The organism is Coraliomargarita sinensis (genome assembly GCF_003185655.1).
Taxonomy (GTDB): domain Bacteria; phylum Verrucomicrobiota; class Verrucomicrobiia; order Opitutales; family Coraliomargaritaceae; genus Coraliomargarita_B; species Coraliomargarita_B sinensis.
The window spans coordinates 225246-340588 of the sequence record NZ_QHJQ01000002.1; the positions used below are offsets into that span (position 1 = coordinate 225246).

The following is a 115343-nucleotide window of genomic DNA, read 5'->3' on the forward strand; positions in this document are numbered from 1 at the left end:
AAAGCGGGGAGCCTTACAACTTCGATCACTTTTACGACCGGGATGGCCTGCACGGGATGTTTCAGGTGAGTGTGAACAAGTTTCGGGACGGAATTATCATTTCATTTGTTGAGACCACCGAGCAGGTGAATCAAGCCAGGCAATTGGAGATTTTAACTCAGCGTCTCGATATGGCCACAAGCGCAGCCAAGGTAGGTGTTTGGGAGTATGATATTCCGGCGGATAAATTGATCTGGGATGACGCCATGCATCGTATCTACGATGTAACTCCCGAGGAGTTTGAAGGTGTGATCGATTCCTGGGAGAAGCGGGTACACCCCGACGACCTGCCTGCTGCGAAGGCGGAATTTCAGTCGGCGAAGACTCCGGACCAGGATATTTATACCAAATTCCGGATTGTCTTGAAGAATGGCAGCGTTCGTTGGATCGATGCGCGTGCCCGGTTGATTTGTAACGATGAGCACGATCTCATTGGTATCGTTGGGACGAATTGGGATATTACGGAACTTGTCTACGCTTACGACACGTTGGCCAAAGCCAAAGAAGAGGCAGAGCGGGCCAATGCGGCAAAGTCCGAATTTTTGGCAGTCATGAGTCATGAACTCCGCACACCCTTGAATCCGATCATCGGTTGCAGCGACCTGTTGAGGGATCACCTGAAAGATCCTGCGGATCTGAAGCTGCTGGACATGATCGATCAATGCGGACGTAACCTACTGGAGCTTATTTCCGATATTTTGGATTTCTGTACTCTGGATGAGGGGCACATGACACTGACTCCTGTTCCTACCAATATCCACGAAACGACTCAGGATGTCTGTCGTGAGTTTGACGCCAAGGCCAAAGAGAAGGGTTTGGAGCTTTCATTGTCCGTATCCGAAGATTTGCCCGACGAACTTCTTATCGACCCTAAGCGTTTTCAGCAAATTGTCCGTAACTTAATTTCCAATGCAGTCAAATTTACCAATGAAGGTTTCGTGCGTGTTGATCTGAGCACACACACCGATAATGCAGGGGAAAACATGTTTGTGGCGACTTTTACAGATACGGGCAGTGGTATCCCGAAAGATCAGGTGGAATATATTTTTGAGCGCTTTACCCAATTGGATTCAAGTAATACGCGAAAAGAGGGGGGTACCGGGTTGGGGTTGGCGATTTGCCAGCGTCTTTGTGATCTTATGGGCGGGGAGATTTCGGTCACCAGTCAATCCGGGGAAGGGGCCACTTTTACGGTCAAACTCCCGATGAGGTTGGTTGGTCAGGAAGATGCACCGGATACTCTGTTGAACCATAAGGTTGAACTCGCTGAAAAAAGTTTTCGTGTTCTCGTCATTGATGATGACATGCCGAATCTGCTCTATTTCAAGGCCGCGATCAATCAAATCGGAGTGGAGTCTGTAACCGTGAATGATCCGAAGGAAGGGCATTCATTGGCACTGTCAGAAGCCTTTGATCTTATCTTTTTGGATCTCCATATGCCCAATGTGAGTGGTATGGATATCACGAGAGGAATTCGCAACTCTTCCGGCCCAAATCAAAATACCCCCATTGTGGCAGTTACTGCGGATGTGCGGCCTGAGCAAAAAGAGGCATGTTCGAAATTAGGTTTTTCACGGGTCTTGAATAAGCCGGTGAAACCGGAGCAATTGCGGGCGGCGATTATAGATTTTGCCTGAGTTTGCGGTGTGGCGGGCGATCTGTTGCTCGCATTAATAATCGATACGTTTGCGAGGCAGGAGCGCTTTTTCGGGCTCATTGAGGGATGCTTAAGGGGATCTACGGCTTGTTTCCGGCGAGTTTCGCCACTGGTTCGCACGGCAAAGATTGTATTGCCTGATTTCATTGAAGTACCTATGATACGTACGAAGGAGGTGAGAGAAATGGATCTAAAAGCTCAGATGGGCAAGGAAGTCATGATCAAGGTCGCTAACCGCATCGGTATACTGGCAGATGTCGCACGGGCTTTGGCGGATCGCGGGATCAACTTGTTGGCAATCGATGCGCATGCCCTGGCAGGCCAGGCTTTCATTCGCTTGGTGACGGATGATAATCTGCGTGCTGGGGACACACTTGGCGAGCACGGCTATAAGTCTCAGGCGGAAGATGTCATTCTACTGACGGTTCCGCATAAGCCGGGCATCCTACATCGCGTGACGGAGATTCTGGCGGAAAGCGAAATTGATGTACATCATGTCTACGCCAGCACGACGGACAAGGGTGGTAATTGCTGCGTGGTCTTGCATACAGCCAACGATGCTCAGGCACTCGTTAAATTTAACGAGAACCGTATCGGTGTCTAAGCGAACCGTTGGCGTACTTCATTGATTGAACCATTCAAGTCTACCGTTTTCACAGATCGGTTCAGATAAGTTTCTCCCGTTATCTGTGCTCTCAGTAGACCATGGGCTCTCGTCTGCTTTCTTCACCTGCCGCGTATTTTAGAAAGCAAGTGAAGGATTTCCAGATAGAGCCAGACCAGGGTGACGAGCAGGCCAAAAGCGGCAAACCACTCCATATACTTTGGAGCTCCGCGTGCCACACCCTGCTCGATGAAATCAAAGTCGAGCACGAGATTTAAGGCCGCGATAACGACGACGAAAAGGCTGAATCCGATCCCGATCATGCCACTTTCATGAATGTAGGGGATACTGCCGCCGAACAAGCTCATGATCCAGCCGATGAGATAAATCATCGCAATGCCACCGGTGGCGGCGGTGACCCCCAGTTTGAAATTCTCGGTCGCTTGGATCAAGCCGCTTCGGTAGGCCACCAGCAGAGAGGCCAGGGTGCCAAAAGTCAGCAAAACGGCTTGAAAAACAATACCGGGATACATCATCTCAAACAATGCTGAGATAACCCCTAACACAAGCCCTTCCAGTACCGCATAGAGCGGCGCTGTCACGGGTGACCACTCTTTTTTGAATACAGTCACCAAGGCGACGAGAAAACCCCCGATTGCGCCGACTGCGATGTAGGCAATGAGCTCCGACGGCTCCTCCGCCCCGACCGTGCGCCGCCAACTTAGGGCTGCGGTTGCCACAACGCCCAGGAGCATCATAGCGGTCTTATTGACCGTTCCGCCCAAGGTCATGAAATTTCCATCCGTAGCGACGTCTTGAAATGTGTTATCCGTTAGAGTCGGGTTTCCTGTTCGTATCATCGTTGGTTCGTTTTCGGTTTTGTCTGGAATAGCGCTAACGTAAGCTTATTTAACGTAGTTACAGTGCTTTAGCCCTGTGACCTTGTAAAGGCAGGCGGTCCCGTTTGCACTTGCGGGCAGTTGGCTAAGGCAGGCTGCCTACGTGGACGAATCGCTACCATGAGAAAGTCCTTAAGTGAGTGCCATTCGAGTTCGTCTGCTTCATTGCTAAGAATCTTATTGTGTGCCTATGGTTTTAACCGCGAGGGAAAAATGGGCGTGCGGCGCCAGTTCTGCATGTTTACCATTTTTTGAAGCGTTTTAGTGACAAAGACTCAAGATATATGAGCGTGTAAGTTCGTCAAATGAGACGGCTGTGCCTTAACGATTGTCTTATGAACTAGCGTTCCGATACTGTGGGCCTTTACACATACAAATGGGCGGTATTTTCAAACGACTCGCACTGGGCGGAAATCTGCGCTGGACTTTGATCCGGGCAGGGGCTCTGGTTGTGCTGACAGTATTGATCTTTCGCTTCGTGTTCGCGCCGCTGCGTTTGGATGGCACCAGCATGGAGCCGACGTTTCAGCACGGGCAGTTGTCTCTGGCAAATCGACTCGCCTATCTTCGTGATTCTCCGCAGCGGGGGGATGTCGTTGCGGTGCGCATGCGCAATACCGGACGCAGTATCTTTCTCCTCAAGCGGGTCGTCGGGCTCCCGGGAGAGGCGGTCGGCTTTGAGGGCGGCAAGGTGACGGTAGATGGTGTCCGCCTGGAGGAGGATTACCTGACTTATGATTCAGATTGGAACCGCGACCCGGTTCTTTGTGAAGCCAACGAGTATTTCGTAGTGGGGGACAATCGCTCCATGCCGATCCGACAACACACATTCGGACGCACCACACTTGCCCGGATTGTCGGAAAGGTTATTTTTTAAGAATGAAGAAAATTATCATCGCCGTCCTCGTACTCATCACTGCAGGGGTTTTCGTTCGCGGATGCTTCACCGGTCCGGAAGGACAGATTCGTAAACAGCTAGGTGAGTTGGAGGAATTAGTCTCTTATGAAGAAGGGGAGGGGGATTTTTCGGCTCTTGGTAAAGTGAAGAGCCTGGGCGGCCTCTTCACCGAAGATGTTGATATCAGGCTACAAGGTTTTGCCGGTGCCCGCACCGTGAAGGGACGAAAGCAAGTACAGCAAGCGGCCATGGCGGCGCGTTCGCAGGCCAAAAGTCTACAAGCCTCTCTGCATGATATTACTGTCCAGGTCGCGGATGATCAATTGTCCGCTACCGCCGAAGCGACGGGGCGGGCCAGAGTGAGCGGAGAAAGCAGTTCGGTTGTGCAGGATTTCCGCTTCACTTTTGAGAAGACCGAAGAAGGTTGGCTCATTGCCAAAGTCGCGACGGTTGAGGCCTTGCGCTGATTGGGCTGGGATGTTCACTCGGGTCGCTTGTGGGCAGCCCGCCTGTGATGCTCGGAACTCGCGGATTTTTTCGGAAAAAGCTTCTCCCGGCAGACTTTGCGGGCTACTACGGGAACATGCATTTTTCATCTATTCGACTTCTGCTCTCGTTTGCTCTCTGCAGCACCTGTTTCTCTCTGGCGGCTGCCGCTCCGGCCATCGATTTTGATGTCAAACAGGTCGGGCTCGAAGGAGAGCTTGGTTCTTTCGAGCCGAGTTGGTCGGCCACTCAATCGTCGCCGCACCTCCAGCACATTACACTGGTGCTTGAGTCGCCTGAGCCGGCCGTGCTTCCCAAGTTGACACTGAAGTGGCGGGTGCCCGCCATCGATATTGCCGGGCACTGGGTGTCCGATAATCTTGCGCGCAAGCACGACCATTACCGTGCGCGTGTTCGCTCGCGTGCGGTTCAACATGCCCCGCTGCTGACCTACCTGAATCAGGGGGACCGCAATCGCTTCACGGTGGCACTTTCCGATGCCATGAACCCGAGCTTAATTCGCGGGGTGATTCGCGAGGAGGACGCTTTTATTTACATGGATGTGACTCTCTTTGAAAAGAAGACACCGGCCACGGACCGTTACGAACTCACCCTGCGTTTCGATACACGACCTGTCATGTATGAGACCGCGATTGGCGATACCGCGCACTGGTGGGCTTCGATGGATGAACACACACCCGCCCCGGTTCCGGAGATGGCACGCGTTCCCGTTTATTCCACTTGGTATAGCTACCATCAGAAGATCACCGCGGATGCGATTGTCGAGGAATGCCGAATTGGAGGCGAACTTGGACTGGAGGGTGTCATTGTCGATGACGGCTGGCAGACTCTGGATGGCAATCGCGGCTACGCCTACACCGGCGACTGGAAACCCGAACGCATTCCCGAAATGAAGGCATTCGTGGATCGTGTGCACGCTCTGGATCAGGAATTTCTGCTCTGGTATTCCGTTCCCATGGCAGGCGAGAAGTCGGAAATGATCAAAGACTTCCGTGACAAGACACTTTATTTTCATGAGGGTTTTGGCGCTTATGTGCTCGATCCGCGCTATCCCGAAGTTCGGGAATACCTCATCGGGGTGTATGAAGCAGCGGTCCGTGATTGGGGAATCGATGGCCTCAAGCTCGACTTCATTGGGATGTTTTCGGAAAAAGGTGCCGGCGATCTCACCGCTGAAGACGGCCGCGATTACGCTTCCGTGGACAAGGCGGTCGATCGCCTGATGACCGATGTCATGGCACGGTTGCGCGCGCTCAATCCCGAGATCGGGATCGAATTCCGCCAGCCTTATAACGGCCCGCTCATGCGTAAGTATGGCAACATGTTTCGCGCCGTGGATTGTGCCAATGTCGCCCCTTATAACCGTCGGCACATTGTCGACCTTCGCTTGATTGCCGATACCACATCCGTGCACAGCGACATGATTATGTGGCATCCGGATGAGCCGGTTGAGAGTGCTGCGTTGCAGGTCCTGAATATCCTCTTTAGTGTCCCGCAGATCTCAGTGCGATTGGCGGACATTTCTCCGGATCACCGGAAAATGCTCAAGTTCTGGCTCGGCTACTGGACGGAAAATAAAAGCATCCTGCTCGACGGTGACTTCCGTGCCGTCGCCCCCGCACAGAATTACCCCATGGTGATGGGACGGCAGGATGGTAAACTTATCGCGACTATCTATCAGGATATGTTCGTGCCCTCCGGTTCCGATCCACTCAGTGACATTGATATTGTCAACGGGAAGTCCACTCCCGGAGCCGTTCTCCGTCTGGAGCAGGATTTCGGAATGTCCGAAGTCACCATTTACGATACGCTCGGGAAAGTGCTCTCTCGGGAGAGTCTAGACCTGGAAGCCGGTGCCCATGCTTTCGATGTGTCGCCCTCCGGCCTTGTTGAAATCAGGAAGCTTTAGAATTGCTTTCGTCCCGTTTGTTTTTAGGCCTTCATATAGATGAATATTCTACTCCTCGAAGATGATCTTGAGCTTTCGGCGGTGGCCTCCGAGCAAATCGAAAGTCGTGGCCACAAAGTCATCCCTGCCATGGATATCGAGCAGGCGAAGGCGATCATTGAGGACGACGCGGTTGATATTGATATCATGATTGCGGACCACCTATTACCCGATGGGAACGGTTCCAAGTTCGCCATGGAGATTAAAAAAGAGCCACATGGCATTAAGGTCGTGGTGGTCTCGGGACAATTGAACCGCTCGGATGTTGAAGAACTCGACGCCAATGAAATCGGGCACTACGATAAACCGTCCCTCTACTCGCAAATCGTCGAGGACGTGGTCCAAAAGCACTTTTCGGAGTAAGTCGCTTATCTCCCATTCTCACCGGCCGAATTGATTGAAACGGCAAACCGCCTGGTCTGGGTCGAGAAGCAGTCCGGCGGTTTTTATCCCGCGCTGCCAATCCACTTGGGTTTGTGGCCGCTCATTATTATGGTACGTAGAGCTTGGCTCAGCGGCATCCTGGGTAAGTTTCGCCGAGTGCTGCAGATCAGTTTTATTAGTCCCGCAACAGTAGCCGACCGTGCGTTTCCCGTTTCAACAAAATCGTCCGTTCCCCGTCCAGTCGTGGCCAGGCTACTATGGATGGGTCATCCTTATGGTGGGAACATTCGGTATGATCGCAGCCATCCCCGGGAGCCCCCCGGGAATGAGTGTCTTTGTCGATGGCATGATCGAGTCTCTTTCGATGAAACGGGAGAGCTTTTCCATGGCTTATATGCTGGGCACGATCACGGCCGGATTGGCTGCCCCGCTCGCAGGGTCGATGATTGACCGATACGGTGCCCGCATCGTTGCTTGCATTAGCTTTCTTGGTCTGGGGATGGTCCTTATCGTCACCGGTTTCGTCGACCGAATTCACCAATGGGGCCTGCCCGGACTGCCGGATCACTGGTATGCCTTCATCCTGGTGTGCTGCTGTTTTGCCGGGATACGTTTGATCGGCGTTGGCTTCGCGATGACGACCTGCCGGTCCATGGTTTTCAAATGGTTTGAAGGCAGGCGGGGGATGGCGGCTACGATCAACGGGGTTGTTCTTTCGCTGGGCTTTTCATCGGCGCCTGTCCTCTTGAATGGAGTGGTGATACATGTCGGCTGGCAGTTCACTTGGATTACCCTGGGTGTCGTTTTCATCCTGATTATGCTGCCTCTGGCCTATGGTTTCTATCGGGATAGCCCGGAAGCCTGCGGGGTGCGGGTCGAGCAGGGCGGAAGGGACTCTTTTTCACGGAATCGCATCCCGGTTTACCGGCAGATGACCGGGCGGGAAGCGATTCGCACCTACACTTTCTGGATCTTCACGGCGGCCCTTGCCTTGAACGCCTTGATTGGTACCGGTGTTTCCTTCCATATGGTGGCGATTGGGGAGCAATCCGGGTTGAGCCGTTCGGAAGCGGTTGCGATCTTTTTGCCAGTTGCGGCTTTTCACATTGCGACGACGCTGAGCTTTGGACTTTTTGCCGAAAAGATCCGGATGAAGTATGGAGTGATTCTCATGATCAGCGCGCAACTTCTTGCGCTCTACGGTATCGCCAATGTCGGTCACGATTATTGGAGGTGGCTCTTTATCGTCGGAAGCGGCGTGGGCTGGGGCTCTTTTGGCATATTGATCAACGTGCCCTGGCCCCGGTTCTTCGGACGGCTTTACCTTGGTGCTGTCAACGGGTGGGTGACCGGAGCAACAGTGGTCACCAGCGCCCTCGGTCCTTTCCTCTTTGGTTTGTCTTCGGGCTCCCTCGGCTCCTTCTTTCCCGCTATGGTGGTGTGCGCCGTGCTTTGCCCTGTCGTGATTGCTTTGGCCATCTTCGCCGACAACCCGCAGCATAAATATGCATCTTCATCCATTACTGCGGGGGGCGAATACGATGGACACTCGTAAGGCCTGTTTCTCTCACGAACCGAAACGGTCTGTTATTTTTGCACCGGCTGTGCCAACACAAAGGGGCGCACGATCATTGCTTTGAACTGGGTCTTTTCCTTTTGCCAGTGTTCGGCGTGCAGGTTGCAGGGTTGTACGAGGTCGCCGCTCTTTAGCCAGGCTTTGACCTGGGCCTGGTCGTCCTTGGCAAATGCCATGCCTGCCGACTTCAGATCAAGCTCTGGATCGACATAGATCATCGCGCCAGCCTCGTAATGAGGCTTCAAATAACCCCAGTCGACTTCGCCGGAGTATTTTTCAAGTTTTTCCTCTTCGGTGGAGTTGTCATCTGCGGGGCTGAACTGATCGTCGATCATGGCACCGTTGTGGTGGAAATACTTGAAATTTAAAGACCGAATTGTAGGCAGCGCTTCTTCAGGGGTAGCTCAGCTTTTTGGGCCCCGTAAGCGGGGAGACGGGACAAAGAATTGGGGAGGCAAAAAATACGCCGTGCTCATGCACGGCGTACGGGAGAATCCAAAAGGAGTTTGGTTTAATCGCCCCAGAACTTCCACCATTTGCGACTGTTCTCTTCGCGTTTGGCCTGACCGGTTTCAGAGCCTTTGCCCGCTTCCTTGAGAACAGCGTCGCTCTTGTCACTGGCGTCAGCTTTCTGGTCAGCCATCTTTCCTTTTTTCTTTGCTTCATCGACTTTATCCTCGGCCTCGTCGAGCACGTCGGAAGATTTACCCTTAGCTTTGGACTGGGCCGCTTCGGCTTTGTTCTTCGCCTCGGATTTGGCTGTCATTGCTTTTTCCGCACGCTTTTCGCTCATTTTTATCTCAGGTTTCCCCTTGCCGGCACTGTCCGGTTTGGCGGCCTGCGCGGTGGAGAGTGCAATTACGAGGAGTCCTAACACTGAATATCTTAGAATTTTCATAATTTTATCGTAGGGAAAATAGTTCTGAAGGCAAGAAGTCGTCTCATTTGGACTGGGCGAAAACCGGGGTGACCAATTGCTTTGTAACGGCTTCCGGGAGAGCCGAATCTTCAAATCTGCGCGAGGCTCTTCAAATGGGCCAGTCCGGTGCCGCAGCAACCACCCAGAACGGATACATTGTGTGTCGTATGAAGTTCCGACATGGCTTGCGCCCAGTCGACGACCGGATCAGCTTGCGTTTCAGAGGACGCGTCCAGTCGAGTCACGTCTTTGGATGAGCCATTGGCCTGAATGCCGACCAGCCGTTCAAGGCTGCCCGGAGGATAGTTAGGCGTGATAAAGCCGGGATGCGTACAGTTCACGAAATAACCGAGCGGGGGCCGGGGCACCGCCCGGTCGATGCCTGTCATGGCTTCGGAGAGCGATGTGCCGTCGAGGACTTTGCCATCCGTACCCGTGCAAAAACTGATGAAGTAAGGTTTGTCGGTTTTTGCCATCGCTTTCGCTATTCCGAGAGCTTCCTTCACCGCAGGTAGTGTCTGCGCCAGGAGGAAATCAGCAGCGGTATAGGCGAGTTCCCCGATCTGGGTCGAGTGGAAACGTTCTGCGGTGTCGGTGTCCGGAGCTTCTTCGGGGCGATAGCAGTCTCCCCGGGGACCGGTCAAGGCCCCTACCATAACAGGTGAAGCGCCAGCGTGGTCATCGCGTACACCGATGAGGTAGTTCACTGCATCCGAATTAATCCCTGCTGGCACATCCGCGGTGGCGATACGGGCGGGGTCCAGCCGCCAAGTCGGCGCGGTTAGCAGGAGAGGCAGGTCAGCCTCGGCGGCGGTATCGATGTATTCGCGGTAGAGTGCGGTCATCGATTCGCACGCCGCCTCAGGTCCGTAGATAAGTGGCGTGTTGAATAGTGTGGGGTGCAGCTCGACCTCCGGCATACGACGCAGGCGCTCCGCGATGGCACACTCGATCAGGATTTTCGGGTGTTTTTCGAACAGTCCGATCAGCATGTCCGGGGAGTGATTCGTGGTTTGCCCGCTAACGTATCGGATCTTCTCCTGAGATGCCTATTTTGAGGAGGCCACCTTTACGTAAGTTTTGTAGATTGCTTTATAGCTGCTGTCTTCCTCGGCTTCGAAGTCTTCCTCGAACATGAGATATTCCCGGTCGCCGATTGTGAAGACTTCGTAGTGGTAGGCCTTGTCGATGAAGGTGCTGAAAGCCATGTCGCCGGAGTAGCGCATGGGGAAGTTGAACTTCTGTTTGGTAAACCCGACCGGGCTAATCTGGCCGTCCCGGTTGATGACGAAGCCGTATTTCATCCGTTCCGGTTGCATCGACGGGATTTGGTTCTTCTCGATCTTTCCTTTGATGTAGTCATTGGCATCACTCCTGGACTCGACGAGGTCATGGTTGATCAGACACCATGTGCCATGGAGATCCGGGTTGGACTGAAAAGTCCCGCTGAAGGTAAACTTGTCCTGGTCGCGTCCGCTTCGCTTCCATTCGGAAGTGAGTTTTGGCGTCGAATCCAGATAAGCTTTGCCAGCCTCGGAGAAACCGACGACCTGACCGATCGCCTTACGTTTGAAGTTGCCGCCACCGCCGATTTCGTTGCGTCCATTCTCGCTCATCATTTGATTGGGCTGAAGTTCATACACCGTTTTCATGACATTCAGGCCGTAGGCTTGGATCTCAGGATCGGCGTCTCCCAGTTGCTCGGTGATGAAGCGGGCCCGGGAAACGATCGGGTAAGCCGTGGCCTTGGAGATGGCCCGGGCAATCGGAGGGAACAGGTCCTTGTAGCAGGCCGGATCACTGAGCAGCCGGATACTGGCGCTGATAGCCGAACCCTGGATCCAGTGCTCTTCATGCTCCACATATTGTACCAGCAGATCTTTGTAGGTGCGTAGATGGTCAATGTCCGTATGTTGTAGCAGGCCAAGTGACCACTGCTTGACGTACCAGGATTCGTGGGGGTCACGGATGAACTTTTCAACCTGCGCCATCATTTCCGGGGTCACGCGGCCGGGATCTGCGTTACGTTTGTTCCAGGTTCCAAACAAGTCGTGCAGTGCCATCACACCGATGTGTTTCAAGCGCGCGTCCCTTGAAAGCAGTAGCCCAAGAATCATGTCGTCTTTTTTCAATCGCACCACTGCTGCCTTGGCTTCGAAGCGATGCGTGATTTCCGGATGATGCAGGTAAGTGACAAGGTTCAGATCCGAAACTTTGTCGTCACGCAATATTTCATAAGCGGGCTCACCCACATGCTGCTCCAGTGTTTCCTTTAAAATATCGCTGCGGCTCCACGGGCCGCTGGCAACCGGGTAGGGCGAACTGAAGGCGTCATCCCTGGATGTGCCCCAGGGACGCGTGGGCAGTTTGTAGGACTTCGCCCACTGGCTAGGCGCGCCAAAGAGATAGAGCTGTTTGCGGGGCAGGGTGTAATTGAGGGCAAAGTAAGAGCCCCAGCCCTTGTCACTATTTTCACCTGTGGCGACGTCATAATTGCCATCCTTGCCGCCACCGATGCCGATGCCCCCGGTGTGGCGACGGGAGAGTTCCAGGATCCAGCGTCGCGCATCCAGATATTGCCGGTATTGTTCAGGACGTTCGTCCATCATCAATCCCATTGCGGCCGACTTCCAGATTTCACCCAAGCCCCCGCCCGTGTGGCCGACGTGATAGGTATTGATGCCATAGTAACCCTTCATTGCGTTGATTTGAGCTGCCTGGGCATAAATGGACTTGTCGCCCCCCGGTGTGAGGCGACTGGCGGCAGCCATCGCCATGGCCAGGCCACTGGTCTTGCCATTACAGTCGCCGTAGCCGGCTTTTGACGTGTAGTCGCCGTAGGGCACGCTGCCCCGGCCGGAGTAGCGGTAAAAGTGACGCAGGCTGCTTTGTAGAGTGAATTCGTCGACATCCACGCCGCAGGTTTTGGCCAGCAAGAGAAAGGTGAGACAGTGGACACCCGAGGCATTGACGTGTCCCCCGCTCTGGTAGGTGTATTGGCCACTGGCCCGTCCGGCCCACGCGCCGTTGTAAATGTGATCCCTCAGGTGGTCGGCACCTTTTTGGATCATGGGAAGCACGCTCTGGTCGCCGGTGCGAAGGTAGTACTCACAGATGCCGATGCCCTGCATGCCGATAGCCCAGTTTATCGAACCGATTTCCTTTCGCTTTTTCATCCAGCCGCGCACCACGTCGAGGTCTTTTTCGTTACCGGTGGAAAGTAGAAAAATGACGGAGCCCCACTCGTTCTCTCCCTGCTTGGCCAGGAGATCGGCGAGATGACGCACAATTTTGTCCGATTTAGGGCAATTGAGCGGCCACGTCGGGCTGTAGCTGCCGAGGACGGGAATCGTTACGGTGACATCGCCCAAATCCTGAATATCCAGCACGATCCTGCCGTCGCTCGCCTCCGCGTCTGTAATCATTTGCGCGAGAACAATGCGCGGATCACGGTCGATGTCATTAAAGCGGACGCCGTTGATGCTCTCAATGACCTGACCTTTTTCCAGTTGGCCTGTCTCCGCGGCGGGTGAGCCCGGTTCCACATTGTTGATCTTCATGACAAAACCCTTCTCCAACTGTATGCCGATGCCGACCGGGCCGAAGTTCTGGATGGTCCAGCCTCTCCGGTCATTGGCTTTCGGGGTCGGGTTGAAGACGGGGTCAGCCGCGGTATCGGCTGCCGCGACATTCAAGGATGCGGCAAAAAGACCTACAGTGATTAGATGAAGGAATTGAAGATGTCTCATTTCTGGAGTGTGGTGCGCTCAGAGATTCGTGCGATTAAGAAGTACTGTCAAGGGCACTGACTGTGTGAGCTGTGACCGGTAGGATGGGCAAGAGTCGGCATTCTTGTAAGTGAAGGATCAATGCCACCGATACAGTGAGGTACAACTTTCTAATTATGCCTAAACTTCTAGAACCAACGGCCATCGGGGATTTGAAACTCCAGAATCGCATTGTGATGGCTCCCATGACACGTGCCCGCGCCGGAGCTGAGCGGATTCCCAATTCTCTCATGGCTCAATACTATGCACAGAGAGCGGGTGCCGGACTCATTATTACGGAGGCGACGACGATTAGCCCCCAAGCTAACGGGTGGAATCATTCACCGGGTATCTACACGGACGCAATGGTGGAAGGCTGGAAGCTGACCACGAAGGCCGTCCATGCGAAAGGGGGTAAGGTCTTCCTCCAATTGTGGCACCTGGGTCGAGCATCGCACAGCGATTTTCGCGATGGCGAGCTTCCCGTGTCCGCATCCGCGATTCGCCTGGAGAATGACCAAATTCACACGCCTTTTGGGAAAAAGGACTACGAAGTGCCGCGGCCTCTCGAGGTCGGGGAAATTCCAGGAATTATCGCGGACTACAGGCAAGCGGCAATAAATTCTAAAGCGGCCGGCTTCGATGGAGTCGAGATCCACTCGGCAAATGGTTATTTACTGAATCAGTTTCTCGAGTCCAAGACGAACCATCGGAACGACAGTTACGGTGGTAGTATCGAAAACCGGACCCGCTTGCTGCTCGAGGTGGTCGAGGCTGTCGTTGAAGTCTTTCCGGCGGACCGGGTGGGCGTGCGTCTCTCGCCGAACGGTTCTTTTAATGATATGGGCTCACCGGACTATCGCGAGCAATACACCTATGCCGCCGGGAGCTCGATCGGTTTGGTCTGGCTTACTTGCACGTGATGGACGGACTCGGATTCGGGTTTCACGAGTTGGGAGAGCCGATGACGCTCGCCGAGTTTCGTAAAATCTTTTCCGGGCCGCTTATGGGAAACTGCGGTTACACCTGTGAAACGGCAGCCGAAGCGGTTGAGAGTGGCGCGGCTGACCTCATCGCGATCGGGCGCCCCTTCATCAGTACACCCGACCTGGTTGAGCGCTATCGCAAAGGCCTACCTCTCAATCCGGATACGGACATGGCACACTGGTATAGTCCCGGAGGTAAGGAAGGGTATACGGACCTCCCCACTGCGGTTGAAGCAGGCCTTGAATAAGCCGCTTTCTAAAGGAGAAATAAATTCGAACAAGATGGTGATATTTTAGTAAGGCCGGAACCTGAGCAGAGATTACTTGATATGAAACTCGAAACAGATAACGCCTCCTGGAACTACAACTTTAAAGCGAAAACCGTGCGATTGGGAAGGCGTTATCAATTCGATACACCAGTTGACTCGGAAAGCTTCGCCGAAAAAGCCGGAACGGTCATCAGCTTTCCTAACCTTTCCGTGTTTGTAGATCCGATTTTCGGCAAACCTGAGGCTTCGGTGACCATCGAATGTCACGACAACACACTGAGCTTGTCTGTTGCCAACCAGCTGTTCGAGTCGTTTGACGATTTACACAGCCAAATGGTGAAGACTACGGATGTAGCTTAGCGGTCTTTAACACCCGCTGCTTTTAGCCCAATGTATGTATTGGGCCCCTTTTGCGTTTGCTCAAATCGCAGTCAGTCCTTTCTAGTTCTTGGATGAAAATGAATAACACAGTCTGTCGCGGGTTAATGGCCGCGAGCCTGCTCTTCGGGATATCTTTTTTCAACGGATGCGTTACCACTGCTCAAGATAGTTCCGCTGAAGATTGGACCTATCTGTATCAACCCGGCGAAGACCTTAGTTTGTGGAAGGCAACCGAGCATCCTGAGTCCATCCGATTGGAAGATGGCAATATCGTTCTGAACGGCGAGCGTGCCCATTTGTTCTACATGGGCCAAGACGGGGATGCTTCTTGGAAAAACTTTGAAGCGGTTATCGAGTTTATGACGGCTGAAAATGCCAACGCTGGTCTCTTTTTTCACGCGGACTGGCAAGAATCGGGTTGGCCGCGTGCATTGGAGTGCCAGATCAATGCGACCCACAAGGATCATCGTAAGACCGGAAGTATTTATGCACTGGGGGATACCTCTGAGCCCGGACATGAGGACGACGAGTGGGTGACAATGCGCCTTCGGGTTGTCGGTCAGACCGCCACAGTTTGGGTGAATGGGAAACAAATCAACCAGTGGACCCAGCCCGAGGATCACAAGTTGAAGAAGAAGCGGATTCGTGAAGGCACCTTTGCGCTGCAGGCCCATGATCCGGGTAGTGTTGTCAAAGTGAGGCACTTGAAGGTCCGCCGCTTGCCCCAATAGCCTCTTTCGGACACATTGAAGGCTGTTTAAGCTCTTGCTCTGTGAACGTGCAGTGTGCGCCGAGCGGTGAAAGTCTTAAACGGAAAACTTTTCTGGCTGAACTGTGGCAGCCTAGGGGTTGCGACAGGGGATTATGCGCGATGGATCGAGTCAGTTGCCGACTAGGACCATTTACACTACAGTGGTTTTTCCAGAAAGTCTAGATCTTGATCTGTTCGGGTTCCTTGATCGCTATCAGGTATTTTTATAGCGATGTATTCGCTTTATAGCTAGCTGCTGTCTTACTTAACTCTTTTTTATGACCTCTTTGCACTCTCTCAATCGTCAATTCCTCCTCTTCATCGTCTTACTGTCAACGGTCGCGGGTCTTTCCGCCGAACAGGCGGGTGAAAGCCCTGTGAAAATCTTCATCCTCGCCGGTCAGTCCAACATGCTTGGCCATGGCGAAATCTCCCCGGTTCAAACAGAGGGCACTCTGGAGTATGTCGTGGCTAATGATCCGGAAGGGAACTATCAGTTTCTGGTGGATGGCCTCGGGGACTGGGTGGTGCGTGACGATGTGTGGATTCGCGACCAGGGTCCGATGGAGGGTGGCCTCACTGTCGGTTATGGAGCTAGAAATGATTTGATCGGTCCTGAGCTGGGCTTCGGTCACTACATCGGCGATCTCAACGAAGAACAGGTGCTCATCGTCAAGGCCGCCTGGGGTGGCAAGAGTTTGGCGGTCGACTTCCGGCCGCCGAGTTCAGGGTCTTACGCGGATCCGGCCACGCCTTATGCAACCCCGACTGCTCCAGGTGATGACGGTTTCTATTACAGCGAGATCCTCCGCCTGGTGGATGAGGCCATCAACAACCTGGGCACCTATTTCCCCGACTACGACGAAGGCGGCTACGAAATCGCAGGCTTCGGCTGGCACCAGGGATGGAACGACCGTGATGACCCATCGGAATACGAGACCAATATGGCGAACTTTATTCGTGACATCCGCAGCGCAGAGAACGGCATCGGTGTGCCGGACCTGCCCTTCGTCATTGCCACGACTGGAATGGATGGGAAAGAGACCTATACCGAACTCGAAGAGGCGCAGCTCGCCATGGCAGATGCAACAGCCTATCCGGAGTTTGACGGCAACGTTTTCGTCATCGACACCTGGGCGACCTATGAGGGACTTGAATTTTGGCAGCCGGTGGAGCTTTCCCCGAGAAACCAAGGCTACCACTGGAACCGCAACGCCAAAACTTATACAAACCTAGGGCTCGCCATGGGCGATGCCATGTCGCTCCTCGTCCCCGGTCGCTGCCCCTTCCGTCCGCGCGTGGTGGGTGAAGCCAGTGGTGTCAGCCTGAGCTGGCAGAACGGCACCGAACTGCCCACCAGCGTGCGCATCTTGCGCAATGGTGCTATAATTGCGGCCGCGGCCCCGGTGGATCCTCCTGTTTTCCTCGACACCACAGCCGAGCCGGGCGTGCTCAAGTACGAATTACAGTTCAATATGCCGGGCGACCCCTGCGAGCCATTAACCGTAACACTGAACGGTGGCATCACCGGCTTTGACGCCCGTCCGGTCTCCGGCGGGATCGAACTGAGCTGGACCAATAATATGGCCTACGATGGTATCGAAGTCCGTCGAAATGATGTCGTCTTGGAAGCGGCTCTTTCCGGTTCTGCCTCCAGCTATATCGACTCCTCTGCTCCAGGTTCCGGCATGGTGACTTACAGTGTGGTGCCCACTAACGGCAATTCGGCGCCTGCCTCTGAGCAACTCAACTTCAACCTTGTGGGTGAATTGGGGGTCCTCGATCCCTTGCTGGCCAACAATGGCATCAACCCCGCCACCGGATTGGCCTGGGCGGCGGGGGATACTTACCGTTTTATTTCCGTTACCACGACAACAAGTGGGGCACCGGACGGAACGGATTCGGACATCGGGACCTACAACACCTGGATCAATACCAATGCGGCCGCCAATGGACATGGGGCTGTCAACTGGAACGCCTTAGCGTCTACCTCTGCAGTTGATGCCCGGGACAATACCGGCACCAACCCGACGATGGAAACCGGTGCACCGATTCTGCTATTCGATGGATTAACGCTCATCGCCGACGACAATGAAGATCTCTGGGATGCCATTATCGCCTCGCCCGTGAACGTGGACTTTTCCGGTAACGTGCTTTCGGGTAAAGACACGAACACCGGAACCGCTCCCGATGGCACCGGTCCCTCTAGCGGTGTCCTTGGAGGTCCCTACGCGGACAGGAACGGAACAGAGATCTTCGCTATTGGCTCCACTGGCCAGACGAATAACAAATGGGTCGACGGATTCGCCCGCGCACCCAACCCGCGACTCTATTTCGCGATCTCGGATCTGCTCACGATTCATGATATCAGCGCCGTCAGCGGCTACTATGATTGGGCTTCCGGCGCCTGGGAGGGCGACCTGACCGATTCCGACCCCGACCTCGACTTGGATGGCGGCGGCCTCAAAACCGGGGTCGAGTGGGTGGTCGGGGGCGACCCGACCTCGGCCAGCGACGACGTACTGGTTGCACCAAGCTCGGACAATAGCGATGCGACCTTCTTTACCTTCACTTACCGCATCAGAGATGCCGCCAGCGCGGATGAAAACACTACGGTGACGGTGGAGTACGGGAGTGACCTGTCCTTGGATTGGACCGATGCCGTCGACAACGACGACACCATTGAAATCAGTAGCGCCGATGGCACCGGCGACGACGAAGGATTTGACATTGTGACTGTTCAAATCGCTCGTTCGCTGGCGGTGGGTGAGAAGCTTTTCGCCCGCCTCAATGTCTCCGTGGCCGCACCCTGATCGTTTTGGAATGCCCAAGTGCATTTTCTGTTGATGGCCTTTTGTATCAGGTGGCGGATCTAATTCTGCTGTCCCATTTGCAGTTTACTGGTAGTCGTGATTCAGCTTTTTGCAGCCTCTCTTGTGCTCGGGCTGACGGCGTCCAGTTCTTTTCCCTTCGGGGGAACAGTCAGGGACAGGTCTTCGGGTTTTACGTTTGACCCTCTGTCAGCTTGCTTAAAGTCGGAACAAGGGTCCAATGACCATGTCATTGTCGAAACTACCCGAAACCCTTAGGATTATAACTAACCAACTTATGCCCCTTTACCTGCTACCTGGTAATACGGGTAGCCAATTCTACTCCCGCGGCCTGCGTTACTAACCGATGTAAGCTCCTGTGTATAAATATTTAAGTATCTTTTTGTTTTTAAGCGTATCTCTTCTTCAGGGGGAGCTTCGTACCTTTACCAATGGCAAAGGTGATTCAATCCGGGCGGAGTTGGTTGAGTTAAAGTCGAACAACCTGATTAAAATCCGCTTGGAAGATGGGCGCGAAATAGACGCGGCGCTTTCCGCTTTCAGTCAGGATGACGCCAAGTACATTCACGAATGGTGGAAGCAGCAAAAGGCCGAGCAACAGGCCCGGGATGAGGCCGCCGCCACTCCAATGGCCTCGACGAACCCGATTGAGCCTCTGGATGCGGGGGCGGCGATGCGTGTGCTGGATAAATACTGCATTTCCTGTCACGGCCCGGATAAGCAAAAGTCCGACATACGCTTCGACCTGCTCGAGACCATCGACAGTGTGGACCGGCAGGATCTCTATCTTCTCGTTCAAGATGTGGTGCACTTTGAGGAAATGCCACCTTCAGACGAACCTCAACCAGACGAAGCCGAGCGAGACGCGCTCCTGGCCTGGCTCGGCAGCATGCTCGATGGTGATGAGGCGAAGAAACTGGAAGAGAAGCTTCGCCGGCCCGAGTCGGGCAATTATGTCGATCATGGCGCTTTGTTTTCAGGCAGGCACGCGGATAAACCCGCTTACACCTATGATCGCCGCTGGTTGATCAGCGAATATATCTTCGACAGTAAGTTCAACCGCATCCTCCAGTACAATCCGCGGCGTGAGATCGACGGCAATACGTATTACGTGCAGGGGGATAGTAATCGACGTAGTGTGAACCTGACCAACCCGTTCCTGCTTTCGAACGATGCCGGGGTGCGCTACTACGCGAATGAAACGCTTAATGGCGGTCACCTTCTGACCATGCTTGCCAACGCGAAGGATGCGGCCGAAGCCATGCTCGATTTGTCTGAGCGTGACTCGGATTACCTTCCGGCGGTGAACGCAATTCTCAAACTGGAAAATCAAAACCGGAATGTTCTGGAATCACGCCAGGAATTTCTTGCTCTGCATATTGAGCGTGTGCTGAAAGATCTCTACCGGAACCGGCATAAGCGGCTTCTGCCGCAGTTCGTTCGTGTTGAAGTGCCCGAACCGGTTGCGAATGACGGCTCGGTCAAAAAGCCCAGTTTGCATCATGCTCACCCCGGACGTGACGAGCTGGTTACTATATTTCGCTCCATGCGCCGTCTCCATCAGCGTGGCATGTCGGATGCTCAGTTGATCGAGGCATGTGAGCGCGAGTGGTTTTATCACGGCCACAACGAACGTACAATCCAGGCCCGTGTGACCTTCTTGATCAATTACATGGACGATTGGAAAAAGGAAATCGTCGACAAAAAATACAGTCAGCGTCACCCCGTGATCGAGTACAAGCCGCTGGCCAGGGAAGAGATGCAAGTCGTTACTGCGGCGATTAAGGAGCATCGCCGGCAGGACGACACCTACCAGGACATCATCGACAAGTGTACGGCCCAATGGGAGGCGGATATGAAACGTGAGCGCCTGGCTTCCGGAGCGCCCTCGGACGAGCAACTGGCTGAACTGGTCCGTCAACTCGTCGAGCTCATCCTCGAGCGCGAGCCTTCTGCCGAGGAAGCTGAGAAGTACGGAAAGGCCGCCTCGGTGTTCGCCGCCGGCCTGAGCCGCCGCAGTATGATCAAGAAGATGATGCAAACGATCATGCTCAATACCGACTTTCTCTACCGCAGGGAATTCGGCACAGGAGATGAGGACCGCTACGGTCGGCGCATGCTCTCGCCCTATGATGCCAGTTATGCCATTGCTTACGCGCTGACCGATGCGAGCCCGGACAAGGAACTGGCCAAGGCTGCGCAGGAAGGTCGGCTCAACACCCGTGACGACTACGAGCGCGAGGTTCGACGGATGCTCAAAAAGCGCGACCAATACTACATCATCGACGAGGGAGTGGACAGTTCGGCGACGCCTAACTTCACGAACATGCCGATTCGTGAACTTCGCTTTTTCCGGGACTTTTTCGGCTACGCGAAGATGATGGATATCTTCAAGGACAACAAGCGCTTCGGTGGAAACTACGAGAGCCTCAAGGCCCGTGTCGTCGCTGAGGCGGACCTGCTGGTAGAGCACATTCTTGAGCAGGACCAGAATGTCATCGAGAATCTTCTGACAACGGATGAATTCTACGTGTACCACTCCGGCGACAATCAGGCAATGCAGGCGGGTTCGGATCGGATCGTGAAGATTTACAACTACTTTAAGGACAGGAACTGGCGGGAATTCGAACTCGATGACCTTCGCCGGCATGCTGACTTTATTGAGGCCACGCAGATGCGCGGCATCGATGCCAAGCGACTGAAAAGCGCAGAGGGTCGCTATAATCCGATGCGTGCCTTCATGCAGCAGATGGAGAGCTTCGAGGTCCGTCTGGGCAACGGACAGACAAGCGCCGCGCCGTATCCCTCCTTTCCCTCACACGGATTCAACGGCGCGTATAACCGTTACGGCAGCCGCTTCATGCGGCCCGAAGTTGCGCGTATGTTCAACATCGACATGGCGGACTGGGATTATCCCACCCGGCAACCTGCCAGGATTGAGAACCGCAAGGGTATCCTCACGCACCCGGCCTGGTTGATCTCATTCGCCGCCAACACGGAGACTGATCCCATCCATCGCGGTATCTGGGTGCAGAAAAAATTGTTGGCAGGCACCATTCCCGATGTGCCCATCACTGTAGATGCGGTCATTCCGGAGAACCCGCACAAGACCTTGCGACACCGCCTGGAGGACAAAACAAACAACAGCTACTGCATGCGCTGTCACGACAAGATCAATCCACTGGGCATTCCCTTTGAGGTTTACGATGACTTCGGGCGCTACCGTACCGAGGAGCGCCTCGAATACCCGGAAAACCTGATTAAGGAGGTCAAGAGCAAGGGCGAACCCCACGAGGATCTGCGAGATATCTACAAGACGCTGCCCGTGGATGCCCGCGGCTATCTCAAGGGCACTGGCAACAGCAAGCTGGACGGTGAAGTCGACGACGCCCTGGAACTGATCGAACGCCTTGCCCGGGCCGACCGTGTACGACAATCGATCATCCGCCACGCATTCCGCTACTTTATGGGGCGCAACGAGACGCTCAATGATTCCAAGACCCTGATCGATGCCGATCGGGCCTACCTCGAAAGCAACGGGAGCTTCGACGAGGTGATTGTTTCCCTGTTGACCTCAGATTCGTTCATTTACAGAAAACCGATAGAACCGAAGGACTAGATCATGCATACCCGAAGAAACTTTTTAAAAAAATCGGCCCTCGGCGCCAGCGCATTGGCCTTTGGTTCTTCATTCAGTGAATTACTCGCGGCGACTGTTCAAGACGGTGTCCGGGGAGTGGTGCCCGGCGTTTTGGGCGGGTTGCCACGGCGCTTCATCTTTATTCGTAAGTCCAACGGGATCCGCCCGGACGAGGTGGCACTGCCCAGCTTCAATAGCACGCAGGCCAGGCTCGATAAGCAAAAAGAGCCTTTTGAAGTCGATCTTGACCGGCACGACCTGCCCGAGTGGCTGCAGGCGCTTGCGCCTTACAAAAAAAACCTGGGCATCCTCCAGGGGCTGTCATCGAAAATGAGTGAGAACGGGCACTGGTCGTACTCATCGGTTTTGGGTGCCTTCAAGTCCGGCCGCAACTCCCTGAGCGGGATCAAGCGCGCAACGATTGACTTTGAGCTCGCCAAGCTCTTTCCCTCGCCATTCGGCCATGTCGAGCTGTCGCTCACCGGGAACTACAGTTCCTGGCGGACAGGTATTGTGCCCGGTTACTCGGCACCCGCTCCCCATCAGCGGAATTACTGTTACGCGGACCCCATGACTGCGTACAATGAATTGTTCAAAGCCGTCATCGACCCCGATGCCGTGGGCTCAGGCAACGCCATGCTGCGCTTTCTGCAGAACGATGAGGCGTATAAAAGCCAGGTGCTGGCAGGTTACGAGAAGCAGAAACTGAGCACACACATTGCCGCGCTCGAGGAGTTGCAGGCACGCAACAAGAAGTTGTCCAGGATGTCGGGCAAGATCGAGAATCATATGCCGACGATTGATTCGATACACCGGGACGGGGGGCCCAACGCCAGCACGCCCGAAAAGCAGGAGGCGATGACCGACATCCTTGTCGCCGCGCTCGCGACCGGTCTGACTAATGTCGTGACCTATACGATCGACGAACTATCCACGCCGATCAAGGGACTGCCGGGCAACGAGACCGACCATATCTCAATTCACGAAATTGGGCACAACGGCGGCTACTCCGGTGTGTCTGCGGATCACATCCGTGAGAAAATCCGTTTTGGTCACGTCCATCAGGTCAAGACGATTGCTGACAAGCTCAAGGCGATTCCCGAGGGCAAGGGCACGATGTTCGACAACACCATGATCATGTACTTCCCGGAGAACGGGGAAGGGCACCACAGTAAAGGTACTGAGGCACCTTTCATCGTACTCGGTGGTGATAATTGTGCCGTGGATCTGCTCGGTCGCTACGTCCGCCTACCCTATCATGCGACCGAGGGGCACAAGACCATCGGCAACTGGTACACCACACTGCTGAACGCCCATGGCAATCCGATCGAGCATTACGGCGACTTCGACTTGGATATGTCGCGTAAGAGGTTGCACCAGGCCGGTGCGATCAAGCAGTTCCTGGGGTAGCGCTCAGTTCCCGCGACCCTCGTCGATTAAATGTTTTGCATTGAACCGGTAGGCTTAGCTGATGCTGCCGGCTCATTCTCTTCTCTCTCAACGGTTGGCAACCACACAAATTTATCCAAAAAGACAATGATGAACAAAATTCACACCCGAATTAAGTCCCTCCGTCGTGCAGCCGCGCTCGCTTTTGCCCTGACCCTTGGTCTCAACTTCGTGCCGGCTGCAGCATCTGCGGACGGATACGAAAAAGAATCCGTGCTCCACGATAAAATGGAAGTGATGCAGGACCACTACCGCAGCCTGGGCCGCGGACTGCGCCGCCCCTCGGCGGAAGACCTTCCGGATTTTCTCGATGCCGTGCAGCAGCTGCAAGTACTCACGGTACAAACCAAAACATTGGTGCCTCCGATGGCGAATTCGCTGCCCGAAGGCAAACGCCCCGCCTTTGTCATGGCTTACAGACAGAAGCAGCTCGACACGCTACGCACCCTCATCGACATGGAGGAGGCTTTGCTGGAGGCTGATTTCGAAAAGGCCAACGAACTCTTCGATGCACTGAAAAAGCACAAATCCGAAGGTCACGAATCCTTTAAAGAGGACGACTAAGCGGCTACGCGCACCACCGAACGCACCTGCCGCCGACTTGCCATGCGTTTCGTCCTGCTGACCTTTTTCCTAGCGGCGACCGTGCTGTTTGCCGACAGGGCCGCGTTGGGTTCAGAAGCAAACCTTGAGGTGCTGCAGCAGCGCGCCATGGCTATACTCAAAGCCAGCTGCGCGGAGTGCCATGATGGTACCGCGCGTCGGCGCGACAAAGGTGACTTTGATCATGTGCTGGATGTGCCGCGTATGATTGAGGGCGAGTATTTTCTCGTGCCGGGCGATCCGATGTTCAGCGAGATTTACGCAGTGATGATCGACGAGGATCCGGATCTCCGCATGCCTCCGCCGGACAACACGGACGTACACCAGCCGTCGGAAAAGGAGATTCGGGTCGTCCACGACTGGATTGTTGCCCTGGGCCTGACTGATACGAGCGAAGCCGCGGTGGGTGGAGTCGAGGATGCGCCAAGGAAGGATATTCCGCTGGCGTCAACCAGCCTGGCGAATGGCGCAGGCGAAGATGCTCAGCCCCAGCTGTCAGAAGCGATAACCGAAGCCGCCAACACCATAGAAGCCATCGCAACGAAGGAGGGGAACCATGCCTCTGCATCCGACCCCGCCGTGACAATCCGGGAACCGGCCGGGATCGAGCCCGCGACCTTGCTGGGCCGAATGCATCCGCTGTTTGTTCATTTTCCAGTGGCCTTGCTTCCGATGGCCGGCCTAATCGGCCTGACCGGCTTAATTTTGAAGCGCTATGAACCTTGGCTCCCGGCGATCCGCTGGTCGCTGTGGTTAAGCGCGCTGCTGTCTCTTCTGTCTGTCGCGAGTGGTTGGATACAGTCCGACTTGGAAGGTTACACCGATGGGACCGTGTTTCTTCATCGCTGGTCCGCAGTTTCACTGACAGTTGTCACTTGGCTTTTGCTCATGATCGTCGAGTTTTCCGAACGCAAAGGGACGCTACGCTGGCGGCAAATGGCTGTTGTCCTGATGTTACTTGCGGCTCTCCTCGTGGCTCTTGTCGGACACAGTGGCGGCGAACTTGTTTACGGTGAAGGCTACCTTCTCGGTGATTGATCGTTCGATAGTAAGAGTCGACCCGCCTGACTGGAGTGGTTGCCGGGGAGTATACGGGGCAAATCTTTACAGGTAGTGCTTGCTCCCCTGGTTTCAACCTACGATCAAGCCCACTTTTCAATCAGCTCGATGAGTTCTTCGGCGCGATAAGGTTTGGCCAGATAATCCACAAAACCGGCGCGGGTAAATTCTTCGCGCTCTTCCCGCATCGCATAAGCCGTCTGAGCAATGATCCGGGCGTCCGGGTCGTGCGCGAGTATTTCCCGGGCGGCCTCAAGTCCGTCCATAACCGGCATTCGGATATCCATCAAGATGACGCTGACTTCAGGGTGTTCACGATACAATTGGACGGCTTCCTCTCCGTTGTTGGCAAAATGAAGTCCATAGGCCGTGTTTCTCAACGTCCGTTTAATCAACCTCTGGTTCACTAATTCGTCTTCGGCAACCAGCACGGTAAACGCTTTCGGCTCGCCTTGCTTGCGCTCCGGTATGGTGGTGACGCTTGCTTTTGTGGTGGTGGTTTTGGGATTGAGCGGTAATAGCAGGCGGAAGACCGATCCCACCCCCAGCTCCGATTCTACATCAAGAGTGGCACCGAGGAGACCGGCCAGGCCTCTGGAAATCGAAAGGCCCAGTCCGGTACCCTCGTATTTTTGGGTGGTGCCCTCAAGGTGCTCGAAACGCTGAAAAATCAGCTCCATTCGTTCCGGTGCGATGCCGATGCCTTCATCTTTCACGAAGAATTCAACCCCTCGATCCCCTGTATCATATCCGAACTCGATCGTGCCCTCGTTGCTGAATTTCAGTGCGTTGCTCAGCAGGTTGATCAGGATTTGCTGAATACGTAAGGGGTCAGAGTAAATTTCCAGATTTTCAGACCCATCCGGGATGTAAGTTTTGAGCTGGATGTGCTCTTTGCTTTTCTCGGCCTGAATCGCTTCCAGAGTGGCTGCCGTCTCACGGGTCAGCTTCGCCAAATTGAAGTTCCTGCTATCGAGCTTTATTTCACCGGCTTCGATCTTGGCAATATCGACGATGTCGTTGATCAGATTAAGCAATTGGCCCGAGCAGTTTTCGATGGTGCGGACATAATCTTCTCTGGTTTGGGCATCCAAGCCTTCCTCCCGCAATAGGCTGGCAAAGCCGACAACTCCGTTCAGTGGCGTGCGTAATTCATGGCTCATGTTGGCCAGAAACTGGTCCTTGTAGATTTGCGCGGCTTTTTCCTGCTCCAGGGCATGTTTCAGTTTGGCCTCGGCTTCCTTGATTTCGGAAATGTCCTGAGCAACCCCTCTGAGCCGGACGATTCGTCCCGACTCATCCCGCTCTGCTTCGCCGATAGAGCGCAGCACGCCGTTTGTTCCATCCCGGCGCTTGACCTCCAGCTCGATATTGTAGGGACTGCCGTCTTTGCTGGTGCGTTTCACGGCCTCGACCATCGCATTGTAGGACGCTTCGCTATACCAGCCCTTCTGTTGCTCTAAAGTCGGCACCGGGCAGGACGCGTCCTGACCAAACATCCTGTGTAGCTCAGGCGTCCAGGTGACTTCACCGGTATCCACCTCAAGCACCCAGCTTCCCATCGTCGCTATTTCCTGGGCCCGCTCCATTTCACTGGCCATTCGCACGAGCCTAGCTTCCTTTTTGCTGAGTGAGTTCGCGTCCTGCAGCTGGGCCAGTTTTTCTTCCAGCTTTGCCATGGCGCGCTCCTTGCCGATCAATTCGCGCTTACAGGCTTCCAGCTCCTTGCGGACTTCTTCCAGTTCCCGGCGGGACTGCATCAGCTCGGAGTCAGTTGAATCGACCGGGCCGTGTCCACGCTGGTTTTTTCCATTATCAGGTTCTTCTTCGGGGCCTGTTGTGGAATTTTGCATTAGAATAATTTAATGTTACCAGAAGGTGGCTTATAACACGACCGTAAACGGCATTTTCAGCGGAAAGCGATAAGAAATCTCAGGCCGGGCATTGGATGATGTTAACTGTGCTGACCTTTCAGGCACTCAGCGGTCGGCATGCCCACATCCGGGCAATATGGAGATCAGCGCTTAAGGACAGGATTGCCTGAATGGTTAGCGTGGGGTCCCGCTTTTCTAATCGGCCGTAAGGATCCTTTTTAAACCGCCGATGATCTCTCTGCGAATCGGTTGTGACCGCTCGCTCAGAGTACGCTGTTGTTGCTCATACTCACTGCGTCCCGCTGGCGTCTCAACCTTGACAGGCTCGAAGCCGAGCGAACGGCAATCGTAGGGGCTGGCCCGCATGTCGAGTTTGCGTGCCTCGATAGCGAGTTCGAAGCACTGCCACATCAGTTCGCTTCCAAGCCATGGCATGCACTGGCCGCAGAGCTTGTAGAGGTCCATATTGGTATGCAAACAGCCGCACTGTTCGTTCCTGATGCGCGTCTCTTTGGTGGGCTGGATGCGATTGAAGGCTTTCGCCGGTTCACTGAAAAACCGAAAAGCATCAAAGTGGCTACAGGCGATCGGCCGGCTCCGCACAAAGGCATCGGTTTCTTCCTGGCTGAGTCGGAGCGGGAGTTGCTCGGCGTGGCGGATTTCCCCTTCAAAGTCACCGCGATAGACCATCGCCCATTCGTGCATCCCGAAACAGCCGAATTGTGGGGGACGCTGATCAACCGCTTCACATAATCGGAGGGCCATTTCAAGTCGGTGGCGGGCACTGTCTTCCATTCTGTTCGGATCGAGCCGGGTGCCGTTGGCATCATGTATATAGTAGCGATGTTGATAGGCGGGTTCCCCGCTGGCCCCAATGAGGTTGATGCCGAATTGCGGGTGCCAGGCCTCGAGCTGCGAGGGTTTGAACCGGTAATAAATAAACAGAAAGTCGTAAACGGGATGAAGCTTCCCACTGGCTCGTCGGCCACGATAGGGCTCGGTCCACTCGGAGGCGCGCTCGTAATGGCGCTGCGCCGAAGCACGCCACACCTCCTGCCGGAGCTCATGGTTGACTCTGATAGTGGACATTACTTCGTTCAGTTCACATGTTTGGGTAGTAATGTAAACCCGGATGATACTAAAGTGCTTAGTAACAGCTTTATTCTTTTCTTATTAACATTCATTGATGTCCATTAACGGTTCAGCCCATCTTTTTTCTCATGAAGGCTCTGGTCATCGGTAAAGTCTGGCCCGAGCCTACATCGAGCGCGGCGGGCACCCGGACCATGGGGCTGATTGAGGCGTTTTTGGATGACGGTTGGACGGTGACCTTTGCCACCGCGGCCCAGGCCACCGAACATTCAGTCGACCTTGAGGCTATGGGCACCTCTACCCGGCAAATAAGGGTTAATGACGAGACCTTTGACCATTGGGTGCATGCGCTGGCGCCGAACTATGTCGTTTTTGATCGTTACATGACCGAGGAGCAATTCGGTTGGCGCATTGAAAAAGCCTGTCCGGATGCGGTTCGCATTCTCGATACCAGTGACCTTCATTGCCTGAGAGAGGCGCGCGAGCAACAATTGAAACTGGGCGGGGAACTGGACCTTTTCAATGATGTGGCGTTGCGCGAGATTGCCGCGATCTTTCGCTCGGATATAAGCCTGATGATTTCCGAGTTCGAAATCGAATGCCTGCAATCCGTTTTTCAGGTGCCGGCTGATCAGTTGTTTTATCTGCCCCTGATGCTGGATGCGCCTGTTGAGTCATCGTTCTCTTACGAGGACCGAAAAGATTTTGTCATGATTGGCAGCTACCTCCATCCGCCAAACTGGGATGCGGTCCGTTGGTGTTGTGCCGAAATTTGGCCGCTCATTCGTCGGCAATTGCCGGGTGCGGAACTGCATCTCTACGGCTCCTATGAGCCGGACAAGGCCCGTCGTTTGGGAAGTCCCGGAAGCGGTATTTACTCACAGGGGCGAGCGGATGAGGCCTTGAAAACGCTGGAGCGCTATCGGGTGAATCTCGCGCCGCTACGCTTCGGCGCCGGACAGAAAGGAAAGGTGGTCGACGGCTTTTGTTCAGGCACACCGACCGTGGCCACACCGATTGCCGCCGAGTCCATGAATGGAAGCATCGATTGGGGCTGTCCGATTCAGGCTGATGCGGCCGGGTTGGCCAAGACCGCGGTGGATGTACACTCCCAACCTGAGCTGTGGGGTAAGGTACAACAGCAGGGTTACCGTATCATAGAAGAGCGCTTTCTCGCCAGCCAATGGAAGCCGAGATTAGTCGAAGCGTTGAGGTCGCTGCGGCCGGAGACGCGGGAACAACACTTCATCGGTCGTATGCTCCGACATCACCGGCATCGCAGCACCGAATACATGAGCCGTTGGATTGAAGCGAAGAATCGTTTTAAAATAGAGTGACGCGGTGATATTGTTGGTGATGAGTCGTCATCAGATTTAAGTTTTTAATGTAAAATCTTATGCATTAGGGCCTAACTATCAGACGCATTATTGCGCGTAAGCGACGCGCGTTTCAGAAAGTCTTAACCAGAAGGCTTGGAGATGTTATCACAAGCTTGCGATTGCTTCTTGGCTACTTCCGGTTTTATTGCTACCTGGATCATGGCTTTGGTCTAGTAAAGCTGTCATTTCTGTCATGTTAACGAGCCGTATTCAATTTAGATGCTTGATTCTGGGATGGCTGGTATTCGCTTTATTCGTAACAGGCTGCGTCAAGCTGAGTGCGGAAACACCACTCGGCGAGCTCAAGGTGAAACTCGATAAAGCACTTGAGGCGAATGCCCAAAAAGTCTCTTCGGATCAGAAAGTGGCGAATACGGGGGAGATGTATTTGGAAAAGCTGTCTGATTTGAAAAGCGAATTTCTGGATCAAGGAAGTCTGGATGGCGTTCTGGAAGTTCAGGATGAAATCAGACGATATAAAAACTCAGGCGGCATCCCGACCGAGTTTTCGCCGATTGAGCAGCTAGCGAACTATCAAAAGATTTACGCCAATGAAATTAAGAAGATAGAATCGGAAGAGATGGTTGGCGTGCGTCGTATTTACAATGCTTACGAGAATGCACTACTGAGAAGGGAAGAAGAGCTTGTGCGGATGGGATCCATCAAAAAGGCCGTCGATGTCAGAAAGGAGCGAGATCGGGTCAAAAAAGTCATTAGAAAGCTTTCCCAGAAGCAGGTTGATCCCATGACGAAGAAGTATTTCGCGTCCCAGCGTAAAAAAGACGCCGATAGTGCGGATTCGGAAGAGGATGTTTTTTTGCGTCCTGAAGAGCCGGAAAATGCCGTCCCGGAGGTAGAGAATCAGGAGGTGATGAGTGAGGGAGCCGATGCCTTAAGCGGGGCTTTCGACGTCCTTAAGGCCAAGTTCCAGCAGGCACTTGTGGCTCACTGGGAGACGGTCGCTTCAGATGAGCAGAAAATGTATAAAAAATACATGAGGGAGCTGCGCATCCGTGAATTTCATTATCAGAGCCAGGGTAGTCTTGATGGCGTACTGGGCATCCGTAAGGAGATGAAACGTCTGGAAGAAAAAGGCGCTCTATTGGATGAAGAGGCTGAATTAAAGCACTTGGCAATCGTTCGCAGAAACTTCGTGAAGGACGTGAAGAAACTAAAATCAGCGGACCGGGAGCGCCTGCTCGCCATCTACCGTGAATACTTGGACGTGTACGGCGAATTGGAGCGATCCCTGGTCAAACAGCGCTTGATTGAAGAAGCGACGGCAGTGCGAAAAGAAAGAGAGCGGGTCGCCGAACTGATCACGAAACAGGCACAAAAAGACCTGGTGCTTCATGTCTTTGAGATGGGGCAGGATGCGGAGCAGTAAGCTTGATTCTTAGAACTGTTACTGGAATTCTATTCTGCGAGACGAGTAATCTCAAAGCATACAATATCACTTTGCAAAAGTTTTGATCTTTTTGGAAACAGATTGTCCGTAGTCGAGGGTGGTATCTGAGTGTTAATCGACGTCACTGGCGTGCCATCGCTACAACCATTAAGTATCAATTCTTTTTTTTTATTGGTGTAATACCAGCTACTTTCTTTTGTCGGTAATACGAACCCCAAAACCAGAGTTTTGAGGCTACGTAGCCTCGCTTGTTAAAGCGGGGTGTGGTAAAGTTTTTTACTTGCGATCGGTTAGGCTTTTGCGCCGCCTGGGATTGGGTATCATTTCTTTCCGCTAACGGAGTCCAGCTGGACCAAAAACCGCCCAAGCCAAAAATATGACCAGTTTGAAAAGACCCGGGCTAGGTGTGAGCTTAGCGGCGACGGCGTAAGATCAATGACAGCCTTACGATTCCGAGCAGTACCAGTGTCGATGGCTCGGGCACGCCAAGGATCGTGTTCAGGTCGTTGTCTGCCAAAAGGTAGGCGTTGAACGAAAAGTTGGCGTTGGCGGCATCGGGATAATCTGCGATTGTACCATAATCGCTCTCGTCCCGTATTTTTTAAGATTGCTCCTTTTCAACTCATCCCTTTCTGCCACTTCCGTATTAATCCCTTTCTACAGCTTCATCTGTTGGTGTTTATTTTCGCCGCGACGACCCTGATCGGTCGGGCCTCGGAACTCAGCGCTCCCGTATTGATTACCTGGCGCTGCCTCCTGGCGGCGGGTGGGGCGTTTCTATGGGTGGTGCTGATGCGTGATCGCAGGCTCTGGTTGGGTTGGCCTGTACTGGGGAGGCTCTTGTTCGTCGGCATGATTATGGGGCTGCATTGGCTTTGCCTGTTTGGCGCGGTTAAGGTCGCCAATGTTTCCATTGCCCTGGCCGGTCTCGCGACTTTGTCGGTGTTTACCGCCTTCACCGAACCCTTGATCAATCGTGTCAAAGTGCGGCGTTTCGAGGTGGTGCTGGGCATGCTGGTGCTTTTTGGAATTTGCCTCATTGCTGGTGCCGAAGTGGGGCATTTGCTCGGGCTTGGGCTTGCCCTGCTCAGCGCCTTGTTTGCTGCCCTTTTCATGGTCCTGAACAAGCGCATCGTGGAAAGTGGGAGCGACCCCATGGTCATGGTGGGCTGGGAAATGCTCGCCGCGACTATGGTCTGTTTTTGCGCGGTTCCGTTCATTGATCCGCTTGGTTATGCGGCACTGGCGGTGGGGGCGCTTCTGGAATGGTTCTGGATTCTTTTGCTTGCCTGGGGCTGTACCGTGTTTGCTCAGGCTTTGGCGAATAAACTGCTGAAAACGATCAGCGCCTACTCTTTCAACCTGGCCGCCAACTTCGAGCCGGTCTACGGCATGATCGCGGCAGCGCTGATATTCGCGGAATATGAAAACTTGGGCGCAACCTTCTACTTCGGTGCGTTAGCCATCGTCGTTGCCAACCTGCTTCACCCCCGTTTGGAACGCCGCTTTGGCATTCGACCGGTGCCCGGCGGTTTGGTTTAGTGTTCGGTGGGTCGCTGAGTCATTGCTCCCGAACGAGGCACGGTGTAATGAGCGCTGTTGTAGAAGCCGAATAATTGACATTTTTTCTGAAAGCGTTATCATTAAAATAGTAATTCTTTTAATCATAATGCGACACCTACAACTCCCCTTATCTCTACTTGCTGGTAGTCTCTCCATCAATGCTGCAACTGTAACTTCAACCACATCTGCTCCGACTATCGATGGTGCGGACATTGCGATGTATACAATTACCGATACGGATTTTGGTACATCCCGTCTGAATGGTGACCGGAGTGCGCGCGGTCAAACCTTCACCACCGGCAGTAACTCTACCGGCTACCTGCTTTCGTCCTTTACCTTGCAGTCCGCCGAAACCTTTACGCCCAACGGTTTTCAAGACGGTGAGTATCAGCTCCGCGTGGGTACGCTCTCCGGTTCCACATTTACCGCGATTGCAGATGAAACGACTCCTCTGGATACCGGTTTCGCATACACTGATACCCACTACATCACTTTCTCGTTCGACACTTCTGTTCTCCTTGCCGCAAATACTCTCTACGCCATCGATGTAAACAAGCTTGATGGCCAGGGATTCCAATCCTACCGAAACACTGATGATAGTTCCTACACTGGTGGCACAGCTTACAGCGGTAGTAACACTGGCAGTTCTACTTCCGACACCGTTAATACTCATGGGCATGATCGAGTATTCCATGTAGACTTGGCAGCCGCACCGATACCTGAACCATCTAGTTTATGGCTCTCCGCATTCGCTGCATTATCGCTGATGCTGCGCCGGCGACGCTAAAACAGGTCTTCCGCAAGTACGGAAGATAGTGCGTTAGGATGTGTTAAAAGATTTGCCGGGCGCTTGTTGTTCGGGCGTCGACGTGACTTCAAAAGAACGCTTGTCAGCGTTCCAAAATGTAAAAATACCGGCCACCCGTTTTGATGAAAGTTCCGGTGCCCAGGTTGCCGTCATCGAGAATCCGGTCCACCTTGAGAAAAACTTCAGGGAAGTCCCTTTCGTAAGCGAGACTTATGGAGGCCTTGATTCCTTCCCGGTCGTATTCCCAGTCATACCAACCACCCGGGATCGGTTCTTCGTACCATGCCGTATCCTGTAGATAGGGTGCGACTGTCGCAGGTAGATTGTTGCCCTGTCCGTCAGGTGCCCAACTGCCGTTCTCCAAGGCGTGTGTTTCAAATGCACCGCTGAAAACTCGCATATTGTTCGCAATACGACTCGCGTAGGTGTTTTGACGGGACTTTTCCAGGGCCGGGATTCCCATAACTGCGAGTAAGCCAATAATAACGACCACAATCATTATTTCCACGAGGGTAAATGCGGAGCATTTGGCAGGTAGGGGAAGTAAACGGGGCATCTGAAACTGTATAGCTGAAAAGCTATAACCTGGAATTTAATGAAAATCAAGATGCAAGTCGATGGGCTGAAAGGAGTTATGCGCATAAAGTAACAGGTGAAGTGCGTTTTCAGTTTGCAGTTTGGCCTCATCCGAGCCTTAATGACGGCTGTCTTTGAGAAATGGACCGCCTTGGCTCGCCCTCTTCTCAGTGCTCGGATTTTTCTGGAGTATCGGGCACAAGCAGCTACTCAAACACAGCCTTAAGAAGGGCTTTGGACTTTTCGTCGGCGCGCTCGTAGTAGGCGTCGGCCAGCTCGGTTTCGCCTTCGATCTCCAAAAAGATTCCCGCGAGGACATTGATGCCGCCGTTGTCCGGTGTGATCTGGGCCGCCATTCTGGAGAGATTGACCTTATCCTGATTGTTCAGGTCGGTGTATTCGAATGCAGCTTCATGTTCTCCCTTCGCCGAGCTGAAAATCAGTTTCTGGTCTTTGATTTCCTTAAGCCATACTTTCTTACGCGCCTTGCTGAAATCGATTAAGAGTGGTTGAAGCATTTTTTTTGAATTCAGACGTTCCAGTGCGTTCATCAAACCGTGGTCCACGAATTCCCGTCTTGCTTCGATCAAAGAGCGGGCCGGACGCTGCGAGGTGGATGATTTTTGCGTGGTTTTCTGTCCGGTGGAATTCTCGTAGGCGCCGGTGATTTGTAACTGCCTGTCCTTGACGGATAGCATCAGCACAGCCGTTGCGGTGGGGAAGATGCGTGTGCCGTAGGCGTGATCGGTCGAAGCATAATCGCGCCCCGGGATTACCACGAAGCCGCCATCATGTGTCTCGGTCATGATGAACCACCACTTCAGGGCATCCATGTATTCCCGGAAATCCTCTTCCGATGCCAGTGCCGCTCCCAGACTACCCCAGGAAACATGCATCAGCGTCGAAGCATGCCCGCGGAAAACATGTTCGGCGTTTTTGGCGCAGCCCGTCGCCATCAGGTCGGAAAGGTAGCGCCAGGATTCGTTTTCCTGGTTGCCGATTCGGTGGGCGAGGGCGCCGGCCCCGGGGCGTGACAAGTGATGCATCTCTTTGCTGTCGTCGTGGCGGTAGGGGCGCTTGGGCTCCTCGATTATCTGATTGCGGATCACCAGCCGTTTTCTGCCCCCGTAATCATAGACCAGGTTGGTCTCCGATTCCCCGGCGACCCAGTCCGTTGGTCGCCAGCGCGGGTCTTTTTTCGTCGGCCACTGGATTTCATAGTCGCCAATATCTTTCATGCCGGATTCAACCGGATAGCCGATGCCTCCCGGACTACTGTTCTTCGCGGTCCTCGAGTCATTTAAAATAATGACGGCGTGATCCAGACTTTCAAAGCCATAGCCGATGCTGCCGTTATCGCCCACAGAGCGCAAAAATGCCTGGTGAAGGTTGCTGTAGGCGGGTTCCCCGTACTCATCGAGACCAGCTTCCTTGAAGAGGCTCATGGCGGTCATGGCAAGCGCCCCCGGCAATGCCATGGCGCCGTACCCTTTTGGCCCACCGGAGGCACGGCGTCGCATGATGAAAGGGTTTGGTCTGTGGGAATAGCCACCGGATTTGACTTCCTGCGCCTCAATGTAGCATTGGGTCAGCGATTCAATTGCAGGCAGTAATCGCCGGTCGCCGGTCTTGAGGTAATACTCCCCCATGACGATGCCATCATAACCTTGAGTCCAAGACTTGAAGCCGGCCCCATCCAGCGGGTCATAGCGCTTCTGGTAATAGCCTTTCATGATGTCATCGACCAGGCGCATGTATTTTTCATCAGGGCTGGCCATCAGGGCGAGAACCGCCGTCGAATGCGTGTGAATCTGTCTTTCAAACTTTCCGGCCCGCTCGTAGTCCTCCACCAGAAAATCCAGAAGGTCCGTCATGAGTTGGTCCGAGCGGGAACAATCAAAGGGATAGGTCTCGGAGAAGCGGGGCCTGGGTTGGATGGTGATGGGCACGACCGCTTCGTCGGTTTGTTTGCCGCCTTTCCAGATGATCAGTTCCAGCTGACCGCCGTTTGCCTGACTATCCTCAATCAGCGGCGCCATTTCCGCCATAGGCCCATCCCAACCGGACTCTCCTTTGGCACCCCGGCCAAACTTGTGGGATACATTCATCTTAGTGCCATTGGCGCCCACGATGAGATCACCGATTTCAACTTTGCCGTGGGCGGGGGAATTCTTGAAAACGTATCGGACCGTGAAGTATTTGGAATGCTTTTCCGTGATCTCCGCACGGATCCCCGTCGGGCCGACATTCAAGAACCATCCCTTCCCGAGCTCCTCCACGATTTCACGATCATGCCATCCGTTGTATTTCAGGTTCCAGGGCCAGCCGTCGCTTTTGACGTTCACCGCCGACAAGGGCAGGCTAAGGATTGCTCCAATACAGGTGAGAACTAGAAAACGGATGGGGGACTTCATAGGCGTTCAACGAGTATGCCTATAGCTTCGATTCGAAGGAGTTAAGCCTTATTTTGTGGCTGCGTCGTATATTTGCCAAGAATCTCGGTGCGGATCGGGTGCCCTTCTATTCGCCGCAGCAAGAGCTGATAAGTGCCAGAAAGGGACTATCTCCAACCAGGTTCCTTTGATCACAGAACCTATGGCTTCAAGGAGTTCATTGATCTGTTTTGCGTCTAATCTCTTTTGGGTTTTCGTGGATACCGTTCGAGCCGCTCAAGTGCTTGTTTTCTTTGCACCTCTGATAAATGGGATGTTGCTTGCACGTAGGCGATGGCCTCCTCGGGAGATGCCTTGGCCCATTGGGAAGCCGCCAGGTAGAGCGCGCGGTAACGCAATTTCGCATCCACGGTGGACTCCGCCCAGGGGATGGCCTGCTGGGGGGATTTTTTCGAGAGCTCTCTCACCAAAGCGTAACGCCCGTAGTCATAAACGGGTTCATTCGGTTGTTCCTTGAGCCATGTCGATGCGGCCTTCAAATCGTTTCTTGCCCACTCCCGAATGACCGGCTCCAGCGTTCTGGACCTGTCCTCCGGATTGGCTAATTGCAGTGACCATTCGGCGGATGCTTTCGGATGATCCTCCGCGTATTCCCCGGCCCACCAACCGTAAGCTTTTTGGGCCAGTTCGGCGTCGCGGGCGGCCAGTGCTTGCGCCAGTTCTACAACGGGTTCGGTCGGATCGCTTTCCAGGTAATTGCTGAAAAGGTTATACACCAGGTTGCTTCGAATGGATTCCGGTTGGTCCATGATGAAATCAACCATGGCCCGGGTATCCGGTTGTTTTGCCTCAGCCAATGCTTTGATAACGCCCCGACCTCCCTGAAGCTGGGTATGGTGATTCGAGATTAATCTGAGCTTGCGATAGGCTTCCTCTGGCTTGTCCCTGGTCATCTCCAGGAAAACATAGTGGGCGCTGCGCCTGACGGTATTCAACCGCTTTGCAACCCAATCATAGGCCGTGTCGGGATCCTTTCGGGCCCACTTCCAGACCGCATTGACGGTAATGTGTCCCCAGTCCTTTTCCGTGGGAAAATCGTCCGCAAGCCGAAGCGCCGCCTCGGGCTCACTTTGGGCTAATTCAATAGCGAGCCAGACCGCCAGTTCGGTGAGTTTGTCTTCGTCGGATAGCAACAAGGCCTTGATCGCTGTTTCCATCTTATCGATTTCGATCTGGCGCACGAGCCCGGCGATCCGGTCAGCGTCAGGCTCCGCCGAACTCATTTCTCTGAGAACCCGTTCGAGGGCGCTGTCGGATCCGTCTAAGGGTTCGGGTATGTCCTTCAGGACGGATTGGTAGAAATACTCCGGGGCATTGGCCAAGGCATCGAGCTTATCGGGTTCATCCAGCGACCGCATGTTTTCAATCAGCTTCGCCTCTGATTCAGTTAGCTGGTTGAGTGGCGATCCGGGTGCAGCACTGATGTAGATAAAATAGCCCACCAGAAGAATAGTGATGGGAATCAGCAGATAGCCGATCCAACGGAAGCGCGGAGACGAGTCAGGTTGAGGGGAGTCGGACACAGTGGATTGAGTTAAAGATGACTGTTTCTAGATGAGGTGAGTTAAATAACGCTCAATCCGCCATCAAGGCGAATTAAAACACGCGCCCGCATGCATGGTTCCACGTTGGTTGAGATTCAATTGCGACTTTGCGCCTGCGAGGCGTAGTAGGGCTCGACGGTTTCCAGATGACCTTGCACGATTTTGCCGATCGCTTCGGCGGGCAATTCCCCCTCGTGCAGCTCGAAGATTGCGACTAAAAGCGAAAGCTCAATGTCCATCTTCTTAGGCGTGGTCGCCTTCATTTCCGCTAGAATTTCCAGCGCCTTGCTTTCAGCTTTCTTGTAGTATTTAAATTTTCCTCGTTCGGCGTCGTCATGGTTTGAGGATCACCCAGTGGCTTCCGTAGTCAAGGAGTGACTCGGATCGGTTCTGAAAGTGAGGCGGGAGGGGTCTGTAGGGCTTGGTGCCGCTCAGGCCCCTCGGCGGGGGCAATTTTATAATTTGCGTTTGCTCCTTTGAGCCCCCTCGACACAAAGGTCGCCCAGTATGCTTACACTTCTCATTTCAACGCTTGTCGCCATTGCCTTGTTCAGCACGGGGGCTTCGGTCTTCTATATTATTCTCGCATTTATCGGTGCATTTTTCCTGGTCGGGTTTCCGGTTCGGAAAAGGATGTCCAAGGTCCAGAAGGAGCTTCAGGTGACGATGCAAGCCGCTCAGGGGCGTATGCAGCGAAAGATAAAGCAGTTTCAGAATAAGCCCGGCGGCAACGTGAAGCAGATGCAACGCCAGCTTGAAATAGATCAAAAAGCCATGCTCCAGCGGGCGCTGGAATTTGTCGATCAGCTTGAACCTTTCCGGAAGTGGACCCTGCTCACGGGACGCCAGATCGCAACCATGCGCTTTCAGTTTTACTACCAGCTAAAAGAGTTCAAAAAGGCTGACGAGATCCTGGCCACTTGCGGTTTCCTGAGGGGCCCGATGATGATGGACCCCATGACGGCGGCCATGCGGATGGCGCGCTGTTATCAGAACGATGACCTGGCCGGCGCGGAAAAGGTCTTCAAGCGTCGGATCCGCTGGACCTGGGGCGATCGGGGGACCTTGCTCTACGGCCTGATGTCGTGGATGTACGTTCAGGTGGGCGAACTGGATGAAGCCCGGCGGATTCTATTGAAGGCCAAGGAGAAAACAGGAGACGATACCTTTAAAAAGAACTGGGAGCACCTGTCCAACGACCGTGTCAAAAAATTCTCGAATGCCGGGTTGGGGGACCAATGGTATAGCCTTTATTTGGAGGAACCGCCCACGCCCAAGCAGCAGCGGATCAAGCAGGGCCATGGACGTAATCCGCGCGGGTTCTAGCTCGCTTCCAAGGAACCAGAGTGTTCCGGGGCCTGCGGGCATACGGTTGGGATTAATCAGGTAGAGGTGGGGCTAGGGTTGAGTTGAAGCCTTTGGATTGCCTGACGTGAGTTTGTCGACGGAGCTTAAGCGGAGATGGTGAAGCAACGTTGCGTTTGACCCCTTTTGGGCCAAATATTTAATTTAAACGTTTGACCCTTTCTTATCCCTTGCTTGGTTAGTCTGGTGTTACTGCGCCGGCGTGGTGAGTAACAACTAAATTTCATTTTCAAAAGGAGTCTCAGCCGAGGCTCCTTTTTTTTTATGGTTTTTAGCACAGAAAGCATGATTTTTTCACCCACAGGTTCCCGCAACGCTTTCCACGGCAATTTAGTGGGGGAGTCTAAACGCATGTTGTAAAGATACCCGCTGCAGGATTGCTGTGAATCCGGGGGGGATTTGGATGTAATCTTTATAATTTGCTTTTGACCCCCCACTGGTCTCTCGGTGACCTTTTACTGGAACAAACCCGTACCGATGACCGCGCCGAACTCCGCTCCACTCGAAAAACCCCGTTTCACTGTCGATCTGGACAAGGTCCGTCGTAACATCGCGGGAATGGCCGATAAATTTCAACGCCACGGCGTGGGGTTTCGGCCACATTTCAAGACCCACCAGTGCGCCGCCATCGGCGAGTTGTTCCGAAAGGTTGGCGTGAGCGCGATCACCGTTTCATCTCTGGATATGGCGTCCTATTTTCACCAAAGCGGGTGGGATGACATCACTCTGGCCGTACCGGTGAATCCCGGCCAACTCGAGGCCATCAACCGGCTGGCCGGTCAGACCAGGCTTAATCTGCTTGTCGATTCACTCGAAACCACCAGGCAGCTCAACGACTCCCTGGATGTGAGCTGCCCCGTCTGGGTGAAGGTCGATGTGGGCTACGGCCGGGTCGGCATCCGGTGGCACAAGCAGCAGGCGATTCTGGATTTGATCGAATGGATCGACAAAGCGCCTCGTTTGGAGCTCTTGGGCTTGCTGACCCACTCCGGCCACAGCTACGGATGTCGTGGTCGTGGGGAAGTCGCGGCGTGCTTCGAGGAAGGGCGGCTTCGTATGCTCGAGTTGAAGCGCTTTTTGCAGGATCACGGCCATGAGGTTAAAGTCTCGATGGGCGATACTCCCTCCGCGAGCCTGGCGGAGCAGTTCGAAGGAGTGGACGAAATGCGGCCCGGGAATTTTGTATTCTACGACCTCTTTCAAAGTCAGGTGGGTTCCTGCGGGCTGGAGGATATCGCCGTGGCCACGGCCTGCCCGGTGATCGGTAAGTATGAGGATGAACTGAAGTTGGTTGTTTACGGAGGCTCGATCCATCTCTCCAAGGACTCGGTACACATTGATGGCGAACGCCTGTTCGGCCAGCTCGCCTTGCCCGATGGCAAGGGTTGGGCAATCGTACCCCTGCAGGAGGGAAAGCTCACCAGCTGTTGCCAGGAAGTATCCAAGATCCAGGTCTCGCCCGGGGTCTTTGAACAAATTGAACTCGGCCAGTGCGTTTACATCCTGCCCGTTCATTCCTGCCTGGCCGCCGACCTTTACCCCCGCTACGCGACTCTGGATGGCGATCTGCTGGAGAGATTCCGCTTGTTCAGCTGAGTTGGGACCTGTGATTCCAGTCGGAATGACGGGCAAGGCAGGCAGAGCGCTACCGTCTATGGATGCGATACACCCGATGAGTGCAGGCGGGGGACTGTTTAGATCTTTATATGAGGGTTGTCGCTGCGATCGGATTTCGCCATATCTCCTTTGAGACGAGTTATGTAAGAGGAGAGCCGTTCATTATCCTCAATTAACGTGAATGCATGGTAGAGATAAATCCATGTGTGCTCCGTGGTGAACTAAGGTGCTAGCCGACGAGGGACTGGAAAACGGGGAAACTGCGCTGCCTTGGCCATCTTCTTTATCTTCTGCGTTTAATCCGGATGAAACTAACTTAAGGACTTTATCGTGGTAGCGATTCATCCACGTAGGCAGCCTGCTTTAGCCGGCTGCCCGCAAGTGCAAACGGAACCGCGTGCCTTTACTAGGTCACAGGGCAAAGCACAGTGAGTACGTTAAATAAGCTTAAGAAGCGTCATTCGCGTTTAATCCCTTTTATAAGCTTTTCACAAGCTGCAGGTCCTGTTTGCGCCCTCAATCTGGCACAATGAATCGATCATCTGAGATGGAATTCGAACCTCTCCAAGAAAGGGAGCGATCCCTTCTTTTTGCCTATTTGCAAACCCCAGCGGATACGGTCACCGTCTGTGGTTTCTTCAAAGCCGTCCGGGCGGTAGGCACCACCCGCCCATGGTCCTTCTTTGAGCTCGTGTTTTTTGCTGAAATTTACGCCGTCTCTAGCGTACTGGATCGAATGGGCCACTCCCTTTGGCCCAACGTTACCGATTACGGCCGCAACTCCGGGGCCCTGCGGCCAGACGAGTACCTCGTGTCCGCCGGGGATAACGGGGTTACTCCCGCATTTGCGGTAAGGCCCCGCGGGATTCTCCGCAAAGGCGATCCCCATCTTTGTCTCTCTTGGGCTCTTGCCGAGCTGCCGTCCCTTGTAATAAAGCCAATACTTGCCGCCGCGAATGATCAGGCATGCGTCGTCAACCAGATGGCTGTCGAAGGCCTCGGCCTGGTCGCTGTTCTTCAAAACCGGCTTTTTATGTACTCGTTTCCAGGGTCCGTCCGGCGAATCAGAAACAGCCACCCCAATTTTCGTGTTCGGATTGAAATCATCTTTCAACTTTACCGATGTCCCGCTGTAGAACAGCCAGTATTTTCCCTCAGCGACCAGAATGTTGGGTGTGAAGACACTGGCTCCGTCCCAGCCGCCCGGCGTGCCGCGCCCAAGCGCCATGGATTTTTCTTCCCAAACTCTTCCGTCCTTTGAAACCGCATACCATATGGTCGCATCGTAGCCCGAAAAGACTGAGCCCTTTGAATACCAGACATAGTAGGTATCGCCTACCTTGATGATATCGCTGGGGTCACGTCGCATGACCCCCTCCTGCGGGCCGAGGTTGACCGCCGGCCGCGATCGGCAGTGCATGGTGGTTGGTGGTGGCCCGAGCGCATCGACGATGACTTTGGTCTGATTCGGCGGAACGTTCGCAATCACTTCGATCTGGCCATCGTGGTTTTCTCTCTGGAGCGTTTGGCCCTCTTCATTGTTCGCGTGATCCTCCCAGGTATACAGCATGCGACCATTTGGTAACTTGAAGACCTGCAAATTGACGGGGGCCTTCGGCGGGGAGTCGGGATCCGGATTATTTCCATTGTAGAAATCGGTCGGGTCCGTGCCGTTGGCGAATTCCTCACCATTTGATATCCCATCCGAATCGGCATCCGACAGGTGGTCATCGGAAGGAACTCCCGGGGTTCTGTCCTCGGGGATAATGTCTCTGACCGATAATCCGTAGTGCCGGAACTCTTCTAAAAATAGAACAATCTCTTTTTCCCATTCGTCGGGCAGCCCGTCGGCATCTTTGTCGGCGACCTTCTTGTCGACGCTTACGCACCCGCACAGGATCAAAAGAAATACGGTTAAACTCGTGATGTTTGTGATGGGGTTGTTTTTCATTATTTGAAGATCCCGAGACGGTACGACCGGGCTGGAGCTGGGGTTTCAAGGGAGAGTATCATGTTTTCATTCCGAGCCAGGTGAATGGCTGTGTTTTTGAGGTAGAATGACTGAGAGTAAGATTAAGAGTAAGATTAGGCTTTTAGCCAACTGAGAACCGGGGAACTGAAAACTGGGAAACGGCGCGAATCCGCGCACGGCTTTGCCGCGCTCGCTACAGCCGATTGATGCGCAAAAGGGTCCCCGCCTGCATGCCCGGTTCCGCAGGGAAATCGGTGGTGTCCGTGAGGACATACAAAAAGCCATCCGGGCCCTGCCCGATATCGCGCACGCGAACGGCACCGATTCGGATTTTTTCCTGGGCTGGGAATCCGCCCGTTTCATCGGCCTTTAAACGAAGGATGGCACCGGCCGGTGAGGGAATATAGGCTAAAATGGTCTTATTGGCGCGCAGCAGCATGGCCGCGAGAAAGACGTCGCCGACTGCGTTCTCGTAGCGGCTTCCGGTATACGCGACCAGGCCGGAAGGCGCGATCGAAGGGGTCCAGACCACTTCGGGCTCCCGGAAGTCGGGCAGCGCCTGATGTGGGGTGATCAGCGTGCTCGTCAGGTCGTACTCCCTGGCATAGGTTGTTCGTGGCCAGCCGTAGTTGGCCCCCGAATGGATTGCATTCAGTTCGTCGCCACCCTGGCTGCCGTGCTCACTCGCCAGCACGCGCTGATGGATACTGTCGTAGGTCAGGCCCTGCACGTTGCGGTGACCGAGGCTCCAGATTTCAGGTAAAACCCCGGGCGCATCGACATAAGGATTATCGGAAGGAATCGCACCGTCATCGTGAATTCGAAGGATCTTGCCGAAATGCTCATCGAGTGACTGCGCCTGCTCGCGGATCAAGGCATTCCCGTATTCGGCCGGAGGGTTCCCGCCATCGCCAACCGAAAAAAGCAGGGTCTCGTCCGGCAGCCAGGCGAAGCGCGACCCGAAGTGCTGCCCGCCTGACTTTGGGTTCACGACTTTGAATATCACCTCCGCGTTCGCCAACTCACCGTCCCGTAGCTCAGCTCGGAGGACTTGGAGGCGATTCGCTGCGTCGGAACCCGCCGAATAGGAGAGATAAATCAGCTGGTTCTCATCGAATCTCGGATGGACAATCACATCGAGCAGTCCGCCCTGTCCACTGATATAGATCTCCGGGATTCCGCCAATCGGTTGAGGATCGAGCTCCCCGTCACGTATGATTCGTAAAGACCCGAAACGCTCGGAGAGGAGGATGTCGCCGTTCGGCAGCCAATCAAAGCCCCAGGGCGCATCCAGGCCCGAGACGATTACCGTGGTCGCCGCTTTCCGGTTGGGCAGCTCTCGATGATCGGTGACCGCCACCGAGCCGTCGGTTTCCCAGGCGGGTTTCCGGAGCCAGAGACTGCAGCCAACGATCAGGCCGAGGAGAATCAGCATCCATAGGACGAGTTTGAGCCGCGATGTTCCATTCACCATCTCCCTAGCAGGTCGCAAAAAGAGAGGAAGGCAAACGGGAAATGATTGATCGTTAATGGCGCAGGGGAGTGCGCCGATTTTCTATTTTGTTTGATCTCATTCGCCCCCGTGTGGCCGATCAAGCCATTAGGTCCTGATCTTGGAATAGGCCCGTAGATAGCCAACGCACTGTGCCACCTCCGGCAGGTTGGTCTCCCAATTATGCTCATACTCAACCGAGACATTTCCGGCAAAACCATGCTGCCGCACTTCATCGAGAATTGAAACAAGATCGATGATCCCGGTTCCGCAGGGACGGTCGTGTGTCCACCGCTCAACCGACGCCCTGTCCTTCATGTGAAAGGCGCGGATACGTGGTGCCACCTTTTTGATGACCTCCAGCGGTTCCAGGCCCGATGTTGCCCAATGGCCGATGTCCGCACAATATCCGAGATTGGCATGGCGGCCATCGATTGCCCTCCATATCGTATCCGGATTCCATAGCTTGGTTGGCTTCGGGTGATTGTGGAAACAGACCTTGAGGTCGTATTCCTGGGAAAGCTTCTCCAGTGTATCGACAGCTTCGAGTGATTCCGTTGTCACTCCATACAGGCCGAGTTTCTTGGCAAACTCGAAGACCGGTCGCGCTGCTTTCTCTTCCTTGGGAATCCTGGTAATGCCAAAGTTGACCGCCTTCAATCCGTGTTTCTCAAGATGGTCATTGATGGATGCAATCACCTCATCGGAAAGGCTTGGTTCCAGCTTCAGCCGATCATGCGGGCCTCCCAGTCTTTGGCCGGGAAAAATCTCTACATTCGCCCCTGTGGAAGCGGCCATCTCAATCGCCTCAAACAAGGTGAATTTTCTGAAAGACCAGCACTGAACAGAAATCGAAAACCCTGCGGATGTTATTGCCTCAGCGGGAATAACTCCACCCTTGGACCGCAAAGCAAGCACAGCAGAAGCAGCAGGAACCATGGTGAAGAGAGACCGGCGCTTGGTTTTCATCGTGCCAACAAAATGCCCTTCGTTCATAAGCCATGCAAGCCCACTTACAGGAATCCAAGAACCTGATACGCCCGATTCGATGATTCCGATACGCTTCATGTTACACTCAGGTTAAACCTGGAGGTTCCCTGATCCACAATCTTGTTTCGCTATTGCGGCCCGAAAGATTAAGAACTATCTGCCGGTTCACTTATGCGAGTGCTTCTTACATCACATGGTTCGACGGGTGACATCTATCCGGTTATCCGACTTGGACGTGCGCTGGTCGAGGCGGGACATGATGTACGCTTTGCGACAGTATCTCTGTATCGCGAGGAGATTGAATCGGCGGGAATCAAATACGTCTATCTTCCGCCGGACTGGGACCAGTCGGGCTTCGCCGAGGCCATGCGTGATCTGACCAAGGCCCGCAATCCCGTGGACTTGATACGAATCATTTTCACGGAGACACTTCCCTATCTGGATGAAATCTTTCAGACGCTGGAGCGTGAGTTGCAAACGGCGGATATTTTTGTCTCGAGCTATGTCTATTCCAGTTTGTGTCAGTTGGCGAAAAGGGCCGGTGTGCCCTGTGCTGTCACAACCTTCGCCCACAATATCGTGCCTTCTGTGGGTTACCCGCCGGATGGTTTGCCGCGCCTTGCCTTGCCGGCCTTTTTCCGGCGACGCTGGAACTCGATGCTCTGGAAACTTACCGACCGCGTGCTTTGCTGGCAGATTAACAAGGTCGTTGGTGAACGGATGGAAGCTTTTGGAATCGGGCGCACGGAGAGTTATGTTCTTGAGCCGGCCGACAAGGTGATTGTGACCGTGTCGAAAAAGTTGTTTGAGCCGAAACACCTCTGGAGTGATCGCTTTCGATTTACCGGATTCCTCCGCTGGCAGTCGCCCGAGGATCCGAATTTGAATGCCGAGATCGATGCCTTTACCGAGGGCGAGAAAGTGCCCGTCCTGAATTTTGGCAGTGTGACCTTTGATGAGGCTCGCAAGGTAATGACGCGTTTCATGCGCAACTGGCCGGAGGGTAAGAAGATTATCATTCAAGCAGGGTGGGCCGGCCTGACCATTGAGCGTCCCCGTGCGGAGATGAAATGTATCGGTCCTGTCTCGCACGATCAGCTCTTTCAATACGCTTCCTGTGTGATCCACCACGGTGGGGCGGGCACTACGGCCAGCGTTCTGCACGCAGGCATTCCGCAGATCATCATTCCCCACATCGGCGACCAGTGGTTCTTTGCCAGGGAAATGAGGCGGCTACGTGTCGGCCTTGAGGTGAAACGCAAGAGATGGCCGGAGCAGTTGCCGAAAGCGGTTAGGATCGCAGAACGATCGAAGCGCTTGAATCGTCGATCAAAGAAGCTCGCAAAACTACTTGCTGAAGAAGACGGACCGGCGAATGCCGTGCACGAGCTGGAAAAGATGTGCGAATAGTTTATCGTATCTGTTCAGCATCAATCTGAGGGTCTATTTCTGTTCACAAATCACTGACGTAGTTGGGGTGTCCCATATACAGGCGCTCGGCATCCATGGGTCGTTGGCTGTTGTCTTCTCCCTTCATTTCCTTTGCCAGCTCGTCGTCGAGCGCGCCGAGCGCCGGGAAAACCTCATCATTCCCATCGACATGGAAGTGGAAATCCCCGATCCGGAAGCCCTCCACGCGGTGCTTCAAAATGGAACGGTGTTCTCCCATCAATAATCCCAGAGTCATTCTGGCTTTTGACGGTGCGGATCGAACAGAAGCATGGCAGAACGAACGCATCGCACCGAGGAAAAGATTATCCGCAGTCGTTCTGCAACTGTCCTTGCCTTCCTTGCCCTCTTTTAGGTTGCTCGGTTCAGCCTCGAATCGAGGGGAGGGTGCTGCGCTCGCATAGATGAGCTATTTAGGCGGCAAGTCGATTGAAGTACCTACGTGGTGATAACGCAACAAGCTTGAGTTTGACCCTATTTCGTTTCGGCCCAAACTGACCAATTTTCATGAAACATATCACTATTGTACTCTTGTTTGCCCTCATTGCCGGTGCCACGCTTTCCGGGAAAACTTCCGAGGTCTACGGCCCGGAGCCGAGTCTGGCCAACGTGGCCTATGGGCCGCACGAGAAGCATGTGCTCGACGTTTGGAAGGCGGAATCGAGTCAGCCGACGCCTGTGGCCATTTACATTCACGGGGGCGCCTGGCGCGGACGTGACAAAATCGATGCTCGGGGCTGGCTGGATATCCAGGCACTGCTCGATGCGAAGATTTCGGTGGTGGCGATCAGTTACCGCCTGCTCAAGGACGCCAAAGAGGTCGAGCCCTTCGTGAAGGCGCCGATGGAGGACGCCGCGCGTGCCTTGCAGTTTGTGCGCAGCAAGGCCGGGGAGTGGAATCTCGACAAGGACCGCGTGGGGCTTTCCGGGGTTTCGGCGGGCGGTTGCACCGCCTTATGGCTGGCCTACCACGACGAGCTGGCCGAGCCCCAAAGTAACGACCCCATTGCCCGCGAATCCACCCGCGTGAGCTGTGTGGTGGTCGATCAGGCCCAGACCTCGCTCGATCCGAAGCAGGTCCGGCAGTGGATCACCAAGGCGAGTTATGGGGCGCATGCATTCAACCGGAAAGATCTCGACGAGTTATTGGAGAATCGGGAGGAGGTGCTGCCCTGGATTAACGCCTATTCCCCCTATGCGCTGCTGACCCCGGATGACCCGCCGACGGTCTTGAGCTATGGCGCCAAAGTCATGTTCCCGGATCATAGTGAGCACCCGTTTGCCAAAGTGCATTCGGCCGCCTACGGGGTTGGGCTCAAGCAGCGTTGTGACGAGCTGGGGGTGCCCTGTGAAATGATCAAAGCAAAGAAGCGGCGCGGCCAAGCTTTCACCGCGTTATCGGACCACCTCATCGAATTGTTGAAGTAGGCAGCTGCGCCTTTTCCGGGTCAGGGGCAGGCGAAGGGCAAATCTTTATAGTTGGCGTTTGAGCCCTTTTGGAGCCCCCCAAGTGCTAAATAAAAAAGGTAATATAGCTTTCGACTACAAGAATTACGGAATGACCCCTTTCTGGCCCCATTGCTGGACAACCACGTATTCACGTTTGTGAATGTCGATTCCAAGCTTGAGGACTTCCGCTTGCGCTTTAGTCTGTTGGTTTGATGTGGGAGTGGGTTGTTGGTTCTGATTCTTCATAGCTGGAGTGTCAGTTTATCACCACTGGCAACTCCTCCCATGTCATCTTTTAGAGCCCTAATAATAACGGAATGTCCCCTTTTGGCCCTCCTTTTTTAGCCACTTAATCTCCGTTCTCTCCTTCAATATCTTGGAGTTTTTTGTTTGTCTTCGAATTGAGTTTCGCAGATGCCAAAGCCTCTTTGAGAGTAGCTTGATAGTGCAGTCTGATTTGATTTTCAGCTATTGAACCAGATTTCTTTGCTTCATCTAATAATCGAAGCTGTTTTAAATACTTTTCATCGACAAGGGGATCGGACCTCAACAAAGCCCAAGCAACAGGCGCATTCATAAACGCTACACCAAGAACCATAGCTCGCCAGATTCCTAGCTCAGGAATAGTAGGATCGATTTGGTTACCAATGAAGAGAGCGGTATCTAGCGTCGCCCCCATAAAGCACCCTATTGAGAATCTTATTGGGGAGTTGAGGTATAATGCTCTTGTGGCCTTTTCTAGGAAAAGGCTAACCGCATCAGAGGTTCCACCTATGTCAGGCATTTTCAATTGCTCCAAATGGTGTGCTACTCTCAGAGGCTGGTCTTTTAACGTCTTCAAAAACTTTCCCTGGTGGTGAACCTTCATCAAAGTTATTAGAATTCTGCGCTATGAATTTTAGAATCTCCAACGCTTCGCCAAAATTCATACCATATAGGCCGGACTTTACCCTAAAGTAGAATACGCAATAGTTGCCCCAGATTAGTAAAACCAAAAAGCTTGATATTGCATATAAAATCTTTGGATCATAATCAGACATATTAAACCAAAGTTCGGCAAATTTTGGAATAAGGTTAGCTACCCCAGTATACAATGTAGCATGAAGTGCCCTCTTAAACCTTTCCCGCTTAATTAATAGAACGATAGGCAAACTTTTGAGGCTTCTGTGGCCTTTAAAAAAAACAACACCGAGCCTGCTAAGGATACGAGTGGCTAAAGTAATACCGTTCTCGCGGACAGATAAAATCCAGACAAATGTAATAACAATGACTGGGACGAGTGCATATGCACTTATGCTGAGTTTTTCGTCTGCTAGCCAGATCGTAATTATAGCTGCGCAAATGCACAAATATATAAGTAGGACTTTAGGCTGAAACTTTGCAGGCTGCATAACTTTTTCTAGTTGAAGGCTAACTTAAAGACAAATTAGGAAATTTATTTTAATTCAATAAAAAGTCTTCGTCGGAATTTAGATTCTAAGGTCACGTAATTTTGACGGAAAGGCGTAAACTTGGCTGCATAGCGTATGCAGATAGTCTAACTAATAATAATCTACTGCATCTTCTTGAGTTCTCGGTATCGAAAATGCATCTTCTTAGCGTGGTTAAGTGCTGCATCTCGAGCTTGAAGTGTATCTTTAGGCTTAATGTCTTTTTGACTATAGCTTATAGTCGTAAGTTTACTTGTCAGGCTCTGCCGCTTATCGAAAGCAGTATTAAAAAGGCCTATTAGTTGTGTAGGTAATTTCTCCTGCTCGTATTTTATCAGTAGGTCGTTGGCTTTTGCATACGACATCTCGATTAGGCATACATTAGTTGCTTCGGTAATAAATGACTCGAACATCTTAATGTAGTTCGGCAGTCTTAAGTCCGCATATAGTGATATTAAGAGGAATCTCTTGAGTGGATCAGTTTCGGTCTCAAGAAGCTTAAGTATAGCTCTTTTTAGTGATTCTGCTCCTAGATGTTCTGTGAGAAATGAACTTCCTCCTAAAGTAATTAAATATGCTGATAATGAGTGTAGCTCTTCGCTAGCTAACGCTTTTGCATGAAGAGTGATGAGGCTCATGTTGCAATGAACATGGTGGTCTATGACTTTGCTAAGAATAACTAGCTTATCTGGTCCGTCGATATGCTCTGCATTTCTTACGACATTATAAAGCGAGCGTAATGCCAGCACATGTCTTATTATTTTTTCGATATCTGTAGACGGAGTCTTGTAGCCCATTAAGCTCTCGCTTACCTCGCGATGTTCAGCCCTTCGTTCTTCGAAGTCTTTATCTGCAGCTTTGAGATCTTTGCGTCGCTTTACTGCTTTTGAAGCTATGTCATCACGCTCGTCGGCGTTCTTTCTTGGCTCAAGTAGGTGTTTGATATGTTCTTCTAGGTGCGTGACTGTAACGGCATTTTCAATCGGATATTCTTTTTCTATATATCGCAGTAGTTGAGTCGCGATGAATTGATCTTCTCTTTGGCGTCCCGAGAAATAGGACAAGGCGTCACCTAAACGTAGTGCACTATCTAAGTCGGTAAGATTATCTTTAAGTATCAAAAAGCCCTTTTCTAGGCTTTGCGCTAGGTAAAAATTGTAGAACACGTAACACGTAAATTCTATGTAGTTATCTTTCTCGCATACAATTCCAGACTGGCACAGATGAGAAATAAACTTGTTCGGATTTGAGTCTAACAACTTCTTATCAAAAAATTCAATTATGATGCTCTCTAGTTCATTTTTATCTACGGATAGGCTACTTCGCTCGTAGCATAAGATTGCTAGCTTTTGTAATATCAGTCTTAAGTTATAAATGGAATATGCACTTTCTCCTTCAGCTTGGTCTAAGCCAGTTTCTTCCATTTTTTCGAGTAAGCGTATAAAGTTAAGGCCACTCAGTTCATTACCTAACTCGCAGAACACTCTCAGGTATACTGCAACTAAGAATGGAGTTACGGGTATGTCAGAGTTTGCCAGACAGTTTTCCAAGAATTCAATAGCAGCATCTACATCAACTGTTTTTCCAAGCGCTTCTAGATACCTTGTCGCAAATTCCTTTAAACGGCTTGGTCCCCACTGAGATAGTCTTAGAAATGCTATGCCTTTCAGCGACAGTTCAGGTCCGATAGCATCGAACAACATGTCATTTTTTACACACAACACAATATGCCACTTTTGTTCTGCTGCCAGGCTTAGAAATCTACCAATGAAATCACTGTTGCTAGAGTTCAAATTGTCTATGGCGATGGTTAGCTGAACTTCATTTTTCGACTCTCCGATTTCCTCATCCACGCGGTTATTGATGAATCGCAGTAGTTGTTCAGGCTTTTTTACACCTGCGACTTCCTGACTTTCAAAATATAATGCATATCTTTCGTTTCGCACCGCATTAACTTTAGAGCATAATTCCTTTAGGAAGATGGTTGTTCCAGAATCAGGTTCACCGTATATGATAGACGAGGTTTCGGATGCATTATGATATGGATCATTAACATGGTTTTCTGATTTCCCCTCTCTCTTCCAGGTAACTTCCTTGAAAGGTGGATTTACAATAATGGGATTATCTAACTTCTGAGCTATTTTTAGTTCTTCGCGAACACTTAGTTCGAGGCTGGTAACTGCCTCATTCATCTTTTTGACTACATGTAATGGAGCTAAAGTGGGGATTGCTTGTTGCGGTAGCGGTAGTTGCGATTGTCCATCTTTAGCGTGCTCAACATGTCTATCGAAATCTTCTCTTTCACGTATGAATTTTCGATGATGGCAAGCAACGGAACGTTCGATTGGATCAACGGTATAAAAGTTATACCCGTCATGTATTCCGCTAATTGCACCATCAAAAAATGCTGGAACCGTGAATATCAGGCTCTCGTTATTCGGTGTAATTTGATAGCTGGACTCTGGTGAATGAAGATGTCCGGTAAGGACAAAATCATACCGCCTGTAAAGATCTGGTTGGACGTGAGTTTGCTCAGTAGCATGATACCAGTCCATGGGGTGATGCATAATAGCAATTTTTAATTCTGCATCCTTGATTTCTTCATGTAGAGCATGCACTTGGGGATCGGTGAGAAACAAGTTGTTTTTGTCAGTGTCTCCAGAGCACCTCCATGATGAGTTGAAACTGGAAATACCAACCTTAAAATCACTCACTTCAAATACTCTACTGTATGACGGCGAAGTTGTATCTATACCTCTAGTATTTAGGTAATTCAGATAGTTCTGCTGTCTAGGCATCGTCCAAGAAGTATGATCAAACGCTTCACTAGCTAGATTTGTGTCGGATATTTTGCTAATAAGTCCTGCTTCAGCCATTGTATCGATTTTGCTACGGTCGATATCATGATTGCCCATGCAAAACATGAAATTTTTAGCTGATATATTTAAGCCTCTCGAGAGCTTGCTGAAAATCTTATCGGCTAACTCAAACTCTTCGGGTCTCCCTGAATAGGCTAAATCTCCGGACACAATAATAATATCGGGTTCGACCTTTAGATGTTCAATGTCCCGAATAAGTGCTTTTGTTCTAATATCAAGTTCAAGCTCTCTGTCGGTTCGCGCATGAATGTCCGAAATGTGTAGTATGTTAATTTTTTTCATGGCAAAGCTATCTAGTTACTTAATTGAGAGCGTTTGCTCAGGAATACACGAATTACGGTAAAATTCACTTACTTTAAGATATTAGATTCAGCGCGTTCTGAAACATTTTCAACCAAAGCCAAGCTTCGCCTGCAAACATATCTTTTGGCCGACAGTGCGATAAGAAGGGTGAAAGGTCATATATGGCTAGGAATTATACTCCACTTGGTTCTCGGCGACAGCAGCAACCGGCAGCGGGTCGATGCGTTTGCGGAACTCGATTTCTTTTTCCATCTGGGCGCGGCGGAGGTCGGAGTGGGACTGGAGGTTCATCCAGAACTGGGCTTCCATATTGAAGAAGATGCCGAGGGCGAGGGCGGTCTCGGCGGTGATGGCGCGACGGCCCTTAATAATTTCGGTCAGTCGGGAGGCGGGGATGCCGGTGCGGCGTGCCAGCTCGGCTTGGCTGAGGCCCATGGGCTCAAGGAATTCTTCGAGGAGAATCCTGCCCGGGGTGGCGGCGAGCATGGCTTTGGCTTCGGGGGTCATGGGGAGGGGTTGGTTGTTGTTGGTTGTTTGTTGTGAGTTGGAATGGGAAGGAACCGTTAATTAACGTGAATAAACGTAAATTAACGGTTTTAAAAAAAGTTTAACATTAGTGGTAGTCGGTGATCTCGACGTCGTACGCGTTGCCGTCTTCCCAGCGGAAACAAATGCGCCACTTACTATTGATGCGGATGCTGTGTTGGCCCTTTCGTTTACCGGTGAGGGCTTCGAGGTGGTTGCTGGGTGGAATACGCAGGGTGTCGAGCGAAGTGGCGGCGTTGAGGATGGAGAGTTTGTTGGCGGCTCGAGGCAAAACATCCGGAGGCAGGCCGGAACGTTTGCCCTCCCACAGAGCTTTGGTGGGTTTCCCTTTAAAGCTCTGGATCATTTGTGTAATACGAAATTACGCACGGCGTAATTATTGTCAAGGTTAGGTGTTACACTGAACGTAATAAATTGATCTTTGATTCAACCCCAGAGTGCGCGGAGAACGCTGAGATTCTCTTCTCAAAATTCACTCTGCGACCTCAGCGCACTCTGCGGTTAATTGAATCCAGTTCGATTAAGAGTAAGATTAGGATTATGATTAAGAGTGCTTAACCCACGTTCTTTCGGGCATTCTGAAACATCTTTAGCCAGGGTCCAGCTTCACCTTCGAAGGTGCCGGGAGCCTTATAGCTCATCTGCACCGACCTAAAGCAACGCTCCGGATGCGGCATCATAATCGTGGCCCGACCGTCCTCGGTCGTGAAGGCCGTGGAGCCATTCGGGGAGCCGTTCGGATTGATCGGATAGACTTCACTGGCTTCGCCTTTGCTGTCGATGTAGCGGAGGGCGATGAGGTCGTGGGTGAGGCATTTTTCGAAGTCGCCGGTGTGGGTGAAGTCGGCGCGGCCTTCGCCGTGGGCGACGGGGATGGGCAGGAGTGATCCTTCCATGCCCTGGAAGAAGAGGCTGGGGGTCTTGAGGACCTCGACGTTGGCGTAGCGGGCCTCGAACTGCTCGGAGCGGTTGCGTTTGAACTCGGGCCAGTGCTGGGCGCCGGGGATGATGTCCTTGAGCTGGGAAATCATTTGGCAACCGTTGCAGACCCCGAGCGTGAAGCTGTCGGGGCGCTCGAAGAATTCCTGGAACATGTCCTTCAGTTTGGCGTTGTAGAGCACGCTCTTGGCCCAGCCGGATCCGGCCCCGAGGACGTCACCGTAGGAGAAGCCGCCGCAGGCGACGAGGCCGGCGAAGTCCTTCAGGTCGACGCGGCCGGCGAGGAGATCGGTCATGTGGACGTCGATGGGGAGGAAACCGGCGCGGTCGAAGGCGAAGGCCATTTCGTTTTGGCCGTTGATGCCTTGTTCGCGGAAGATGGCCATCTTGGGCCGGTTTCCGGTGGGAAGGTGGAAGGTGGAAGGTGTGAAGGTTTCTACCTCATCGAGATCAAACTCCGGGCGGATGAGGGTGCCGGCGGAGCCTTCGTCGAGGAGTTGGTCGTATTCTTCCTTTGCACAGGCCGGATTATCCCTGGCGGCCTGCATGTGGTAGGTGAGCTCGGACCAGGCGCGGTTGAGAGTTGTGATGCTTTCTGAATAGAGTGCTTCGTTGTTCAGGCTGACCTTGAGTTGGAGATCGGTTGTGGTGTTGCCGATCAGGTGGGTGACTTTGGAGAGGCCGTGTTTGTTGAGGATGGCGGTGATGTCGAGGAGGCGGGATTTGTCGATTTCTAGGACGGCGCCTAGCTCCTCGGAGAAGAGGATGTTGAGTGGTTGAGTGGTTGAGTGGTCGGTGGTGGAGGTTAGTTTGTCCAGTATGAGGTTGACGCCTTTGCGGCCGGCGAAGGCCATTTCGGCCACCGTCGCGAGGAGGCCGCCATCCGATCTGTCGTGGTAGGACAAGATAAGGTCCTCTGCGAGGAGCTCCTGGATGGCGTTGAAGAAGCCCTTGAACAGCTCGGGATCGTCGAGGTCGGGGCACGCGTTGCCGACTTGGTTGTAGACTTGCGCTAGCGTGCTGCCGCCGAGGCGGTTTTTGCCGCAGCCCAGATCGATGAGGAGGAGGGCGGACTCGGCAGACTTGAGGTCGGGGGTGGCGGTTTTGCGGACGTCTTCGACGCTGGCGAAGCCGGTGACCATGAGGCTGAGGGGGGAGACCTGTTTGTGGTCCTTGCCCTGGGAGTCCTGCCAGTTGGTGCGCATGGACATGGAGTCCTTGCCGACGGGGATGCAGATGCCGAGGGCGGGGCAGAGTTCCATGCCGACGGCCTTGACGGTGTCGTAGAGGTTGGCGTCCTCGCCGGGCTCACCGGCGGCGACCATCCAGTTGGCAGAGAGCTTGATCTTGCCGATCTGGCCGACGTAGGACGCGGCGAGGTTGGTCAGGCATTCACCGATGGCGATGCGGCCGGAGGCGGGCGCGTCGAGGATGGCGAGCGGGGTGCGTTCCCCCATGGCCATGGCCTCACCGGTGGTGCTGTCCATGCTGCTGGCGGTCACGGCGACGTCGGCGACGGGGGTCTGCCAAGGGCCGACCATCTGGTCGCGGGCGACCATCCCGGTGATACTGCGGTCGGCGATGGTGATGAGGAAAGTCTTGTTGGCCACCGCGGGGAAGCGGAGCACGCGGTCGACGGCGTCGGGTAGTTGAATTTCCGATACGTCGAGCTCGGCGTGGTCCTCGACCAGGCGGGTGACGTCCTTGAGCATCTTCGGGGTCTTGCCGAGGAGGACGCCCATTTCCATGTCGATAGGCTTGTTCTCGAAGTGGGAGTCCTCGAGGACGAGGCGTCCGTCGTCGGTGGCTTCGCCCACGATGGCGAAGGGGCAGCGCTCCCGGGTGCAGAGCTTTTCAAAGGCCTCGATGCGGTCCGGCATGACCGCCATGACGTAGCGCTCCTGGGACTCGTTGCACCAGATCTCCATGGGCGACATGGAGGAGTCCTCGTTGTGGACGTTGCGGAGGTGGAAAACGCCACCGGTGGCCTCGACGAGCTCCGGAAGGCCGTTGGAGAGACCGCCCGCGCCGATGTCGTGAATCGAGAGCATGGGGTTGCCTTCGCCCAGGGCGATGCAGCCGTCGATGACCTGTTGGCAGCGGCGTTCCATTTCCGGGTTGCCGCGCTGGACGGAGTCAAAGTCGAGCGCCTCGGACTGCGAGCCGGCGCCGATGGAGGAGGCCGCGCCGCCGCCGAGGCCGATCTTCATGGCCGGTCCGCCGAGCTGGATGATGAGTGCGGTGGGTGGGATGTCCTTCTTGGCGACGTGTTCGCGCTTGAGGTTACCCATGCCGCCGGCCGCCATGATGGGCTTGTGGTAGCCGCGGTGCTGGCCGTTGTGCTCCAGCTGGAGGGTGCGGAACATGCCGCAGAGCTGCGGACGCCCGAATTCGTTGCCAAAGGCGGCGCCACCGATCGGGCCCTCGATCATGATGTCCATGGGCGAGGCCATGCGGCCGGGGTGCTCCGCGATGGGCTTCTCCCAGGGGAGCGGGTAGCCCGGCACTTCCAGGTTCGAGGTCATGAAGGCGGCCAGGCCCGCCTTGGAGCGTCCGCCGATGCCGGTGGCGCCCTCGTCGCGGATTTCACCGCCGACGCCGGTGGCGGCCCCGGGAAAGGGGGAGATCGCGGTCGGGTGGTTGTGGGTCTCCACCTTGCAGAGGATGTCCAGCTGGGAGGCTGTCTTCTGGTAGCGGAAGCTGCCGTCCGCCTGGTTGACCTCCCACCAGTCGCCGGGGAAGCCCTCCAGCACGCCCGAGTTGTCCGAGTAGGCCACCAGCACGCCGTCCGGATTGAGCTCGTGGGTGTTGCGGATCATCTTGAAGAGGGAGCGCTCGCTCTTTTCCCCGTCCACGATCCAGTCGGCATTGAAAATCTTGTGGCGGCAGTGCTCCGAGTTGACCTGCGAGAACATGACGAGCTCGGCGTCGGTCGGGTCGCGCTCCATCTTCTGGTAGGCGGCCACCAGGTAGTCGATCTCCTCCGGCGACATGGCCAGCCCCCAGTCCACGTTGGCCTTCTTGAAGGCCTCCGGGCCCTCCGCCATGAGCGGGACGGTGCGAAGCGGAGCGGGCTGGAGATGCTGGAAAAAGTCGTCAACCTGGTCGTAGATCGCTTCGGTCATGCGGTCGTGCAGGGCCAGCAGGGCGAGGCCCAGCTCCTCAATCCCGAGCACCAGCCCGGCCTCGGAGGTGATGATGAAGTGGATGCCGCGCTCGACCCGGAGAACGTCGCTCAGGGCGCAGTTGTGAAAGATGTCGGTGGCCTTGGAGGACCAGGGAGAGATGGTGCCCTTGCGCGGCGTGACAAAGAAGCCGCCCTCGTCGTTGCGGGTGAAGTGCTCCGTGGCCGCGAGCAGGGCGAAGGCGCGCTCGGTGGTCTGGTCGTCGAGCGGGCCCTCGGACTCGATAAAGTAGCATTCGACGGCATCGATCGAGGCGATATCGTGCGCGTCGATGGCTTCATTGAGCGCTTTCTGGAGCGCGGTGAGACGGAAATCGGAAAATGCCGGGCGGCCTTGAAGAATGATTGGTTGCATGCGGAGAAGAACGTCGAACGTCCAACATGGAACATTGAACGCAGAATGGATGAGTGAGTTTTCGCGCGATATTCGACGTTCGGACTTGGATGTTCAATGTTCGATGTTATCGAGCACGAAAATTTTGTCGTTTGCTGTGGTTCGTTCGACCTACTGCGACTGAGGCCAGGGGATTTTCAACCGTCGATCCGGCTTCGCAGGGACAAGAGGGCGAAAAAAAGTTAATAGCATTCAAGCGAATAGCTCCTCCATGGAGGTAACTCCGCGTTCTCTGCGCCTCTGCTGTTCAAATCTCTCAGTAATGATCCTCGGGGCCCGGTCGGCTGAAGAGCTTCGAGGCGTCGATGGGTTCCTTGGCCAGCTGCTCTAAAGGTTTATCGTGCCAGTCGGATTCGTCATCCCGCTCGTTGGAATGATAGCGCTTTCGGGTCTCCATTTCCCATTCGCCTTGGGCATTTTTGATCACGGAGCGCTCTTCCGTATAGCCTTTTGGGAGGCAACTACAGCCGGAGGTAAGGGCAAGCGTCCCAAACATGAGAAGAGCGAGAGTCTGCTTCATGGTTGGAAACTAGAGTTTAGCTGGCGCGGCACAAGGTTATGAAAGTTTATTTTTTTGCCCGCGAAGGGTCGCGACGATGCGCGAAGTTTTCACCGCGGATGGGGATGTCGATATTTGGTGGTACGTTTAACCTAGCTTTGCTTACGCAGGGTCCGCGTTTATAATTCTTAAGCTCATCTGCCTGAACCAGTCAAATGGTGCTTAACTTTCAGATCCTCCGCTCAGGTTGACCCACGCTCGCTTCGACTGGCATCCGCCAGCGGAGCCTCTACGGATCTTAAGCCGGCTTTTTCGCGGCATTCCCTTTGACTTCACGGTGAAGCCTGTAGGCTTGTTGGGCATGGCTTACCGATACTACCTGACCTTCTTCTTGCTCCTCCAAAGTTTTTTCCTGGCTTCGCTTTCCGGCCAGGACGCGTCGGCCACGATCAAGGTCGGCTTACGGGAAACGGCGCCCTTTGCCATGAAAGACACGGCCGGGAACTGGTCGGGTATCGCGGTCGACCTCTGGAATGCGGTGGCGGCGCGCAATAACTACAGCTTCGAATACGAGACCTACCGTCTGGCGGATCTGTTGAAGGCGCTGGAGGCGGGCGAGGTCGATGTGGCGGTGGCCCCCCTGACTATTACAGCCGAGCGGGAGAAAGTATTCGATTTTACAATGCCCTTCATGCAGTCGGGACTGGCGATCGCGACCGAGGTCAAGCCCAGCGGCTGGTGGCAGACGGTGAGGCGCTTCGTCTCGCTCCCTTTCCTGCAGGCGGCGGGGGCGCTGGCCTGTGTCATTGCGATCTTCGGGGTGCTGATGTGGTTTTTCGAGCGGAAGAAGAACGAGATGTTCGGCGGGACGACCGCCGAGGGCATCGGCTCCGGTTTCTGGTGGTCGGCTGTGACGATGACCACGGTCGGCTACGGCGATAAAGCCCCGGTGACTCCGGCTGGACGGTTTGTGGGACTGGTCTGGATGTTTGCCGCCATCATTATTATTTCTGGTTTCACGGCGGCGATTGCCTCCTCCCTAACCGTCAGCAATCTGGAGAGCCGGATCGAGAGTCTGGAGGATCTGCGCGGTGAGCGGGTGGGGGTTTTGGAGTCTTCCAGTGCCGCGAGATTTCTCAAGGACGAGCGTATCCGCTACCGAAGTTATCCCACCCTGAATGAGATGATGGATGAGCTCGAAGCCGGCGACCTGGTCGCGGTGGTGCATGACCGGCCGATCCTACGCTATGAACTCGAGCAGCGCGATGCCGGCGACCTTTCGGTCCTGCCCGAGCTGCTGGAACCGCAAGCGTATGCGTTCGGTCTGCAGGCGGGTTCGCGGCTGCGCGAGTCGGTCAACCGTGCCTTGCTGGAAGTGACGCAAGCTGATGCTTGGCGTGACGGGCTGGCCACTTACTTTGGACAACCATGACAAAGCAATCAGTGAAATGGGGGATTCTTTCCGCGGGTAAAATTGCCGGTACATTTGCCGAAGCTTTAAAAGAAGCCGAGGGCAGCGACTTGCACGCGGTGGCCGCACGGGATGCGGCGCGGGCGGCGGAATTTGCCGGCAAGCACGGGGCCACCCGCAGCTACGGCAGCTACGAGACCCTGCTGGCCGATCCGGAGGTGGAGGCGGTCTATGTGGCCACCCTTCATCCCTTTCATCTGGAGTGGATCATCAAATCGTTACAGGCTGGCAAGCATGTGCTTTGCGAAAAGCCGCTCACCATGAACCTTCGCGAGGCCAAACGGGCGAAGCAGCAGGCCGACGAGAATCGCTGCCTGCTGCGCGAGGCTTTCATGTACCGGCACCACCCGCAAATGCATAAGGTGGTCGATCTGGTGGAGGGCGGCGCCATCGGTAAGGTGCGGATGATCGAGGCGAACTTTTGCTACCACTCGGACATGGGGCCGGATTCCCGGCTGATTGCGAAAGAACTCGGCGGCGGGGCCATCCTCGACATCGGCTGCTACGGCATGTCCTTCTGCCGGCTGGTCGCCGGGCGCGCCCGCGACCGCCTCTTCGCCGAGCCCATCGAGCTGCAGGCGGTGGGGCATCTCGACACGCAGGCCAGGACCGATCTGTGGACCACCGCCATCATGCGCTTTGAAGGCGACATCCTGGCCAAGACCAGCGCCGCCCTGCGGGTGGAAATGCCCAATCTCGCCTGCATCTACGGAGAAACGGGGCGAATCACGATCACCGAGCCCTGGCACTGCAAGGGGGAGTTACGCGTCGAAGGGAACGGCGGCGAAAATCCTGAAGTCACCCCGACCGATACCTCACGGCATCTCTATGCCTACGAAATCGAATCCTTTACCCAAGAGATGCAGGGCCAGCCAATCGGTGCCAAGGAAGTGGCCATGCGCTACGATGATACGCTCGGCAATATGAAGGCGCTGGATCGTTGGCGCGCGGAAATCGGCTTGAGCTACGAGGCGGACCGGGTAAATGGTTGATCCGCCTCTGCCCGGCGGGACTACGGCGTGACAGGGCGATGATCGGTGGGCGGTTGTCGGTAATCGGTAGAGGCTCCGCTTGCGGATGCCAGTATTATTCGGGACACTCGCATTTATCCTTTGCATTGATGCAGGCTGCACCGAGAAGCATGGTTAATGAGAATAGTTCATGCCTCATCGTGAAAGCGGCAGTGAACCTGAGCGCACTGGCATCCGCAAGCTGAGACTCTACGAGGTAAAAACCAGACTAAACCTTTTCTTGGACGACTTCTTCCGGCTTTGGGGCCGGGTCGGGATTGCGCAGGTCGAAGACCCGGGCGCCGGGACGGTAGCCAATGTAGGCGTAGGCCCACTGCAAGAGGACAGCTGCCTTGTTGCGGAAACCGACGAGGAAAATGAGGTGGACGGCCAGCCAGAGTACCCAGGCGAAGGGGCCGGAGAATTTCAGGCCGCCGACTTCTGCCACCGCTTTGCTGCGTCCAATGGTGGCCATGGTGCCCTTGTCGAAATATTTGAAAGGCTTGCGTTCCTTTACGGGGATGCGGCGAAACTCCTTGAGTTCCTTTTTAATAATTTTGGCGGCGTGTTTCCCCATCTGCATGGCTGCGGGGGAGACGCCCGGGACTTGCTGGCCCTTGATGTCAGTCATGTTGGCGACATCGCCGATGACAAAGACCTCGGGGTAGCCGGGCAGGGAGGTATCCTGTTCCACGCTGATACGGCCCCGGCGGTCAAACTCAGCGGGGATGCTGCGCAGGACGGGGTTGGCTTCGACGCCGGCTGTCCAGATAATGGATTCGGACTCAATAATTTGACCGTCCAGCTCAACAATACCGGCGCGCACATCCTTGACCGGGGCGTCGGTGATGACCTCGACACCCAGGCGTTTCAAATCTTCAGTGGCTTTTTGGGATGAGGCTTCGGTGTAGGCCCCCAAGATTCTGGGTGCCGCCTCGACCAGGACGATGCGTGAATCCTCCGGGCGGATCGAGCGAAAGTCATGTTTGAAGACGCGTTTGGTCAATTCGCTGATGGCGCCAGCCATTTCCACACCGGTGGGCCCGCCACCGATGACCACGTGCGTCATCAGGCGCTTGCGCTCCTCCATATCTTTCGTGGCTTCGGCCCGTTCGTAGGCGTGGAGTATTTGCCGGCGGATGCGGCGGGCCTCATCCAGGGACTTCAGGCCGATGGTGTGCTTGGCCCATTCCGGATGCCCGAAGTAGGCATTCACCATGCCCATTCCGACGACAAGATAGTCGTATTCCACCGAGTCGATACCTTTGAGAACAACGCGCTTGCGTTCCACGTCGATCGATTCCACTTCGGCCATGAGCACATTGACGTCGCGGCGCTTCTGAAAAATCGTGCGCACCGGTTCCGATACTTCCGGCATAGAAAGACCAGCCGTGGCAACCTGATAGAGCAGGGGCTGGAAGAGGTGGTGGTTCTGCCGGTCGATTAAAGTGATTTCCGCGTCCTTATGCTGGAGTGCACGTGTGAAAGCGAGTCCACCAAAACCTGCACCCAGCACGACGATTTTTTTCTTAGCCATCTCAATCCATCGGTCTTTGTGGCGGCAGCTTACATGCGATAGGCGATCAACTGTCTCCTTTTCTTCCCAGAAGGTTGCCAGGCATCGCATTTTACAGGGTGATTATGAATCACGCCGTTAGTATTAAAATATCTAATAGAAGAATGTTTGATAAAAGTTTAGCTTAAACATTTGAATCGTCTGACAATTTTTTATCGCGCGTATTCAAGCGGGGGATACAACAACCTACTCAAACTCATATATACCTTACTGCCTTACTGCTTCATCCCTCATATTGATTCTCGGCTAACCCCTGTATTTTCAGCGTGTCGCTTGGAGTATTAAAGCACGTAATTTCAACTAGTTGCGTGAACGACTTCCTTAGTTTCGTGACAATCTCCAAACTTCGACTCCATGCAGACACCGACTTTTTCCTTCCTTGCGACTGTCTTACGCACACCGACTTTAACCGTCATAGGTATCGCATTCTCGCTTCTGGCGAATCAGTTGCAGGCACAGGATACGGAGAGTGTCGGCCCGCTGCGCACGCAGACGATTGAGCTGAAAGCGGGATGGAACGCGGTCTATCTTGACCTTGAGCCGACCAATGCGGCCCCGAACGACTTTTTTGCGGGCACACCGGTTGGAATCGCGGCCGCCTATTTCCGGCCGGCCACTTCGATGGAGTTCATCGAGAGCCCTGCGGACCTGTTGGGCGACCGCAAGAACTGGAGTATGTGGTATGCACCCGGTCGCGACGATCATCTACTGACCGATCTCTACCGCATGCAGGCCCATCAGGCCTACCTGATTTTCAGTGAGGAGGCGCACACCTTCACCGTGACAGGCACACCATTTTACGGAACGGCGACCTTCTATCCCAATACCTTCAGTCTTGTCGGTTTTCCCATCCACGCCAGTGAGGCCCCGACGCTAGGCAACTTCTTCGCTGGATCCGAGCCGCACGAGGACATGCGGATTTACACACTCAAAGAGGGTCGATGGTCGCTGATCACCGAACCGGCATCCTATTTGATGGAGCCCGGTAGCGCATATTGGGTTTTTTCGGAGGGGGCGTCGGAATTCAGTGGTCCTTTCAGCGTCAGTTTTTCCGGGAGTGGCAACGGCGGGATGTTTTATCGTCAGGAAACCGGAGCCCGCGAAATCGTGGTCCGCAACGAAGCCAGTTACCCGCAGGCAATCCGCATCGGTCTTGAGGCGGGCTCAACCGGCCAACTGCCCCTCGCATACCGGGTGCGTATCGTCAATGCTCCCGAAGAGCCGCTTACCGCCACTTCGGTGTCGATGGGTAACGGTCTTGAACTGGGCACTCTGGAAGCGGGGCAAGCCGTAAAACTTGCGATCGAGGTCGAGCAGAGTCAGGTCAACGCCGCCTTGATGAGCACCACGCTCGTTTTCACTTCCGATGCCGGTCTTCGGGTGGACGTTCCGATTCTTTCTCTTCGCCCCGATCTTGCCAACTAATCCCGCTGGCCTTTCGACCATAAACGCACGATCCGCGACTTAAATTTTATCAAGAACTTACCATGCGCTCATTTCTGAAACCCATCGTTCTTCCGATCACCTTATTAAGTTTTGCCGGCTGCCAATTATGGGCGGCACATCCCTCGCAGGGGCTATGGGTGGGCGAGGTAGCGCTCAACGCGGTCAATGAAGCGACCGGTGCCGTGGGCGATTCAAATACCTACGAATTTACCGACCCGGCGATCACCACACCGACGGCGGATACCGCCTACCTTAGACTGATTGTGCATGTGAACGGCGCGGGTCAGGCCTCGCTCCTCAAGAGCGTGGCTGTGGTCGAGAAGTCCGTGGCGGCGAACGGCGACATCGATGTGCTGTTGATCACGGACCCCACTTTGTATCCGAACTATCCCGGTATTGCGCGGCGCTATGCCACCGCCTTTTACGATTTCGGCAATACCCAGGCGGTGACGGCACTCAACGAAATCATCGACGAAGCCGTTGCCCGTGCGGTGGAAGATAAGAATTCCTCAGCTGCGGACATCGAAACCTACATTAACGGCTTTCTCGATCCAATTATAGAAGCCTCCGATGTCTCGACCGCTTATCTGGACAGTGGTACCGGGGCGAGTTCATTCATCACCGACGACTTTTTCACCGAGGCCGAGGTTCAGCAATTGGCGGCTGATGTCGCCGGGCTGATCGATTCGAACTCTCTTACGGTTGCGGACTTTGCCTACAGCCCGGGCACGCCCTACGGCCCGCTGCCCCCATCCGCGACAAGTTCGGCCAACTTTGACGTCGTGATGGCGGCTGCGGTCGCCTTGCGGGATAACTCCGTATTCTCAGATACCCGTAGTATCGAAGCGATCGCCCGTCTGACCGAGAGTGCCGCCAACGCCGTCGGGTCATTGGACGCTGGTGCCGAGCTTTCGGAAAAGGTCACCGCCGCCGAGGCTGCCGCGATTGATGCCTGGCACAACGCTGCCGATGTCAACCAGGCCTACAACCGCTATCTAGCCAGTGAGGCTTACAGTTCTTTGCCTGAATTCATCGTGGAAATTGCAGTCAACGCCGCGATTACCGAGCTGGGACGCACCACTGACCCGGCTGAGATCCAACAAGCGATCCGCGACGCCCTTATTCTCGAAGATCCTGTGCGGGATGCCGATTCGGCTGCGGTGGCTTTGCAGAGTGCCTCCCTTTTTGGTGACCCCCGTGCCATCAACGCCCTGGAGCGTTTGCTGGGCAAAACCGCCGAATCCGCGGCCGCACAAGTCCTGATCGACGCCGACCCACAGGCACTGACCGAGGTCGTGGAAGCGACTGCCGATAACACCTTTGCCGCGATTCAGGCAGCGCCTGTCTTTGCGACGACACCGACTGCGGCCTACGACCAATTCGTAAACAGTGATGATTTCAGTGAGGCCGCCGCCCTGGCCGCGTCGACTGCCGCGAGCGAAGTTGCCTTTCAAGTCGGCGCCGGAGTGAGCGACGATGATCAATTGGAGTTTTTTGCCGACCGCGCCGTCAAACGCGCGCTGATTGCCGTGCGTAATCAAGTCGCCGGACTGCCTCAGGATTCCGTCGCCTTCAGTGGTGAACTGGTACCCGGCGGTACTGTCGAGACCCAGTTCTTCCTACCTGCGCTGGCACCGACGAATCCCTTTATGCACCGCCTCCACCCCGATCACACGGAAGGTATCGCGATCACCCGCGAGGTGAGCCTCGAAGTCAATCCGACGAGCGCCGCCAGCGGTCTCGACCGTGCTGCATACGGTGTGTCTCGCATCACCGGTACGTACCGCGAGGAAATTTTCGGCCTGCACAAGCCCCTGGGCAACTCGCAGGACATTGGCCTGAAAACCGAGGGCAGCTTCACGCTGAACCGCATCTCCCTGGTCGATACCCTCAACTTTTAGTCGTCTTAACCGTTCTCAGTCAGACCTCACTTTCTCATGAAAAACATCCTATTCAGCCTTCTCCTTCTGACGTTTCTGAGTGGACTCACCCACGCTCAAGATAATACGCGGATCTTCCTCGACGGCATACCCTCGCAATTTACCGCGATCGATACGCAGCAGGATAGCGATGGAAACACCTATGTGCTCGGCTCTGATGCAGGTAATGCCGTGATCGTAAAATATGACGAGGCCGGTTTGACCAACGCGGGTGACAATATCGTGATCAACGGCTTCAATCCGGTCGCCTTTGCGGTCGGTGATAACGATCTCATTTACGTGGCTTCATCCACGTTGATTACCTACCGGGGGATCAACGACAAGGAAGGCGTGGTGGGTCCGGTCCGCTTCTCCCCGGCCGGTTGGACTTTCAAGGACATGGTTTATTCCAGCGTGAATAAGCGTCTGATGACGGTCATCGACAGCCCTTCCTGGCCGCTCGCCGGGATGTCCTTCGTCATTGAAGATGGTTCGGGTGGAGATATTCTGAATTTCGAGGATTATCAAATATTCGCAGTGTCCAGTAGCGGACCCCGCAGCACCGGATCCAATCCCACCACCGTGACGACGGACGATTCGGGCAACTATTATTTTGCGGGGATCGCCTCGAACACCACGCCTGCGCCGACCGCCAGTTCGCCTTATTTCTATGGAGTGAATATCGACCCCGATGACACACTGTCCGACAACAAGCTGACGCCCGACCGTCCGTTCATCATCACAATGAACAGCGACTACACCGAGTATCGGGCACGCACGATGAATGATTACAGCAGCACCTTCGGGATCAGTTACAGCAATGGCTGGCTTTATCTCATCGGTCGCGAGTTCGGCCCCCTCGGCCTCTCCGGTGCGGTCAAGCTGACTAGATTCTCCCCCGATTTGACCGCCAACAAGAGCATCAAGATGCTGGCCAACACATACTTCAGCCTCACCGGGACCAATTCCAACGGTAAGGGCAGACTCTTCAGTGTCGATGCCGATGCGCTGGATAATGTCTATGTCAGCGGTTTCGCATTCGATGGCACAGTCGAATTTGTGGACGACAACGGTGATTCCTACCGGACGATCTCCTCGACCGAGGAAGCGCCTTACGTCCTTAAGGTGAATTCAGATTTTGAATACGAATGGGTCATCACACCCGCGAAGGCCCCGTTTACCCCGCTGCGGAACAGTTTGCATGTCTCTTACGATGACAAGAACTCGCGTCTCTGGATGGCCGGCACCTACAACGGCATACCGATGTCCATGCAGGATGGCCCGGACGCGGACTCAAAGCGCACCCTTTCGGGTGAGGACTTGAACCAGGGTTTTATCGCGGTGTTCGAACCGGACGGTAAATTCACCCGGGTGGTCGACCTGACGATTGCCTCCGATGTGGTCCTGGCTTCCCTTCAGATTAACGGCGCGCGACTGTCCGAAATCGTCGACTTCCCCATCGATCCGGATCTCTTCAAGAGCTACAGTATCGAGTTGATCGTGGATTCCGAGATCGAACTCAAGGTCCCGCGCAACGTCTACCTGCGTGGCGACGAAGAAACCGACAGCCTGACCGGCAGCAACCCGTCGATCGTCGACAATGCGGATACGCGTTTCACCTTCCTGAATTTCTCCGTTAACAGCGTGGTCGAGGACAGTAACGCGACGGTCTACACCTTCGCCATCGCTGAACAGACCGATGTGAAACTGGAATGGTTGATCGAGTACGCGCTTAACGTGGTTTCCGACTTCACCGATACCGAGAGTAAGGCCCGTAACCCGGACGGATCGTCCTACATTCCCGCCCTGGATTCGGACGCCTCCGGCAACCCTTCGCCGGCCGTCGGGAAGCAGTGGGTCGAGAAAGACACGCCCGTTGTTCTGCAAATCGACGGTGCCGTGCGCGACCTTGCGATCAAGCCCGGGCTGGCGGTCCGCTATGTTCCCTACGCATTCAACATCGCAGGTGCCTTGACGCCGACTCCCTCCAAGATCGAATTTCCCAGCATTGAGCCCCGCCAACAGGTCGATGAATTCACCATGACGCAACCCGTTACGGTCGAGTACATCTGGAAACTACAGTATGGTGTGGACATCAAATCGTCGAAGCAGTCGGCCAACCCGCTTGTGCTGGTCGAATATCTTGAGAACCTCGACGGTTCGGTCACCAGTGAGCAATACTCCCAGGGGGATGGCGTTTACTGGTATGACGATAGTGCGACTGTTCGCATTGCGGCACCGAAAGAGATTCAATTTTCCGACGGCCCACAGGGCCTGAGCGGTTGGCTCAATGGTGACGGATACATCTTCTCACCCGCAGAAGACGAGTTCAACCCCTCGCTGACGAATCCGTTTACGTCCGAGCAGATCAACGATGGGTTCAAGATTTTCTCCTATAACAGTGGTGACGGTGCGGTCGATTACATCGGGCGCGAAGTCGTGCTGGAACGTCCCGCCCGTGTGGTCTGGAGCTTCGGCGACCTGGTTATTTACAAGACGGTCGGCGTCGGTGAGTTCGTCCAGTTCACACCGGACGAGATCAGCAAGTTCAGCCTTGCGGCCAACCAGTTGCCCACGCTGGCGAATGATCCCAATGCCACACCTTCCAGCGACACGCCCACCTCGTCCGACTTTATCTGGGACGACACCGCCAAGCGCTTCTTCCCGCTGCGTCCTCTGGTCTTTGATCTGCTCTGGCCGGCCACCAACGGGAATCAGGTGAAGGTCGAAGTCACTTCGCTCTGGAGTATTACCAACTATAACCACATTGCCGATACACCGGGAGTATCGCTGGTGCCGAATCCACCTTCTACGGAGCCCGATGATTTGATCTTCCAGGAGGTGGCCTACGCGGAAGCCGACGGCAGTGTCGATGATGACAATCTTTTCACCGCTTCGCAACCGGGCCGTACCGTACTCGAGTTTAACCGGATCACGGCCTCCGGCCGCGGCGGGGCTTCCGAAAGCGTCGTCGAACTCAAGGTGGTGCAGACGAAACGTTGGAACACCGGCCTCGGTGCCACCAAGCCGGCCATCGTCGGTCGGAAAATCACCAGCGATCTGGATCTGGCTGAGCTCGGTACCGGCTATCTCTTTTTCGACCAGGCCCGTTTCAATCCTTTCGTTTATGACCGTAGTCTGTTCTCGGGCGAAATTCTGAGAGAAGAGGGTACACGTCCTGGCCCGATCATCCCGGTCAATGAAAACCCGAACGCCAGCAGCGAGACCAACGACGAGTTCGTGGTGGTCTGGTATGATGATCCGACCTTGAACGACTATATGCTCTGGCCCTACGCGGCCGAGCGCTACCTGCCGCGTTGGCCGCGCAATCCCGCCGAAGGCTTGAACCGGATACTCCAATCCAGCGGCTTCGGTAGTGAGAGTGTGGCTGCCGACGGTTCCGAGCAGGTTGTCGTGCCCAGCCTGACGGTGGATGGAACGGTCTTCCCCGAAGCGACGACCTTCGACCCGGCACGGGTCGAGCAGGTGCAGATCTACAACCAGCCCGATCCTCTGGTCGCCGGTTATAATCCCAACGAGGAGCACGCACTGATGGCGCCTTCCCTGCGGTTTGCCTCGGTTGCGCCACGTCCCCTGGCTGCCTATGCCTTGCGTGAGAACGATCTCAATGTCACCTCGCGCGACAGCAATTACACCTCCGATCCTTACGTGCTGGTACAGTATTTGGACAAGGCGGACAACGAATTCAAGATGTCGGTCTTTACCGTCGCGCGTGCCGACACCACCAACTACCCGAACGGCTTCTCACAGGAGATGGTCGCGGGCGAACCGGTGATTCCATTCTATCCGCTCGGGCCGGTCAGCGGCGCGACGCTCAGCCCGAGCAACTACGCGAAGGAAGGCGACCCGAACAAGCTCGTTTACTGGACTGATCACAAGGACACCTCTTGGGCGGTCTCCGGCGATGGCGCCTTCAGCGCATACTTCTACTACCCGCTACTGGTTGATTTCTGGTGGCCGGACGATAGCAAGAGCGTCGGTGACTTTGTTGCCTGGCTGCCGAATACCGACGCGGCTCGCGACCTGGAGTCCTTTGATATCGATTACACGCTGCCGACGGAAACGCCGGAAGCACAGGGCGTTGCCTACACCACGGTTTGGCCGACCACGGTTCCGGTCATGAAGGTCGGTGAGACACTCACATTCGCCGGAGGGGAATATGCCCAGGATAATCCCGGTGAGCCCGGCCTGCCGGGTGTGCTCGCATGGGCTGCCGGTGAGGTGATCTATGACGATCTCAACCCCGACATGCGCGAAGGCGACGGGATCGACCAGGACGGGAACGACTTCGACAAATATACCGCACGGATGATCTCCGCTCTGGAGCAGCGACTCGTTTCGCTGCCGGTGGCCCGATTCCCGGAGGTGCTGCTGCCGGCGACCGGCCGCACGGAGGTGGACGGTACGATCTACCGTTTCCGCGACCTTTCCTCCTCCCTGAAGAAGAGAATTTTCTACGATCCGCTGACCGGTCAGCTGGGGATCAAGGGCTTCGTCAACGACAAGGATATCGGTGACGAAACGCTTACGGCGGCGCCCCCGCAGGTCTACGTCCTCGAGCCGAACATTCTGACCGAGGCCGAGTACGAGGAGCTCAAGGGCATCAGCGAAGACAGCCCGTTTACCGATGTGGCCGACAACGGCGACTGGACCTCTGCGGTGGATGCACTCTACAAACTCAGCCGGAATCCGAACGGACTCAGCGACGAACGTATCGAAGCTGGTGGCGGCTATACGGCCGGTCTTCAGGTGCAATCGATCAGTAATCCGAATGGCGAGGACGTGGTGGAAGCTTCTGCCGCCGAGGCCTACCAGGCCCTCGGACCGGGGCTCGCACTCGTTGCCAATCCCGGTTTCCTCGATCCGAATGACGAAACGCTGCCTGATGTCAGTTATGTGACGCTGGCTGAAAACAACGATCCCAGCCTCGGCGGCTCACCGGTCGTGCTGCACGTCATCAAGATTGATCGCCGCGAGCGCTACCGCGGTGCGGTCAAGGTTCTTCTTTCCGATAACGTTTTCGACGAGAATATCATCCTGCGCCACACGGGTGACTTCGGGGCCCAGGCCGACGACCTCGTCTTCGACTGGTGGTACCGGGTCGAGGACGGCACCGCCGCGTTGCCCCCCGACCAGATCCCGGCCGGAACTCCGAATCCCTGGAAGCTCTTCCCCGATCCATCCGGTGACGGCGGTCAGGCTTTCTACCAGCTTAAGCTGAAGGGCAATCCTTCTGCTCCTGAGTTGCTCTTGGCTGATTCGCTCTGGTTTGTGCGTTACCGTCATAAAGACGAAACGCCAAACAATCCCGTCACCTGGGATGCCGATCCGGAAATTCCCTTCGAGTGGGCCGGTGCCGGTAACTCCACGCCGAATGACCTGGATGGCGACGGCGTGCCCGACTACCAGGCACAGCTTGCGCAAGGCTGGGTCAAGCGGGTGCTGGATGCGGTCAATCCCTACGAGGCGCGTATCCGCGACTTCAATGGCGACAATCCTGCCACCTATTCCAGCATGATCCAGCAGTTCGGCCAACGCTACGAGGGGCCGGTTGCGCTGAATCCGGATAAGAACGTGATCGAAAATGTCGGTCTCATCCAACTCTACGGCACGGTCTTGAACCGCGCACGCAGCCTCAGTATCGACCTTTCGACACCGGTATCCACACCGGGTATCACCAATGCACTGCTCCTGGCATCAACCCGTCTGGCGGACTTCTATATGCTGCTCGGGAACGAAGCTTATGCCGACGCCAAGAACCCGACCATCGGGCACGGCAGCAACAGTGTGGATTACGGCAATCTTGCGCCGACCGTCTTCACTTTCCAGAACCAACTTAGCTCGAAGATCGAGGAGGAACTCGGCCTGCTTCGCGGGGTTTACGACTTCAAGGCCCGCCCGGTCTACAACCGTCTCTTCTGGAACTTTACCAAGGGAGAAGGGGAGGCCGCCTACGCGACCAACTACAACCTATCCGACATCAATGAGGACGGCTTTATCAATGAGGATGACGCGCTGATTCTTTACCCGCAGGGCCACGGGGATGCCTGGGGGCACTACCTGACGGCGCTGCGCGGTCAGTATGAGTTGTTGAATAACCCATTCTTCAACTGGGTGTCCCGCTCCGAGCTTTACAGCCTGCAGGACATCGTGATCGAGGTCGACTTCCTCGATGAGCGGAAGTTCGCCCAGGTCGCCGCCGCCAAGGCGAAGGCCGGTTCAGAGATTGTCGCGCTGACTTATCGCGACAACTACGTCGCCGACCCCGAATCGCAATGGCAGGGCTATCTCGATACCCAGCCGCAGCGTGCCTGGGGTGTCGAGGGCTGGGCGCGCCGCGCCGGTCAGGGCGCCTACTTTGACTGGGTCACGGCCAACGCGCTCATTCCGTCCGAGCACCCGAACTCCAGCTTCACGGGCATTCAGAAAGTGGATCGCACGACGGTGAAGGACATCGCCGTGGTCTCGGCCAATATGAATGCGGTGCAGCGCACGTTCGAAGATGCGAACAGCGGCTTCAACCCACTGGGTATTTCCGGGAACACCGTGCCCTTCGATATTGATCCTTCACTACTGGACGGAGGCTCCGGAGCCACACACTTCGAGCAGATCTACCAGCGCGCGGTGGATGCGCTCAACAATGCGGTCGCCGTTTACGATTACGCGAACGACCTGAACAACCAGGTGCGCGGTATCGCCAACGATGAGATCGACTTCCGCCGTGCGGTGTTTGAAGAGGACCTTGCCTATCGTGGTGAGCTCATCGAAATCTTCGGTACGCCTTACGCCGGCACAATCGGTTCCGGCCGCGCTTACCCGGCCGGCTACAGCGGCCCCGATACATCGCTCTACATGTACGTGGATCCGCAGGTTCGTACGATCAGCGCCGACACGGTGCCCGGTCTGACCGCGGATTACCGGGATGATTTGGGCTCGACCCCGGCAAGCTACCTCAACACGGAGTTCCGCGCCACCTTCTCCTCTTCCACACAGAGTGGCTCGCCCTCCAACTGGGTCTCCGAGTTTAACGATGTAAATTACATCGTAACCGATGAGAACGGCATCGAGTTCGACGCCGACGGGGCGCGTGTGCCGCTGACCAACGTGGACCTCCCGATCAAATCTTCCGGCTATACCTTCGCGGCACCGGAAGAGTGGGGTGACCGTGCTTCTCCCGGACTCTTGCAGCTTAAGATCGCCGAAATGATCCAGCAGGAAGCCAACCTCGCACAGGCAATGGCCGATTGGGATAACTACCAGGGTGAAGTGATCCTCCAACTGCGCCTCATTGCCGCGCAGGTGGACATGGACAAAGAAATCCGTGGCCTGCTGGCCGGACAGATCGCGACCAACACCATCCTGGGTACAGCCAGCCTGGTGGCCAGCACTCTTGGTGAAACCTTCGAGGATGCCGGTGACGTGGCCGGTGACCTGGGTGACGATATTCAAAACTTCGTACCGACGGCATTGCCGACGGGTGGTTTCTCCATCTCGCCCGGGGATGCGCTTTCCGCCGTCCGTGGTGCCGCCACGACCGGTGCTACCGCAGCGAAGGCCATTCTGCTGGCGGCACGCGTGACCGCCAACACAGTGGCCAATACTGCCGACCTCGGCCGTGAGTTGGCTGATCTTGGTTTTGACTTCGCCATCGACAAGCAGGAGCGCAACTTTGAGTTGAAGAGTGCTCTGGTCGAGCTGGAGAACATGATCGGGGACGACGCCATTCTCCGGATTAACGTATTCCGCGAGCAGGAAGCACTGCGTGCACTCTCCGAGGAATACCGCGCCTTGCTCCAACGCGGGGCCCGACTGATCGACGAGCGCGAGGCCTACAACAAGCGTGTGGCCGAACTGGTGCAGCGTAACCGCTACCAGGACATGACCTTCCGCGTCGCGCGCAACGCCGCGCTCCAACGCTATGAGGAGGCCTTCGACATTACCGCCCGCTACACTTATCTCGCGGCCAAGGCATACGACTACGAAACCAACCTGAATCCGAATGCCGCCGGCTCCGCTCAGGGCATCCTCACCGACATTGTGGGTGAACGCAGTCTGGGTTACATCGATCCGGTTTCAGGCGTCCCGCTCATCGGTAAAGGTGGTCTCTCCGAGCAACTCGCCATGTTGAAGGCGAACTTCGATGTCCTTAAAGGACAGCTCGGGATCAACAATCCGCAAACCGAGTCCGGCCGCTTCTCCCTGCGCCGTGAGATGTTCCGCATCGCACCATCCAGCGAGGCGTCGCCCGCATCGGATCAAGCATGGCGTGATGAGTTGCAGGCCGCCAAGGTCGACAACCTCTGGGACTTGCCTGAATTCCGTCGTTACTGTCGCCCATTCGCGGCCTACGATCCGGCTAATCCGGAGCCCGGGCTCGTGATCGAATTCTCCTCCGAAGTGACTTCGCGGAAGAATTTCTTCGGGCTCAACCTCGCCGGTGGTGACAATGCCTACGACCCGACGAACTACTCGACCAAGATTCTTTCGGTCGGTGCCTGGTTCGAAGGCTACCTCAGCAGCGACTTCGCGACGGACCTCTCCGAGACGCCCCGGATCTACCTCGTGCCTGTTGGCACGGACGTGATGGCCTATCCTTCCGATACGGATCTGGGCGTGCGGATGTGGGATGTGTTGGATCAAAAGATTCCCGTTCCCTTCCCGATCCTTCAATCCAATCTGGATGACGGGTCCTGGCGTCCGCTCGATACGCTCGGCGGCACGGAGGGTGATATCCGCAAGTTCTCCAGCTTCCGCGCCTACCACGACAGTGGCTACTTTGATGAGACGGAAATGTCCTACGATACCCGCCTCGTCGGCCGCTCGGTCTGGAACACGCGCTGGTTGCTGATTATTCCCGGTGCCACACTCAGCGCGGATGCCGAAACCGGTCTTCAGACCTTCATCGATAATGTCAGCGACATTAAACTCTTCTTCCAGACCTACGGTTTCTCCGGGAACTAAGTCACTTCCAGCTCACTAAGCGACAGCCATATGAAAGCTACAACCAAGTTTTTCGCCTCGTTCACGCTCGGTTTGATCCTGAGCGCCAGCCAAGCCCTCGCCGCAATCCCCGAGCCGGACACCTTGCTCTACGGTAAAGTGCTCCACCGCGCAAATGGCAATGAGCACCAACTCATGCAGGGCACACTGACCTGGACGCTGGAGGATCAAAACGGCCAGGAGTACCAATACGAGACCGAGTTGACCGACATCGGAGGAGAGTTCTCTTACAAACTTCCGATTCCTCATCAGGCACTCTCAACCGGACTGAATGTGGATAGCTCGGTCATTCCGCTGGGAGTCGGCGAAAAGACTTACGAGTTCGTCTCGATCGAGGTGGACGGCTATCCGGCTGCCATTCTCTGGTCGGAAATCGATTTCCTTAGCCTGATCCAGGAAGACCGTGCTGCGACCTACCGTATTGATTTGGTCGTTTCCTTTGACCTGCTTGATACTGACGGCGACGGTATGCCCGACTGGTGGGAGAAATTCTACGGTCTCGACTGGCAGACGCCGGATGCCGGCCTTGACACCGACGGCGATGGATGGACCAACCTGGAGGAGTATCTCCGTGGCACCAATCCGCTGGTCGACAACCGCTCGCCTTCGCTGCAGACCTTGAACCTTTTCGCCTACGGTGAGTCGGACAACGGGGTTTGGTTGCGTGCGGTCGATTCCAACTCCACCGAGGAAGAACTGACCTACACGCTGACGAGTCTGCCGGACGGCGGCTATCTGCACTTTGTGCCCGCGCCCGGTGAAGAGGGGGCCGAGACCGTGCTCGTCGTGGGAGCGACCTTTACCCAGGCCCAGCTCAATCTCGGGCAAATCGCCTACCGTCATACCGATCCCCAGACGACAGAGACACAATTTCGTCTGACAATCGGTGACGGAACCAGCACCTCGGAAGAAGCCGAAGTACTTATCGATGTGTTCCCGCCAAGCCCTCTGCTGGCACTCGACGAGTCGACCGACCCGATTCCGTTCTGGTGGCGCGAAGAAAATGTCATTTTCGAAGCTTACTGGAGCCTGCGCGAGAACGTGATCAGCGGAGACCTTGTGGAATCTGCTCTGCTTTACCTCCTGGGTAGCGAATACGGCTACACCCTCTGGGATCAGCGTGCGGAGACACTGCCGGTGACGCTGGCCGCGACGGGAGCCGGTTCGCAATTCATCCTCGGTGGAGCGGCGGACGACGTTCTCAGCGGCAGCGCCCAGCCTGATATTATTTCCGGTGGCGCGGGTAGTGATATTCTTACCGGTGGCGCGGCCATCGACCTGTTCATCGTCGGCGATGCAGGCACCGAAACCATTACCGATTTCAACCCCGCCGAAGATGTGCTTGATTTGAGCGATCTACTTGTGGGCCAGACGGGCAGCCTGGATGCCTTCCTCTCGGTCAGTTCGAACGGCGTGGATAGCCAGATCGGCGTGGACCGCGACGGTGACGGCAGTGGCTACACGGATGCCGTCATCATCCTACAGGGAGTCAACCTTTCCGAAAGCGGCCTGCATGTACTCTGGTCGCAGGGGCAACTGCTTGCGGGTGAGCTTCGCGGACTCGTTTCCATCTCGATCGATGGCTGGCCCGATGCCGCCATCGAGGAGGGCTACAGCAAAGCCGAACTGACGCTCCGTCGTAACGGCCCGAACAATCAACCGCTCAGCGTGCAGTTGCTGCTTTCAGGGAGCGCGGTGAACGGAGTGGATTATCGTTCCGTTGCCACGACGGTTAACTTTGCCGCTGATCAAAGCGAAGCTTCGCTTGTGATTGATCCGCTTCTGGACGGAAGTTCCGAGTTTATCGAACAGGTGATTGTCGAGATCGCGGCCGGCAGTGGCTACGTGCTTGATGCGACCGCGGCCGGGCAGATCAACATTACGGATGCCAAGCAGCGCTTCGGCATCATTGCCTACGATGCCTACGCGGTTGTCGGCGAGGGCGATGCTTACTTCCAGATCGTCCGCCAGGGACCGCGTGACAGCTACGTGGAGTTGCTCCTGAGCATGGGTGGCACTGCCGAAAGCGGTACGGATTACACCGCAATCAACCGTCTGGTCACCTTCAATAACAATCAGGCCAGTAAGTTGATCCCCGTCTCGGCTCTGGGGAACGGTGCACTCGGCGTGTCCGAAGCCAGCCGTGTCCTGAAGGTCGCGATCGACGAATCGATCACCGGGGAGTATGGATTGACCCACGAAAGTGAGGCTTCCATGCGCCTGCTTTCCAACATGGCGGCTTTCGACGCCTGGGCCAGTGAAGCGATTCCCGATTCGGACACTCTGAGCGGGGAAGAACTGCAGGAGTCCACTTCGCCGCGTACCGGGATGCAAGCCCTTTTGGAGTACGCGCTCTCTTACGGAGTCGATCTCGAGGACGGCATTGATGGGGATGAGCGCCAACAGATCGTGCCTCAAATCTCCAAAGAGGCCGATGGTATCCACTTCGGGTTCACTCAGCGCCTCAATGATCCGAGTATCCGCTACATCGTGGAATGTTCACCTGACCTCAATCAGTGGCACAGCGGTGCCGAGTACTTTGAGGCGGTGGAGCTTTCTGAAGAAGCGGAAAACGCCGGTCGGGTGCGTTACCGTGTTGTCGGTTCGGAGGACAGTTCTACCCAGTGCTTCATCCGCGTCCGAATCGAACTTGTTGACTGAGCCTTGATGGTTCCGAAGCCATGACTGACGCGACCCTAGCACGATTGATGAAGGCCTGCCTCAAGCAGATGCCTGTGCTGGGCTGTGCGGGTGCAGTTTGTTTCTTTGGAGGCTGTTCGTCAGAGCCGGAGATCGAAGATCCCGTGGCCATCGAGGTGGGTCGTCGTACGATCACGCAAAGTGAGCTTCAGGCAAAAGTCGACTTCATGCGTGAGCGAGGCAGCCTTGCTGCCGGCAATTCGGATGAATTCATCGACCGCCTCGTCGAGCGAAGTGTGGCCTTGGAGCGGGCCCGCGAGATGGGGCTCGATCAGGACATGGAGCTTCGCATCCAGTGGGAAAATCTACTCATCGGACGGCTGAAAAAAGTCGAGATGGACCGGGCCCTGGCATCGGTCTCCGTGACCGACCAGGAAGTTGAAGCGCGCTACACGGAGCAGCTGGACAGTTTTACGAAGCCCGCTCAAATCCGCCTGGCCTTGCTTTACCTGGAAAAAGGCAAGGTCACGGATAGCGAGGCATTGATTGAGCGCATGGAAAAAGCAAAAGCCGCCGTGGCAGAACTTCCTGACGATACGCGCGGCTTTGGTGCGCTCGCGATGACCTATTCCGAAGAAGCGACCAGCCGTTTCAAGGGGGGCGATATCGGTTGGCTCCAGGCCGGGCTGCCCAAGTACCGCTGGCCCGAGGCTGTGATGAATGCGGCCTTTGCCCTGGAGCCGGATGAGCTCAGCGACGTGATCGAGACTGAGGACGGCGTTTACTTGCTCAAAAAGACCGACAGCCGGGGCGCCGTTGTTCGCCCGCTCGATAAATACCTTCAAGCGAGCCTTCAGCGGGAACTTCTGCAGCAAAAGAAAGCTGAGCTGCGCGAGCAACTGGAGCGCAAATGGATGGAGAGTACCGAATTGAAACTCCATCCGGCTGTGATCTCCGAGATAAATTTTCCAACACCTTCCACCACAACAAACTAAGCGGACACCCCGAGTTGTCGCGATACGCCAAACTTTTCGAACGACCTTTTGACCATGACGATCCCTGATTCACTTAAAATTCGATTCAGTTTAATTCTGCCGACAGTACTGCTCGCCGCTCAGTCCGTGCACGCACAGGTGGCGCCGGTGGCCAACGACGACACTTTCCCGACGATTCCGTCGCTGACCGTTGCGGCGGATAATTCGCTGTCCATCTCGGATGCGACGCTTCTGGCCAACGATACCGGCGACGGAATCGATGTGGATACGGTCGTTCAGGCCACAGTGACCTCAGGTGTTACGGTGACCCGTGTGACTGCCGCCGGCGGTTCGATTACCTATGACCCCGGCAACGCTTTCCAGTCCCTCGACAGTGGCGACACCCAAAACGACACCTTCGATTACACGATCGATGGCGACGAAGCCCCGGACACTGCCGGCGATGAACAGGCTACGGTGACGGTCCAAGTGACAGGAGTGAACGACGCCCCGGTTCTCTCCACCCTGAACAACGATTCCGTAAACGACAACGCGACCACCCAGCCATTCGAGAACGAAACCATCACCGATCTGGATACGGGCGAAGAGCTTACCGTGACCGTTCAAATAACGGATGCTGACGAGGGTTCCTTTTCCACGCTAGCTGGGTTCACCGATAACTCCGGCACCACTCCCGGTGAATATACATTTACCGGATCAGCTTCCGCCGCGCAGGCAGCGCTGCGTGGGTTGGTTTTCGATCCGGCAGAAAACACTGTCCAGCCCACGACCACCTATACTGTAGATTTGAGTGTGACGGTGAGTGATGGTGATCTTTCCGATTCGGATAGCCTGACGGTAACGGTCACATCGATTAACGACAACCCGACCCTGACAGTAGGCGATAACGCGATCGCGATGGACGACGACGAGACACTTACGGTCTTCGCGAACGGTAGTGGCGCGGCGAATTTCACCCTTCAGGATGTCGACGTTCAGGATACCTACACCGTGGTCGTCACCTATGATCAAACAATCGGCGGATTCACCTCGGCATCAAGTTCCTCATTCACCGCGGCAGGATCGGGCTCCAGTTCGACCTTGACCATCTCGGGGACGGAATCCGCGGTCAGAACCGCATTACTCGGTCTTGTTTACGATCCGATCGAGAACCTTGTCGCCGTAGATGATACGAACTCGCACACCCTGAGTGTCTCTTTTGCGGACCAGGGGTCGACACCCGCCACCGGCAGCACGACAATCACTGTGACATCCGTCAATGACAGCCCTGTTCTCAGTCCGGCCGGGCCCCTGCCTATCGTCAGCCTCGGGGCTGGGGGCGTTTTCGCAATCTACGATCGCATCTCCTTAACCGACGCCGATTTTGAAACAACCACTTCCGAAGGTTCCGGTGATATCGGCGGAGGTACTCCAACGGATGAGTTTACCGCTTCGATCCTGCTGACGGATGCTTCCGACGGGACCACCGAAGGTGCTTATGGTTCGATCAGCTCCAGCTTGTTCCAGGTCGATGGTTCGAACGCGAACCTCTACACCTATACCTCGAACCGGCAGGCGGTCGAGTCGGCCATCCGCGAAGCGCTCTACCAGGCTCCCGATTCCACGGGTACCTTTGTGGCCAAGCTGACGGTACGTGATTCCAGTGGCGATGCCGCCACCCAGGATTCCAATACGGTGATCGCGTCCACCGAGGTGACCCAACCGACACCCGGCATGACAGGCCTCCAACCTGGGCAGACGGTTAACGACAACAGCACAATCCTGCCTTTCCTGACTGCCGTATTCAACAGCTTCGGATCGGGCAACAAAACGGTTGAAATCACACTGGTCAAATCACCTTCCGAGCTGACAGCGCAGACACCGAGCATGGACGAGCGCGGTGCGTTTGATATACTCGGGCCGTTCGGGAAAAACAGCAGCGGTAATCCGGATATCTATTCATTTACCGGTAATGCCGTCAACGCCACCGATGCGCTGCAAAACCTCCGCTTCCGCCCGACTCCCAACCGTATTGTGGGTGCCAGTGAGACGGTTACATTCCGTATTCAGGTCAAAGCTTCCGGTGGCTCACAGCTGAGCGAAGACTTTCTCACGATTACCATCTTCCCGGTCAATGATCTGCCTGCCATCACTCTCGGGGGAGACAATGCCAATTTCCGGATTGATGATGACGAGGTGACCAACCCCTTTGAAACAACCATCGTTTCCGATCCCGACGAAGCCGGCGAAGACGAAGTGACCGTGACGGTCACGTTCATCGGCGAAGATCCCGCCACAGGTGAACCGCTTGCCGGCGGTGGCGAAATCTACCGTGATATCACGACTCCGGCGGATCCGGATGCCGAGCCGCCCACAGAGGAGACAACTGAAGAGGTACTGCAAACACCGCCCTATACCTTTACCGGCACACCTGCCGAGGCACAGGACTGGTTGCGCAGTCTTAAATTTCGCCCGGACCCCGTCCGTAACCAAGTGGGACAACGTGAAAACGTGACCTTCACCGTTACGGTAGAAGATGGCAGCGGGCAGTCCGTGACCAACTCCGAACGGATCGTCACGGTGACCGCGATCAACGGCGCGCCGGATATCATCGGAGTGCCCGCACCGGCAGACCAGCCTTTCCCTGTTCCGGCCTCAGCTCCCGGAGAAATTATTCCATTCGTCGGCCTCTCGGTTGAGGACGAGGAGAGCCTTACCTTTACGATTACCCTGGATGACGACGACAAGGGTACGCTTGATACGACAGACTTTGCCTACAACAGCACGACAGGTGAGTACACTCTCAGTGGTACGCCGGCTGAAATTACCACAGCTCTACAGGCGCTGACCTACAGCATCGATTCCGGGTATACCTTCCCTGACGGTCAGCCCGGTTTGACCACCTTCACTTTGGCTGCTGCGGACTCCACAAATACCACGACCGTTGATTTTGCGGTGACAATCCGCAGCCGGAATGTCGCCCACATCGTCGACAGCACGGCTGATAGCGGCACGGGAACTCTGAGGGAGGCCCTCGGCTTTGCCCAGGACGGCGACTTTATCGTGTTTGACTTCCCGGTTGCCGATTTCCCCGTGACCTTGCGCCTGCAGGACACACTTACGGTAACAAGCGATGTTACGATTATGGGTTCCGGCGTGAACCAGCTTACGATCAGTGGAGACAGCGACGGTGATGATGTCGGTGATGTCGGTCTATTCCTTGTCGCGAACGGAGCGACACTGACACTGGAGCAGTTGACGCTTCGCGACGGCTCGGCTCCTTCCTATGGCGGTGCGGTGGCCGTTGACGAGGGCGGTGCTTTGATCGCACGTTTCTGTGCTTTTGAGAACAACCGGGCCGGGCAATACGGTGGTGCGGTTGACGTCTTCCTTGGTGAATTGACGGTCGATAGCTGTTATTTTTACCAGAACGTGATTGATGGCTCACAAGCTCAGGGCGGTGGCGCTATTTCCGTCTATGGCACCGGTACATCACTTATCCGTAATTCCACTTTCCTCGAGAATCGTCGCGACAACCCCGGCGAAGTTTTCGGTGGTGGTGCGATTTTTGCAGAGAACGGCGACATCGAGCAGTTCTTCTACCTGGACGTCGTGCACAACACCTTCGTGGATAATTTCGATGCCGGATTCAACGGAGGCACCATTCTGAGTAAAAACTCCGGTATGATCGTGCGGATGCTGAATAACATTGTATCCGCGGATACGGTCGCGCAGTCCGAAGGAAATGATTTCCCGGATTACCAACCGGTTATCGACGTTCTTAACGGCGGTGCCTTCCAGTCCCTCGGCGGGAACATTGCAACGGATTCGACCCAGACGACTTTCACTCAAGGCGGTGCGCAGAACGTCTTCTTGCTCGATGCCGAAATCGATTTCCTCGATGTGGAGATCGCGGACATTGAACTGCAAGCGCTCGCGGACAATGGCGGGCCTACGCCAACTTTCTCGATCGGTGAAAACAGTATCGGTCTCGATAACGGCAATCCCGTGACACCGATCAGCGATGCGGTCGGCTACGATCAACGTGGTATGTGGCGTGACGGCACTCCGGACGTCGGTGCCTTCGAGGCGGAGAGTTTCAGCCGTGTGAATATGAACGAACTATACGTTCAATCAACGACGGAAGATTACATTGAAATCTACAACCCCCGTGATTCCGAAAATCTCGATCTGGACGGATTCAAACTTTTCGTGGATGGCGTGGAGGTTCATACCTTCGTTTCGAACCCGCTCGTTCCCGGTGACGGCTTTGTTCCCGAGATTACAGATCTCGACCTCGACAGTGAGAAGGGGACAATCGAAATCCGCCGCGTTAATGGGCAGGTTTTGAACAGCGTCAACTATGTCGCGGCATTTGCGAAGTCGAATGTGGCGTTCCCGATCGTCGGTGAGTCAATCACACGTTACCCGACCTACGAAGGTGGGTTCCTACCTCATAAACTGGCCAGCGAGCGGATCACTCTCGTTGTTCCCAGTGCCTCCCTCACTTCCGAGGGCACCGAGATCGACGGTTCCGATTTTGGCGGTGGTAATGCTCCCCCCATCGCGATCAAGGATGTCGACGAAGATTCGACTCCGGCGAACGCACCGGTCTTCTTTGTTTCGGATGACGCCAGCCTGTCTCTCGACGTATTGGATAACGACATCGAGTTTGACCGTACGGATGTCCTGAAGGTTACCGAAGTTATGACGGTGGCTACCGGTATCGTGAATAATCTCGAATTGGCGGCGCTGCCTTTGGAAGACGGTAACATAACACTGACCGAACTGCCGGCCGGTATCGACACATCGGTCCCCGGGGTGACCGCCACGATCGCCGTTGACGGCGCTTCGATTGATTACGACCCCTCCACTTCACCGACCGTCGTCGCGCTCTCGCTGGGCGAGAAGCTGGTGGATATCCTCGGCTACACGATCGCCGACTTCTCCGGTGACCCGCTGGCGCAAAACTCCCGCGGGGACGATGATACCAAGCGGGCGGAGAATATCATCCAGGCCACCACTTACTTCACGGTTGAAATCACCGGTATCAACGAGGCCCCGGTTGCGGGCGACGATTCGGGTGCCACGACTGAAAATCAAGCCATCCGTTTCCTTCAGGATGACTTTATCCTCGCGAACGATCCCGATTTCGACTTCGAGGATATCGAAGCCAACTATCTCGATTTCGACGCTTCCGGAGTGGAAACGGCTTATCTGCCAATACTCGATAGCGAGGCTCTTCTTGGGAATGACGACGATGCGGATAACGACGATGACAACACGACCATCGAAATCATTTCCGTACATACGACGGATGTCTCCGGTGCATTGACCACGACACAAAGTGAGCTCGGCGCGACTGTTCGCCTCGACCTGCGGGCGAACCGTAACGAGACCAGCATCATTTACGACCCCCGCAGTTCGGCGATTCTGAATGCACTTCAAGCCGGAGAGACGACGTCAGACCGATTCTTCTACACGGTCCGTGACGTGCACGGTGCCATCGACGTCGCTGAAGTCACCATCACCGTGAGCGGAGTCAATGATGTACCTACGGCCAACAACGATCCGGACTTTTTCTCCAGCGAGGACGTGACCCTGGAGATCCTTGATTCGGAACTCCTGTCCAATGATACCGATCCCGACCAGGATGGTGTGGACGATGATGTTCTCACTATCGACAGCTTCGATGTGACAACCCAGCTGGGCGGCTCGCTCAGTCCGAATGGCGGCGGCGACGGAATCATATTCGATCCTGTCGGACTCGAGATCTACGAGGAACTTGCGCGTAACGAAGTAATCGTAGACCAATTCCAATACACGGCCACCGATTCCAACGGCGGTACCTCGACGGCGACCGCCTTCATTGAGTTCGTCGGCGTGAATGATGCACCCGTAGCCGAGGATGACGCTTTGGCTATCAATGAAAACGAAGTCACCGAGATCGACGCAGCTGCCGGCCTGATCGACAATGATACGGACCTCGACATCAACGGCAGCGATCCGGACGATGATCCTTGGGTGATTCCACAGCGCGGGGTGACAACGCCATTCGGCGCCGCTTTCTACATCGAGACAGACGGCAGCTATGGTTACGATGCCAACTCGGCCGCGATCGAGAGCCTGATCGAGGGCGAAGTTGTCGTGGAAACATTCCCCTATATTCTGACGGACAACAGCCGGATGAATGCGGGTGCCGATAACTTTAAACTCGTGGTCAACAGTCCCGAGGTGGTGTTGCCGGTTCTGGCCAACGATTCTGTCGCCGGCGGCACGCCGTCCGCCATCGAAGCGTACACCGAAGACGGCGATAACAGTAATATCGTCATCATCGAGTCCGCGAATCACGAATTGCGCGACGGCAAATTGATCAAGGTGGAAGAATACGAAGGCAGTGGCGATTACAACGGAGTTTATCCGGTCACCGTGATTGACCGCGACCACTTCAGCATCCCCGCCGCATTCGCCGATGATCCTGATGGCACGCGCGGCACATGGCGCCCGTGGTTCAAGATCACCGCCTTTACCGCGGCCGAGAACAATGGTTTGGTCAGCATCAGTGACGATGAACAAAGTATACTCTTCGCGCCACGCGTCGATTTCTACGGGACGGATCGCTTCACTTACACGATCGAAGATGGTGTCGGTGGACAGGATGTCTGTGTGGTTGAAGTGCTGATCATCGAGGCGCCACTCAATTCTCAAATCGCGGCGAACGACGACAGTTTCAAACTCTATGCGGGGCAGGGTGCCCAGCTGGTCGATGTCCTCGCCAACGACAACACGCTGCCCTCTGCCGGAGCCGACCTGTTTATCCTGTCGGCGGAAGCGGATAGCGCACTCGGTACGATCGAGGTCGTGAATAACGGCAAATCCCTGCAATACACTCCGGACAGCGATGCCTTTACCGGCACAGAGACCTTTACCTACACGGTTTCCGGCGGCGCAACATCGAACGCGACTGCAAGCCTCAGCATCGAGGTTGTGGATGTGGAAGAGTTCGTCACCAATGCCAGTGGTGAGGATGACCTGTTCTTCGTTGCCGAAGGCGCCACGAATGTCGAACTGGACGTATTGGGCAACGACGCCACGCTGCCGAACTTCCCGGTAAGCCTGGAGATTACGGCCGTCGGTACGCCCGACGCCGGAGGTGCGGCGATTGTCGGTAACGGCAACGTCGTTTACACACCTGTTGCCCCGGCTGGCAGCAGCGAATCATTCACTTACACAATCACCGATGAACTCGGCAACGAGATCGTCAAAGATGTGACTGTCGAGATCGTCGCAGATGACGGGGACTTCCATGCAGTGGGGGATCACTACATCGTCTGGGCGGGCGCACCTGCGGTGACATTCCCGGTTCTGGAAAATGATATCCTGACCGGTGATAATGCCGGTGAACTCGGAATCACCAACTACGGTCTGGACGATGACGCGCCGGAGGTTCTGGAACGGGTCTCCTTCGACGGCACTTCCATCAGTTATCGTCCGCCTTCCACCATCGGATCGGCAACCGTTGTCGAAGACTTCAAATACGAAATCAGCGATGGCAGTTCGGAGCGTCGGGAGGCTTTGATCCAGATTACGGTGGTGCAAAATTATCCTGTGCTCGATGCGATCGACGACAACTATGACGTCGCCCGAGACAGCAGCGGTGTGAGCCTTGATGTCCTCGGAAACGATGCCACCTTGCCTCTGATCGGCTGGGATCTTTCAGTCGAATCGGTCACACAACCGGCCGAGGGTGGTACTGTCGTAATCGAGAGCGATGACACGCTGACGTTCACTCCGGCCGAAGGTTTCTTCGGGGTCGATACGTTCAGCTACACGGTTGAGGATGCCTTCGGGCAAACGGATACAGCGACCGTGACCATTTTGGTCGGTAGTCTGGTTACCGGTCCGGACAGCTACATCGTGCTGGAAAACAGCGGAGACAATCAATTCCGCGTGCTCCTGAACGATGACTGGATCAACCGTTATGCTGCGGATTACGAAATCAGCGAGGTCGGTACACCAGATGCCGGTGGCGTCGTGGCCCTCGCCGGTGATGCGCCGAACAATTATCTACTCTACACTCCTGCAGCGGATTTCGTCGGTGAGGAGAGCTTTACTTACACGGTGACTAATTTGACCGGGGGAACACGGACAGAAACCGTCACGGTCGAAGTGATTGCGGAAGAAAGCGATCGCGGCTTTGCCGATCTCGTCGTCACCTTGACCGGTGTGAACGACGCTCCGGTCCTTGGCGGCACGGAAGATGACGAAATCACCGACAAGGAATCCACTTTCCCCTTCGACACGGTTACACTCTCCGATGTCGATGCAGGCGGTGATCAAATCCAAACTGCGACCGTCAGCTTTGATTCGACACTTGGGGTAATTACTCTGACAGAAGGGGGCACTTCAGTATCCAATGCGACTGTCGGTGATACCATCACTTACACCATCGTGGGCACTCCAGCCGACGTGCAGGCAGCGCTTCGTACAATCGAGTTTACGCCCTTCGAAAACCTGATCCCGCTTCTGAATCCGGGATACTTCGACGTGATCTTTACTTTGACGATCGACGACGGGTATATCAGCCCGGTCATTACAGACCAGACGACCGTTCGCGTGTTTGCGGTGAACGATCCGCCTGACGGAGGAGACGACAGTTACGCAACCGAGGAGAACCAGACAATTCGTCTACTGGCGGACACGACACTCTTGCCTCCAGCCGTATTCGATTTCGGAGACCTTCCGGCCGAATATCAGGACTTTGATGCCAACGGCAATCAACAGACCTACCTGCCGGAACTGCAGAATGTGAATCTTCTGATCAACGACGACGACGTCGATATCGATGACGACAATACCACCATCGAGATCGTCAATGTCCACACGACCGCGACACGGGTGAACCAGATCACGGCGACCAGTGCCCTGGGTGCTTCGGTGGTCCTGGATGTGCGCGCCGTTCGAGCGGAAACCGGCATCCTCTACGACCCGCGTGGTTCGTCGATCCTCAATGCGCTTGCCGCCGGTGAGACGATCGTGGACTCCTTTTATTATACCGTTGTCGATCAGCATGGCGCTGACGAACAAGTGCTCGTTTCGATCACTGTGACCGGTGTGAATGACGTGCCCACAGCCAACGGCGATGGTGGGTACAACTTGACAGAGGACGGCACCATTATTGTGAGCGGTGCGGATATCCTGTCCAACGACACCGATCCCGATCAGGATGGCAACGGCCCGGATGACGCCCCGATTATCTCCAGCGTTCCCCCGTTCAGTGACTTGGGTGCGGCCCTCAGCTTTGATGGCACGGATATTACCTACGATCCGGACGATATGGAGCAGTACGAGTCGCTGGCCCGTAACGAATTCCTTCCGGACTCCTTCACCTACACGATAAGTGATGAAAACGGTGGCACCTCACAGGCGATCATCGAATTCCTGATCGAAGGTATTAACGACGCTCCGGTCGCCGAAGACGATGCCCTGGCAATCGATGAGAACGATACGCAAACCCGCGATCGTGCCAACGGGCTCATCTCCAATGACTCCGATGTCGACATGGGGATTAACTTCAACGGTGGTGATCCGAACGATGATCCCTGGATCCTGCCCCAGCGTGAGCAAATCTCCCCGCTCGGAGCCGCATTCACCATCGAGTCGGATGGCAGCTACAGTTATGATGCCAACTCCCGTGCCATCGACAGTCTCTTCGAAGGGGAGATTGCCGTGGAGACCTTCCCTTACGTGATCATTGACAACAGCAGGCTTTCTGCGGCAGACGACCGCTTCAAGGTCCTCGCCGACAGTACGGAGGTCGTTCTGCCCGTGCTGGCCAATGACGATGTGGCCGGAAGTGTTCCGGTTGCGATCGAAGGCTTCAGCGAGGATGCCGGCGACAGCCAGCGTGTGATCGTCGAAAGCTTTGAGCATCCGCTCCGCGAGGGTATGCTGGTCAAGATTCAAGGCTACGCGGGGGATGGCGACTACAATGGCGTGTATCCCATCTCCGTGGTCGATCGCGACCACTTCAGTGTCGCCGTCCCGTTTGTCGACGGTAACGATACTTCTCTGGGCACATGGCGCCCGTGGTTCGAAATTACCGCGGTGACCGAGGCGGATCAGGAAGCCGTCCTCGAAATTAGCGAAGATGGTCAATCGATCCTCTACACGCCGGTCGCCTCCTTCTATGGCAGTGAGCAATTTGAATACACCATCATGGATGGTGTGGGTGGTCAGGATGTGGCCGTGGTCGAGCTCACTGTCCTACAGGCACCGCTGAATACCGTGCTCTCCGCCAGTGACGACCGTTACCAGATCGGTAAGGGCGAGACCTCCGTGGAAGTGGACGTACTGGCCAACGACAACGTCCTGCCGGCAGCCGGTACGGACTTTACCATCACGGCAGTATCAGCGGGAAGTGCCGGTGGTTCTCTGGTGATCAACGGAAGCAGCGATGGGGTGGCCTACAGCCCGGTTGACGGAGACTTCACCGGAAGTGAGACCTTCACCTATGATGTCTCTGGCGGGGGCAGCTCCAGTACCCAGGCAACGGTCACATTCGAGGTGATCGACCGTGAAGGCTACCTGCGTTCCGCACCTGATGCATTCTTCGTGATCGAGGATTCCACCAACAACCTTCTTGATGTTGCGGCCAACGATATCACCCTGCCGAGCTTCCCCGTTACCTTCGAGGTGGTCGCGGTAAGTACCCCGACGTCGGGTGTCGCATCCCTTGACAACGGTCAGGTCAGCTACACGCCGAACGCTGCCTTTACCGGGACGGATAGCTTCACGTACACCATTCGTGATGCCAGCGGCGGTAATGTGACCGAAACGGTCACGGTGGAAGTAGTGCCTGATGTGGACGATTTCTACGCCCGCAACGACACGTACATCATCGTTGCCGGGTCGGGAGATTATAATCTCGATGTGCTGATCAACGATGGCGTAAGCGGATCTGCCGCAAACGACCTGATTATCGAAGACCTCGGGCTCGATACTCAGGCACCGCCGGACCGGACACGCGTCGATAATACGTATTCGGTTGTGACCTACACCGCACCGGCTGCTGCCACCACGGAAAGCTTCACCTATGAAATTCTCAACGGTCTCGGGACAGACCCCCGCCGCGAGGGTCTCATAACGATTGTTGTGGTCGATAGCCTGCCCGCGCCGACCAACCCGCTGGACGACGACTATCATGTCGCCAAGAACAGTGGCCCGCACAGTCTTGATGTCCTGCTCAATGATATCCCGCTTCCTGATGCCGGCTGGGACTGGACAATCAGCTCGGTCTCCGCACCGACTCAGGGTGGGGTGGCCTCCGTCGACTCGGGCACGGCCATAGACTATACACCGGCCGAGGGCTTCTACGGTGTGGAAAGCTTCACCTACACGATTGAGGACGCCTTCGGCGATACCGCCCAGGCCACAGTGACGGTTACCGTCGGTTCACAGCTAACGGAACCCGACACCTACGTCGTTCTGGAGAACAGCTCGGACAACGACTTCACGGTTCTCGTCAATGACGACATCCTCGAGCGTTTCCCGGCTGATTACACCATAAGTGACTTCAGCTCTCCCGATCAGGGTGGCTCTGTTTCCATCGACGGCAGTGGACCGGACAACCAGCTGCTTTACACGCCTGCGCAAGACTTCGTGGGTGAGGAAAGCTTCAGCTATACCGTGATCGACAATACCGGTGCCGAGCTTACCGAGACGGTGACCGTTCTCGTCATTGAAGAGAACGGCGACCGCGACTTTGCGGACTTCGTTGTCACGCTGACCGGTATCAACGATATTACCCAGATCGGTAGCACGCCGGATGGCAGCACGACAGACAAGCTCTCGGTGAAGCCCTTCCCAAGTGTGACTATCAGTGATTTGGATGAAGATGACCAGCAGGACCAAATCACGAGACTCAGCTTCGATTCATCACTCGGGTCGATCTCCGCGCCGGCGTTCACTCAAATTGGCCCGGGAACTTACGGCATGACCGGCACACCGGCTGAAGTTCAGGCCGCCCTCCGCGAGATCGTCTTTACGCCATTCGAAAACGTCATCGATTACATCGAGTGGGGTGCGGATAACAGTGTCGGTGATCTTGACTTCACATTGAGCCTCGACGACCTGAACCTGGGTCCGGTGCTCGGGGATAGTGCGGATGCGCCTGTGGTGGATGTGGTTACGATCAATATCGAGCCGATTAACGACACGCCTACGCTCGTTGATAATCTCAATGATCTGTTCCTCAAGGTGAATGCCTTACCACGTGCTATCCTGCTGACACCGTACTTCGACGATGTGGATGACGATGTTCCCGGCGGTGAGCTTACCTGGACGGTTTCAGGCAACACGAATCCTGGCTTGTTCAGCAGTGTGGCCGTGGACCAGGCGAAACAGTTGCTCGTCATTACGCTGGCACCGGATCAATTCGGTGTGGCCGAAATTACGGTGCGCGGTACCGACCGCGGTGGGCTGTTTGTAGAAGATACCTTCACTGTAACGGTGGATGGTCCTCCCGTCATCGAGTTGGAGGAAGGTCAGGAGAATCCGGATTCCCCTACCTTTGTTCAGGGCTCACAAAGCGGTTCTCGAAGAGACTACCTACAGTCGTTTGTGGTTACTAATACCGGGGTGTTGCCCGCGGAAGCCTTTATCCTTCATGTTAGCGGATTGGACCAACCCGTGGAAGGAATCAGTCTCCACCGTGCACAATACACATCGGACGATAACGGCACGCCTGACTTCTTTGCGGATGATACCCGCTCATCTGAGGGGGTTGAGATTCTTCAGCAGGGCACTTACGAATATTCCGTTAAGTACGACCAGCCCCTCGAACCGGGTGAGTCGATCATCGTGCATCTTACCTACCGAGCCTCATCCCTGAGTCTCCTGGATATCGACCCGATCATTGAAGTCGAATTGACGACAAAGACACCGACCGGTGATCCTGCAATCATTGCGATTCCGGATCCGGATACGGGAGAGGTCTTCATGACCTTTACGATCGAAGCAGGCAAAACCTATGCCATCCAATCGGCTGAAACGGTGGATGGTCCCTGGGTGACCTGGGATCTGGTGCTACCCGTCAGCGATTTTGATCGTGAAATTACAATTATCGATGATGGACTCTACACGGCGACACATCCGTCGGAAACGACTCAGCGGTTCTACCGTTTGATTGAAGTTGTCGAACCGTAATCTACAGTTATAACTGTTCCTCTAGTTAAACAACCTAAGCAAATCATGAAAAAACAAATCCTGACACTCGTTCCTGCTCTCCTGGTATGGAACTTTTCCTTAGCCGAGGAATCGGCTGCAACCTCCGAAGGTGCTTTTTACGGAAATGTATTTGGCGGCTTCGCAGTATTTGGCGATGGTTCTGTCGACGTGGCGGCGAATCCTTCCGGTGAAACCGATTTCGAAATTGAATCTGGTTACAGCGCAGGTCTCCTGCTCGGTTACGACTTCGGCACCTTCCGTCTCGAAGGTGAATTCTCCCACATCACGGGTGATATCGATACCTTGGAACTGGACACCGGCGACGCAGACGTGGACAGCGATTTTGAGAGCAATAGCCTCATGATTAACGGACTGTTTGATTTCGATTTCGATAACATTCCGCTCACGCTCTCGCTCGGTGCTGGTATCGGTGCGAGCAAGGTGGAGTACAGTTCAATGGTCGACGTGAATGATTTCACTTTGGTCGACGATATCGATGAGACGGTGTTGATCTACCAAGGTATCATCCGCGGGAGCTACGCACTTAACGAACGCGCAAGCCTGGGACTTTCCTACCGTTACGTCGTCACTGAAGATACGAGCTCCTCGGGAACCGTTGATACGGGTGCGACGACTACGGCAGATAGCGATATCGAATTCGACAGCGTCGGAGTCAGCCTCTTTGAAATCTTCTTCAGCTACGATTTCTAGAGGCCGGGCATAGTCATTTTGCTAACCGCCGTTCGCCCAAGTGGTGACGGCGGTTTTTTTATGCGTTCAATCCCACCAGCTCCGCCATGATGGCTTTTTGCGCGTGGAGCCGGTTTTCCGCTTCGTCGAAGATGATGCTCTGCGGGCTGTCGAGAACCTCCTGCGAGACTTCCTCACCGGCGTGAGCGGGCAGGCAGTGCATGAAGAGTGCGTCCTTGTGGGCGAGCGCCATCAGCTCGGAAGTGACCTGGTAGGGCAGCATCTGGGCCTTGCGCTCAGCGGCTTCGTCCTCGTCGCCCATCGAGACCCAGACATCGGTGTAGAGAATGTCGGCGCCACCGGCAGCTTCGGCGGGATCTGTGGTGAACTTGAACTCAACAGGCAGGCCGTCGGCCTTGAGGGCATCGGTGATGACTTGCTTGGGCGCAAACTTTTCCGGACCCGCCAGGGTGATCTCCATGCCGAACATGGCGGCGGTCGTGATCCAGGAGTTGGCCATGTTACTGGCGCAGTCGCCGAAGAAGGCGACTTTCTTGCCCTTGAGTGTGTTGATATCCATCTCCTCGGGGGAGATCCGTTCAAGCACAGTGAAGATATCGGTATAGAGTTGGCAGGGGTGGTTGAAGTCGGTCAGCCCGTTGATCACCGGAATGGTGGCATCCGCGGCAAAGCCTTCCATAATTTCGTGACCGAAGGTCCGGATGACGAGACCGTGGAGATACCGTGACATGACCTTGGCGGTGTCGGCAATGGTCTCGCCCCGGCCGATCTGGGTGCTCTGCGAATTGAGTACGATGGGAAAGCCGCCGAGTTCATTCACGCCCACCTCGAAGGAAATACGTGTCCGCGTGCTGCTCTTGTAGAAGAGCAGGCCCCAAGACTGCATGTTGAGGGGCTGCGGACTGTTGAGCCGGTTGGCCTTGAACTTCCTGGCCAGCGAGAAGACCTCCTGCGCTTGCTGGAGGGTGAAGTCGGTTTCTTTGATAAAATGGTGCATTTTCTAAAGAGTCAGAAGTTGGAAGAAAGAAGTCAGGAAAGGTTTGTAAAAACTGTGTCCAGTATGCGGACGGCTTCGCTGAGTTGTTCGGATTTGGCGGTGAGGGCCGGGAGCATACGGATGGTGTTGTGGCCGGCGGGAACGATGAGAAGACCTTTCTCGCGAGCGGTGGCGGCGATTTTTAAGTTGAGGCCTTCCTCTTTGAGGGAGAGGCCCACCATGTAGCCAGCACCCCGCATGCCAGCGATGTGTTGTTCGTGTTTTTGTACCAACGCCTCGATCTCATTGTGCCAGACGGCGCTGTTGGTCTGTACCTGTTCCAGAAGACGTTCCTGTTCGATGATATCCAGGACTGCGTTGGCGGCGGCGGCGGCGAGGGGGTTGCCACCGAAGGTCGTGCCGTGGGACCCTGGCTGAAAGAGCTCGGCATAGTCGTCAGCCACCCAGATTGCGCCGATAGGGAATCCTCCACCCAGTCCCTTGGCCATGCCGATAGCGTCCGGCGTGATGCCGCTGGCTTCATAGGCGAAGAAGTGTCCACTCCGGCCGATGCCGCACTGGACTTCGTCGAGCATGAGCAATGCCTTCCGCTCGGTGCAGAGAGCCCGAAGTTCCTGCAGGAAACCGGCTTCGGCCGGAAAAATCCCGCCTTCGCCCTGAATCGATTCCAGGAAGACCGCTGCGACGGAATCGTCGACCAGTTTGTCGAAGGTTTCGATCTTATTGAGCTCGCCGAACTTGAAGCCGTCCAGCATGGGGCGAAAGCCGCCCTGGATTTTTTCCTGAGGGGTGGCAGCCATGCCGCCGAAGGTCCGCCCATGAAAAGCATTGTTGGCCCCGACCACGGTGTAGCGCTTGCCTTCCTCGCCGGTGAGTTGCTTGCCGTGGAGACGCGCCAGCTTAAGCAGGGCCTCGTTGGCCTCGGCGCCGCTGTTGCAGAAGAGCACCCGTCCCGGGCCGGCCTTTGCCACCAGGCGGTCGGCCAGCTTCTGTTGGCCCGGAATGCCGTAAAGATTACTACAATGGACAAGGGTGGCCGTCTGCTCCTGTACCGCTTGCACCCACTTCGGATGAGAATGCCCGACCGAGGTTACCGCGATGCCCGAACCAAAATCCAGATAGCCCTTGCCCGCCTCGTCGTAGAGGTGCAAGCCTTCGCCCCGCACCGCGTTGAAGGCCGGTGCGCCGTAGTTTTTGGTTAAGGTTTTGTGGTGGGACATTGTGGGTGGTTGCTAGCGTCGGGATTTCTTAATCCTATTCTTACTCGGGACGGGAACTGGAGATTAAGATTATGATTAAGATTGGGTGTTAATTGAACTGATAACTGGTGAACCGAGATCGTGAAGGGTCAGCCGTTCACGATCTCCGTGCCGACCCCTTTATCGGTGAAGATTTCGAGGAGGAGGCTGTGAGGCTGTTCGCCGTCGATGAAGTGGACCCGGTGCACCCCGTTTTTGAGGGCGTCGACGGCGCTGTCGGTTTTCGGGATCATGCCCTTGCTGATGATGCCTTTTTCGACCAGTTCAGCGACTTCGTCGACCTGCAGGGTGGAGATAAGCGATTCCGGATCGTTGATGTCCCGCATCAGTCCGGGGACATCGCAGAGGTAAACCAGTCGGCGCGCCCGGAGGGCCGCAGCTACGCGGCCGGCTGCGGCGTCGGCGTTGGTATTGTAGATCTGACCCTCGTCATCCTTTGCGATCGGCGAGATCACCGGGATGTAGCCGTCATTCAGGGCCTTCTTGATAATCTTGGTTTTGACGGTGTGTGTTTCGCCGACAAAGCCGACATCGACAGGCTGGCCGTCGACTTCGACTTCTTTTTTGTCACAGACCAGAATCCCGTTGCCGTGGATACCCAAGGGCCGGGCGTTCTTGGCCTGAAGGATTTCGCAGATGTCCAGGTTGACAACCTTGTTGAGGGTGTGCTCCACAATCTCGACCGACTTCTGGTCGGTGACCCGCAAGCCGTGTTCAAAACGGGTTTCGACCTTGGCTTCGGAAAGTGCCCGCGTAATGGCCTTGCCGCCCCCGTGTACCACGACGACCTTGATGCCCACGGCGGAGAGGAAGGCGATGTCGGTGGCCACACGCGTGCGCACCTTGGGATCGGCATCGTCCATGAAGGCGCCGCCGTATTTAACCACAAAGATCGCATCCCGAAAGCGTTGCACATAGGGCAGCGCCTCAAGGAGGACGGCGGACTTGGTGGTGACGTCGAGCTGGGAAATATCGGTCATTAGAAATACGTGATACGTGTTACGTGATGCGGGTTACGGGATCTACTATTCAGACTTGTTGAAATCGACGTAGGCCTCGCTGAGGTCGGAGGTGAGGAGGCGGTAGTCCGCGTCACCCTGATTCAAGTTGACGGTGATGCGGAAGCGTTTCTTGAAAACGACTTCCTTCCACTGCGCTTTGTTTTCGTCCTGCGGGATGCCTTTAATCAGGGCGGGGATCTCGTCGTAGTGGATGTCCAGTAGTTCTTCCTTGAGGCCGACGCGGGCATAGCCGGCGGCATCGGCGACCCGGCCCCAGTTCGGGTCGGAGCCATACCAGGAGGCTTTAACCAGGAGTGAGTTGCCGACGGCCCGGGCGACTTTCTCGGCATCACTGACCTTAGGACAGCCTTCGACGACCAGTTCCACCAGCTTGGTGACTTTTTCGCCGTCGCCAACAATGAGTTCCGCCAGCTGATCGCAGACTTTGAAGACGGCTTCCTTGAAGGCGAAGAGGAGATCGGCAGGGCCATCCCAGGGATCGACGCCGGACTTGCCGCTGGCCAACAGGAGCACGGTATCGTTGGTGCTCATATCGCCGTCGATGGAAATCCGGTTGAAGGTCTTGTTCACGGCGGCGGTGAGGACATTCTTCAGCTGATCGCCGTTCGTGACGACATCGGTGGTGAGGAAGGCGAGCATGGTGGCCATGTTGGGCTCGATCATGCCGGCGCCCTTGGCCATGCCGGCGACGGTGACAGTTTTGCCCTCGTAAGTAAATTGAGCCGTGGCGACTTTTCGCCGCGTGTCGGAGGTCAGGATGGCATCGGCGGCATTGAGGGAAGACTGGGCATCGTCTGCCAGTTGCTGGGCGGCGTGTTCAATGCCTTCTTCGATCTGTTGCATGGGCAGCTTGCGCCCAATCCGCCCGGTCGAGCAGATGAGGAAGGGTTGGCCCAGGCCCGAGCTCAGTTGTGCAATGGCGCCCATTTGTTTCGCGTCGGCCATGCCTTTTTCACCCGTGGCGGCATTGGCGTTCCCGCTGTTGACGACGAAGCCGGCCACCTTGTTGCTGCTCCGGGAAAGGATTTCCTTGCAGAGCCGAACCGGTGCGGCGCAAAGATCGTTTAAAGTAAAGACTCCTGCCGCCGGGCAGGGCTTTTCCGCCACGAGCATGGCGAGATCAAGCCGCTCCTTGTTTTTCAGTTCCCGCACGTCGCAGGCAACACCTGCGGTTTTGAAGCCCGGACAGTCGCCGATACCGTTCGAGTTTTCGAGAAGAGTGACTGGGATCGGGCTGCTCATTTTTTGAAGAAGTCAGGAATTAGATGTTGGGAGTTAGAGCAGGCCGGCGGTTTCCTCGAAACCGAACTTCAGATTCATGATCTGTACAGCCTGGCCGCTGGCACCTTTGACGAGGTTGTCGATAACGGAGCTGATGACGAAATTATCCGTCCGCGGGTCATAAACGGCGGCGATGTCGGCCCGGTTGGTGCCTTTGACGTTCTTGGTGTCCGGGAAGGTGCCACTTGGAAGTACGGCGACGAAGGGTTTGTCCGCGTAGGCTTTGTCCCAGGTGGCGTAAAGTTGTTCGATCCCGGTCTTGGCCTTGGCCACGATGGTGGTGACGATTCCCCGGCTCATGGGAGCGAGGTGCGGGCTGAACTGGACGATACAGTCGGCAAAGGCGGCCTTTTCCAGCTGCTCCTCGATTTCGGGGACGTGCCGGTGTGTGGGAAGTGCGTAGGCCTTCATGCTTTCGTTCCGTTCGCAGAAGATGAAATCCTCGGCGACTTTCCGACCGGCACCACTGACAGCGCTACAGCTATTGATAACGATCCCTTTCGGGCTGACGAGCCCGGCTTTGAGGAGCGGGGCCAGAGCGATTTGGATGCTGGTCGGATAGCAACCCGGACAGGCAATCAGGGAGGTCGATTTCCACTTCTCATCCGCCAGCTCCGGTACCACGTACTGCGCGGCTTCGAGGAGATGCGGCGCCGGGTGGGGCTGGCCGTAGTATTCCTCGTAAATGCGGGTGGAGCCGAGCCGGAAGTCCGCACTCAGGTCGATGACAGTTTTGCCCGCCTGATACAGCGGATCGGCAAACTCGGAGGCCACGCCGTGGGGGAGGGCGAGAAAGAACACATCGATCTCACTGCTGGCCGCCAATTCAGCCGGGTCGGAAGCGGTGAATTCAAGCTCACCCACCTTGTGGCGGAGCGCCGGCATGACGTCCGCCACCTTCTGGCCCGCCAGCGACCGTGACGTGACGGCTGCCAGTGTGACATCCGGGTGAGTGGAGAGAATGCGTACGAGTTCTTCCCCCGAATATCCGGAGGCACCTATGATTGCTGTTTTCATTTGCGGGATACGGGTTGCGAGATACGTGATGCGAGATGTGGGATGAAACTGCGTGAGGCGAGGCCTTTGACGCGGGAAACAAAAAACCCCCCAAAGCACGGTGCACGGCCTTGGGGGGTTGCAATAAAGATGCGACCGTGCGGCGAAACTTAACGCTTGGAGAACTGGAAGTTTTTACGTGCGCCAGGCTGACCAGTCTTCTTGCGCTCGCGGGCACGGGGGTCACGCTTCATGTGGCCCTGTTTTTTAAGGTCAACGCGGAGGTCGCCGTTGAGCTTTTCAAGTGCACGGGCGATGCCGAGGCGGGTGGCGCCGGCCTGACCGTTGAGGCCACCGCCGTGAGCCTTCACCGTGATGTCGACTTGTTCGGACATTTCGACCGTTTTCAGGGGGGAGAGTGCCGCACGGGCAAACTCCTCGGCCTTGAAGTAGCTTTCGGCGTCCTTGCCGTTGACTTCGATCTTACCGGTGCCGCGGGTGAGGCGGACGCGTGCGACAGCCGTCTTGCGACGACCGACAGTTACAAATGTTTCTTCGCTCATTATAAAAATACGTTCAACCGGGGATTATACCAGCGGCTTGGGTTGTTGTGCTTCGTGGGGGTGCTCAGAACCGGCGTAGATCTTGAGCTTCTTAATCATTTGGCGACCGAGACGGTTGCGGGGAAGCATGCCTTTGACGGCGTGCTCGATGATGAACTCAGGTTTCTTCTGACGCATGTCCTTGATGTTGACATAACTGTCACCGCCCATCCAGCCGGAGTAGAACATGTATGTCTTCTGAGTGTTCTTTTTGCCGGAGAGTTTAATCTTCTCTGCGTTGACCACGACAACAAAGTCTCCGGTGTCGGCGTGCGGCGTGTAGGTGGGCTTGTGGCGGCCACGGAGCACGTTGGCAATTTTTACAGCAACGCGACCGAGTGTTTCATCGGCAGCATCGACCATATACCAGGATTTGGTGTGGTCTGTGTTGGTAGCTAAAGTCGTCTTCATGATTTTTGGAAAAGCGCGCAACAGTAGGTTCAGCCCCAATACTGTCAATGGGAATTTGCAGTATTTTCTGCCCCGCGGCGATGCTTGCGGCTAAACAGGCGGTTTCGGGAGCAATTTCTATTTGTCGGCCTCAATAGCGATCACCGTCGCAGCCGCATCGGGCGTGGTCTCAGGCAGGGTGATGGTCCAGCCGTCTTGGGTTTTCGTGGTTTGAAGCGGTGTTTTCCGGGCATCGGCCAGCAGATAGACCTTTTGCACCTGCATGGCGGGGTCGGCAATCGTCAGTTTGCCGCTTTTCGGCCAATGGAAGACATGGGCATAGAGTTTGCCCGGTTTGGTGGTATAGCGCCCCCAGTCGGGCATTTCGTAGGGGCTCGGCCCGGAGCCATGGATGGACTCTGAATTGACCTCCATCCAATCGCCGATGGCTGCGAGGCGTTCGACACTGGGTTCGGGGTCTTATTAATTCTTTTCAAAAAATGGGTTCTATCGAACTTGTTCTTGAAATCTTCAATCAAGGACTTCTGGAGGGATCGAGGCGATCGGTTTGATTTCCATGGATTTAATGAACAATTCCGCACCTTCGGACTGCACTTGAATTTTACCGGAAGTGAGTGGTTTCAACGCACCGTCTTGATGGGTTGCGGTTTCGTAATTGGCCATGACGGGAACGCCATTGACAACGTGGACAGCCGTAGTGCCGAAACAGTAGAGGTCGACGACATTCCATTCGCCGAGGGGCTTTTCCGCATCCTGCATCTTGCGGATCAGGCGCCCATTGGCGTGCTGCCCAAAATGGGTCCGCTCCGTTGCGGGAGTATATATCCATTGTTTCGATTCAGGGTTTTTTACGGCCGGGATTTCGCAGGCCGTGTTGGCCATCAGATAAGTATCGCCGAGATTGCCGTGCATGAGCTGCAGCTCGATATTCGGCATCCAGGTGCCGTGGGCTTCCCCGAACTCGCCGAAACTGTGGTAGAGGAGGCCGCTGTTGCGCTTGGAGTAAACGTTGTCGCCCCATTTGAAGACCAGGCGGAGGTGATAGTTCTCAAACGCTTCTTGGGTTGCCAGCGAGCCGTTGATCTCACCGGAGATGCGAATTACCCGATCACCGTCCATTTCAACCACGGAAAAGACGCTATCCAAAGTAGCCGCTTCCGTGACTTCCGCCCACTCTTCGCCAAGTGATTTACCGAGATGGGTATCAAAGCCCTCGAGGTTCTCGCCATTGTAGATGGATTTCCATTCGGAATCCTGATTGCAGGCTGTCAGCAGGAGGCTGGCTGCAGCGAAGCTAGTCATGCCGATAATCGAAGAGAGAGTGGGGTGGTTTCGGATGGATTTTAACATGCGACTACTCATGATGGGGCTGGAGGTAATCACAAGGGCAAAGCGTGTGTGACTCCAGGCGGACGCATCGCAATTTTTTACGGTCACGAAGCATACAGGCCAAGAAGGAGCCTGAACCGAGGGCTTGTCAGATGGCGGTTTTTCCGAGCTTTCTTCGAACATGTCCGTCATTCGTGCCTTATCTGAATCTTTACGCTGATATTTCATGCACCGCCGGGCGGGGTATGTTCACCGACAACAATGTCGAAGCGGCCAGAGAGTTTTATCTCAAACATCAGGATAAGCTGCTCTTCGGTTCCGATTGCGGGTGGTGGTCTTTTCGGATGGGCCTCAAGCCTGAGTTTGCCTACATCGACACCCTCGAATTACCTGAGGAAGTCGAGAACAAGGTACTGCGCGGTAATTCCGAGAAATTATTTCCGCTAAAGAACTCGTTTAAGGTCGGAATCGGTGGCCATTCTTTCTTTTTCCGGCCAAGCCGGCCATTGGTCCGGAACTGAGATTTATTGTTGCAAAGCAGACCAACTGCGTCATTTTCCGCTGCTTTTCCATTTTAACTTCAGCGGAGAACCACTTTGAGAGACGATTATTTACACGAAGCACAGAAGGTCATCACTGATCCGATGATACTGATCAATGTTGTGTCGCGTCGCGCCAAGCAACTCAAGAGCGGCTACAAGCCACTTATCGAGTCCTTGGAGCGCCTATCGGCTGAAGACATGGCACTTCGCGAGATCATGGAAGGTAAAATCACCTACCAGCTCGATGAAGAGACTCAGGAAGTCTAGCCAGTCAGCTGTAGAACTCGGATTGCTGGTTTGTGAAGCGCCCCCTCTGCGCTTCCCAATAGAGGGAAGATAGAGCCGTGTGCGCCAAGAAGAAAAAGTCCGCGGGCAACCACCAACGTGAGATCCGCAACGCGAAAGCTCACCACAATTACTTTGTGGGTGAGAAGTTCGAGGCGGGAATGGTGCTTCAGGGCACCGAGGTAAAGGCCATCCGCGAGGGCAACGCCCAGATTACCGAATCGTTTTGCCGGATCGAGAAAGGGCAGGTCTGGCTCTACAACTCCCACATCGGAGAATATTCTTTCGGGAACTTTCAAAATCACCCACCGCGGCGGAAGCGTAAACTGCTCCTGCACCGTCGGGAGATCAATAAGCTCATCGGTGCGGTCGAAGCCGGCGGTAAATCGCTCATTCCCTTGCGACTCTACCTGAAAAACGGGATGATCAAAATCGAGATCGCCCTCTGTACCGGCAAGAAGCTCCACGATAAGCGGGAAACCTTGAAGAGAAAAGTCGCCATGCGCGAAGCGGAACGCGAAATGCGTCAGCGTTACTAGAAAAGCAGTAGGAGAATTTAATCTGCCATGCCTAAAAAAACCGTGACCGTCCAGATCCCTGCCAGCACCTCAAACTGTGGTCCCGGCTTTGACTGCCTGAGCATTGCGCTCTCGCTCTACAATTTTGTACGCCTGACGGTGCGCGAGGATACGGTGATCGCCCCGGTTGGTGAGGCGAATGCTGGCACTCAGGCCATGGTGGAGGAAGCCGCGCTGAGTTTTGCCCAGACGGCGGGTCTGGATTTGCCCGGTTTCGATTACGAGATCTGGGGGGACGTGCCCCTGGCGCGGGGCCTGGGGTCGAGTTCTACCGTGCGTGCAGGCATAGTGGCCGGATTAAATGAACTGGTTGGGAATCCGCTGGACGAGGAAGCGGCGATTCGTCTGACCACCAAACTCGATAGTTCTCCCGACAACGCCACGGCCGCATTCAGTGGGGGCTTTTGCATCGCCCGGACCGACCCCACAACGTTCGCCTATCAGCACCATATCCGCTTCGAGTTACCCGGGACGCTGGCCTTTGCCGCGGTGGCACCGGACTACAAAGTGATGACCGATGACTCGCGCCGTGTATTGCCTGAGACCTTGTCGTTTAAGGATGTCGTTCGCACGACCAATAGTTTGGCCTACCTGGTCGGTGTTTTGGCGACCGGCGATTTTGAGCGCTTGCGCGGTGCGGTGCATGATTGCATTCACCAGCCTTATCGAGAGTTGTTGAATCCGTTTGGGCACGAGAGTATCGAAGCCGGGTGCAGTTCCGGTGCGTATGCCGGCTGGTTGAGCGGCAGCGGCTCGACGGTGGTCTGCCCCTGTCCGGCAGACAAGGTCAATGTGGTGCTTGATGCCATGACGCAGGCCTATGCGGTAAATGATATCAAGAGTCGCTCCTACCGTCTGCTCTGCGACAACGACGGCCTGACCGTGAACGAAGATTAGGGCCTTTCCTCCCGCGTAGTTGACGCTAAGCCTGAAAGTTTTTCTTTTATTCACAGTGAACGACCCGAACCGAGATTTTAACGAAGTCATCCGTACGATCCGTAAAGACGATCCGCGCTACGCCCGTGGTGCGTATTATTTTCTGCGTCAGGCGCTGGACTACAGCCTGAAAGAACTACAAAAACGCGGGGAACTCGATAAGACGAATCACTTGACCGGGCAGCAGTTACTTGAGGGGATTCGCCTCTTCGCCATCGAACAATACGGCCCGATGGCACGCACCGTCTTGGAAAACTGGGGCGTGAAAAACTGCCGTGACTTCGGCAACATCGTTTTCAACCTGGTCGAATGCAAGGTGCTTGGTAAGACGGACCGGGACAGCCCCGAGGATTTCAACAAAGGTTACAGCTTCAGCGCTGCCTTTGATAAGCCCTTCCGGCCAACGACCATCAAGCCCACGACGAAGCGACCGCCGCTGCGTTAGGGCTTAACTGCCACCGTTTTTGTCGTTCGAGCCAAGATCTTCTTCGCGTTGCTCGATTTGGGCTTCACGTTCGGTCAGAACCATTGATTTTTCGACCAGGTCATTTTCACACTTTTCGATATAAGCTTCGCGTTCATGCAGCATGTTGCGTGCTTCTTTCAGAGAAGCTTCCTGGGTCTCCAGTTCTGCTCTCAAGGCCTTCAGCGCCTCCATTTCTTCGCCGTGGTTTTTCGGATCGCCGGAGGCATCGGCCGAGGTCTTCGAATCCACAACTTTTTTGTGCGCTTCGAGTAAGGCTTCTTTTTCGTTGAGTTCCAGCGCCCGTGCCTCGAGGTATTTTTCTTTTTCCGCGAGGAGCTCTTCACGGTTGATGATGTCCGCCTGCAACTCGAGCAGATGCGCTTCCATTTCCTGTTGCTTCCCGGATTGCGATTTGATTTTCGGGAACTCGTTTTCAGGGCTCAGCAGTGGTTTGACATCAGCGCTTTCACGGCGTGTCGCCGCGGCGATGGCCATCTTCAGGCTCAGACGTCGTGGTTCTTTGCGGACCGGCGGTGGTGGAAAATCAGGTTTTGAACACATAATTTAAAAAACTATATTTCACGGTATCGATTTGTCGTCTTATTTTGCAAGGAATCAGGCATTTATCCATCCTGATATCAGCAACTTAAACGATTATATTACATTATATTAGTGCACTTACTGTAACGCAATAGGGGAAAAGCCCTAATAAGTTAAGATGGTAATCTGGATAAGCCCACTGCAGAAAGGGCACATCCTATGAGTAGTAAAGAGCAACAGACCTCAACTTTTGAGTCACATGACTTAATTGATCGACTATTTCGTGCCCCTGTAGAACGTCATGTCTTGGAGAATGGCCTGACGCTGGTGCATCGTCCTGATTATTCCAGCGAGGTCGTGTCGGTTCAGGTTTGGGTGAAAACCGGGAGTATTCACGAAGATACCCTGATCGGTTCGGGGCTATCGCACTACCTCGAGCATTTGCTTTTCAAGGGCACGGCGCGTCGGGAGGGAAAGGCAATCAGCCGCGAAGTCCACGCCATGGGTGCTTCGATGAACGCGTACACCACATTCGATCGGACGGTGTATTACATAGACGGGCCTTCGAGCGCTTTTCCCGAGATGGCGGATGTGTTGTCCGATCTGGTATTGCATTCCACACTTCCGGAAGCGGAAGTTCTGCGCGAGCGCGATGTGATCCTGCGTGAGATCGATATGGGGCTGGATGACCCCGACCGGCAGCTGACGCAGGCGCTTTTCAGGACGGCTTTCTGCCGGCACCCTTATCGCGAGCCGGTTATCGGGCACCGCGAGCTTTTTGAACGGGTCACGGTCGAAGAATTACGCCGATACTACAAAGAGCGATATGTGCCCAACAACATTGTCGTTTCGATTGTCGGTGCGGTCAGACCTTCCGAGTGCGCCGAGGTTATCGATAAGACTTTTGGTGTGGTGCCCCGGGGTAGGCTGGCCCCAGTGCAGGTTGACACAGAGCCGGTCCAGCTCGCTCCCCGGCGCGAAGATATTCTCGGAGATTACAACGTCTTCCGGGGTGGGGTTTGTTTCAAGGTGCCGCATTTGAGCCATCCGGATTCACCGAAGCTCGACGCGCTGGCTCATGCCCTCGGTGGTGGAGAAAGCTCCTTGCTTTGGGAGCGTCTTCGGAATCAGCGGAAACTCGTTCACTACGTGGATTGTCGGAACTGGAACCCGGGAGAGAACGGCTTGTTCATGATCAGCTATGTCTGTGACCCGGAGCGCGGCGCGGAAGTGGAGGCGTCGATCCATGAATTAATCGAGGAAGTTATCACGACCGGGTTTGAAAGCGATGTGGTGGAAAAGGCCTGCCGACAGGCCCTGAGTTCGGAAATAAACGGGCGCAAAACGATGAGTGGTCAGGCCACCCGTTTGGGTATCGGCGAGGTGGTGATCGGGGATATTAATTACGGTCGCCGTTACCTGAATCGTCTGCGTTCCATCGGAAACGAGGACCTTCAGGAAGTGGCGAAACACTATCTGGTGGATTCGAATTGTTCGGCCGTGACGCTCGGACCTGCGTTGGATGCACCCGGGGAGTTCAATGGTGAAGACGAGGGGCTCACTTTGGAGCCTTTCGAGGAAGTGGCCTTTGAGTCCGGTGCCCGCCTGCTGTTGCAGCAGGACAGCCGACTTCCCAAGGTGCATATCCGCACGGTCATGCTGGGCGGGCCGCTTTACGAGCCGGAGGGCCAGCGCGGCGTGTCGTCGCTGATGGCCGAACTCTTGACCAAGGATACGGCCAAGCGTGGAGCAGTGGAAATCTCTGAATTAATCGAAAGCATCGGCGGAACATTTCGTGCGACCTGTGGGAACAATACCATCAGCCTTGCGCTTGAAGTCCTGCCGAACGACCTGGGACTGGCTCTGGGGCTGCTTAAGGATGCCCTGACGCAACCCAGTTTCAATCACGCCACTTTCGAGACCGAGCGGCAGGCACAGATCGCCAATCTCAAGGAGGAACAGGACGAGATTCTTGAATTCGGCTTTCAACGCTTGCGCGAGCACTTCTTCGGGGAGCATCCTTTTGCCGTGGGGCCGGACGGGCGCGTGGAAGATTTGAAGGAGCTGACGCGGGAGGATGTCGAGGCCCACTTCCGGGAATTGGTCCGTGCCGGAAACATCATTCTGGTGGTTGCGGGCGACTTTGACCGCGATCAGTTGATGACTGAACTGACGCCGCTTTTGGCGGAGGATCTCTGCCGTGAGCCCTTCGCCCCCAAACTATCCCCATTCCCCGGATTACGCGAGTCACTGGATCTGACCGAAGCGATGGAACGGGAACAGGCTGTCATACTTCAAGCCTATCCCGGCTCCGGCATACAGGACGACGATTTCGTGACCAACGAAGTGCTGAACGAATTATTCAGCGGTATGTCCAGCCGGCTCTTCGAGCAGGTCCGTGAAGATCGGGGCATGGCCTATTATGTAGGCTCCACTTGTGTGATCGGTTTGGACGGCGGGATGTTTGTCTTTTTTGCCGGAACGCACCCGTCCCGAGTGGAGGAAGTCCTGGTGGAAATTGAAAAAGAAATCGACCGTGTGGTTCGGGGAGAGGTGACTGACGAGGAGTTGAGACGTTGCCGCATCCGTTTGAAGGCGGCCCGGCCGATGAGCCGGCAGACGATCGGTGCCCGTGCCATGCATGCGGCCTTGCAGCTTTGCTATGGGCTCCCGCTGAATGACGATGCCGAGCACGCCGTCAAACTCGATGCGACCGATGCCACGACATTGGCAGATTTTGCCAAGCGTCACTTTGCTCCGGATAATAAAGTGCGACTGGTTGTCGGCCCGAAAAAAGCGTAACCGGTCAAGGTTACGCTTGGGAGATTGATACTGCCTAGGTGACTAGCTAGCTTTGGATTTCGCCCGTTGGCTTAGCTGGCGGTAGAAGTTCGGTCCATGGATCTCGCGCATCATTTTGCGGCGGTGGTCCACCGCCAGTTTGAAAGCCTTCTTCTCGCCGTACTTCTTGATCGAGAAAGAGGTGCATTTCTGAATGCCGGGCTCCGGACGCCAGCTCACGGAATAGCACTCGTGTTTAGTGCCATTCGGGCCGATTTTCGTGGTACGGGAAACGCCTAGCTCACCTGTAGTGTTGCGTGAATCGGAGACGACGATACGTCGCTGGCGGGGACGCTTGGGAATCGCTTCAAGCTCCTCAGAGAGTTGGTTGCGGTACTCTTTGGCAAGTTTTTGAGCTTTACCCTTGCCGCCACATTTGCGGTCGCTGAACAGCTTAGAGTAGGTTTTGCCATTGCGATAACCACGGACAAACCAGCCGTGGGTGGAGCCGCTGTCGATGCGGCTGATGCCTTTGTTTGCTTTTGATTTTGCCATCGTATTGAGGAGTGATAGGTTGGGTGTTTTGCCAGTTTAGTTCAGCAGAAGAGAAGTTGAATTTAACATCTTATAATAATTAAACGTTTGAACGCATAGTAACCTAACAGGTTTTTCAACTTTTTACTATTTTTATTTGACTGGACAGTTGATCACGTACGAAGCGTTCGTTTTTTATTTATACATCCAACTTTTGAGAGCCGTATCGTTACGAATTATGTATGTCGTCTGGTATTCCGGTTGCAGCAATTCATAATATTGTTTTTCAGCGTAGCGTTTGCCGTGAAGAAGTATCTTCGCACGATGGCCCGGTGCCCGGACGATACGTCCCAGCGCTTGATGTATCCGCCGTATTGCGGGAATGAGATAGACTCGTTCAAAAGCGTTTTTTCCGGAAAGTGACGAATCCATAAGAATCTTAGCTTTTTGCACCGCATTCACTTCAGGTAGTGCCGGTCCGACTACGATGACGGATTTCACCTGCCCACCAAGTTTATCAATGCCTTCCGAGTAACTGCTGCCGATAATCAAAAAGATAACATCGGTATAAAGCAGGCTTTCGTCGATAAACCGTTCTTGTTCACGTAGGTCCACTCCGCGCGGTTGAATGGCAACTCGGAGTGATTCATTGAGCGCTGAAATATAGGTACGAATGTTTTCCGCGTATTGGTAGGAAGAAAAGAAGACAACGGTCGGTGCGCTGGAGTCCGCCAGCGTCATTTCTACAATCGTTCGCCCGGTCGTTTCATAATGACTCTTCCTTTGTTTCATCCGGGTGTCGACTCGGCAGTCGATAGCAACGTCGTAGGCCCCCTCTCGCCAGTCAGCCCAACCAATGGCTAAATCCGTCTCGGCAGGGCTCAGGCCGATCTCATTTCGGAAGTTGTCCACGGGATCCAGCGTGGCCGACATGAGTATACGACAGCTGAAGGGTTTGAGGCATTCGGCGGTCCATTTGCCGGCATCCAGGCACTGCGCGCGTAATATCGATGTTTTCGGGCACCAAAAAAGCCAATCGCTTGCTGCCTCATCGAGTCGCTTGGCCAGTTCTGGAATCCGCCATACGGTCTCAAGTGCGAATGGAGCGACCACATCATAATTAAACCGGCTGTCTTCCAGAAAAATCGCTGCTTCCAGGCAGAGGTTCCCCATCGCGTAAATCTGATCGGGGCTCAGAACGGTTGCTGAATGGAGCGCTTCGATCTCGGTGGCGATTTCTTCGAGGCTACGTATCAAACGGCGGGAGGCGCCCGCCTCGCTTAACCCTTCAAGTGCAAAGAAAAGGTTGGAGGCGTTCAATTCAACACTCAGGGCATCAGCATTTCGATTGGGGAGGTTGTGAGCCTCGTCGATGATAACGATGGTTTTGGCCGGGTCGAACCCGTAAGGCTCGGAGAAAACATGACGACTCTGCGGGGCAAACAGGTAATTGCTGTCACCAATCCAGAGCTCGGCAAATGGGAGGCAGGCCTTGGTTAGCGCGTAGGGACAGACGCCGGTTTGACGGCCAATGTCTTTGGCCTGTTCCAGGTTCAAGGTTCCGTCGCGTAGAAGCTCCGGTGGATGAATGTCCGCCTCCATCCAGCGTTGCCCCAGATCTTCTTCGCAGCGGCGGTCGCCGGTGCAGCGATGCATGGGGCTGTCAATCCTGTGCTCAGCTCGGTTACGCATTTGGATGAAGCGGAGGTTTCGACCGATCATGTTTTGTAACTGACGGACGGTTTCGAGCTGCCCGCTGGACTTGCTGGTCAAATAGATGCAGCGCTCATAGAGTCCGTTCTGCATCTCCCGCAGTGCGTGTTCCAGTACGATCCCGGTTTTTCCGAATCCTGTCGGGGCCTGTAGCAACACGGTCGGGCTTTTCAGGCTGGCCTTGCTAAGCTGTTCGATCAATTCGGCCTGGCCCTCACGCAGGCTGGGGAAAGCGGGGCGAATTTCGAGCGCATCCAGTTGAACCCGGCGGGCGCGCCGGTCATCCAGGAAGGTGACGAGCTGCTCCAGCTGCGCGTCCACCAGATCACGACTTTCTTTGGCGACAGGAAGCGTCTGGACTGTGCCGGAACTGATTTCGATGAAGAGCAGTTCGGCTTTGAGTGAGTGTCCTGCATACTCCGGCAGGATGCTGGCCAGCATCAGGTAGATCGCTGCCTGAGCGAAATATTCCGGATATTGTTGAAGCAGGTCTTCGGCCGGGCAGGGCAGTGGTTGGCGCACGGTCTTGACTTCCCGAAGAATCAGGGAGTCCGCTTCCGGTAAGATCTGGTCGATACGGCCCTGCAAATGGATATTCCAATCACGGTGCCGCAGGGTGGCCGCAATCGATTGTTCGAAAACAGCCTTCGGGTAAGCCGCTTCGGTTTGTTTTGCCGATTCCTTGTGCCATTGCTGACCGACTTTGGCCCGCCAGATGCCGGCACCTGTTTTGCTGCTCTGGGGCCTATTTCGGAAAATAGCCAGTTCCCCAACGCTCAATTGGGCATCGCGACTTTGCGTATCGACCTGCATAGGAGTAATGGCGCCTGCTTACAATAACGGCAGCCGTTAGCTGTCTCTGCGTTTTTGGCGGTCTTTGATCTCATCGACATAGATCGATACGTTTGCCTCCAGATCACCGAGGTGTTCTTTAGCGCGGCGAAGTGCCTTGGCGGTCGACATCGTCGGATTGCTGGGATCGTCGCTGAAGATGTTACGCCCTTCGATGTAATCGTAGAGTCCGGAGTTTTTCAGGACGCGGACGAGATCGGTCTTGGCTTCGCTGAGAATCAGGTAGCGCCCCAACTCGTTCATGTAGCGCACCAGTTCTTCGAGCGCCATCACCCCGGTGGCGTCCATATTGTGGGCATTACGCATCTTCAAAATCACAACTTTCAGGTTGGGATCTTCGCAAATACGGCGGGTCTGGTCGCGGAAGAGTTCGGCGGCACCGAAGAAGAGTTCGCCTTCGACGTGGACAATAGAAACTTCGGGCGTGTCGCGTTTGATGGTCTCATTGGTTTGAGCAAGCTCTCCCTTGTCGTTGAATGCGTATTCGACCATTTCCGGGCGGGCGACTTTCTTGAGAAAGAGCATGATGGATGTGCCCACACCAATGTAGATCGCCGTGTCGAGCGGAAGGATAGTGCCACTGGCAAAGGTAATGAGAAAGACGGCTGCATCTGACTTTGTCGTCCGCATAACCACACGAATGGCGTGTTTATTTACCAGTGAGATGCCGATTGCGATGATGAGCACGGCCAATGCGCACTGTGGGATATAAGCCGTGTAGGGGCCGAGCAGGAACGCACCGATGAAGACAATCACCCCGCTGATGTAGCTGGCCATGACCGTCTTCGCGCCGCTGCCGGTGCTCAGGCTGGAGCGGGTGAGCGAGCCGGATGCCGGCATGCCCGAGAAGAAGGCACAGCCGATGTTGGCCATGCCGATCGAAAACATCGCCTGATTGGTGTCGAGGCGTGCGCCGGTCCTGGCGGCAAGCGATTTGCCGATCGAGATCCCCTCCAGAATGCAGAGCAGCGCAATGGCTAAGGCCGGGCTGGCAAGAAGTTTGATCTGGTCATAGCCGATCGTAGGGACTTGAAAAGTCCAGTTTTGGGCATTGATCCCGCTCAGAAAAAGGATGCCCGAGTCCTTGCCAAAGATGAGCGTGGTGACAAACGACATCACGATCAGGCAAATAGCCACGTTGGGCAAGGTTTTGAATTTACGATTGAGTAGGATATAAATGCTGGCGGTTAGAACGCTTGTCCCGATTGTGGCCCAGTGGATTGTGTCAATCGCCCCCAGCATGAGGGCCACTGATTCGAAGAATGTCGCCCCTTTTTCTCCGATCGTGAGTCCCAGTGCTTTAGGGATCTGATTCGTGATGATCAGCAGAGCTGCAGCGGTGATATAACCGGTGATCACCGAGTGGGAAATGTATTGGATGAAGTTGGCCACCTTGAAGTAGGCGCCCAGCAGAATGAAGATGCCGATCAGGAGTATCAACAAGGGCACCAGGCCAATCATTTGCGACCCGGTAACTCCCAAGCCGAGAAAGGCACTGAGCAGCATGACAGCTGTCGCATTGGTCGGCCCCAAGGTAATGTATTGCGTCCGTGAAAAGACGGGAGCCACCATCGCTGCAATGGCTGAGCCGTAGATCCCGTACTCGATGGGCAGGCCGGCAATGAGGGCATAGGCCATCCCCTGGGGGAAGGCGAGGAGGGCGACATTCAGTCCGGCCCGAAAGTCGCCGGCGACATTGGCGGGCGTGTAGCCCTCCAGCGACTGTCTCAGGGGGAATAGGTCGAGGGAGTTGTAATCTCTGGCGGCACGTAAGCCGTCCTTGAGATATTGAAGCATTTTCGCCACGATCCTATATGTCCCTTTCTTCGATTTCTTATCTTTCGGGGTAGAGAGTCGCCATTACTTCATTATGAAGCGGTTCCTTGGCAGCGATGATGCAGCGCTCATCAAAAGCGTCGCCACCTTTCCAGCCGGTGGCTTTGAATCCGGCACCTTCCAGACAGGGAATGATAGCCGCGCAGTCCCAAATTTCCATGAGGGGGTCGCACATAATATCAATGAATCCGGAGCAAAGGAGAATGTAGCCACCCGCATCCCCCCAAGAGCGGTAGAGGGCGGTCTTCGGGGGAAGTGCGGACCAGTCGGCCTTGTTCTGCCAGAGCGTCTCGCGGATCGGATCGGTGGTGCAGAGCGTGGCTTCATTTAATTGACACGCCGGGCGGCCGGAGACGGGCTTGCCGTTCAGGGTGGTGGTTTCGCAGTCACCGATGACCATCTGCTTCATGACGGGTTGATTGATCGCGCCGATGACCGGGCGGCCATTGTGGAGCAGGGCGATCAGCGTGGCAAAGAGAGGAACCCCCGAGATGAACGACTTTGTCCCGTCCACCGGATCAAGGACCCAAACGAACTCGGCGTCCTCACGCTCACGGCCGTACTCCTCTCCGATGATGCCGTGCTCGGGATAGCGTTCGGCGAGAATTTCGCGGATCCGTTTTTCGGCATTGCGGTCTGCCAGGGTAACCGGTGTGGCGTCGGACTTGCGTTCGATCTCAACTTCCGGGCCGTAGTGCGGCAGGATTTCCTTGGCAGCTTCGTCGCAGAGGTAGGCAATAAATTCAATGAACTCGTCCTTTTGGGCGCGTGTGATTTCAGACATAATCGTAGTGTGAGTTTGTTTTGTTTCCAAAGCTGTAGCCTTGTCTGACACGAGGCAACAGCAGATTGGCCCCGATGCGGCGGTTTGGAAGTTGTGTTTCGGTTAGGCAAGTCTTGTCTATGCACGTACTATGAGCGCCACACCTATTCATGTGATTGATTTCGAAGGCAGCCGACAAAGCGGGGTCGTGGAGTATGGCGTTGCGACACTGGCCGGTCGTTCCATTACGGCGACCTACAGCCGGATTTGTGCCCCGGTGGGAACGATTTCGGACCTGGACCGGGCACAGCACGGTATCAATGAGGAACTTGCCGGCACGGCGGAGGCATTTGACCGCGAATGGACCTTGTTTTCCGGCCTGAGAAAAGAAGGGCCGTTCTGTGCGCATAATGTCGCCGTGGAAGCCGGACTGATTGCCACGGTCTGGCCCTATCCGAAAAAGTGCCCGAACTTTGCCGAGCCGGAAGCCGAGGCCGCGGACTGGGGCCCGTGGTTGGATACGCTGCGTCTCTACCGTAGAATCTATCCGGGAATGGAGAGCTACGGATTGGAGTTTCTGGTCAAGGTGTTCGATCTGGAGGAGGAACTCGACCGCCTGGCACAATTGCACTGTCCGCCTCACCGTCGACGCTACCACTGCGCGCTTTACGATGCCATGGCATCGGCCTTGCTGCTGGCGCGACTTTTTTCCGAGCCTGAACTTGAATCGGCCAGCCTGAGGTGGTTGATCTTGCAAAGTGCTTCATCGGAATCTCAACGTGAGTCGATGGGGCAGCAGGAACTGCTCTAATATGACGGATAAACCCAAAATAGCTTATTTCGGATCGGATAAGATCTGCCTGCCCGGATTGCGCTATCTCTTCGGGGAAGCTGCCGATCGCTGCGAATTGACGCTGATAGTCTCTCAGCCCGATCGAAGGTCGGGGCGTGGCAAACGTTTGCAGCAAAATCCGGTGGCGGAGTTTGCGACCGCCCATGGCATACCCTTACTCCAACCGGAAAAACCGGACCGTGAGCTGGCCGAGTCTCTCCAGGAAGCCGGCTTGTCACTGGCATTTGTCATGGCCTACGGGCATTTCCTGCCCAAAGCGATTCGAGATGCGCCGGCATATGGTATGCTTAATTTTCACGGTTCGATCCTGCCGGCCTATCGCGGAGCCTCTCCTGTTGAGACGGCAATCGCAGTCGGCGAGGAGGAGACTGGAGTCAGCCTGATGGAAGTCGTTCGGGAAATGGACGCGGGCGCGGTGGCGGATGTGGAGCGTATTCGTATCGAAGACGTGGATACGGCAGTTGAACTCCGGGCGAAAGTGGGTGAAGGCGTGGTGCCGCTTCTGTGGCGTCATCTGGGTGCTGCCGTTTCGGGGCAACTGGAATTCAAGGCACAGGATGCTTCGCGGGCAAGCTACTGCCGAAAGATAAAGAAGGAAGACGCCGCTCTGGATTTTTACCAAACTGCGCAAACCCTTGAGCGACGGCGGCGAGCTTTCCAGCCATGGCCCGGAGCGTATTTTGACCACGGTGAGACGCGGATTAAAGTTGGTCGGGTCAACTGGCGGGCCGGTGCGGTTTCAGCGGAACCGGGCACCGTGCTGGCTGCCGGCAGCACGCTTGACGTCGCGACCGCGGAGGGGATTTTGCAAATACTCGAGCTGCAGCGCCCGGGTGGGCGTATGCTCCCGGTCGAGGCGTTTTTGAAAGGCTACCGGATCGATGTGGATTCGATTTTGCCGAGCGTAAGAGGAGAAGATTTGTTACAATCAAATCACGCATAAAGGCCTTGTCAGCGAGCGAAGAATCGCGCTTAATTTCATCATGAATTTACAGACGGCTGTTTCTCGGATTTATAAGTGCATTTCCAAGTTGGATGCAGCCTACGGGAGGCCGGTCTTTGATGAATTTGCGATCGTGGGATTGGACGGCGGGAAGTTGAAACTTCACCATTACAAAGGTCCCAACGAAGGTGGTTTTCTGGCGGAGTTTGCTGACAATACGATGGCACTCCGCAAGGAATTGACCGAAGATCAAACAGCACTCGGTGGTGAATTCAGCTTCACCCGTGAGGGCGAGGGCGCGAGTATGGACGCGTACATCTGTCTCGGACCGGACGTCTACCTCTTTTGCAACCACACCGAGAAATCGATGCACGAAATTACCCAGGATCCAGAGTGGCTCAACGCGCAGGGTGAGTTTCTGAATCTTAGCCAGTTTTTTGCCGTCGATCCGCTCGATCTTGGCGAGGACTAAGCGGGCCGGATTCAGTCGCAGCAGCACAAGCGCTGCCCGGAAGATTAAGCCAACCCGCCGCTGAGCTGGACGTAAAGGGCATAAGCGTAAACCGCGACCAGGCTGGCTGCGACGATTCGCGGCAGGCTCTTGAAGAAGATGACGCAAGCCAGATGCACGGCGGCGATCACTACGATGAAAATCAGTCCCTTCGCCATGAAATCGGGAAGAGGCATGGGCTTGAAAATCGCGAAGAGTCCGATGCAGAGTGGAATACAGATATGCCCGTCGCCCACCTGCGAGCTGTAAACCACATCGCCTCTCTGTTTGTAAGCATAGTAAAAGGCGAGGACGGCATTGGGAAGAACCATGAGCCAGCCGGTAAGTAATCCGAGTTGTTGGCCACTGAGGAAACCGTCGCTTCGTTGCAGCAGTTCGTTGACGATGCTGTCGACTGCAAAGAGGGTGAGGAAGCTACCCATCAGAATGAGAATGACGTCGACCACGATCATGGGGTGCCAGCCTTTTCCCTGACGCGTATTTTCCTTCAGCACTTCAAAAATGTGAAAGCACTGCCAGAAGAGAAAAAGACCAACGAGAGCGAAGCCATCAAAGCGGTCGATTTGGCCGTCCTGCCCGAGAACCCAAACAGCCAAAGTAAAGAAAATCATCGCCACAATAGTGAGCGCAAGCGAGAGACGGTGCACCTTGAATTCACGCTGCGCTTTTTTCGCTTTAGAACCTGCATCCAGAGAAATGCCCCAGATCAGGGCGGGGAGTGCGAGCAGTAGACAGAGGTTGGTCAGATTATTCGTCCAGGAATTGATCGCCACTTCTCTAGCCGGCCCGTTCTGCTGCAGGACCACGCCGATGAAAATCAGATTACCGAGTCCGGAGAAGTAGGGCATGAAAAGGGTGCCGAGTACCGTTCCTTCGACGCCACGGTGCGACATAAGCTCAAGCCGCCAAAGAATGATCAGCGAGCTGAGAAGAAAGATGCCAACCA

79 protein-coding genes and 1 pseudogene (2 of these 80 cut by a window edge) are annotated in these 115343 nt (G+C 55.1%); 41 read left to right on the forward strand and 39 right to left on the reverse strand.

Annotated features, from left to right (window positions below; all coding sequences use genetic code 11):
* On the forward strand, window positions 1–1676 hold the 3' portion of the coding sequence (locus DDZ13_RS03660; RefSeq protein ID WP_158279769.1) for a PAS domain-containing sensor histidine kinase. 262 nt of this gene lie to the left of the window's left edge; 1676 of the gene's 1938 nt are visible here — the last part of the coding sequence; its start codon lies off the left edge, out of view; the stop codon is at window positions 1674–1676.
* Between the two features lie 177 nt (window positions 1677–1853).
* A complete protein-coding gene (locus DDZ13_RS03665) occupies window positions 1854–2300 on the forward strand; it encodes an ACT domain-containing protein (protein WP_110130074.1) in 447 nt (148 codons plus the stop codon).
* 122 nt (window positions 2301–2422) lie between these two features.
* Here DDZ13_RS03665 and DDZ13_RS03670 read toward each other — a convergent pair whose 3' ends face one another.
* Window positions 2423–3157, reverse strand: a complete 735-nt coding sequence (locus DDZ13_RS03670) for a Bax inhibitor-1/YccA family protein (RefSeq protein WP_110130272.1) — start codon at window positions 3155–3157, stop codon at window positions 2423–2425.
* Between the two features lie 418 nt (window positions 3158–3575).
* Here DDZ13_RS03670 and lepB point away from each other — a divergent pair, with 418 nt between their 5' ends.
* The 5 genes from lepB (at window position 3576) to DDZ13_RS03695 (ending at window position 8491) form a co-directional block, all read left to right on the forward strand.
* On the forward strand, window positions 3576–4076 hold the full coding sequence (gene lepB / locus DDZ13_RS03675) for a signal peptidase I (RefSeq protein WP_110130075.1): 501 nt from the start codon (window positions 3576–3578) through the stop codon (window positions 4074–4076).
* A gap of 2 nt (window positions 4077–4078) precedes the next feature.
* The gene (locus DDZ13_RS03680; RefSeq protein ID WP_110130076.1) at window positions 4079–4564 is read left to right on the forward strand and encodes a nuclear transport factor 2 family protein; all 486 of its coding nucleotides are present in this window, start codon (window positions 4079–4081) and stop codon (window positions 4562–4564) included.
* A 116-nt stretch (window positions 4565–4680) separates the two neighbouring features.
* A complete protein-coding gene (locus tag DDZ13_RS03685) occupies window positions 4681–6513 on the forward strand; it encodes a glycoside hydrolase family 36 protein (RefSeq protein WP_158279770.1) in 1833 nt (610 codons plus the stop codon).
* 39 nt (window positions 6514–6552) lie between these two features.
* Window positions 6553–6915, forward strand: a complete 363-nt coding sequence (locus DDZ13_RS03690; RefSeq protein WP_110130078.1) for a response regulator — start codon at window positions 6553–6555, stop codon at window positions 6913–6915.
* 295 nt (window positions 6916–7210) lie between these two features.
* Window positions 7211–8491, forward strand: a complete 1281-nt coding sequence (locus DDZ13_RS03695; protein WP_110130079.1) for an MFS transporter — start codon at window positions 7211–7213, stop codon at window positions 8489–8491.
* Window positions 8492–8523: 32 nt separating this feature from the next.
* Here the strand turns inward: DDZ13_RS03695 and DDZ13_RS03700 are convergent, their stop codons facing one another.
* The 4 genes from DDZ13_RS03700 to DDZ13_RS03715 all read right to left on the reverse strand — a co-directional run bounded on the left by DDZ13_RS03700 (window position 8524) and on the right by DDZ13_RS03715 (window position 13180).
* On the reverse strand, window positions 8524–8847 hold the full coding sequence (locus DDZ13_RS03700; RefSeq protein WP_110130080.1) for a DUF2288 domain-containing protein: 324 nt from the start codon (window positions 8845–8847) through the stop codon (window positions 8524–8526).
* A 176-nt stretch (window positions 8848–9023) separates the two neighbouring features.
* Window positions 9024–9410 carry a hypothetical protein gene (locus DDZ13_RS03705; RefSeq protein WP_110130081.1) on the reverse strand — a complete coding sequence of 129 codons (387 nt, stop codon included), beginning with the start codon at window positions 9408–9410 and terminating at the stop codon, window positions 9024–9026.
* Between the two features lie 110 nt (window positions 9411–9520).
* Window positions 9521–10423 carry a homocysteine S-methyltransferase family protein gene (locus DDZ13_RS03710; protein WP_110130082.1) on the reverse strand — a complete coding sequence of 301 codons (903 nt, stop codon included), beginning with the start codon at window positions 10421–10423 and terminating at the stop codon, window positions 9521–9523.
* A gap of 57 nt (window positions 10424–10480) precedes the next feature.
* The gene (locus tag DDZ13_RS03715; protein ID WP_146209224.1) at window positions 10481–13180 is read right to left on the reverse strand and encodes a DUF6288 domain-containing protein; all 2700 of its coding nucleotides are present in this window, start codon (window positions 13178–13180) and stop codon (window positions 10481–10483) included.
* 155 nt (window positions 13181–13335) lie between these two features.
* On the opposite strand from DDZ13_RS03715, the pseudogene DDZ13_RS03720 reads away from it, so the two are divergent.
* From DDZ13_RS03720 to DDZ13_RS03755, 8 genes and pseudogenes are all read left to right on the forward strand, one after another.
* Window positions 13336–14432 (forward strand): annotated as a pseudogene (locus tag DDZ13_RS03720) (alkene reductase).
* 81 nt (window positions 14433–14513) lie between these two features.
* Window positions 14514–14813: a hypothetical protein gene (locus DDZ13_RS03725; RefSeq protein ID WP_110130084.1), complete on the forward strand. Its 300-nt coding sequence runs from the start codon at window positions 14514–14516 to the stop codon at window positions 14811–14813.
* Between the two features lie 98 nt (window positions 14814–14911).
* Window positions 14912–15565: a 3-keto-disaccharide hydrolase gene (locus DDZ13_RS03730; protein ID WP_158279771.1), complete on the forward strand. Its 654-nt coding sequence runs from the start codon at window positions 14912–14914 to the stop codon at window positions 15563–15565.
* A gap of 298 nt (window positions 15566–15863) precedes the next feature.
* Entirely contained in the window at window positions 15864–18398 is a 2535-nt protein-coding gene (locus tag DDZ13_RS03735; protein ID WP_110130086.1) for a sialate O-acetylesterase, read from the forward strand.
* A gap of 400 nt (window positions 18399–18798) precedes the next feature.
* A complete protein-coding gene (locus DDZ13_RS03740; protein ID WP_110130087.1) occupies window positions 18799–22035 on the forward strand; it encodes a DUF1588 domain-containing protein in 3237 nt (1078 codons plus the stop codon).
* Between the two features lie 3 nt (window positions 22036–22038).
* Window positions 22039–23466, forward strand: coding sequence for a DUF1552 domain-containing protein (locus DDZ13_RS03745; RefSeq protein ID WP_110130273.1), 1428 nt, complete (start codon window positions 22039–22041; stop codon window positions 23464–23466).
* 126 nt (window positions 23467–23592) lie between these two features.
* The gene (locus tag DDZ13_RS03750; RefSeq protein WP_158279773.1) at window positions 23593–24069 is read left to right on the forward strand and encodes a cytochrome b562; all 477 of its coding nucleotides are present in this window, start codon (window positions 23593–23595) and stop codon (window positions 24067–24069) included.
* 42 nt (window positions 24070–24111) lie between these two features.
* A complete protein-coding gene (locus DDZ13_RS03755) occupies window positions 24112–25146 on the forward strand; it encodes a DUF2231 domain-containing protein (RefSeq protein WP_110130089.1) in 1035 nt (344 codons plus the stop codon).
* 104 nt (window positions 25147–25250) lie between these two features.
* Here DDZ13_RS03755 and DDZ13_RS03760 read toward each other — a convergent pair whose 3' ends face one another.
* Together DDZ13_RS03760 and DDZ13_RS03765 are read right to left on the reverse strand one after the other, a co-directional pair.
* Entirely contained in the window at window positions 25251–27020 is a 1770-nt protein-coding gene (locus DDZ13_RS03760) for an ATP-binding protein (protein WP_110130090.1), read from the reverse strand.
* A 216-nt stretch (window positions 27021–27236) separates the two neighbouring features.
* On the reverse strand, window positions 27237–28130 hold the full coding sequence (locus DDZ13_RS03765; RefSeq protein WP_110130091.1) for a 3-methyladenine DNA glycosylase: 894 nt from the start codon (window positions 28128–28130) through the stop codon (window positions 27237–27239).
* 131 nt (window positions 28131–28261) lie between these two features.
* Between DDZ13_RS03765 and DDZ13_RS03770 the strand changes: the two genes are divergently transcribed.
* Window positions 28262–29470 (forward strand): glycosyltransferase, encoded by a 1209-nt coding sequence (locus DDZ13_RS03770; RefSeq protein WP_110130092.1) that lies wholly within the window; start codon window positions 28262–28264, stop codon window positions 29468–29470.
* A 265-nt stretch (window positions 29471–29735) separates the two neighbouring features.
* The gene (locus tag DDZ13_RS03775; RefSeq protein WP_110130093.1) at window positions 29736–30899 is read left to right on the forward strand and encodes a hypothetical protein; all 1164 of its coding nucleotides are present in this window, start codon (window positions 29736–29738) and stop codon (window positions 30897–30899) included.
* Between the two features lie 433 nt (window positions 30900–31332).
* Here DDZ13_RS03775 and DDZ13_RS15970 read toward each other — a convergent pair whose 3' ends face one another.
* Window positions 31333–31404: a PEP-CTERM sorting domain-containing protein gene (locus DDZ13_RS15970; protein ID WP_425486544.1), complete on the reverse strand. Its 72-nt coding sequence runs from the start codon at window positions 31402–31404 to the stop codon at window positions 31333–31335.
* An 86-nt stretch (window positions 31405–31490) separates the two neighbouring features.
* Here DDZ13_RS15970 and DDZ13_RS03785 point away from each other — a divergent pair, with 86 nt between their 5' ends.
* Both DDZ13_RS03785 and DDZ13_RS03790 read left to right on the forward strand, forming a co-directional pair.
* Entirely contained in the window at window positions 31491–32462 is a 972-nt protein-coding gene (locus DDZ13_RS03785) for a DMT family transporter (protein WP_146209226.1), read from the forward strand.
* Between the two features lie 127 nt (window positions 32463–32589).
* The gene (locus tag DDZ13_RS03790) at window positions 32590–33270 is read left to right on the forward strand and encodes a PEP-CTERM sorting domain-containing protein (RefSeq protein ID WP_110130096.1); all 681 of its coding nucleotides are present in this window, start codon (window positions 32590–32592) and stop codon (window positions 33268–33270) included.
* A 103-nt stretch (window positions 33271–33373) separates the two neighbouring features.
* Here DDZ13_RS03790 and DDZ13_RS15680 read toward each other — a convergent pair whose 3' ends face one another.
* The 4 genes from DDZ13_RS15680 to DDZ13_RS15435 all read right to left on the reverse strand — a co-directional run bounded on the left by DDZ13_RS15680 (window position 33374) and on the right by DDZ13_RS15435 (window position 38127).
* Window positions 33374–33847 (reverse strand): type II secretion system protein, encoded by a 474-nt coding sequence (locus DDZ13_RS15680; RefSeq protein ID WP_233246066.1) that lies wholly within the window; start codon window positions 33845–33847, stop codon window positions 33374–33376.
* 226 nt (window positions 33848–34073) lie between these two features.
* Complete coding sequence (locus DDZ13_RS03800) at window positions 34074–36281, reverse strand: DUF6288 domain-containing protein (protein WP_146209227.1); 2208 nt, start codon at window positions 36279–36281, stop codon at window positions 34074–34076.
* A 215-nt stretch (window positions 36282–36496) separates the two neighbouring features.
* On the reverse strand, window positions 36497–37843 hold the full coding sequence (locus DDZ13_RS03805; protein ID WP_110130098.1) for a PX domain-containing protein: 1347 nt from the start codon (window positions 37841–37843) through the stop codon (window positions 36497–36499).
* 116 nt (window positions 37844–37959) lie between these two features.
* On the reverse strand, window positions 37960–38127 hold the full coding sequence (locus DDZ13_RS15435) for a hypothetical protein (protein WP_158279776.1): 168 nt from the start codon (window positions 38125–38127) through the stop codon (window positions 37960–37962).
* Between the two features lie 244 nt (window positions 38128–38371).
* Between DDZ13_RS15435 and DDZ13_RS03810 the strand changes: the two genes are divergently transcribed.
* Both DDZ13_RS03810 and DDZ13_RS03815 read left to right on the forward strand, forming a co-directional pair.
* Window positions 38372–39190, forward strand: coding sequence for a hypothetical protein (locus DDZ13_RS03810; RefSeq protein ID WP_110130099.1), 819 nt, complete (start codon window positions 38372–38374; stop codon window positions 39188–39190).
* Window positions 39191–39706: 516 nt separating this feature from the next.
* Complete coding sequence (locus tag DDZ13_RS03815; protein ID WP_146209228.1) at window positions 39707–40825, forward strand: alanine racemase; 1119 nt, start codon at window positions 39707–39709, stop codon at window positions 40823–40825.
* Window positions 40826–41384: 559 nt separating this feature from the next.
* Here DDZ13_RS03815 and DDZ13_RS15595 read toward each other — a convergent pair.
* The 3 genes from DDZ13_RS15595 to DDZ13_RS03830 form a co-directional block, all read right to left on the reverse strand.
* Window positions 41385–42797, reverse strand: coding sequence for a family 43 glycosylhydrolase (locus DDZ13_RS15595; RefSeq protein ID WP_199221043.1), 1413 nt, complete (start codon window positions 42795–42797; stop codon window positions 41385–41387).
* A 214-nt stretch (window positions 42798–43011) separates the two neighbouring features.
* Window positions 43012–44253, reverse strand: coding sequence for a PQQ-dependent sugar dehydrogenase (locus DDZ13_RS03825; RefSeq protein ID WP_199221044.1), 1242 nt, complete (start codon window positions 44251–44253; stop codon window positions 43012–43014).
* Between the two features lie 165 nt (window positions 44254–44418).
* Complete coding sequence (locus DDZ13_RS03830) at window positions 44419–45108, reverse strand: sugar phosphate isomerase/epimerase family protein (RefSeq protein ID WP_158279777.1); 690 nt, start codon at window positions 45106–45108, stop codon at window positions 44419–44421.
* Window positions 45109–45477: 369 nt separating this feature from the next.
* Here DDZ13_RS03830 and DDZ13_RS03835 point away from each other — a divergent pair, with 369 nt between their 5' ends.
* On the forward strand, window positions 45478–46710 hold the full coding sequence (locus tag DDZ13_RS03835) for a glycosyltransferase (protein WP_158279778.1): 1233 nt from the start codon (window positions 45478–45480) through the stop codon (window positions 46708–46710).
* Between the two features lie 43 nt (window positions 46711–46753).
* Here DDZ13_RS03835 and DDZ13_RS03840 read toward each other — a convergent pair whose 3' ends face one another.
* Window positions 46754–46987 carry a hypothetical protein gene (locus tag DDZ13_RS03840; protein WP_110130104.1) on the reverse strand — a complete coding sequence of 78 codons (234 nt, stop codon included), beginning with the start codon at window positions 46985–46987 and terminating at the stop codon, window positions 46754–46756.
* 269 nt (window positions 46988–47256) lie between these two features.
* Here DDZ13_RS03840 and DDZ13_RS03845 point away from each other — a divergent pair, with 269 nt between their 5' ends.
* Window positions 47257–48177: an alpha/beta hydrolase gene (locus DDZ13_RS03845; protein WP_110130105.1), complete on the forward strand. Its 921-nt coding sequence runs from the start codon at window positions 47257–47259 to the stop codon at window positions 48175–48177.
* Between the two features lie 370 nt (window positions 48178–48547).
* Here DDZ13_RS03845 and DDZ13_RS03850 read toward each other — a convergent pair whose 3' ends face one another.
* The 7 genes from DDZ13_RS03850 to DDZ13_RS03880 form a co-directional block, all read right to left on the reverse strand.
* On the reverse strand, window positions 48548–48982 hold the full coding sequence (locus DDZ13_RS03850; RefSeq protein ID WP_110130106.1) for a hypothetical protein: 435 nt from the start codon (window positions 48980–48982) through the stop codon (window positions 48548–48550).
* Complete coding sequence (locus DDZ13_RS03855) at window positions 48975–49589, reverse strand: hypothetical protein (protein ID WP_110130107.1); 615 nt, start codon at window positions 49587–49589, stop codon at window positions 48975–48977. Before DDZ13_RS03855 ends, DDZ13_RS03850 begins: the two co-directional genes overlap by 8 nt.
* Before the next feature lie 161 nt (window positions 49590–49750).
* Entirely contained in the window at window positions 49751–52789 is a 3039-nt protein-coding gene (locus DDZ13_RS03860; protein ID WP_110130108.1) for a metallophosphoesterase, read from the reverse strand.
* A gap of 186 nt (window positions 52790–52975) precedes the next feature.
* Window positions 52976–53317: a HigA family addiction module antitoxin gene (locus tag DDZ13_RS03865; protein WP_199221045.1), complete on the reverse strand. Its 342-nt coding sequence runs from the start codon at window positions 53315–53317 to the stop codon at window positions 52976–52978.
* Between the two features lie 106 nt (window positions 53318–53423).
* Window positions 53424–53702, reverse strand: a complete 279-nt coding sequence (locus DDZ13_RS03870) for a type II toxin-antitoxin system RelE/ParE family toxin (RefSeq protein WP_110130109.1) — start codon at window positions 53700–53702, stop codon at window positions 53424–53426.
* A gap of 208 nt (window positions 53703–53910) precedes the next feature.
* Window positions 53911–57834: a phosphoribosylformylglycinamidine synthase gene (gene purL, locus DDZ13_RS03875; protein ID WP_110130110.1), complete on the reverse strand. Its 3924-nt coding sequence runs from the start codon at window positions 57832–57834 to the stop codon at window positions 53911–53913.
* Window positions 57835–58129: 295 nt separating this feature from the next.
* Window positions 58130–58393: a hypothetical protein gene (locus tag DDZ13_RS03880; protein ID WP_110130111.1), complete on the reverse strand. Its 264-nt coding sequence runs from the start codon at window positions 58391–58393 to the stop codon at window positions 58130–58132.
* 340 nt (window positions 58394–58733) lie between these two features.
* On the opposite strand from DDZ13_RS03880, the gene DDZ13_RS03885 reads away from it, so the two are divergent.
* Both DDZ13_RS03885 and DDZ13_RS03890 read left to right on the forward strand, forming a co-directional pair.
* On the forward strand, window positions 58734–59804 hold the full coding sequence (locus tag DDZ13_RS03885) for a transporter substrate-binding domain-containing protein (RefSeq protein WP_110130112.1): 1071 nt from the start codon (window positions 58734–58736) through the stop codon (window positions 59802–59804).
* Window positions 59801–60835: a Gfo/Idh/MocA family protein gene (locus tag DDZ13_RS03890; RefSeq protein WP_110130113.1), complete on the forward strand. Its 1035-nt coding sequence runs from the start codon at window positions 59801–59803 to the stop codon at window positions 60833–60835. The genes DDZ13_RS03885 and DDZ13_RS03890 overlap by 4 nt, the downstream gene beginning before the upstream one ends.
* 247 nt (window positions 60836–61082) lie before the next feature.
* Here the strand turns inward: DDZ13_RS03890 and DDZ13_RS03895 are convergent, their stop codons facing one another.
* Window positions 61083–62390, reverse strand: a complete 1308-nt coding sequence (locus DDZ13_RS03895; protein ID WP_110130276.1) for an NAD(P)/FAD-dependent oxidoreductase — start codon at window positions 62388–62390, stop codon at window positions 61083–61085.
* Between the two features lie 393 nt (window positions 62391–62783).
* On the opposite strand from DDZ13_RS03895, the gene DDZ13_RS03900 reads away from it, so the two are divergent.
* From DDZ13_RS03900 to DDZ13_RS03930, 7 genes are all read left to right on the forward strand, one after another.
* Window positions 62784–63854, forward strand: coding sequence for a hypothetical protein (locus tag DDZ13_RS03900; protein WP_110130114.1), 1071 nt, complete (start codon window positions 62784–62786; stop codon window positions 63852–63854).
* A 62-nt stretch (window positions 63855–63916) separates the two neighbouring features.
* Window positions 63917–65776, forward strand: a complete 1860-nt coding sequence (locus DDZ13_RS03905; protein ID WP_110130115.1) for a hypothetical protein — start codon at window positions 63917–63919, stop codon at window positions 65774–65776.
* A gap of 36 nt (window positions 65777–65812) precedes the next feature.
* Window positions 65813–74776 (forward strand): hypothetical protein, encoded by an 8964-nt coding sequence (locus tag DDZ13_RS03910; RefSeq protein WP_110130116.1) that lies wholly within the window; start codon window positions 65813–65815, stop codon window positions 74774–74776.
* Window positions 74777–74806: 30 nt separating this feature from the next.
* Window positions 74807–77476: a type I secretion C-terminal target domain-containing protein gene (locus DDZ13_RS03915; RefSeq protein WP_110130117.1), complete on the forward strand. Its 2670-nt coding sequence runs from the start codon at window positions 74807–74809 to the stop codon at window positions 77474–77476.
* A 20-nt stretch (window positions 77477–77496) separates the two neighbouring features.
* On the forward strand, window positions 77497–78450 hold the full coding sequence (locus DDZ13_RS03920) for a peptidylprolyl isomerase (protein WP_110130118.1): 954 nt from the start codon (window positions 77497–77499) through the stop codon (window positions 78448–78450).
* Window positions 78451–78504: 54 nt separating this feature from the next.
* Window positions 78505–91635 carry an Ig-like domain-containing protein gene (locus tag DDZ13_RS03925; RefSeq protein ID WP_110130119.1) on the forward strand — a complete coding sequence of 4377 codons (13131 nt, stop codon included), beginning with the start codon at window positions 78505–78507 and terminating at the stop codon, window positions 91633–91635.
* A 45-nt stretch (window positions 91636–91680) separates the two neighbouring features.
* Window positions 91681–92367 carry an outer membrane protein gene (locus DDZ13_RS03930; protein WP_110130120.1) on the forward strand — a complete coding sequence of 229 codons (687 nt, stop codon included), beginning with the start codon at window positions 91681–91683 and terminating at the stop codon, window positions 92365–92367.
* A gap of 58 nt (window positions 92368–92425) precedes the next feature.
* Here the strand turns inward: DDZ13_RS03930 and argF are convergent, their stop codons facing one another.
* From argF to DDZ13_RS03975, 9 genes are all read right to left on the reverse strand, one after another.
* Window positions 92426–93364, reverse strand: coding sequence for an ornithine carbamoyltransferase (argF, locus tag DDZ13_RS03935; protein WP_110130121.1), 939 nt, complete (start codon window positions 93362–93364; stop codon window positions 92426–92428).
* A 32-nt stretch (window positions 93365–93396) separates the two neighbouring features.
* Window positions 93397–94584: an aspartate aminotransferase family protein gene (locus tag DDZ13_RS03940; RefSeq protein WP_110130122.1), complete on the reverse strand. Its 1188-nt coding sequence runs from the start codon at window positions 94582–94584 to the stop codon at window positions 93397–93399.
* 128 nt (window positions 94585–94712) lie between these two features.
* The gene (gene argB / locus DDZ13_RS03945) at window positions 94713–95603 is read right to left on the reverse strand and encodes an acetylglutamate kinase (RefSeq protein ID WP_110130123.1); all 891 of its coding nucleotides are present in this window, start codon (window positions 95601–95603) and stop codon (window positions 94713–94715) included.
* 45 nt (window positions 95604–95648) lie between these two features.
* Window positions 95649–96887, reverse strand: coding sequence for a bifunctional glutamate N-acetyltransferase/amino-acid acetyltransferase ArgJ (argJ, locus tag DDZ13_RS03950; protein ID WP_110130124.1), 1239 nt, complete (start codon window positions 96885–96887; stop codon window positions 95649–95651).
* Between the two features lie 33 nt (window positions 96888–96920).
* A complete protein-coding gene (gene argC, locus DDZ13_RS03955; RefSeq protein WP_110130125.1) occupies window positions 96921–97943 on the reverse strand; it encodes an N-acetyl-gamma-glutamyl-phosphate reductase in 1023 nt (340 codons plus the stop codon).
* 149 nt (window positions 97944–98092) lie between these two features.
* Window positions 98093–98485 carry a 30S ribosomal protein S9 gene (gene rpsI, locus DDZ13_RS03960; protein WP_110130126.1) on the reverse strand — a complete coding sequence of 131 codons (393 nt, stop codon included), beginning with the start codon at window positions 98483–98485 and terminating at the stop codon, window positions 98093–98095.
* A 24-nt stretch (window positions 98486–98509) separates the two neighbouring features.
* Complete coding sequence (rplM, locus tag DDZ13_RS03965; protein ID WP_110130127.1) at window positions 98510–98935, reverse strand: 50S ribosomal protein L13; 426 nt, start codon at window positions 98933–98935, stop codon at window positions 98510–98512.
* A gap of 117 nt (window positions 98936–99052) precedes the next feature.
* Complete coding sequence (locus tag DDZ13_RS03970; protein ID WP_110130128.1) at window positions 99053–99349, reverse strand: alpha-L-fucosidase C-terminal domain-containing protein; 297 nt, start codon at window positions 99347–99349, stop codon at window positions 99053–99055.
* Between the two features lie 96 nt (window positions 99350–99445).
* Window positions 99446–100285, reverse strand: a complete 840-nt coding sequence (locus tag DDZ13_RS03975; RefSeq protein ID WP_233246067.1) for a 3-keto-disaccharide hydrolase — start codon at window positions 100283–100285, stop codon at window positions 99446–99448.
* A 131-nt stretch (window positions 100286–100416) separates the two neighbouring features.
* Between DDZ13_RS03975 and DDZ13_RS03980 the strand changes: the two genes are divergently transcribed.
* The 5 genes from DDZ13_RS03980 to DDZ13_RS04000 all read left to right on the forward strand — a co-directional run bounded on the left by DDZ13_RS03980 (window position 100417) and on the right by DDZ13_RS04000 (window position 103050).
* Window positions 100417–100785: an amidohydrolase family protein gene (locus tag DDZ13_RS03980; protein ID WP_110130277.1), complete on the forward strand. Its 369-nt coding sequence runs from the start codon at window positions 100417–100419 to the stop codon at window positions 100783–100785.
* A gap of 75 nt (window positions 100786–100860) precedes the next feature.
* On the forward strand, window positions 100861–101073 hold the full coding sequence (locus DDZ13_RS03985; protein ID WP_110130130.1) for a DNA-directed RNA polymerase subunit omega: 213 nt from the start codon (window positions 100861–100863) through the stop codon (window positions 101071–101073).
* A gap of 77 nt (window positions 101074–101150) precedes the next feature.
* Window positions 101151–101630 carry an SsrA-binding protein SmpB gene (gene smpB / locus DDZ13_RS03990; RefSeq protein ID WP_110130131.1) on the forward strand — a complete coding sequence of 160 codons (480 nt, stop codon included), beginning with the start codon at window positions 101151–101153 and terminating at the stop codon, window positions 101628–101630.
* A 27-nt stretch (window positions 101631–101657) separates the two neighbouring features.
* Window positions 101658–102566 (forward strand): homoserine kinase, encoded by a 909-nt coding sequence (gene thrB / locus DDZ13_RS03995; protein ID WP_110130132.1) that lies wholly within the window; start codon window positions 101658–101660, stop codon window positions 102564–102566.
* 55 nt (window positions 102567–102621) lie between these two features.
* A complete protein-coding gene (locus tag DDZ13_RS04000) occupies window positions 102622–103050 on the forward strand; it encodes a Minf_1886 family protein (RefSeq protein WP_110130278.1) in 429 nt (142 codons plus the stop codon).
* Window positions 103051–103053: 3 nt separating this feature from the next.
* Here DDZ13_RS04000 and DDZ13_RS04005 read toward each other — a convergent pair whose 3' ends face one another.
* Window positions 103054–103632, reverse strand: coding sequence for a hypothetical protein (locus DDZ13_RS04005; protein WP_110130133.1), 579 nt, complete (start codon window positions 103630–103632; stop codon window positions 103054–103056).
* Between the two features lie 198 nt (window positions 103633–103830).
* Between DDZ13_RS04005 and DDZ13_RS04010 the strand changes: the two genes are divergently transcribed.
* Window positions 103831–106413, forward strand: coding sequence for a M16 family metallopeptidase (locus tag DDZ13_RS04010; protein WP_110130134.1), 2583 nt, complete (start codon window positions 103831–103833; stop codon window positions 106411–106413).
* A gap of 42 nt (window positions 106414–106455) precedes the next feature.
* Here the strand turns inward: DDZ13_RS04010 and DDZ13_RS04015 are convergent, their stop codons facing one another.
* From DDZ13_RS04015 to DDZ13_RS04030, 4 genes are all read right to left on the reverse strand, one after another.
* Entirely contained in the window at window positions 106456–106947 is a 492-nt protein-coding gene (locus DDZ13_RS04015; RefSeq protein ID WP_110130135.1) for an AP2 domain-containing protein, read from the reverse strand.
* Between the two features lie 174 nt (window positions 106948–107121).
* Entirely contained in the window at window positions 107122–109452 is a 2331-nt protein-coding gene (locus DDZ13_RS04020; RefSeq protein ID WP_110130136.1) for a helicase C-terminal domain-containing protein, read from the reverse strand.
* Between the two features lie 36 nt (window positions 109453–109488).
* The gene (locus DDZ13_RS04025) at window positions 109489–111288 is read right to left on the reverse strand and encodes a SulP family inorganic anion transporter (protein ID WP_110130137.1); all 1800 of its coding nucleotides are present in this window, start codon (window positions 111286–111288) and stop codon (window positions 109489–109491) included.
* A 37-nt stretch (window positions 111289–111325) separates the two neighbouring features.
* A complete protein-coding gene (locus DDZ13_RS04030) occupies window positions 111326–112111 on the reverse strand; it encodes an inositol monophosphatase family protein (protein ID WP_110130138.1) in 786 nt (261 codons plus the stop codon).
* 130 nt (window positions 112112–112241) lie between these two features.
* Between DDZ13_RS04030 and DDZ13_RS04035 the strand changes: the two genes are divergently transcribed.
* From DDZ13_RS04035 to DDZ13_RS04045, 3 genes are read left to right on the forward strand one after another with little or no spacing between them, the layout of a single operon-like run.
* Window positions 112242–112901 (forward strand): 3'-5' exonuclease, encoded by a 660-nt coding sequence (locus DDZ13_RS04035; RefSeq protein WP_110130139.1) that lies wholly within the window; start codon window positions 112242–112244, stop codon window positions 112899–112901.
* Between the two features lies 1 nt (window position 112902).
* On the forward strand, window positions 112903–113886 hold the full coding sequence (gene fmt, locus DDZ13_RS04040) for a methionyl-tRNA formyltransferase (RefSeq protein WP_110130140.1): 984 nt from the start codon (window positions 112903–112905) through the stop codon (window positions 113884–113886).
* A gap of 40 nt (window positions 113887–113926) precedes the next feature.
* Window positions 113927–114358 carry a hypothetical protein gene (locus DDZ13_RS04045; RefSeq protein ID WP_110130141.1) on the forward strand — a complete coding sequence of 144 codons (432 nt, stop codon included), beginning with the start codon at window positions 113927–113929 and terminating at the stop codon, window positions 114356–114358.
* Between the two features lie 44 nt (window positions 114359–114402).
* Here the strand turns inward: DDZ13_RS04045 and DDZ13_RS04050 are convergent, their stop codons facing one another.
* Window positions 114403–115343, reverse strand: partial view of a sodium:calcium symporter gene (locus tag DDZ13_RS04050; protein ID WP_233246069.1) — the 3' portion only. It continues 58 nt past the right edge of the window; 941 of the gene's 999 nt are visible here — the last part of the coding sequence; its start codon lies off the right edge, out of view — the gene reads right to left on this strand; the stop codon is at window positions 114403–114405.

Excerpts from the sequence above, each read along its gene's own strand:
- DDZ13_RS03665 (WP_110130074.1), top strand. The coding sequence starts at position 1,854 with ATGATACGTACGAAGGAGGTGAGAGAAATGGATCTAAAAGCTCAGATG.
- lepB (WP_110130075.1), top strand. The coding sequence starts at position 3,576 with ATGGGCGGTATTTTCAAACGACTCGCACTGGGCGGAAATCTGCGCTGG.
- DDZ13_RS03680 (WP_110130076.1), top strand. The coding sequence starts at position 4,079 with ATGAAGAAAATTATCATCGCCGTCCTCGTACTCATCACTGCAGGGGTT.
- DDZ13_RS03685 (WP_158279770.1), top strand. The coding sequence starts at position 4,681 with ATGCATTTTTCATCTATTCGACTTCTGCTCTCGTTTGCTCTCTGCAGC.
- DDZ13_RS03690 (WP_110130078.1), top strand. The coding sequence starts at position 6,553 with ATGAATATTCTACTCCTCGAAGATGATCTTGAGCTTTCGGCGGTGGCC.
- DDZ13_RS03695 (WP_110130079.1), top strand. The coding sequence starts at position 7,211 with ATGGTGGGAACATTCGGTATGATCGCAGCCATCCCCGGGAGCCCCCCG.
- DDZ13_RS03700 (WP_110130080.1), bottom strand. The coding sequence starts at position 8,847 with ATGATCGACGATCAGTTCAGCCCCGCAGATGACAACTCCACCGAAGAG.
- DDZ13_RS03705 (WP_110130081.1), bottom strand. The coding sequence starts at position 9,410 with ATGAAAATTCTAAGATATTCAGTGTTAGGACTCCTCGTAATTGCACTC.
- DDZ13_RS03710 (WP_110130082.1), bottom strand. The coding sequence starts at position 10,423 with ATGCTGATCGGACTGTTCGAAAAACACCCGAAAATCCTGATCGAGTGT.
- DDZ13_RS03715 (WP_146209224.1), bottom strand. The coding sequence starts at position 13,180 with ATGAGACATCTTCAATTCCTTCATCTAATCACTGTAGGTCTTTTTGCC.
- DDZ13_RS03725 (WP_110130084.1), top strand. The coding sequence starts at position 14,514 with ATGAAACTCGAAACAGATAACGCCTCCTGGAACTACAACTTTAAAGCG.
- DDZ13_RS03730 (WP_158279771.1), top strand. The coding sequence starts at position 14,912 with ATGAATAACACAGTCTGTCGCGGGTTAATGGCCGCGAGCCTGCTCTTC.
- DDZ13_RS03735 (WP_110130086.1), top strand. The coding sequence starts at position 15,864 with ATGACCTCTTTGCACTCTCTCAATCGTCAATTCCTCCTCTTCATCGTC.
- DDZ13_RS03745 (WP_110130273.1), top strand. The coding sequence starts at position 22,039 with ATGCATACCCGAAGAAACTTTTTAAAAAAATCGGCCCTCGGCGCCAGC.
- DDZ13_RS03750 (WP_158279773.1), top strand. The coding sequence starts at position 23,593 with ATGATGAACAAAATTCACACCCGAATTAAGTCCCTCCGTCGTGCAGCC.
- DDZ13_RS03755 (WP_110130089.1), top strand. The coding sequence starts at position 24,112 with ATGCGTTTCGTCCTGCTGACCTTTTTCCTAGCGGCGACCGTGCTGTTT.
- DDZ13_RS03760 (WP_110130090.1), bottom strand. The coding sequence starts at position 27,020 with ATGCAAAATTCCACAACAGGCCCCGAAGAAGAACCTGATAATGGAAAA.
- DDZ13_RS03765 (WP_110130091.1), bottom strand. The coding sequence starts at position 28,130 with ATGTCCACTATCAGAGTCAACCATGAGCTCCGGCAGGAGGTGTGGCGT.
- DDZ13_RS03770 (WP_110130092.1), top strand. The coding sequence starts at position 28,262 with ATGAAGGCTCTGGTCATCGGTAAAGTCTGGCCCGAGCCTACATCGAGC.
- DDZ13_RS03790 (WP_110130096.1), top strand. The coding sequence starts at position 32,590 with ATGCGACACCTACAACTCCCCTTATCTCTACTTGCTGGTAGTCTCTCC.
- DDZ13_RS15680 (WP_233246066.1), bottom strand. The coding sequence starts at position 33,847 with ATGCCCCGTTTACTTCCCCTACCTGCCAAATGCTCCGCATTTACCCTC.
- DDZ13_RS03800 (WP_146209227.1), bottom strand. The coding sequence starts at position 36,281 with ATGAAGTCCCCCATCCGTTTTCTAGTTCTCACCTGTATTGGAGCAATC.
- DDZ13_RS15435 (WP_158279776.1), bottom strand. The coding sequence starts at position 38,127 with ATGAAGGCGACCACGCCTAAGAAGATGGACATTGAGCTTTCGCTTTTA.
- DDZ13_RS03810 (WP_110130099.1), top strand. The coding sequence starts at position 38,372 with ATGCTTACACTTCTCATTTCAACGCTTGTCGCCATTGCCTTGTTCAGC.
- DDZ13_RS03815 (WP_146209228.1), top strand. The coding sequence starts at position 39,707 with ATGACCGCGCCGAACTCCGCTCCACTCGAAAAACCCCGTTTCACTGTC.
- DDZ13_RS15595 (WP_199221043.1), bottom strand. The coding sequence starts at position 42,797 with ATGAAAAACAACCCCATCACAAACATCACGAGTTTAACCGTATTTCTT.
- DDZ13_RS03825 (WP_199221044.1), bottom strand. The coding sequence starts at position 44,253 with ATGCTGATTCTCCTCGGCCTGATCGTTGGCTGCAGTCTCTGGCTCCGG.
- DDZ13_RS03830 (WP_158279777.1), bottom strand. The coding sequence starts at position 45,108 with ATGGCCGCTTCCACAGGGGCGAATGTAGAGATTTTTCCCGGCCAAAGA.
- DDZ13_RS03840 (WP_110130104.1), bottom strand. The coding sequence starts at position 46,987 with ATGACTCTGGGATTATTGATGGGAGAACACCGTTCCATTTTGAAGCAC.
- DDZ13_RS03845 (WP_110130105.1), top strand. The coding sequence starts at position 47,257 with ATGAAACATATCACTATTGTACTCTTGTTTGCCCTCATTGCCGGTGCC.
- DDZ13_RS03850 (WP_110130106.1), bottom strand. The coding sequence starts at position 48,982 with ATGCCTGACATAGGTGGAACCTCTGATGCGGTTAGCCTTTTCCTAGAA.
- DDZ13_RS03855 (WP_110130107.1), bottom strand. The coding sequence starts at position 49,589 with ATGCAGCCTGCAAAGTTTCAGCCTAAAGTCCTACTTATATATTTGTGC.
- DDZ13_RS03860 (WP_110130108.1), bottom strand. The coding sequence starts at position 52,789 with ATGAAAAAAATTAACATACTACACATTTCGGACATTCATGCGCGAACC.
- DDZ13_RS03865 (WP_199221045.1), bottom strand. The coding sequence starts at position 53,317 with ATGACCCCCGAAGCCAAAGCCATGCTCGCCGCCACCCCGGGCAGGATT.
- DDZ13_RS03870 (WP_110130109.1), bottom strand. The coding sequence starts at position 53,702 with ATGATCCAGAGCTTTAAAGGGAAACCCACCAAAGCTCTGTGGGAGGGC.
- purL (WP_110130110.1), bottom strand. The coding sequence starts at position 57,834 with ATGCAACCAATCATTCTTCAAGGCCGCCCGGCATTTTCCGATTTCCGT.
- DDZ13_RS03880 (WP_110130111.1), bottom strand. The coding sequence starts at position 58,393 with ATGAAGCAGACTCTCGCTCTTCTCATGTTTGGGACGCTTGCCCTTACC.
- DDZ13_RS03885 (WP_110130112.1), top strand. The coding sequence starts at position 58,734 with ATGGCTTACCGATACTACCTGACCTTCTTCTTGCTCCTCCAAAGTTTT.
- DDZ13_RS03890 (WP_110130113.1), top strand. The coding sequence starts at position 59,801 with ATGACAAAGCAATCAGTGAAATGGGGGATTCTTTCCGCGGGTAAAATT.
- DDZ13_RS03895 (WP_110130276.1), bottom strand. The coding sequence starts at position 62,390 with ATGGCTAAGAAAAAAATCGTCGTGCTGGGTGCAGGTTTTGGTGGACTC.
- DDZ13_RS03900 (WP_110130114.1), top strand. The coding sequence starts at position 62,784 with ATGCAGACACCGACTTTTTCCTTCCTTGCGACTGTCTTACGCACACCG.
- DDZ13_RS03905 (WP_110130115.1), top strand. The coding sequence starts at position 63,917 with ATGCGCTCATTTCTGAAACCCATCGTTCTTCCGATCACCTTATTAAGT.
- DDZ13_RS03910 (WP_110130116.1), top strand. The coding sequence starts at position 65,813 with ATGAAAAACATCCTATTCAGCCTTCTCCTTCTGACGTTTCTGAGTGGA.
- DDZ13_RS03915 (WP_110130117.1), top strand. The coding sequence starts at position 74,807 with ATGAAAGCTACAACCAAGTTTTTCGCCTCGTTCACGCTCGGTTTGATC.
- DDZ13_RS03920 (WP_110130118.1), top strand. The coding sequence starts at position 77,497 with ATGACTGACGCGACCCTAGCACGATTGATGAAGGCCTGCCTCAAGCAG.
- DDZ13_RS03925 (WP_110130119.1), top strand. The coding sequence starts at position 78,505 with ATGACGATCCCTGATTCACTTAAAATTCGATTCAGTTTAATTCTGCCG.
- DDZ13_RS03930 (WP_110130120.1), top strand. The coding sequence starts at position 91,681 with ATGAAAAAACAAATCCTGACACTCGTTCCTGCTCTCCTGGTATGGAAC.
- argF (WP_110130121.1), bottom strand. The coding sequence starts at position 93,364 with ATGCACCATTTTATCAAAGAAACCGACTTCACCCTCCAGCAAGCGCAG.
- DDZ13_RS03940 (WP_110130122.1), bottom strand. The coding sequence starts at position 94,584 with ATGTCCCACCACAAAACCTTAACCAAAAACTACGGCGCACCGGCCTTC.
- argB (WP_110130123.1), bottom strand. The coding sequence starts at position 95,603 with ATGACCGATATTTCCCAGCTCGACGTCACCACCAAGTCCGCCGTCCTC.
- argJ (WP_110130124.1), bottom strand. The coding sequence starts at position 96,887 with ATGAGCAGCCCGATCCCAGTCACTCTTCTCGAAAACTCGAACGGTATC.
- argC (WP_110130125.1), bottom strand. The coding sequence starts at position 97,943 with ATGAAAACAGCAATCATAGGTGCCTCCGGATATTCGGGGGAAGAACTC.
- rpsI (WP_110130126.1), bottom strand. The coding sequence starts at position 98,485 with ATGAGCGAAGAAACATTTGTAACTGTCGGTCGTCGCAAGACGGCTGTC.
- rplM (WP_110130127.1), bottom strand. The coding sequence starts at position 98,935 with ATGAAGACGACTTTAGCTACCAACACAGACCACACCAAATCCTGGTAT.
- DDZ13_RS03970 (WP_110130128.1), bottom strand. The coding sequence starts at position 99,349 with ATGGAGGTCAATTCAGAGTCCATCCATGGCTCCGGGCCGAGCCCCTAC.
- DDZ13_RS03975 (WP_233246067.1), bottom strand. The coding sequence starts at position 100,285 with ATGTTAAAATCCATCCGAAACCACCCCACTCTCTCTTCGATTATCGGC.
- DDZ13_RS03980 (WP_110130277.1), top strand. The coding sequence starts at position 100,417 with ATGGCGGTTTTTCCGAGCTTTCTTCGAACATGTCCGTCATTCGTGCCT.
- thrB (WP_110130132.1), top strand. The coding sequence starts at position 101,658 with ATGCCTAAAAAAACCGTGACCGTCCAGATCCCTGCCAGCACCTCAAAC.
- DDZ13_RS04005 (WP_110130133.1), bottom strand. The coding sequence starts at position 103,632 with ATGTGTTCAAAACCTGATTTTCCACCACCGCCGGTCCGCAAAGAACCA.
- DDZ13_RS04010 (WP_110130134.1), top strand. The coding sequence starts at position 103,831 with ATGAGTAGTAAAGAGCAACAGACCTCAACTTTTGAGTCACATGACTTA.
- DDZ13_RS04015 (WP_110130135.1), bottom strand. The coding sequence starts at position 106,947 with ATGGCAAAATCAAAAGCAAACAAAGGCATCAGCCGCATCGACAGCGGC.
- DDZ13_RS04020 (WP_110130136.1), bottom strand. The coding sequence starts at position 109,452 with ATGCAGGTCGATACGCAAAGTCGCGATGCCCAATTGAGCGTTGGGGAA.
- DDZ13_RS04025 (WP_110130137.1), bottom strand. The coding sequence starts at position 111,288 with ATGCTTCAATATCTCAAGGACGGCTTACGTGCCGCCAGAGATTACAAC.
- DDZ13_RS04030 (WP_110130138.1), bottom strand. The coding sequence starts at position 112,111 with ATGTCTGAAATCACACGCGCCCAAAAGGACGAGTTCATTGAATTTATT.
- DDZ13_RS04035 (WP_110130139.1), top strand. The coding sequence starts at position 112,242 with ATGAGCGCCACACCTATTCATGTGATTGATTTCGAAGGCAGCCGACAA.
- fmt (WP_110130140.1), top strand. The coding sequence starts at position 112,903 with ATGACGGATAAACCCAAAATAGCTTATTTCGGATCGGATAAGATCTGC.
- DDZ13_RS04045 (WP_110130141.1), top strand. The coding sequence starts at position 113,927 with ATGAATTTACAGACGGCTGTTTCTCGGATTTATAAGTGCATTTCCAAG.